Origin of the sequence: Gillisia sp. Hel_I_86, assembly GCF_007827275.1 — a bacterium.
Classification (GTDB): Bacteria; Bacteroidota; Bacteroidia; order Flavobacteriales; family Flavobacteriaceae; genus Gillisia.
Genome location: NZ_VISE01000001.1, coordinates 1,845,485 through 1,960,827, shown reverse-complemented (window position 1 = coordinate 1,960,827; position 115,343 = coordinate 1,845,485). Strand labels below are relative to the sequence as shown.

The 115,343-nt window shown below is 36.3% G+C and carries 116 protein-coding genes, 2 tRNA genes and 2 pseudogenes (1 of these 120 cut by a window edge); 55 read left to right on the top strand and 65 right to left on the bottom strand.

The window, feature by feature from the left end; genetic code table 11:
- On the bottom strand, positions 1-454 hold the start of the coding sequence (locus JM83_RS08780) for a carboxy terminal-processing peptidase (RefSeq protein ID WP_144961296.1). 1,790 nt of this gene lie to the left of the window's left edge; the window shows 454 of its 2,244 coding nt (coding positions 1-454); the start codon lies at positions 452-454; its stop codon lies beyond the left edge, outside the window.
- A 150-nt stretch (positions 455-604) separates the two neighbouring features.
- On the opposite strand from JM83_RS08780, the gene surE reads away from it, so the two are divergent.
- From surE to JM83_RS08755, 5 genes are all read left to right on the top strand, one after another.
- Complete coding sequence (gene surE, locus JM83_RS08775) at positions 605-1,387, top strand: 5'/3'-nucleotidase SurE (RefSeq protein WP_144961293.1); 783 nt, start codon at positions 605-607, stop codon at positions 1,385-1,387.
- Positions 1,380-1,661 carry a hypothetical protein gene (locus JM83_RS08770; protein ID WP_144961291.1) on the top strand — a complete coding sequence of 94 codons (282 nt, stop codon included), beginning with the start codon at positions 1,380-1,382 and terminating at the stop codon, positions 1,659-1,661. The genes surE and JM83_RS08770 overlap by 8 nt, the downstream gene beginning before the upstream one ends.
- Positions 1,662-2,008: 347 nt before the next feature.
- The gene (gene lpxB, locus JM83_RS08765; protein WP_144961288.1) at positions 2,009-3,124 is read left to right on the top strand and encodes a lipid-A-disaccharide synthase; all 1,116 of its coding nucleotides are present in this window, start codon (positions 2,009-2,011) and stop codon (positions 3,122-3,124) included.
- Between the two features lie 9 nt (positions 3,125-3,133).
- A complete protein-coding gene (locus tag JM83_RS08760; protein ID WP_144961285.1) occupies positions 3,134-3,700 on the top strand; it encodes a C40 family peptidase in 567 nt (188 codons plus the stop codon).
- Positions 3,701-3,739: 39 nt separating this feature from the next.
- A complete protein-coding gene (locus JM83_RS08755; RefSeq protein WP_144961282.1) occupies positions 3,740-5,788 on the top strand; it encodes a ComEC/Rec2 family competence protein in 2,049 nt (682 codons plus the stop codon).
- Between the two features lie 7 nt (positions 5,789-5,795).
- Here the strand turns inward: JM83_RS08755 and JM83_RS08750 are convergent, their stop codons facing one another.
- The 5 genes and pseudogenes from JM83_RS08750 to JM83_RS08730 form a co-directional block, all read right to left on the bottom strand.
- Positions 5,796-6,338, bottom strand: a complete 543-nt coding sequence (locus JM83_RS08750) for a thioredoxin family protein (RefSeq protein WP_144961279.1) — start codon at positions 6,336-6,338, stop codon at positions 5,796-5,798.
- Between the two features lie 271 nt (positions 6,339-6,609).
- Positions 6,610-7,392, bottom strand: coding sequence for a hypothetical protein (locus JM83_RS08745; protein ID WP_261376890.1), 783 nt, complete (start codon positions 7,390-7,392; stop codon positions 6,610-6,612).
- Positions 7,393-7,439: 47 nt separating this feature from the next.
- A complete protein-coding gene (locus JM83_RS08740) occupies positions 7,440-9,188 on the bottom strand; it encodes a peptide MFS transporter (RefSeq protein WP_144961273.1) in 1,749 nt (582 codons plus the stop codon).
- A gap of 7 nt (positions 9,189-9,195) precedes the next feature.
- Positions 9,196-10,766: pseudogene (locus JM83_RS08735) on the bottom strand (peptide MFS transporter).
- Positions 10,767-10,788: 22 nt separating this feature from the next.
- Positions 10,789-12,960 (bottom strand): S9 family peptidase, encoded by a 2,172-nt coding sequence (locus JM83_RS08730; RefSeq protein WP_144961270.1) that lies wholly within the window; start codon positions 12,958-12,960, stop codon positions 10,789-10,791.
- 178 nt (positions 12,961-13,138) lie between these two features.
- Between JM83_RS08730 and JM83_RS08725 the strand changes: the two genes are divergently transcribed.
- From JM83_RS08725 to JM83_RS08715, 3 genes are all read left to right on the top strand, one after another.
- Positions 13,139-14,467: a hydroxymethylglutaryl-CoA reductase, degradative gene (locus JM83_RS08725; protein ID WP_261376889.1), complete on the top strand. Its 1,329-nt coding sequence runs from the start codon at positions 13,139-13,141 to the stop codon at positions 14,465-14,467.
- A gap of 12 nt (positions 14,468-14,479) precedes the next feature.
- On the top strand, positions 14,480-15,409 hold the full coding sequence (locus JM83_RS08720; RefSeq protein ID WP_144961264.1) for a GYDIA family GHMP kinase: 930 nt from the start codon (positions 14,480-14,482) through the stop codon (positions 15,407-15,409).
- Between the two features lie 209 nt (positions 15,410-15,618).
- Positions 15,619-15,825: a GDCCVxC domain-containing (seleno)protein gene (locus JM83_RS08715; RefSeq protein ID WP_144961261.1), complete on the top strand. Its 207-nt coding sequence runs from the start codon at positions 15,619-15,621 to the stop codon at positions 15,823-15,825.
- 579 nt (positions 15,826-16,404) lie between these two features.
- On the opposite strand, the gene JM83_RS08710 is transcribed toward JM83_RS08715, so the two are convergent.
- From JM83_RS08710 to JM83_RS08680, 7 genes are all read right to left on the bottom strand, one after another.
- Positions 16,405-18,531, bottom strand: coding sequence for a peptidylprolyl isomerase (locus JM83_RS08710; RefSeq protein WP_144961258.1), 2,127 nt, complete (start codon positions 18,529-18,531; stop codon positions 16,405-16,407).
- Between the two features lie 94 nt (positions 18,532-18,625).
- Positions 18,626-19,915 carry a hemolysin family protein gene (locus JM83_RS08705; RefSeq protein ID WP_144961255.1) on the bottom strand — a complete coding sequence of 430 codons (1,290 nt, stop codon included), beginning with the start codon at positions 19,913-19,915 and terminating at the stop codon, positions 18,626-18,628.
- Between the two features lie 5 nt (positions 19,916-19,920).
- Positions 19,921-20,112, bottom strand: a complete 192-nt coding sequence (locus JM83_RS19450) for a hypothetical protein (protein ID WP_144961252.1) — start codon at positions 20,110-20,112, stop codon at positions 19,921-19,923.
- On the bottom strand, positions 20,096-20,671 hold the full coding sequence (gene lptC, locus JM83_RS08695; RefSeq protein ID WP_144961249.1) for an LPS export ABC transporter periplasmic protein LptC: 576 nt from the start codon (positions 20,669-20,671) through the stop codon (positions 20,096-20,098). The genes JM83_RS19450 and lptC overlap by 17 nt, the downstream gene beginning before the upstream one ends.
- Before the next feature lie 5 nt (positions 20,672-20,676).
- Positions 20,677-22,050 carry a hypothetical protein gene (locus JM83_RS08690; protein ID WP_186434974.1) on the bottom strand — a complete coding sequence of 458 codons (1,374 nt, stop codon included), beginning with the start codon at positions 22,048-22,050 and terminating at the stop codon, positions 20,677-20,679.
- Between the two features lie 19 nt (positions 22,051-22,069).
- Complete coding sequence (locus JM83_RS08685) at positions 22,070-23,314, bottom strand: hypothetical protein (protein WP_144961244.1); 1,245 nt, start codon at positions 23,312-23,314, stop codon at positions 22,070-22,072.
- Complete coding sequence (locus JM83_RS08680; protein ID WP_144961241.1) at positions 23,311-24,042, bottom strand: type III pantothenate kinase; 732 nt, start codon at positions 24,040-24,042, stop codon at positions 23,311-23,313. Before JM83_RS08680 ends, JM83_RS08685 begins: the two co-directional genes overlap by 4 nt.
- A 120-nt stretch (positions 24,043-24,162) precedes the next feature.
- On the opposite strand from JM83_RS08680, the gene JM83_RS08675 reads away from it, so the two are divergent.
- Positions 24,163-24,235: transfer RNA gene (locus tag JM83_RS08675), tRNA-Phe, on the top strand.
- Positions 24,236-24,391: 156 nt separating this feature from the next.
- On the opposite strand, the gene JM83_RS19145 is transcribed toward JM83_RS08675, so the two are convergent.
- Genes JM83_RS19145 through JM83_RS08645 form a run of 7 tightly spaced genes read right to left on the bottom strand, consistent with a single transcriptional unit; the run spans position 24,392 to position 26,782 of the window.
- The gene (locus JM83_RS19145) at positions 24,392-24,550 is read right to left on the bottom strand and encodes a hypothetical protein (protein ID WP_186434973.1); all 159 of its coding nucleotides are present in this window, start codon (positions 24,548-24,550) and stop codon (positions 24,392-24,394) included.
- Positions 24,547-25,026: a hypothetical protein gene (locus JM83_RS08670; protein ID WP_144961236.1), complete on the bottom strand. Its 480-nt coding sequence runs from the start codon at positions 25,024-25,026 to the stop codon at positions 24,547-24,549. The genes JM83_RS19145 and JM83_RS08670 overlap by 4 nt, the downstream gene beginning before the upstream one ends.
- Positions 25,027-25,047: 21 nt before the next feature.
- A complete protein-coding gene (locus tag JM83_RS08665) occupies positions 25,048-25,443 on the bottom strand; it encodes a hypothetical protein (RefSeq protein WP_144961233.1) in 396 nt (131 codons plus the stop codon).
- A gap of 5 nt (positions 25,444-25,448) precedes the next feature.
- Complete coding sequence (locus JM83_RS08660; RefSeq protein WP_144961231.1) at positions 25,449-25,880, bottom strand: hypothetical protein; 432 nt, start codon at positions 25,878-25,880, stop codon at positions 25,449-25,451.
- 17 nt (positions 25,881-25,897) lie between these two features.
- Complete coding sequence (locus JM83_RS08655; RefSeq protein WP_144961228.1) at positions 25,898-26,284, bottom strand: hypothetical protein; 387 nt, start codon at positions 26,282-26,284, stop codon at positions 25,898-25,900.
- 9 nt (positions 26,285-26,293) lie between these two features.
- Positions 26,294-26,488, bottom strand: coding sequence for a hypothetical protein (locus JM83_RS08650; RefSeq protein WP_144961225.1), 195 nt, complete (start codon positions 26,486-26,488; stop codon positions 26,294-26,296).
- A gap of 9 nt (positions 26,489-26,497) precedes the next feature.
- The gene (locus JM83_RS08645) at positions 26,498-26,782 is read right to left on the bottom strand and encodes a hypothetical protein (RefSeq protein ID WP_144961222.1); all 285 of its coding nucleotides are present in this window, start codon (positions 26,780-26,782) and stop codon (positions 26,498-26,500) included.
- A 121-nt stretch (positions 26,783-26,903) separates the two neighbouring features.
- On the opposite strand from JM83_RS08645, the gene JM83_RS08640 reads away from it, so the two are divergent.
- A complete protein-coding gene (locus JM83_RS08640; RefSeq protein WP_144961220.1) occupies positions 26,904-27,131 on the top strand; it encodes a helix-turn-helix domain-containing protein in 228 nt (75 codons plus the stop codon).
- Positions 27,132-27,244: 113 nt separating this feature from the next.
- Here the strand turns inward: JM83_RS08640 and JM83_RS08635 are convergent, their stop codons facing one another.
- From JM83_RS08635 to JM83_RS08620, 4 genes are all read right to left on the bottom strand, one after another.
- Positions 27,245-28,159: a hypothetical protein gene (locus tag JM83_RS08635; protein WP_144961218.1), complete on the bottom strand. Its 915-nt coding sequence runs from the start codon at positions 28,157-28,159 to the stop codon at positions 27,245-27,247.
- Between the two features lies 1 nt (position 28,160).
- The gene (locus tag JM83_RS08630; RefSeq protein WP_144961215.1) at positions 28,161-28,355 is read right to left on the bottom strand and encodes a helix-turn-helix transcriptional regulator; all 195 of its coding nucleotides are present in this window, start codon (positions 28,353-28,355) and stop codon (positions 28,161-28,163) included.
- A gap of 224 nt (positions 28,356-28,579) precedes the next feature.
- Entirely contained in the window at positions 28,580-29,521 is a 942-nt protein-coding gene (locus JM83_RS08625) for a hypothetical protein (protein ID WP_144961213.1), read from the bottom strand.
- The gene (locus JM83_RS08620) at positions 29,518-30,810 is read right to left on the bottom strand and encodes a tyrosine-type recombinase/integrase (protein WP_144961210.1); all 1,293 of its coding nucleotides are present in this window, start codon (positions 30,808-30,810) and stop codon (positions 29,518-29,520) included. The genes JM83_RS08625 and JM83_RS08620 overlap by 4 nt, the downstream gene beginning before the upstream one ends.
- 252 nt (positions 30,811-31,062) lie before the next feature.
- On the opposite strand from JM83_RS08620, the gene JM83_RS08615 reads away from it, so the two are divergent.
- The gene (locus JM83_RS08615; protein WP_144961208.1) at positions 31,063-31,344 is read left to right on the top strand and encodes a GIY-YIG nuclease family protein; all 282 of its coding nucleotides are present in this window, start codon (positions 31,063-31,065) and stop codon (positions 31,342-31,344) included.
- A 113-nt stretch (positions 31,345-31,457) separates the two neighbouring features.
- Here the strand turns inward: JM83_RS08615 and JM83_RS08610 are convergent, their stop codons facing one another.
- The 7 genes from JM83_RS08610 to JM83_RS08580 form a co-directional block, all read right to left on the bottom strand.
- Positions 31,458-32,018, bottom strand: coding sequence for an IS630 family transposase (locus JM83_RS08610; RefSeq protein WP_144961206.1), 561 nt, complete (start codon positions 32,016-32,018; stop codon positions 31,458-31,460).
- A gap of 13 nt (positions 32,019-32,031) precedes the next feature.
- The gene (locus JM83_RS08605) at positions 32,032-32,430 is read right to left on the bottom strand and encodes a winged helix-turn-helix domain-containing protein (RefSeq protein WP_186434943.1); all 399 of its coding nucleotides are present in this window, start codon (positions 32,428-32,430) and stop codon (positions 32,032-32,034) included.
- 594 nt (positions 32,431-33,024) lie between these two features.
- Positions 33,025-35,979 (bottom strand): DNA polymerase III subunit alpha, encoded by a 2,955-nt coding sequence (locus JM83_RS08600; RefSeq protein ID WP_144961204.1) that lies wholly within the window; start codon positions 35,977-35,979, stop codon positions 33,025-33,027.
- A 27-nt stretch (positions 35,980-36,006) separates the two neighbouring features.
- Complete coding sequence (dinB, locus tag JM83_RS08595; RefSeq protein ID WP_144961202.1) at positions 36,007-37,224, bottom strand: DNA polymerase IV; 1,218 nt, start codon at positions 37,222-37,224, stop codon at positions 36,007-36,009.
- 202 nt (positions 37,225-37,426) lie between these two features.
- On the bottom strand, positions 37,427-37,816 hold the full coding sequence (locus JM83_RS08590; RefSeq protein WP_144961200.1) for a response regulator: 390 nt from the start codon (positions 37,814-37,816) through the stop codon (positions 37,427-37,429).
- Entirely contained in the window at positions 37,813-40,167 is a 2,355-nt protein-coding gene (locus JM83_RS08585; RefSeq protein ID WP_144961198.1) for a PAS domain S-box protein, read from the bottom strand. The genes JM83_RS08590 and JM83_RS08585 overlap by 4 nt, the downstream gene beginning before the upstream one ends.
- A 150-nt stretch (positions 40,168-40,317) precedes the next feature.
- Complete coding sequence (locus tag JM83_RS08580; RefSeq protein ID WP_144961196.1) at positions 40,318-41,337, bottom strand: helix-turn-helix domain-containing protein; 1,020 nt, start codon at positions 41,335-41,337, stop codon at positions 40,318-40,320.
- 736 nt (positions 41,338-42,073) lie between these two features.
- On the opposite strand from JM83_RS08580, the gene JM83_RS08575 reads away from it, so the two are divergent.
- The 9 genes and pseudogenes from JM83_RS08575 to JM83_RS19770 all read left to right on the top strand — a co-directional run bounded on the left by JM83_RS08575 (position 42,074) and on the right by JM83_RS19770 (position 48,563).
- Complete coding sequence (locus tag JM83_RS08575) at positions 42,074-42,409, top strand: arsenosugar biosynthesis-associated peroxidase-like protein (RefSeq protein ID WP_010229886.1); 336 nt, start codon at positions 42,074-42,076, stop codon at positions 42,407-42,409.
- Between the two features lie 165 nt (positions 42,410-42,574).
- A complete protein-coding gene (gene arsS, locus JM83_RS08570; RefSeq protein WP_144961194.1) occupies positions 42,575-43,633 on the top strand; it encodes an arsenosugar biosynthesis radical SAM (seleno)protein ArsS in 1,059 nt (352 codons plus the stop codon).
- Positions 43,634-43,644: 11 nt separating this feature from the next.
- Positions 43,645-44,151 (top strand): rhodanese-like domain-containing protein, encoded by a 507-nt coding sequence (locus JM83_RS08565; protein WP_144961192.1) that lies wholly within the window; start codon positions 43,645-43,647, stop codon positions 44,149-44,151.
- A gap of 309 nt (positions 44,152-44,460) precedes the next feature.
- Positions 44,461-45,066, top strand: a complete 606-nt coding sequence (locus JM83_RS08560) for a TIGR04282 family arsenosugar biosynthesis glycosyltransferase (RefSeq protein ID WP_186434972.1) — start codon at positions 44,461-44,463, stop codon at positions 45,064-45,066.
- Between the two features lie 3 nt (positions 45,067-45,069).
- Positions 45,070-45,882 (top strand): purine-nucleoside phosphorylase, encoded by an 813-nt coding sequence (locus JM83_RS08555; RefSeq protein WP_144961188.1) that lies wholly within the window; start codon positions 45,070-45,072, stop codon positions 45,880-45,882.
- 63 nt (positions 45,883-45,945) lie between these two features.
- Positions 45,946-46,914 (top strand): arsenosugar biosynthesis arsenite methyltransferase ArsM, encoded by a 969-nt coding sequence (gene arsM / locus JM83_RS08550; protein ID WP_144961186.1) that lies wholly within the window; start codon positions 45,946-45,948, stop codon positions 46,912-46,914.
- Between the two features lie 577 nt (positions 46,915-47,491).
- On the top strand, positions 47,492-48,025 hold the full coding sequence (locus JM83_RS19140; RefSeq protein WP_186435064.1) for a DUF547 domain-containing protein: 534 nt from the start codon (positions 47,492-47,494) through the stop codon (positions 48,023-48,025).
- Positions 48,000-48,170: pseudogene (locus tag JM83_RS19775) on the top strand (hypothetical protein); the annotation flags it as partial. The gene JM83_RS19140 and the pseudogene JM83_RS19775, both read left to right, overlap by 26 nt.
- 48 nt (positions 48,171-48,218) lie before the next feature.
- Positions 48,219-48,563 carry a hypothetical protein gene (locus tag JM83_RS19770; protein WP_409994694.1) on the top strand — a complete coding sequence of 115 codons (345 nt, stop codon included), beginning with the start codon at positions 48,219-48,221 and terminating at the stop codon, positions 48,561-48,563.
- Here JM83_RS19770 and JM83_RS08540 read toward each other — a convergent pair.
- Positions 48,553-49,572 (bottom strand): glycoside hydrolase family 113, encoded by a 1,020-nt coding sequence (locus JM83_RS08540; protein ID WP_144961184.1) that lies wholly within the window; start codon positions 49,570-49,572, stop codon positions 48,553-48,555. The genes JM83_RS19770 and JM83_RS08540 overlap by 11 nt on opposite strands.
- 675 nt (positions 49,573-50,247) lie before the next feature.
- Complete coding sequence (locus JM83_RS08535) at positions 50,248-50,955, bottom strand: DUF547 domain-containing protein (RefSeq protein WP_144961182.1); 708 nt, start codon at positions 50,953-50,955, stop codon at positions 50,248-50,250.
- Positions 50,956-51,073: 118 nt separating this feature from the next.
- On the opposite strand from JM83_RS08535, the gene JM83_RS08530 reads away from it, so the two are divergent.
- The 7 genes from JM83_RS08530 to JM83_RS08500 all read left to right on the top strand — a co-directional run bounded on the left by JM83_RS08530 (position 51,074) and on the right by JM83_RS08500 (position 59,947).
- A complete protein-coding gene (locus JM83_RS08530) occupies positions 51,074-52,366 on the top strand; it encodes an NAD(P)/FAD-dependent oxidoreductase (protein WP_144961180.1) in 1,293 nt (430 codons plus the stop codon).
- Positions 52,367-52,388: 22 nt separating this feature from the next.
- Positions 52,389-53,969: a 4Fe-4S binding protein gene (locus JM83_RS08525; protein ID WP_261376405.1), complete on the top strand. Its 1,581-nt coding sequence runs from the start codon at positions 52,389-52,391 to the stop codon at positions 53,967-53,969.
- A 77-nt stretch (positions 53,970-54,046) separates the two neighbouring features.
- Positions 54,047-54,739 carry a glycosyltransferase family 2 protein gene (locus tag JM83_RS08520; RefSeq protein ID WP_144961178.1) on the top strand — a complete coding sequence of 231 codons (693 nt, stop codon included), beginning with the start codon at positions 54,047-54,049 and terminating at the stop codon, positions 54,737-54,739.
- The gene (locus tag JM83_RS08515; RefSeq protein ID WP_144961176.1) at positions 54,739-56,211 is read left to right on the top strand and encodes a cellulose synthase family protein; all 1,473 of its coding nucleotides are present in this window, start codon (positions 54,739-54,741) and stop codon (positions 56,209-56,211) included. The genes JM83_RS08520 and JM83_RS08515 overlap by 1 nt, the downstream gene beginning before the upstream one ends.
- A gap of 7 nt (positions 56,212-56,218) precedes the next feature.
- The gene (locus JM83_RS08510; protein ID WP_144961174.1) at positions 56,219-57,220 is read left to right on the top strand and encodes a metal-dependent hydrolase; all 1,002 of its coding nucleotides are present in this window, start codon (positions 56,219-56,221) and stop codon (positions 57,218-57,220) included.
- A 240-nt stretch (positions 57,221-57,460) separates the two neighbouring features.
- Positions 57,461-59,179 carry a DUF885 domain-containing protein gene (locus JM83_RS08505; RefSeq protein WP_144961172.1) on the top strand — a complete coding sequence of 573 codons (1,719 nt, stop codon included), beginning with the start codon at positions 57,461-57,463 and terminating at the stop codon, positions 59,177-59,179.
- Between the two features lie 189 nt (positions 59,180-59,368).
- Positions 59,369-59,947 (top strand): PhnA domain-containing protein, encoded by a 579-nt coding sequence (locus JM83_RS08500; RefSeq protein WP_144961171.1) that lies wholly within the window; start codon positions 59,369-59,371, stop codon positions 59,945-59,947.
- Positions 59,948-60,175: 228 nt separating this feature from the next.
- Here JM83_RS08500 and JM83_RS08495 read toward each other — a convergent pair whose 3' ends face one another.
- Positions 60,176-61,567 carry a dipeptidase gene (locus tag JM83_RS08495; protein ID WP_144961169.1) on the bottom strand — a complete coding sequence of 464 codons (1,392 nt, stop codon included), beginning with the start codon at positions 61,565-61,567 and terminating at the stop codon, positions 60,176-60,178.
- 219 nt (positions 61,568-61,786) lie between these two features.
- Between JM83_RS08495 and JM83_RS08490 the strand changes: the two genes are divergently transcribed.
- A tRNA-Leu gene (locus tag JM83_RS08490) sits at positions 61,787-61,868 on the top strand.
- 145 nt (positions 61,869-62,013) lie between these two features.
- Here JM83_RS08490 and JM83_RS08485 read toward each other — a convergent pair.
- Complete coding sequence (locus tag JM83_RS08485; RefSeq protein ID WP_144961167.1) at positions 62,014-62,778, bottom strand: DUF2971 domain-containing protein; 765 nt, start codon at positions 62,776-62,778, stop codon at positions 62,014-62,016.
- Positions 62,779-62,961: 183 nt separating this feature from the next.
- Here JM83_RS08485 and JM83_RS08480 point away from each other — a divergent pair, with 183 nt between their 5' ends.
- The 20 genes from JM83_RS08480 to JM83_RS08385 all read left to right on the top strand — a co-directional run bounded on the left by JM83_RS08480 (position 62,962) and on the right by JM83_RS08385 (position 85,947).
- Complete coding sequence (locus JM83_RS08480; protein ID WP_144961165.1) at positions 62,962-63,729, top strand: DUF6577 family protein; 768 nt, start codon at positions 62,962-62,964, stop codon at positions 63,727-63,729.
- Positions 63,722-64,831 carry a nucleotidyl transferase AbiEii/AbiGii toxin family protein gene (locus tag JM83_RS08475; protein WP_144961163.1) on the top strand — a complete coding sequence of 370 codons (1,110 nt, stop codon included), beginning with the start codon at positions 63,722-63,724 and terminating at the stop codon, positions 64,829-64,831. Before JM83_RS08480 ends, JM83_RS08475 begins: the two co-directional genes overlap by 8 nt.
- 5 nt (positions 64,832-64,836) lie before the next feature.
- The gene (locus tag JM83_RS08470) at positions 64,837-67,107 is read left to right on the top strand and encodes a hypothetical protein (protein WP_144961161.1); all 2,271 of its coding nucleotides are present in this window, start codon (positions 64,837-64,839) and stop codon (positions 67,105-67,107) included.
- Positions 67,100-67,891 carry a UPF0489 family protein gene (locus tag JM83_RS08465; protein WP_144961159.1) on the top strand — a complete coding sequence of 264 codons (792 nt, stop codon included), beginning with the start codon at positions 67,100-67,102 and terminating at the stop codon, positions 67,889-67,891. The genes JM83_RS08470 and JM83_RS08465 overlap by 8 nt, the downstream gene beginning before the upstream one ends.
- A 49-nt stretch (positions 67,892-67,940) precedes the next feature.
- Positions 67,941-68,351, top strand: a complete 411-nt coding sequence (locus JM83_RS08460; RefSeq protein WP_144961157.1) for a hypothetical protein — start codon at positions 67,941-67,943, stop codon at positions 68,349-68,351.
- A 6-nt stretch (positions 68,352-68,357) separates the two neighbouring features.
- A complete protein-coding gene (locus JM83_RS08455) occupies positions 68,358-69,110 on the top strand; it encodes a hypothetical protein (protein WP_144961156.1) in 753 nt (250 codons plus the stop codon).
- Between the two features lie 178 nt (positions 69,111-69,288).
- Positions 69,289-70,122: an SDR family oxidoreductase gene (locus JM83_RS08450; protein ID WP_144961154.1), complete on the top strand. Its 834-nt coding sequence runs from the start codon at positions 69,289-69,291 to the stop codon at positions 70,120-70,122.
- Entirely contained in the window at positions 70,064-71,041 is a 978-nt protein-coding gene (locus tag JM83_RS08445) for an AraC family transcriptional regulator (protein WP_315897843.1), read from the top strand. The genes JM83_RS08450 and JM83_RS08445 overlap by 59 nt, the downstream gene beginning before the upstream one ends.
- Before the next feature lie 834 nt (positions 71,042-71,875).
- Positions 71,876-72,220, top strand: coding sequence for a single-stranded DNA-binding protein (locus JM83_RS08440; protein ID WP_144961150.1), 345 nt, complete (start codon positions 71,876-71,878; stop codon positions 72,218-72,220).
- A 75-nt stretch (positions 72,221-72,295) separates the two neighbouring features.
- Positions 72,296-72,745 (top strand): RadC family protein, encoded by a 450-nt coding sequence (locus JM83_RS08435; protein WP_144961149.1) that lies wholly within the window; start codon positions 72,296-72,298, stop codon positions 72,743-72,745.
- A gap of 10 nt (positions 72,746-72,755) precedes the next feature.
- Entirely contained in the window at positions 72,756-72,953 is a 198-nt protein-coding gene (locus JM83_RS08430) for a hypothetical protein (RefSeq protein ID WP_144961147.1), read from the top strand.
- Between the two features lie 427 nt (positions 72,954-73,380).
- A complete protein-coding gene (locus JM83_RS08425; RefSeq protein ID WP_144961145.1) occupies positions 73,381-73,761 on the top strand; it encodes a BfmA/BtgA family mobilization protein in 381 nt (126 codons plus the stop codon).
- 10 nt (positions 73,762-73,771) lie between these two features.
- Positions 73,772-74,803: a MobB family relaxase gene (mobB, locus tag JM83_RS08420; RefSeq protein ID WP_144961143.1), complete on the top strand. Its 1,032-nt coding sequence runs from the start codon at positions 73,772-73,774 to the stop codon at positions 74,801-74,803.
- A gap of 9 nt (positions 74,804-74,812) precedes the next feature.
- Positions 74,813-76,393, top strand: a complete 1,581-nt coding sequence (locus tag JM83_RS08415) for a type IV secretory system conjugative DNA transfer family protein (RefSeq protein ID WP_144961141.1) — start codon at positions 74,813-74,815, stop codon at positions 76,391-76,393.
- A gap of 164 nt (positions 76,394-76,557) precedes the next feature.
- Positions 76,558-76,758, top strand: a complete 201-nt coding sequence (locus JM83_RS08410; protein ID WP_144961139.1) for a helix-turn-helix domain-containing protein — start codon at positions 76,558-76,560, stop codon at positions 76,756-76,758.
- A gap of 1 nt (position 76,759) precedes the next feature.
- On the top strand, positions 76,760-78,463 hold the full coding sequence (locus JM83_RS08405) for a site-specific DNA-methyltransferase (RefSeq protein ID WP_144961137.1): 1,704 nt from the start codon (positions 76,760-76,762) through the stop codon (positions 78,461-78,463).
- 3 nt (positions 78,464-78,466) lie between these two features.
- A complete protein-coding gene (locus JM83_RS08400) occupies positions 78,467-81,106 on the top strand; it encodes a DEAD/DEAH box helicase (protein ID WP_144961135.1) in 2,640 nt (879 codons plus the stop codon).
- Between the two features lie 12 nt (positions 81,107-81,118).
- Complete coding sequence (locus tag JM83_RS08395) at positions 81,119-82,489, top strand: RNA-binding domain-containing protein (protein WP_144961133.1); 1,371 nt, start codon at positions 81,119-81,121, stop codon at positions 82,487-82,489.
- Positions 82,490-82,494: 5 nt separating this feature from the next.
- A complete protein-coding gene (locus tag JM83_RS08390) occupies positions 82,495-83,664 on the top strand; it encodes a hypothetical protein (RefSeq protein ID WP_144961131.1) in 1,170 nt (389 codons plus the stop codon).
- Between the two features lie 3 nt (positions 83,665-83,667).
- Positions 83,668-85,947, top strand: a complete 2,280-nt coding sequence (locus JM83_RS08385; RefSeq protein ID WP_144961129.1) for a hypothetical protein — start codon at positions 83,668-83,670, stop codon at positions 85,945-85,947.
- A gap of 218 nt (positions 85,948-86,165) precedes the next feature.
- On the opposite strand, the gene JM83_RS08380 is transcribed toward JM83_RS08385, so the two are convergent.
- From JM83_RS08380 to JM83_RS08365, 4 genes are all read right to left on the bottom strand, one after another.
- Positions 86,166-87,080 carry a helix-turn-helix domain-containing protein gene (locus JM83_RS08380; protein ID WP_144961127.1) on the bottom strand — a complete coding sequence of 305 codons (915 nt, stop codon included), beginning with the start codon at positions 87,078-87,080 and terminating at the stop codon, positions 86,166-86,168.
- A 32-nt stretch (positions 87,081-87,112) separates the two neighbouring features.
- Positions 87,113-87,850 (bottom strand): SDR family oxidoreductase, encoded by a 738-nt coding sequence (locus JM83_RS08375; protein ID WP_144961125.1) that lies wholly within the window; start codon positions 87,848-87,850, stop codon positions 87,113-87,115.
- 11 nt (positions 87,851-87,861) lie between these two features.
- Positions 87,862-88,764: an NmrA family NAD(P)-binding protein gene (locus tag JM83_RS08370; protein ID WP_144961123.1), complete on the bottom strand. Its 903-nt coding sequence runs from the start codon at positions 88,762-88,764 to the stop codon at positions 87,862-87,864.
- 147 nt (positions 88,765-88,911) lie between these two features.
- The gene (locus tag JM83_RS08365; protein ID WP_144961121.1) at positions 88,912-89,523 is read right to left on the bottom strand and encodes an FMN-dependent NADH-azoreductase; all 612 of its coding nucleotides are present in this window, start codon (positions 89,521-89,523) and stop codon (positions 88,912-88,914) included.
- A 47-nt stretch (positions 89,524-89,570) separates the two neighbouring features.
- Between JM83_RS08365 and JM83_RS08360 the strand changes: the two genes are divergently transcribed.
- On the top strand, positions 89,571-90,005 hold the full coding sequence (locus JM83_RS08360; protein WP_261376403.1) for a winged helix-turn-helix transcriptional regulator: 435 nt from the start codon (positions 89,571-89,573) through the stop codon (positions 90,003-90,005).
- 32 nt (positions 90,006-90,037) lie between these two features.
- On the opposite strand, the gene JM83_RS08355 is transcribed toward JM83_RS08360, so the two are convergent.
- Positions 90,038-90,379, bottom strand: coding sequence for a winged helix-turn-helix transcriptional regulator (locus JM83_RS08355; RefSeq protein ID WP_144961119.1), 342 nt, complete (start codon positions 90,377-90,379; stop codon positions 90,038-90,040).
- Positions 90,380-90,509: 130 nt separating this feature from the next.
- On the opposite strand from JM83_RS08355, the gene JM83_RS08350 reads away from it, so the two are divergent.
- Positions 90,510-91,286 carry an SDR family NAD(P)-dependent oxidoreductase gene (locus JM83_RS08350; RefSeq protein ID WP_186434971.1) on the top strand — a complete coding sequence of 259 codons (777 nt, stop codon included), beginning with the start codon at positions 90,510-90,512 and terminating at the stop codon, positions 91,284-91,286.
- 200 nt (positions 91,287-91,486) lie between these two features.
- Here JM83_RS08350 and JM83_RS08345 read toward each other — a convergent pair whose 3' ends face one another.
- Positions 91,487-91,831 carry a winged helix-turn-helix transcriptional regulator gene (locus JM83_RS08345; RefSeq protein ID WP_144961115.1) on the bottom strand — a complete coding sequence of 115 codons (345 nt, stop codon included), beginning with the start codon at positions 91,829-91,831 and terminating at the stop codon, positions 91,487-91,489.
- Positions 91,832-92,000: 169 nt separating this feature from the next.
- Between JM83_RS08345 and JM83_RS08340 the strand changes: the two genes are divergently transcribed.
- A complete protein-coding gene (locus tag JM83_RS08340; protein WP_144961113.1) occupies positions 92,001-93,041 on the top strand; it encodes an NADP-dependent oxidoreductase in 1,041 nt (346 codons plus the stop codon).
- Positions 93,042-93,147: 106 nt separating this feature from the next.
- Here JM83_RS08340 and JM83_RS08335 read toward each other — a convergent pair whose 3' ends face one another.
- The 7 genes from JM83_RS08335 to JM83_RS19445 form a co-directional block, all read right to left on the bottom strand.
- On the bottom strand, positions 93,148-94,068 hold the full coding sequence (locus tag JM83_RS08335; RefSeq protein WP_144961111.1) for a helix-turn-helix domain-containing protein: 921 nt from the start codon (positions 94,066-94,068) through the stop codon (positions 93,148-93,150).
- 9 nt (positions 94,069-94,077) lie between these two features.
- On the bottom strand, positions 94,078-94,977 hold the full coding sequence (locus JM83_RS08330; protein ID WP_144961109.1) for an NmrA family NAD(P)-binding protein: 900 nt from the start codon (positions 94,975-94,977) through the stop codon (positions 94,078-94,080).
- 145 nt (positions 94,978-95,122) lie between these two features.
- Positions 95,123-95,956 (bottom strand): DUF4138 domain-containing protein, encoded by an 834-nt coding sequence (locus tag JM83_RS08325; protein WP_144961107.1) that lies wholly within the window; start codon positions 95,954-95,956, stop codon positions 95,123-95,125.
- Positions 95,957-95,986: 30 nt separating this feature from the next.
- A complete protein-coding gene (traM, locus tag JM83_RS08320; protein ID WP_144961105.1) occupies positions 95,987-96,916 on the bottom strand; it encodes a conjugative transposon protein TraM in 930 nt (309 codons plus the stop codon).
- Positions 96,913-97,521 carry a conjugal transfer protein TraK gene (locus tag JM83_RS08315; RefSeq protein ID WP_144961103.1) on the bottom strand — a complete coding sequence of 203 codons (609 nt, stop codon included), beginning with the start codon at positions 97,519-97,521 and terminating at the stop codon, positions 96,913-96,915. The genes traM and JM83_RS08315 overlap by 4 nt, the downstream gene beginning before the upstream one ends.
- A 10-nt stretch (positions 97,522-97,531) precedes the next feature.
- Positions 97,532-98,374, bottom strand: a complete 843-nt coding sequence (locus tag JM83_RS08310) for a hypothetical protein (protein WP_144961101.1) — start codon at positions 98,372-98,374, stop codon at positions 97,532-97,534.
- A gap of 2 nt (positions 98,375-98,376) precedes the next feature.
- Entirely contained in the window at positions 98,377-98,832 is a 456-nt protein-coding gene (locus tag JM83_RS19445) for a conjugal transfer protein (protein WP_409994703.1), read from the bottom strand.
- A 3-nt stretch (positions 98,833-98,835) separates the two neighbouring features.
- Between JM83_RS19445 and JM83_RS19765 the strand changes: the two genes are divergently transcribed.
- Positions 98,836-98,907, top strand: a complete 72-nt coding sequence (locus JM83_RS19765) for a lipase family protein (protein ID WP_144963707.1) — start codon at positions 98,836-98,838, stop codon at positions 98,905-98,907.
- A gap of 61 nt (positions 98,908-98,968) precedes the next feature.
- On the opposite strand, the gene JM83_RS08300 is transcribed toward JM83_RS19765, so the two are convergent.
- Entirely contained in the window at positions 98,969-101,371 is a 2,403-nt protein-coding gene (locus JM83_RS08300; protein WP_144961099.1) for a TraG family conjugative transposon ATPase, read from the bottom strand.
- Positions 101,372-101,493: 122 nt separating this feature from the next.
- On the opposite strand from JM83_RS08300, the gene JM83_RS19435 reads away from it, so the two are divergent.
- Positions 101,494-101,625 carry a hypothetical protein gene (locus tag JM83_RS19435; protein ID WP_261376907.1) on the top strand — a complete coding sequence of 44 codons (132 nt, stop codon included), beginning with the start codon at positions 101,494-101,496 and terminating at the stop codon, positions 101,623-101,625.
- A gap of 48 nt (positions 101,626-101,673) precedes the next feature.
- Here the strand turns inward: JM83_RS19435 and JM83_RS08290 are convergent, their stop codons facing one another.
- On the bottom strand, positions 101,674-101,961 hold the full coding sequence (locus tag JM83_RS08290) for a hypothetical protein (RefSeq protein ID WP_093977174.1): 288 nt from the start codon (positions 101,959-101,961) through the stop codon (positions 101,674-101,676).
- A gap of 189 nt (positions 101,962-102,150) precedes the next feature.
- On the opposite strand from JM83_RS08290, the gene JM83_RS08285 reads away from it, so the two are divergent.
- Positions 102,151-102,786, top strand: a complete 636-nt coding sequence (locus tag JM83_RS08285; protein WP_144961096.1) for an N-acetylmuramoyl-L-alanine amidase — start codon at positions 102,151-102,153, stop codon at positions 102,784-102,786.
- A gap of 105 nt (positions 102,787-102,891) precedes the next feature.
- Here the strand turns inward: JM83_RS08285 and JM83_RS08280 are convergent, their stop codons facing one another.
- The 14 genes from JM83_RS08280 to JM83_RS08225 form a co-directional block, all read right to left on the bottom strand.
- Entirely contained in the window at positions 102,892-103,917 is a 1,026-nt protein-coding gene (locus JM83_RS08280; protein ID WP_144961094.1) for a CBASS cGAMP-activated phospholipase, read from the bottom strand.
- Positions 103,910-104,389, bottom strand: a complete 480-nt coding sequence (locus JM83_RS08275) for a hypothetical protein (RefSeq protein WP_144961092.1) — start codon at positions 104,387-104,389, stop codon at positions 103,910-103,912. The genes JM83_RS08280 and JM83_RS08275 overlap by 8 nt, the downstream gene beginning before the upstream one ends.
- A 2-nt stretch (positions 104,390-104,391) precedes the next feature.
- Positions 104,392-105,630, bottom strand: a complete 1,239-nt coding sequence (locus JM83_RS08270; RefSeq protein ID WP_144961090.1) for a nucleotidyltransferase — start codon at positions 105,628-105,630, stop codon at positions 104,392-104,394.
- 124 nt (positions 105,631-105,754) lie between these two features.
- Entirely contained in the window at positions 105,755-105,913 is a 159-nt protein-coding gene (locus JM83_RS19135; protein ID WP_186434970.1) for a hypothetical protein, read from the bottom strand.
- 52 nt (positions 105,914-105,965) lie between these two features.
- The gene (locus JM83_RS19130) at positions 105,966-106,142 is read right to left on the bottom strand and encodes a hypothetical protein (RefSeq protein WP_186434969.1); all 177 of its coding nucleotides are present in this window, start codon (positions 106,140-106,142) and stop codon (positions 105,966-105,968) included.
- Between the two features lie 198 nt (positions 106,143-106,340).
- Positions 106,341-106,730: a hypothetical protein gene (locus JM83_RS08265; RefSeq protein ID WP_144961088.1), complete on the bottom strand. Its 390-nt coding sequence runs from the start codon at positions 106,728-106,730 to the stop codon at positions 106,341-106,343.
- A 46-nt stretch (positions 106,731-106,776) separates the two neighbouring features.
- A complete protein-coding gene (locus JM83_RS08260) occupies positions 106,777-107,859 on the bottom strand; it encodes an XRE family transcriptional regulator (protein ID WP_144961085.1) in 1,083 nt (360 codons plus the stop codon).
- A gap of 161 nt (positions 107,860-108,020) precedes the next feature.
- On the bottom strand, positions 108,021-108,683 hold the full coding sequence (locus JM83_RS08255) for an ATPase (RefSeq protein WP_144961083.1): 663 nt from the start codon (positions 108,681-108,683) through the stop codon (positions 108,021-108,023).
- Positions 108,667-109,386, bottom strand: a complete 720-nt coding sequence (locus JM83_RS08250; RefSeq protein ID WP_144961081.1) for a hypothetical protein — start codon at positions 109,384-109,386, stop codon at positions 108,667-108,669. Before JM83_RS08250 ends, JM83_RS08255 begins: the two co-directional genes overlap by 17 nt.
- Positions 109,387-109,389: 3 nt before the next feature.
- The gene (locus JM83_RS08245) at positions 109,390-109,677 is read right to left on the bottom strand and encodes a helix-turn-helix domain-containing protein (RefSeq protein WP_144961079.1); all 288 of its coding nucleotides are present in this window, start codon (positions 109,675-109,677) and stop codon (positions 109,390-109,392) included.
- 271 nt (positions 109,678-109,948) lie between these two features.
- Entirely contained in the window at positions 109,949-110,788 is an 840-nt protein-coding gene (locus JM83_RS08240; RefSeq protein WP_144961077.1) for an RteC domain-containing protein, read from the bottom strand.
- A 311-nt stretch (positions 110,789-111,099) separates the two neighbouring features.
- Positions 111,100-111,681, bottom strand: a complete 582-nt coding sequence (locus JM83_RS08235; protein WP_144961075.1) for a Crp/Fnr family transcriptional regulator — start codon at positions 111,679-111,681, stop codon at positions 111,100-111,102.
- A complete protein-coding gene (locus JM83_RS08230) occupies positions 111,681-112,703 on the bottom strand; it encodes an SDR family oxidoreductase (RefSeq protein WP_144961073.1) in 1,023 nt (340 codons plus the stop codon). The genes JM83_RS08235 and JM83_RS08230 overlap by 1 nt, the downstream gene beginning before the upstream one ends.
- 139 nt (positions 112,704-112,842) lie before the next feature.
- A complete protein-coding gene (locus JM83_RS08225; RefSeq protein ID WP_144961071.1) occupies positions 112,843-113,223 on the bottom strand; it encodes a winged helix-turn-helix transcriptional regulator in 381 nt (126 codons plus the stop codon).
- 93 nt (positions 113,224-113,316) lie between these two features.
- On the opposite strand from JM83_RS08225, the gene JM83_RS08220 reads away from it, so the two are divergent.
- Positions 113,317-113,949: a nitroreductase family protein gene (locus tag JM83_RS08220; RefSeq protein ID WP_144961069.1), complete on the top strand. Its 633-nt coding sequence runs from the start codon at positions 113,317-113,319 to the stop codon at positions 113,947-113,949.
- Between the two features lie 163 nt (positions 113,950-114,112).
- On the opposite strand, the gene JM83_RS08215 is transcribed toward JM83_RS08220, so the two are convergent.
- Positions 114,113-115,327: a site-specific integrase gene (locus tag JM83_RS08215; protein ID WP_144961067.1), complete on the bottom strand. Its 1,215-nt coding sequence runs from the start codon at positions 115,325-115,327 to the stop codon at positions 114,113-114,115.
- Positions 115,328-115,343: the final 16 nt, after the last annotated feature.

The following is a 115,343-nucleotide window of genomic DNA, read 5'->3' as shown; positions in this document are numbered from 1 at the left end:
CTGCCCTGGAAGCCACATACTCTATCTCCTCATAATTGGTATTGATATCTTCTTCTTCGGAAAAATCAAAGGGTTGAGCCAATATTTCTTTATAAATCCCACGCACCTCTTTCATTCTTTCCAGTAACCTATCATGGGTCAAATTGAAAAAAGTAAGGTCTTTTCCTCTTATCTGGTCATCTATCTTATCTTGATAAACAACAAATTCCTTCACGTCTTTCTCGTAAAAAAAACGTTTTAAAGGATCTACTGCATCCAGATAGTCCCTATATACTTCTTTGGAAAAACCATCGTCGATGGATTTAGCATCATAATGTCCTCTTTCCAAAACGTAAGTAATAAGATCTATTAATAGTTTATCTTTATTAGGGTCGTTGAAAGTTTTTGTAGTAAAACTGCACGATGCGGCTGCCATAAGCAAAACCAGCACCAAAAATTTATAGTTCCTTTTCATAAAGTGAATATATTTCATCATTCAATATCAATATATATATGTATTAAAAATTGTGCCAACACTCATCATTTGCACAATTAATTTGTTAGACCACTAAGATAAGCTTTCCTTTGGGAATTATTATTTTAGCAGCCTTAAAATATTTTAGCTATGTCCCAAGAAAAACCGCTTATTTTAGTGACAAATGATGATGGAATCACCGCTCCGGGAATTCGAACATTGATCGAGGTCATGAAAGAACTTGGCGATGTTATTGTTGTTGCGCCAGATAGGCCACAAAGTGCGATGGGGCATGCCATAACTATTACAGATACGCTTTACTGTGACGAGATAAAGATCAATAAAAAATATACCCATAAAGAATATAGTTGCTCTGGAACTCCTGCCGATTGCGTGAAAATTGCCACACAGGAAATTTTACACCGTAAGCCAGACCTATGTGTGAGCGGAATAAATCATGGCTCCAACTCCTCTATTAATGTTATCTACTCCGGAACAATGAGTGCTGCAGTAGAAGCCGGGATTGAGGGAATTCCTGCCATTGGCTTTTCATTGTTGGATTATTCTTTAAGTGCAGACTTTGAACCCACAAAGAAATTCATAAAAGCGATCACCAAGAAAGTGCTTAAAAATGGGCTTCCTAAAGGTGTGGTCTTAAATGTGAATTTACCTAAACTGAAGGAAGAAAAAATTAAAGGAATTAAAATATGCAGGCAGGCAAAAGCCTATTGGGTAGAGGAATTTGATAAAAGAACAAGCCCGCAAGGCAGGGATTATTATTGGCTCACCGGTAAATTTGTAAATGAAGATAGCGGACAGGATACAGACGAGTGGGCATTGGAAAATGGATATGTTTCTGTAGTTCCCGTTCAATTCGACCTTACCGCTCATCACTATATTAAAGATCTTAACGACTGGGAATTGAATGATTAAAAAACACGTATTTATTGGCTTTATAATTGGTTTATTGGCTAACGCAGCAGGGATTTTCTTTTATATTTTGCTTTTTTCAAATATGGATCTGGAAACAACCCTTCAGCATGCCCTTAAGAATGATTATTTAGGGAAGATTATTGCACTTGGTGCCATCCTGAATTTTTTGCCATTTTTTGTGTTTATAAAAAAGAACCAAGTCTATAAAGCAAGAGGTGTACTTTTAGCAACCGTACTTATGGCAGTGGTTATAGCAGTTACCAAATTTATTTGATGTCCTCGAAAAATTTATCAAATTTGAATCAAGAACCTTGGGGGAAGCCATACTTAACAACTCGAGTGGCCTCATGGAATTAAACTCTTAATGAAAGGGAGCATCTCGACTCCGCTCGATGTGACAAACTAAAATTGTCATATTGAGCTTGTCGAAATATGATTTATAATACGGCTCTTAATAATTTTAATACTGCTTTGAAGGTTAGATTCTGAAACAAGTTCAGAATGACGCAAATTTAAGACTTCTCGACTCCGCTCGATGTGATATTCCAACCGGAATATTGTTAAAAAGCAAGGTGTACATAGATATTATTTGATAACTTTCAAACCTTAAAATCCCTTAGAATGAAATATTACCTTATTGCAGGTGAAGCTTCCGGAGACCTACATGCTTCCAATTTAATGTTGGCTTTAAAAAAAGTAGACCCAGAAGCTGAATTCAGGTTTTGGGGAGGAGACCTTATGCAAGAAGCCGGCGGTACTCTTGTAAAGCACTATAGGGAGCTAGCATTTATGGGCTTTTTAGAAGTGATCGCGAACCTAAGGACCATTTTAAAAAATATTAAAGTTTGTAAAAACGACATTCTGGAATACAAGCCGGACACCCTCATTTTTATTGATTATCCGGGCTTTAATATGCGGATTGCTAAATGGGCCAAAGAATTAAATATCCCTACACAGTACTATATTTCTCCGCAGATCTGGGCTTGGAAGGAGAATAGGATTTCAGCAATAAAACGGGATATAGATGAAATGTATGTGATCCTTCCTTTCGAAAAGAAATTTTATGAAGAAAAGCATCAGTTCCCGGTGCATTTTGTAGGGCATCCCCTTTTGGATGCAATCGCTAAAAAAGAATTGGTGGTACCAGATGAATTCAGAAAAGAGCATCAATTGGATAAAAGACCCATTATCGCTTTGCTTCCTGGAAGCCGAAAACAGGAAATTTCCAAGATGCTAGAAACCATGTTAAGTATTACCGATGATTTTAAGGAGTATCAATTTATAATTGCTGGGGCTCCCAGTCAGGATCCAGAGTTTTACAAACCTTTTATCAAAAAGAAAAATGTTCATTTGGTAATAAACAAAACCTACGATGTGTTAAGTCTTTCCACGGCTGCGCTAGTAACATCCGGAACAGCAACTTTAGAAACAGCCTTGTTCAAGGTGCCAGAAGTTGTTTGTTATAAGGGGGGTACGATTTCTTATCAGATCGCAAAAAGGGTAGTGGATTTGGATTATATTTCGCTGGTTAATTTGATCATGGATAAAGATGTGGTTACAGAATTGATTCAGAATGATTTCAATCCGAAGAAATTAAAAGAAGAGCTCAATAAAATATTGGATCCTGAAAACCGGAAAACAATATTTGAGGCTTATTTCGAGTTAGAAAGAAAATTGGGAGGTGCAGGAGCTAGTGAAAAGACTGCCCAACTGATTTATAAGAGTATTAAAAAATAGCATTTTTGTATGAGTAGGTATTTTTACTATGTATTTTTTATCCTGTTCTCTTTATTGCTCACAAGTTGTGGGGCATCCAAATCCAAACGATTGGTAGGACAGCAAAATTTGAATCCAAACGAAGTAATAATCTACAATAAAGCTCCAGAGAACAAGATCAAAACAGCCTCAGCTTCGGAGTTGCCAAAGGACAAAAGGGTCTATAATGTTACTGCAACGGCCCTTACCTTTGAAGGGACTAAATATAAATATGGCGGTACCACAGCAAAAGGAATGGATTGTTCCGGACTTGTTTTTACCTCATTTTTAGAAGAAAATATAGAACTGCCAAGGTCTTCGAGAGCAATGTCATTAGAAGGTGAGCGCTTATCTTTAGCAGATGTGAATATTGGGGATCTCTTGTTTTTCGAGACCAATAAAAATAAAAAAGTGATCAATCATGTGGGATTGGTGGTGGAAATTCAGTCAGGTCACATTCTTTTTATTCACTCTTCCTCCTCAAGGGGAGTTATAATATCTTCATTGGCAGACGATTATTGGTTTGAACATTTCGTGATGGCAAGACGAGTAATCTAATTATTTACTATCTTCAAGAGCAACTTAGACTTTTGGGGATTGTACAATTTCACACTTATAAAACTTGCTTTTTCCCTAATAGTTGGGGTACTATTGGGGTTTTATTTCGAATTCACGCCATTCATAATTCTAACCATTGGTGTTGTTCTATTATTTGCATTCATCATTTCATTTTATTCAGCAAAAAGGAGCTTCCTCCAAAATCCCATTTTTGGCGTGCTGGTATTTTGTATGTTCATCTATCTTGGCGCTCTTAGCTCCTATTCCCATTCCCCGAAAAACAATCCAGATCATTATACAAATCAGGTTCCAACGGATGTAAAGGAGACCTCCCCACTTTTAATTGCTGAAGTATTCGAAATACTTAAACCGGGCCTTTATCAAGATAGGTATATTTTGAAGGTGCGAGAATTGAACTTCAAAACTACTGAAGGAAAATTGCTTTTAAATATATCGAGGAACAGTTTATTACCTAAGCTGAAGGTTGGCCAAGCCATTTGTGTTTCAGGACAAATTGAGGATATAAAAGGAAGCTTAAATCCTTACCAATTCGATTATAGTCGCTATATGAAGACCTTGGGAGTCTATAAGCAACTGAATATTTCCCATGGTCAATTAGACACCCTCGCTAATTCCAATATTTCGCTAAGATCTTATGCGGGGAAACTCCGGGAGAAAATTATCGTCAGGCTCAAAAAGCAAAATTTTAAAAAAGATGAACTTGCCGTGATCCAAGCTTTGTTACTGGGCCAGCGCCAAGAACTATCCCCAGAAATTCAGCAGAATTATGCTGCAGCAGGAGTAATTCATATTCTCGCAGTTTCTGGATTACACGTTGGGATCATTTTATTTATGCTTAACTGGGGCTTAAAATTCATGGAGCGATGGAGATATGGAAAACTCATTAAAACTGTGATGCTTTTAATTGCGCTGTGGGGATTTGCATTGATAGCCGGGCTTTCACCATCTGTGGTGCGCGCGGTGAGCATGTTCTCTTTTGTGGCTCTTGGAATGCAACTAAACCGAAGAACAAGCATTCTAAATACTTTATTTGCTTCGTTATTGATTCTGCTACTTATCCATCCGCTTTATATTTTTCAGGTAGGGTTCCAATTGAGTTATTCTGCGGTCTTCGCAATCGTGGTATTTCAACCCGCTATTACGAAATTAGTAAACACCGAAAATAGGTCCTTGAGATATTTTTGGAAGATCGTCTCGGTAACTTTGGCAGCACAAATTGGGGTATTGCCGTTAAGCTTGTTTTATTTCCATCAATTCCCCGGATTGTTTCTGGTTTCCAATATCCTTATTTTGCCATTTATGGGCTTGATCTTGGCAGTAGGGATCTTCCTGATTTTTCTTCTTCTTATCGGACTCAATCCACTCTTATTACCCAAAACCTATGCTTGGATGATTTCAATAGTAAATGAGCTTGTAGCCTACATAGCCTCCAAAGACACCTTTATCATCAAGGATATTTCATTTTCATTGATGTTGTGCATCGCGTTCTTCGCATTTCTGATCTCTGTTTCTTTGCTTCTGAAAAAGTCGAGCTTTAAAAATTTGTCCGTGGTATTGAGCTCCATACTACTAATCCAACTGGTCTTCATTTACGAGAGATATGAAAAACCAAAAAATGAATTTGTCATTTTTCATAGAGCAAGAAACACGGATATTGGAATAACAAGTGACTATAGTTTCAACTACTACACTTCTGATGTTCAGCAAAAACCTTCTTTTATAACCGGTTATGAAATTGGAAATAAGCACCAAGTAGATACTATCTTGGCACTTAGAAATATGTATTCATTTGCTGAAAAAGATATTCTGGTACTGGATAGTCTCGGAATTTATAAACTCCCTGATTTTTATCCGAAATTGATCTTGCTCACAAATTCCCCAAAAATAAACATGGAACGACTTATTCTGGAGCTTCAACCTGAGCAAATAATTGCAGATGGCAGCAATTATAAAAACCTTATTGAAAAGTGGAAGGAAACGGCATTTATTAAAAAAATCCCTTTCCACGCAACTGGCGAAAAGGGATCTTTTATTATAAAATCAGTAAAAGCTACTGAAGGAAACTAACTAACACTTAATTTTTAAAAGTTCCTTTGAACTCTTTTTCGTATTTGCCCCAAGCATCTGCCGAGGTTAATTTTTTATAATCGTTGTTCGCTATCATCTTAAGAAAGATCTCCAACTGTTCAGGAGTTCTATAACCAACGATCGGTGAAATTACATTCGCTTTTTCATCAAAAAAAACCAAACTGGGATATCCGGTTATTTTTAGGGCATTCGCCAAAAAATGCTGACTATTTCTACCTTTTCTATTAGGATCGTGATTAGGATTGGTATATTTAAAATCTTTATAAAGCACCTCTTCTGTACCCTCTGCATCGAATTTTACAGCATAAAAATGCTTGTTCACATAGTTTACCACATCTTTATTGGTAAAAGTATTTTTATCCATCAATTTACAGGGGCCACACCAAGTGGTATATGCATCCATCAGGATTTTTTTAGGCTGTTTTGTTTGTGCTTCCAAAGCTTCGTTCATGCTCATCCATTTTATCTCCTGAGCTTGTATTCCGGCAAAAGTCATTAAGACAAGTAAACTGGTAAGTATTAATTTCATAGTAAATAATATTTTTTTTTGTCCGTAAAGTATCCTAAACTGAAAAAGGACGTCATTCTGTTCCGATAGCTATCGGAATTGTTTCAGAATCTCATTTCAATGTAAATCAATACAATATTGAGACCCTGAAATAAATTCAGGGTGACGAAAGCACTATTAGGACAAAAAACGGATATACATGTATTTTTTTATGCTTTTTCAAATACCGTTCCAAAATTGATCTTTAACAAGGATTAAATTCAAGCCTTTGTTCAAGCACTATACGCCCGCATTATTTATAACCATTCTCATCAGTTTTCTTTGTCAATACAGTACACTTATTTCTAATTCCTAAATTCGAAATCGGATACAAATTAACTCCATTTGCTATAATTGTATCTACACCTTCGGTTTTCACTCTAATTGCAGAATTCAGTTTTTCCCTCATTCCTCCGCTTCCTAATCCTGATTCATTTTCTGTTAGACTTACATCTATATCATCAATATTTATCACTTGCAATTGTTTTGCCGTTGGATTCGTTTTTGGATTGTCGGTAAATATTCCATCTGTATCCGTAAATAAAATAAATTTCGATGCCCCTATTTTTTTGCAAATTTTTGATGCTAGTTCATCATTGTTATAATCACTTTGTAAAGGAATATTTTCATTGATGATAGGAACTATTCCGTTTTCTGTCAATTCCAATATTAATTCACATATTGAGGTAGTCTCTATATCTTCTTCTCTTATGGTTAATGCTGCTGCAAGCAATCCAATATGGCCAAAATTCTTTTGCCATTTATAGAGTAATTTACTTAACCCTATTGCTCCCAAGGCTTTTTTATTTTGCTGTATTTTTTGATTGTTTAGTTTTATCTTGACTATTTCCTGCCTACCCGTTGCAAGTCCGCCAGAAGTAAAGATGATTACTTTATTCCCTTTTTCTTTTAGCCTTTTTACTTCTTCGCCTACAGATTGTATCCATTTCTCTTTTATCTCCATAGTCTTTTTATCGCAAACCGAAGTTGTACCAAATTTTAAGACAATCAATTCATTTTCGTAGGCTTGTGTCATTTTTCTTTTAATTGATGAGAACACTGGATAAACATGCTAAAAATTACCTATTTGATACCGTGCATCAACTTTTTTAACAGCGGATGCAACATAATTATAAGAACTCCCGCTACAGCTGGAATTATAAAGAACAATAAAAAGAACGTAGAGAGAGAATATTCCGCAGTAATTTCATCTATCATTCCCCCTGTGGTTCCCGCTAATTTATTACCTATAGCTATTGCCAAATACCAGATCCCAAACATAAATGCGATCATTCGTCCTGGAACCAGCTTGCTTAAATAAGATAAACCCACCGGCGACAAGCACAATTCTCCCATGGTATGGAAGAAATAAGCAAATACCAACCAGATCATACTGACAGCTGCTATCTTGGCACCAGATGGAATTCCATAAGCCCCATAGGCCAAGGATAAAAATCCAACCCCTAATAAGATTAATCCAGCCCCATACTTTACAGCTACGGAAGGATTGTATTTACTTTCCCAAAGTTTAGAAAACAAAGGCGCAAAAATAATAATGAACAAGGAATTAAGAACACTAAACCATGAGGCCGGAACCTCTGGGTTTTCTTGAAGATATTGGTTGTAAAGCATAAACCCAACCAACACCCATATAATTATAAAACTGGTTCCTAAAAACACATTAGACAATCCATATTTCGCAAAAGTCTGCCGAAAAAGTTTAAACAACACCCATGTAATAATCCCCAATGGAATTATAGTGATCAGGGTATTTACAACCCTAAAAATATTAGCAGAGCTACCATCTAAAACCCTATCTGTATAATCTGCAGCAAAAATTGTCATAGAACCGCCTGCTTGCTCAAAAGCTGCCCAAAAGAAAACGGTAAAAAAGGCAAAGATGGACACGGCTATCATTTTATCCCTCACTATTGGACTGTACCTAATAATCCTGGATACCAATAAAATTATAAAAATTATAAGGGCGAACAAGATCATAAAGTTAGAACCATCCATCCCGGCAACAGTAAAGTCAAATATATTGGTGCCTCCAATTTTAGACATGGGATCATTAATGATCCACACCAAACCTATCACCGCACTAATTATAATGAAAGCTTTATCCAATAATGTGAATGGGTTCAGTTTATCTACCGTTTTATCAATAGTTACCTCTTCTGCTCCCTTAATTGGTTTCTTACCTACTTCCCCGAAAATATTTTGGGCAAAATAGAATTGTAAAAGACCAAAAAACATAAAGATCCCGGCAAGACCAAAGCCCCAGTGCCAACCAATTTCTTCTCCAACATAGCCACAAAGTAAGATCCCCAAGAATGCTCCTGCATTAACCCCCATATAATAAATAGTGAAAGCTCCATCCTTTTTCTCTTCATGTCCCTCGTACATATGAGAAATAATAGACGTCATGTTAGGTTTAAAAAACCCATTCCCTAATATTAAAAAGAATAATCCCACATACAGCATAAATTCTGTATTCAGTGCCATACTCACATGGCCAAGAGTCATCAAAAAAGCGCCCAAAATCACAGCGTTTCTATAGCCCATATATTTATCGGCAAGGAAACCACCCAAGATTGGCGTTAGATAAACTAAAGAGGTATAGGTACCATACAGGGCAAGTGCATGCTCTCGAGGCCAAGCCCAACCTTCATTAAATAAAGCTGAAGTTAAAAAAAGCACCAATAAGGCACGCATTCCATAATAGGAGAAGCGTTCCCACATTTCAGTAAAAAACAAAACAAATAACCCGGAAGGATGACCTAAAACATTCGAGTTGAAGAAATCCTCGGAAGATGCCTTATCTACTGACATAAAAACCCTAATTAATTTCTGTATCTGCTAGTTCGTAAGGTTCCTGTTCCAACATTTCCCTCTCATTATCTTCAGCTCCATGTGTAAGTCTCTTTAATGGCTTCAACATTAAAAGAACGATAGAAGCAAATGTAACCGTGAATATAGTTATTCCAGAGAAAATTGCAATATCACCCGCTTCCGAAGCGAATGCACCCAGTTCCCCAGCCACTTTATTACCTAAACCTGTAGCGGCAAATAAACACCCATCATTAAAGACGCATATTTAACCGGAGCTAATTTGGTGATAAAAGAGAGTGCAACCGGAGAAGAACAAAGCTCTCCAATAGTATGGAATAAATAAGCCAATACCAACCAGTACATTGCAGATGACCCATTAGATTCAAACTGCATTGCGGCAAAAACCATAAATATGAAACCTATTCCCATAATTATAACCCCGATGGCCATCTTAAAAATGGAAGATGCTTCTTTGCTTTTCAGTTTTCGTTTAGCCCAATAATTTGCTATCACTACTCCAAATATAATGATGAACATCGCATTTAAAGATTGAAACCAAGACGCGGGCACCTCGTTCCCAATTCCAAAAGGAAGGCTAAATGGGATAGATCTATTTGTATTGTCTAAAGCATAAATATTCATTAATCCACCGGCTTGCTCAAAAGCTCCCCAGAATACGATCACCAAAATAAAAGAAAGCAGCATCACTACATATCTATCTTTCATGATCTGGCTTGTAAGATCTTTATAAACCATCATCATCATGGCAACCACCAAGGTTAAGAACAAGAACAACAGTCCGTAACCAAATCCCCATGATAACCAACCCCAAATTGATGCTCCTAATAAAATTGTTGAAACCACTAATTGTAATGGGGAATTTAATAGTTCACTAAAAAGATTCCCTAAAGAAGCACCTTCGTTGCGCTCTACTTTAGACAATAGATTCCCTACATTGGTTAAATATTTTTGGCCCCATAAATAAACTATTAGCCCAAGTGCCATAGCGATTCCAGCAAGACCAAAGCCATAGTGCCATCCATACACTTCTCCAACGGTACCTACAATTATACTGGATAAAAATGCACCAACATTAATTCCTATATAAAATATGGTAAAACCTTTATCCCGTCTTATATCCCCTTCTTTATATAAACCACCCACCATTGTAGAAATGTTTGGCTTTAAAAGTCCGACCCCAGCGATAATTAATCCCAAACCGGTGTAAAAAGCCCACATTTCTTCCACGGCTAAAATACCATGGCCAAATACCAGAATTATTCCCCCAATGAGTACTGCCTTTTTTTGGCCAAAGACTTTATCGGCAAGAATACCTCCCGGTATAGATACCACATAAACAAGCATTGTGTACCAACCGTAAAGTGCCAATGCCTCAGGCTGTGTCCAACCCAAACCAGCATTCCCTCCTGTTGTTGCACTCACAAGATAGAGAACCAAGATTGCGCGCATTCCATAGTAAGAAAACCGTTCCCACATTTCTGTGAAAAATAAGATATACAATCCCATAGGATGCCCGAATAATTCCTTTTGATTTGCCGGAGGTGCTGTATTTGCCATTATATAGTTATTGGTAAGGTTATTATAAATTTTCTTTAATGAAGTTTGTCATCTTAGTGTACAAGTGCAATCTTGTGTTTCCACCATAGATCCCATGATTTCTATCCGGGTAAATTGCCCAATCGAATTGCTTATTCGCTTGTACCAGAGCTTCTATTAATCTCATGGAATTTTGAACATGCACATTATCATCCCCAGAACCGTGAACCAAAAGGTACTTCCCTTTTAATTTCTCTACATGGTTAATTGGGGAATTCTCATCGTACCCACTTGCATTCTCTTGCGGAGTGGTCATATAACGCTCTGTATAGATGGTATCGTAAAATCTCCAGCTAGAAACCGGTGCAACTGCAATTGCCATAGAGAAGACATCGTTTCCTTTTAAGATTGCATTCGTAGACATAAATCCTCCGTAGCTCCAGCCCCAGATCCCAATTCTTTCTGAATCTATATAATCCAGCTCCCCTAATTTCTTGGCCGCCGCAATTTGATCTTCCAATTCAAATTTTCCCAATTCATTTTGGGTTATTTTTTTGAAAGCTGCTCCCTTAAATCCTGTTCCGCGCCCATCGACAGAAACTACAATATATCCCAAATCTGCAAGCATCTGGTACCAATAATCATTTGAACCTGCATAGGAATTTGAAACAGTTTGAGAACCTGGCCCAGAATACTGGTACATCAAAAGTGGGTATTTCTTGGTGGCATCAAAATCTGACGGCTTAATGGTCCACATATTCAATTCGTTTCCATTGATTTCTATAGTGGACAACTCTTTGGGAGAAAAATCAAATGCTTTCTCCATTTCTTTTAATGCTGAATTATCCTTGATCTTTCTCACCAGTTTTCCATTCTCAGCATTATGCAATGTATATTCATTTGGAGTTGTGGTATTATTGAAGGTATTGATGAAAAATGTATAATCTGCACTAAAATCGGCATTGTTTGTGCCGGTTTTTTCGGTTAGACGGGTTTTCTTGGAACCATCGGTTTTAATGGAATACACATCCCTATTTACACTTCCATTTTCTGTACTTTGGAAATAAATCCTTTTAGTTTTCGGGTTAAACCCATAATAATCGGTCACTTCCCAATCCCCCTTTGTAATCCTATTTAAAAGTTTTCCAGATTTGTCGTAGTGATAAATATGATTGTACCCATCCTTCTCACTGGTCCAAATAAAGCTGTTATCGTCTAAAAAAGTTAAATTATCTGTAATGTCCACATAAGCTGCATCCTCTTCATTTAAAAGAACTTGTGCTTCATTCTTTTCAGCATTTACAAAAATAAGGTCCAGATTATTTTGATGACGGTTAAGAACCTGGGCACTTAAGATATTTGGGTTATTTGTCCATTTAATTCGAGGGATATAAAAATCTTTATAGTCCCCTAAACTAACCTCGTTGGTTTTGGAATTCTTTAGATCGTAGATATGTAATGAAACATTTGCATTTGCCTCTCCTGCTTTTGGATATTTAAATGTGGAGGCTGTAGGGTATAAGTCGCTTCCGATAATATCCATGGAAAATTCCGGTACGTCAACTTCATCGAACCTCAAAAAAGCGATTTTTGTTCCATCGGCATTCCAATCGAATGCTCTTACAAAAGCAAATTCTTCTTCGTAAACCCAGTCTGTAATCCCATTGATTACCTCATTCTTTTTACCGTCTTTGGTTACTTGGGTTTCTTTCCCGGTAGAAAGATCTTTTACAAAAAGGTTGTTTTCAAAAACATAGGCTACTTTAGAAGCATCTGGAGAAAATGTTGGCTCCTGCACTTTCTTTTCGCTTAATTTCTTTAGTTCTTTGGATTTTACATCGTAGATATAAAAAATTCCCTTTGAAGAATGACGGTAGATCTTGTCCAACTCTGTAGCCAATAAGACCATATTTTCATCTGCACTAAGCTCGTAAGATTGGAACCTCGATAATTCTGGCAAATCCAAACTATTTAAAAGGCTTCCCTTTTTATCACCCGACTTATAATCGAAAACATCTATACTGGAAGTCCCGGCTTTTCTATCTTGATTAAGAACGATATATTGGGTTCCATTATTTAAAGATTTCAAAGATTCCAGTCGCTCCTGCCCAAAGGTGCCCCCCCATATATCTTCTAAAGTGACTTGCTTTTCTTGTGCATAAATCGCAGAAGTTCCTACCAAAAACAGGGTAAGGACAAATTTTGGTATTCTCATAAATGTGTAAAATAAATTTTATAGGCCAAGTTTACTAAAAATTCAGCAAAAAAAGCAGTTTTTTGGTGTTAAATACTAACAGAATGTTAAAGCAGAAAAATTGCCAAAGTCCAATTTTTCCTTTTGCGATAAGACTTGTTTCCTCAATAAGAGCAGTAATTGTATCTTTGAAGCACAAATCTATTATCCAATGATCACACCCATTAGCGGTTTTTCCAAATTGAACAAGGAAGAAAAAATTGACTGGTTGCTAAAAACATATTTACAGGGTTCCAATATTGCCGAAAAAGTATTGAAACAATATTGGAACGAGAATGAGGCGGTACAACAACTACATGAGGAATTTACCGAAAACACCCTGAGCAATTTTTATTTGCCCTTTGGGATAGCACCTAACTTTTTAATTAATGGAAAGTTAATGGCGATCCCTATGGCCACCGAAGAAAGCTCTGTGATTGCCGCAGCCAGTAAAGCCGCGAAATTCTGGCAAACCCGAGGAGGGTTTAAAGTAGAAGTTTTAAATACCACCAAAAATGGACAGGTTCATTTTATTTATAACGGAGATAGGGAGAAATTAAATCGGTTTTTTAAGGGTGTTAAGCCTGTATTATTCGATGCTGTTAGCGGCGTTACCAGAAATATGCGGAAGAGGGGTGGCGGCGTGTTGGGTATCGAGTTGGTGGATAAGACCAAGTTGATAAGTGGTTATTTTCAGTTGCACTGTACTTTTGAAACCAAGGATTCTATGGGTGCCAATTTTATAAACTCCTGTTTAGAAAAATTTGCAGATACCTTAAAAGAGGAAGCTGCAAAGTTTCAGGAATTTAATGTTGAAGAAAAACGCTTGGAAGTGATCATGAGCATCCTTTCCAATTATGTGCCGGAATGCTTGGTAAAAGTTGAAGTTTCGTGTCCGGTTTCAGAATTATATGATGACACACATATTTCCCATGGAACATTTGCCGAGAAATTCTTAACAGCCATTAAGATTGCTGAAGTAGAGCCGTATCGAGCTGTTACACATAACAAAGGGCTTATGAATGGTGTTGATGCTGTAGTATTGGCGACCGGAAACGATTTTAGAGCCATAGAAGCGGGCATTCACGCCTACGCTTGCAAAGATGGGTTTTACACTGGTTTGACTCATGCCAGCGTAGAAAATGACATTTTTAAATTCTGGATGGAAATCCCATTAGCTTTAGGAACGGTAGGCGGGCTTACCAATCTTCATCCACTTGCCAAAGTAGCCTTAGAGATCCTTCAAAAGCCCTCTGCAAGGGAACTAATGGAGATTGTTGCTGTTGCAGGTTTGGCACAAAACTTCGCGGCAGTGAAAACCTTGGTGACAAATGGCATTCAGCAGGGGCACATGAAAATGCATTTAATGAATATCCTGAATTCCCAGAACGCAACTCCAAGAGAAAAGGAGGAACTTATTCATTATTTTAAAAAACATACGGTTACCCATAGTAGTGTCTCCGAGCAATTAGAACGAATCCGAAATTAACAAACTGCATTTATGACCACTTTTCGAAGTAACGGAAAACTGTTGATCACCGGGGAATATGTGGTTTTGGATGGAGCCGTTTCTTTATCCCTTCCCACAAAATTCGGGCAAAGCCTAAATGTTGAAAAAACCTCCAAACAGGGAATACACTGGATTGCCTTCGACCATAAAAACAAAAAGTGGCTTGAAGTATTTTTCGAAATCGAGGAGGTGCTTAAAAAACCAGATATTGCTCCATTAGCAGGATCCATTTCAGAAGAAGCCTATCTTTTAAAAATTTTGCAGACAGCAAATTCATTAAATCCTAATTTGCTTAAGAATTCGGACGGTTTCATTGTAACTACGCAACTTGATTTTCCAAAGAATTGGGGCCTTGGCACTTCTTCAACATTAATAAATAATATCGCCCAATGGTTTCAAATAGATGCTTATAAATTGCTGCAATTAACCTTTGGAGGAAGCGGATATGATATTGCTGCTGCGCAATATAACAATGCCATTACTTATGAGCTCTCCAACGAAAAAAGGAACGTATTGAATGTAGATTTCGATCCAAGTTTTAAGGATGAGCTGTTCTTTGTGCATTTAAATAGAAAACAAAACAGTAGGGATTCTATCCAACATTATAGAGATCAATCTAAAGCTGAAATGCAAAAGAACATTGCGAAAATCTCTAGCTTAACGAGTCAGTTTCTTCATTGTGAAACCTTAAAAGAATTCGAACTATTGGTAGAGATCCACGAAACCATCATTTCAAAAATCCTAAATACTCCAAAGGTGAAATCGGAACTTTTTCCTGATTTTCCGGGTGTCGTAAAAAGCCTTGGGGGATGGGGTGGCGATTTTGTATTGGCAACAGGAAAAGAAGCAGCCCAAGATTATTTTAGAGGAAAAGGATATAAAACTATCATTTCTTATAATGATATGGTCTTTTTTCAGTAGTGTCCAGTTAAAGAGTAAAGAGCGCTTCGCTGAAAGATACTCCCTTACCATGTTTGGGAAGGGATGGGGTGGAGATGTGTTAATATAATTTACACTTCCCTCCTAAATTTCCCCTCTGGGAGGACTTCAAAACAACAATATTTTGAACCAGAGCCCTAACTGATACTCAATTAAATAACAACGAAAATTATCAACCAAAACTTTTTAATATGGTAACTATATTAGAATCAAAAATTACTTGTCCCAACTGTGGACATGAAAAGAAAGAGGATATGCCAACAAACGCTTGCCAGTTCTTTTACGAATGTGAAAATTGCAAGCAAGTACTAAAACCCACAGAAGGTGATTGTTGTGTGTATTGTTCTTACGGAAACGTTCCCTGTCCTCCCATTCAGGAAGATAAAGGTTGTTGTTAAGTACGCAACCGTAGGGGATAAAAAGGCTTTCATTTTAATAAACCAGTAGATCCTTATCCCAGTTCGATTCTTTGAACTTATTCTTACAGAAAAAAACCCGCTCTAGTTCTTAAATTCGTCATCCTGAGACCCGAAATAAAAAAATTTACCTAGCGCAGGAAATTGACGTATGATGATTCCAAGCAGATTTATTGTCTTAGGAATTTCTTTTTTGCAAGTGTAGTGCTTTCCCGGCGTAAAATTTTTGAAGCCTTGGAGAAAATTTAGCTGGGGAAGTACGGTTCTAATTATGCGGTAGCATAATTGGAAACACCTACAAAAAAGTGTCCTTTTTTTGGTTCGTTTTTTTGGACAAGAAAAAAAAATGAACAATGATAAAAATTAAATGAAGCTTTACCGACCAAAGGGAGTGTTTTATATATTTTTAAAAATATGTCAATGATAATTCAGTTCAGGATCCATTAGAAGCTGGAACCTCTTTAATTCGACGTTGGATTTAATCTAGCCCCCTACAATTTTAAGCAAATAAAAAGCCCTTGATTTTCTCAAGGGCTTTTTATGTAATATATTATTTAGGGACTAGTAAAAACGAGCTCTGTTATCTTCAATTTCAGCATTTTCTTTTAAAGCTTGGAATACCCTGGAAACTACTGCTTGCCTTCTCTGTGAAGCTTCCCTCAGGGCGAAGCTCTTATAAGAATCCATTTTTGGTGCTGCATTTAAAGCAACCATTTCCACAACATAAACCCCTTTTTCACCCGAAATTGGCTTGCTCACCGTTCCCGGTTTTAAAGAAAACGCAGCTCCAACCACTGCTGGCTCGTTACCAGCACCTGCCAAAGTTGGATTATTCAAGTTAATAGCGCTTGCTGTTTGAACACTTGCTCCATTATTTTTAGCGATTTCAGCTAAAGATGCTCCTTTGGCTTTTTCCTTTAAAAGTTTTGCTTTTTTCTCTTTCATCAAGATAGGTGTTACCGTTGCAGATGCTTCTTCTGCAGACATTATGCCTTTCTTTTTAACGGCAGTAACCTGTGCTACCACATATCCTCCAGGAACTTCAAATCTCTTGATATCTCCTGCTTTTACATCATCCTCAAAAGACCACTGTACAATTCTCCTTTGTGCACCAACTCCTGGGATATTCTCCTCCAAAACTTTCATGCCCCTTACGGTTTTCACTTCGTAATTATCGGCTTTGGCTACTTCAGCGAAATCTTTGTCCTTGTCCTTAGCAGCTATTTCAAACTTTGTAACCTTGGTATAAAGATCGTTCAATGATTTTTCTGAAGGCTCGATCTCCCTAGCAATAGTTGCTAGCTTCACTCCGCGCTCTTCAGCAGTTTTATCTTCAATAGAAATTACATGGTATCCAAACTCAGACTCTACAACCCCGATATCCCCCTTATTATTATTGAACACATAGTCGTTGAAATTCTTGATCATAGATCCTGGTCTAAAAAATCCAAGATCGCCTCCTTTATCTTTTGAAGCGATATCTGCTGAATATTGAGCCGCTAAAGCTTCAAAACTAGCTTTGTTTTTTCTTACAACTCCGGCAAGGCTATCTGCCAATATTTTTGCTTCTTCTTTAGTTCTTAAAGTTTCAGCAGCGGTTGGCAAACCTTTCCAAGAGATCATGATGTGGCTTGCTTTTGCAGAATCTGCAATTTGAACAGCTTCTACCATTTTAGTCACTTTCCAATATCCACCTTCTTTATATGGCCCATACGTTTCACCTTCATTCAAATTAAAAATTTGGTCGGCAAAACTTCCTTTTAAATCACTTTTGAATAAAATCCTATCCTGATATTGAATATCTGAATTTTGATTTACAAATGCTTCCACATCATCCGCTTCTTTAAAGCTTGGTAAGGTATCATTCTTACTAGAAGCTGAATTAAATTCTACCCTACTATTGAGAACACCTGCAACCACTGACTTAGCTTCACTGTCATCTTCTTTGGATGCTTCTTCAGGAAAAAACACAAATTGGATATCCCTGGTTTTCTCTACCTGAAATCTTTCTGAATGTTTCTTAACATAATCCTTGATTTCGTCTTTGGAAACACTTACTTGAGTATCTGCAATGCTGGAATATGGTAGCTGCACGAATTTAAGATCGATGTTATCGTTCTCCATTTTGTAGGCTTGCTCCCCTTCCAATAAGGTAGCACCAACTCCGGCTCTTACCATATTATAGTAAATATTCTCTTTTGCATTTTCTGCTATGGAATTCTCGTAAGCAACCCATTGGTTATATGCTTGGGGAGAAGTAGCCTTTAAATTAGCCACATATTCTTGTAGTTTGTTTTCATCGAACATCCCAACTTCATTCACAAAATTTGGGTTTTGGGCCAATTGAAGCCGAAGCAATTCCCTAACCTGAGCCTCCCCTACATTGATCCCCAGCTTTTCAAATTCTTCTTGCAAAACAACTTCACGAAGTTTTAGGTCCCAAACCTGGTTCACAACCTGAGAAGTAGTTGCATTAGGCCCCATGTTTTGTTGGTAAGCATCTACCTGTCTGGCAAAATCCTCTCTGCTTATCTCTTCTCCATTAACGGTCGCAACCACATTTTGTGATTTTTGTGAGCTTAAGCCCCCATTACGAATTACATCGGCAAGTACGAATGAGAACAATGCCAATGCAATAATTATGATAAGGAAAACAGACCGTTGTCTAATTTTATTTAATACTGCCATTTGTAGTTGTTATTTATCTAATATAGTGCGCGAAAATAGTGTTTTTAACCTAATTATAAAACTTAATATTTGCAAAATATTAACGTAATTCTTTTTAATTTTTGTCTTTTAATTGAATTTCCACCAATTCTATTTTAGTGTTGGTGGCATCCAAGATCTTAAAGTGGTAGTTATTGATCTTTACTTCTTCATCTATTTCCGGAATCTCCTCGGTATGATTGGTAATGAAACCTCCAAGTGTTTCGTAATTTTCGCCTTCGGGAATATCTAATTTGTAGGTTTCATTTAGATAATCCACTTCCAATCTAGCAGAAAATTTATAATGATCTTCACCAAGTTTTTCTTCAATAAGAACAACAGAATCGTGTTCGTCTTCTATTTCCCCAAACAATTCTTCCACAATATCTTCTATGGTGATCATTCCGCTGGTTCCTCCATATTCATCTATCACTACCGCGATACTCTTCCTTTTCTTGATCAAAATATTAAGTACGTCTTTAACCCACATTGTTTCTGGGGCATACACCACGGGAAGAAGTATGGATTTAAGGGTTTTTGGTTTTTTAAAAAGTTCAAAAGAGTGAATATAGCCTATGATATCATCTATTGTTTCATTATAAACAAGGATCTTGGACAAGCCGGTATCGGTAAAAATTTTGACAAGGTCTTTGGGATCCACATTTTGGTCTACCGCCACGATCTCCGTTCTGGGCACCATCACCTCACGGGACTTGATATCTGAAAATTCCAACGCGTTTTGGAAGATCTGTATTTCTGAATCCATTTCTTCATCAGACTCTACGGTTTCGAGCTGCTCGCTTATAAAATTTCCCAATTCCAGTTTGCTGAAGGCCAGTTGCACCTCGTCCCCTTCGGTTTTAAAAAACCGTTTCAGAATAACATCTGAGATCCAGATTACGAAAGAAGAAACAAAACTGAACAAGAAATAGAACAAATATGCTGGGATTGCGAAGATCTTTAAAAAAGAGTTCGCATAGATCTGGAAAAACACCTTCGGAAGAAATTCTGCGGTAAAAAGAATAACCAGTGTAGAAATGATGGTTTGGGTAAGCAAACTAAAATCTGTGACCATTGCGGTTACAAATCTACTTTCTGAGGGCATGAGACCAAGTAGGACAGTCATGATCAACTCTCCCATATAGAAACCATAAACCACTAAGGCAATATTGTTGCCCACCAACATCGTGGCAATAAATTTCGAAGGTTTTTTGGTTAATTTTTTAAGGACATTCGCAAGGATACCGGACTGCCTTTTTTCAATTTCAATAAAGATTTTATTGGAAGAAATGTATGCTATTTCCATTCCTGAGAAAAATGCCGATAGAATAAGACTGCATACAATAATTAGAATTTCAGCTTCCATAGTAATTAATGCTTGTCATTTTCCAGTTTCCGCCTGAAACGTCTTTTAAAAAAGAACATAAAAACAGCAATAACTACAAAGAAAACAAAAAGATATGCACGGTTTCTTTCCTCGTTCCAAATCCTAAAAGCTTCGAACAGAAAAAATGCCGCTATAAATAAATAGGCGTATTCAAAATATTTAAAAAACTTCATCATTTTTTTTCTCTTCTATTATTTGAATTCCCACGTTTGTACGGGAACGAAAATTAGTGAAATTTAAATCGGAATCAAAACCTTGGCCATCATTCCGAGCGCCATTTGCAAATTGTATGGTATTGCGCCTATCGGTAAAAATCCATCCTGCTTTTTGATCCCAAAACAATTGATCTGCCTTTAGTTTTGTGCTGTCACTGGTAATTAAAACCACATTGTCCTGAAGATCGATGAGGCCAGTTTCATCATAGATAACCCCATAATTAGCTGTGACAGTATTTTTTTTCTGGTTTTCATCAAAAAATTCTACTTGTATCCCGTCTGGAAACTCCCTATATGGAAATTCCATGTTTGTGAAATCCAGCATTTTTGGGCTTTTTAGGGTAGCTACCACTCTTCCAGAATCGGTATATTTTAAATTAAGGCCCATCCCTATTGCTTGCGGGTTCTCATCTGGCATATCCAATGCTCGTACCCTGTTTAGGTTGCCTTCACATGAAAAAAGCATTGTCACGGTGATAGCCGTGACAATGCCTGTAATTATTTTTTGATATGTGATCATTGATTTTACAATGAAGGTACTCTTACTGTTTCTCCAATCCAACATCCTATCCTCACACTTTGACCTTCTTTTCCTTCTTGAAAAATATCGGATTTTTGTGGAGCCCTTCCTTTGTAAGCAGCTACCGATTGGTTTGCAACACTGCTTAAAGATGGATCTACACGACCTGCTCTAGAAGCATACTCTGCAGCTAACCAATATACAGCTCTCTTGTCGAAAGTGGTTTGCCCACAGTTGTTTGCGCTTTTTGCTACCATATCTGCAATTTGTAAATATGCTCTCCCCGCAGAGGGTTTAGCAGCTAATGCCTTGTTGTAATAATTTCTTGCTTGTCCATAACTACCTTTTCTCTTATAGTTATCTGCTAATTTCATATATACTCTAGATTTATCTGAAGGATTTGTTTCCAACTCTGCAGACTCATTATAGTATTTCATTGCTTGAGAACTATTCCCCTTAGCATCTGCCAATTGTCCTAAATAAAGGGCAGATTTTGCAGAAGGTTCTGCTGTGTGCAATGCTTCAGATAATTTAAAGAAGATAGGGTCTTCTGTACAATCCTTTGCAGACAATCTTCCAGAAGCAATTTTTAACCAAGCTACATCTGTTTTTCTTTCAGCAAAATCCTTGTTGTATAAAGGAATCAAGTTATCACAATCTGCTCTTTGACCTAACTTACCATTAATACTGCTTTTTACAGTACTATAAGCTTTCAGGTTAATTTCAGAATTTGCAACCAATTGTGCTTCTTTTGCAGATAACTCTTCACCTGCATCTTGCTTCACTAAAAGTGGCGCAAGGAATTCTGCCATTTTATTTTCTTCTTCTTCTACTTTAGAGATCACCTCATCGTAATTTTCAAAAACATCTTCCAGAGATCTTTTACCTTCATCTTGAAGATCTACCAATAAAGAGAAATATGCATATAATGCTCTTGCACTGGTGAAGCTTTCTTTATCTGCCTTAAAAGCTGCATCGAAAGCTGCGAACTGCTCTTCTTTAGTTCCTATGCCATTGTCATATTTAAGCATGGCGATATCACCTTGTACTTCACCTGCACTTGTTTTAGCTGGGAAATATTTTAAACGATCGTTCATTAGATCTATAGTCTCTTGAACCAATTTTGCTTTATCTGCCCCTTCTGCTTTGGACATTTTATCTTTTAAAACACGATCCAGATATTGAAAAGTTGCCAAACTATACGTAGGACATTTTTCTTTAACCTCCATCAATGGCGCGTACGCCTGCTCGTACCTTTTGGCTTTTGCATCATCGTATGCCAGCGCTGCCTTAGTCGTACAGTCTACGTTAGATTGAGCTTTAACTAGACCAGAGCTTAAAAGCAATCCCGATAGTAATAGTATAAATTTAGTTTTCATGTTTTTATATTTATTTTGGTTAATCAAATTTGCGTTGTACGAACCATTTATCATTTAAAGACAAACTTATTGAAAGTTTAAAAAAGTTTTCCTGAATTAAACCGGAATTTGTTGTACCGCGCTGTCCATACTCAATTCCCAAGTTTGCATTTGAAAAGTTTCGCCCTGCGGGTAATCCTACTCCAAAAGATATGCCAAACTCGTTTATCCCTTCATCCCCAAGGTTAAGACCCGTTTCTTCAAATCGCAATCCGGCACGATAAACCACTCTACTAAAATAACTGGTCAAGGAATTATATTCTGGGATATAAAATCCTCCCAATCTATATTGAGAAGCATTATCATATTGTACCTCTGCAAAAGAATTTCCAGAATTAAAATTATAATCACTAGCAGAGACTCTTCCATACTCTGCTCCCAAGAACCATTTATTATTAGTACCAATTCCCGCACCAAGTGTTAACTCAGACGGCAACGAAAGGTCTCCTTGTGGGAACGTTACATCGCTCTCCTCTACAACCACTTCACTTCCATCTGTCCTAAAGGAGATTGTAGCAACATGGCTCATTTTCTCTGTGGTAATATCCATTTGTGGAGCATAGGTAGCTACCGTATACAACTTCAGCTTATCATTTAGGTTCCTTTGGTAATCCAATCCGAAATTTAAATTAAACCCTCGAAGATCTGTTCTATTGATTTGTCGAGAGCCAAATTGAACTCCGTTTTGAAGCGTTGTAAAGTTATTCTGAATATTCCCAAAATTATAATTTACATCTATTCCAACACTTAAATTCTCATTGACCGCATACCCCGCAGTTAAGAAAACTTTGTTCATCCCTCCACGACCGGTAAACCTATTTGAAGTTTCCTCGTTGGTTTCCAGTATTCTATAGCCTACAGAAGTAAATGGAATTAAACCTAATCCAAAGTTCAATTTTCCGGTAGGAAGGCCTATTGCCAAATAGTCCAATGAAGTTGTTCTACTGGATTCGCTCTCATCTTCTGTTTTTAATGCAGTACTTTGATAGCTTCCTCCAACGGTAAAAGTTGTTAACCGCAGCCTCCCATAGGAACCGGGGTTCCGCAAGTTTAAATGAATACTATCTGAGAACATCCTAATACCTCCCATAGACTGATTTTCTACTGTACCTTTGAATTTTGTAAGGCCAATTCCATAAAATGAATAGGGGGATGATGTTCCTTCTTGCGCAGCCGATGCAACCGTAGTTAATAAGGCCACGAGTATTATAAATCGTTTAATCATTGAGATTTATTAAATTCTAAAATGTAATTCAATCCTTCAAGGAGAAAATTTGAGTTCGCAAAGATGCTATTTTTTAATCGTTTACACAAAAATTGTGAGTCTCCACCTGTCAAAATTATTGTTAAATCTTTAAACTGAGAGCTATACTTGGAAATCACCCCATCGATTTCAGAAGTAATTCCAATAACCACACCAGATTGCATGCTCTTAACGGTGGTGTTTCCAATAAAATCTACATCTTCTTCCGGTTCTAATAACGGTAAGTTTTCTGTAAACGTATTCATCGCCTGAAATCTCATTTGCAAACCTGGAGAAATAGCGCCTCCCAAATATTGATTTTCGCTATTCTTAAAATCGAATGTAATACAAGTGCCTGCATCAATTACCAGGACATTTTGAGATGGATATAGTTTACTTGCAGCAGAAACCAATGCAATTCTATCATTCCCCAAAGTCTTGGGTGTTGTATAAGAATTTAAAAACACTTGAGGCAACTCCTGATCCAAAACATACATTTTATAGTCCTCCTGAAGTTTTTGCAACCACTTGGAAGGTGTTTTTGATACCGAAGAGATCAAAACATCACTGATATTTGGATAGCTTTGATCCAGTTCTTCAAGGTTTTTTAAAAAATTTTGCTTGAGCCCTGTTTTTTTCTTGATTAACACATCACCTTGGAATACAGCCATTTTCACAAGTGTATTCCCTATATCTATCACTAGATTCATAGATTTCAATTAAAAAAGCGAAGTTACAAAAGCATTTTTTTAATTTTTCCTTTGTGGGTTAATAAAAATGAAATTATATTTGCACCCGCTTGAAAGGCTTATATAAGCAATAAAGCAACTGGTGCCTTAGCTCAGTTGGTAGAGCAAAGGACTGAAAATCCTTGTGTCCCTGGTTCGATTCCTGGAGGCACCACCTTTAAAAACCTGTATGAAGCTGAATTATAGCCGATTACAGGTTTTTTTATTAGTCTAGGGTGCTTAAAAGGGTGTTTTGGAGAAAATAACCATATATTAATTTAGTAGGGGGTATCAGACAAAACAAGTTATTCAATATAGTTTATAACAACCGTCAATATGCAGACCCACGCCCTCTCAATTCTTTTAAAAATAAATTAATTTCAGTCACAAATTCCTCTGCCCTATTTGGAGCCATATATAAAGTTATAGAGGTAGTAAATTCACAGTTAGTTATTTCTCGCTCCCCTTCTGTGTAATCTATAGATTTCATCTCACTCCATTTGGATTACTATTTTTCGCAATCATATTTACTATACCAATAGACTGACTTGATAAGGATTCATTATTAAAGTGAATATTATCAATTACCAAATCCTCTAAAAAAATTTGATATTCATTCCTGTACATTAAGTTTCTTTGTGTACGATCTCTATATTTATTGACAACAAACCAGAAAACTTTTTCCTTATCATTCAATTTAAAGAATACCTTGTTAACGAAGTAATTCGCCATCTTTATATCCTTATAATCAGTCTCTCTAACGCTCGAATTCATCACATGAGTTAAACTGTTTAAATGTGTGGCAGCACGATTATTTAGTTGCAATTCATTTTCCCTAATTTCCTTTAAGGTTACTAGATTACATTCCTCATTCTTACATGAAAACATTAAAAACAGAATAAATATTAAAAAACATGAATTAAAAAAATTCATTCTTCTACCTTGGTTCAAAATATTTTTAAGCATAGTAGATTAGTTGTGGCGATTTTAGTCCTTTTCTAGTTCCATTACCCGAGTGTAATTTGTGGCATTGGAAAATTTTAGAGTTAGATTGTTTTGTGTTATTGTAAGTATATCTGCTTCCGCATCATCTAAAAAATAATTATAGTCAATAAAAAGTATATGATTATCATTTATTAAAGCATATTCACCAATAATATTGGTTTCTCCTCCATAGCTATGACAATTTTTGAATATTAATTTTCCATCTTCCTGAAAAATAAAATAGCTGCAAATTTCGTCATATATTATATCTCCATCTTTAACAACATTCCATTTACCTATTAATTTTTCTGAAACACTAGCTTCAGAATTATCATCTTTAGAACAACCAAAACCGAATATGAATGTTCCGATTAGAATTAATTTGAAGTATTTACCCATATTACTTATTGCTTTTTATAAATAGAATTATTTACAGCTTCCCAAGAAATCTCAGTACTTGAAAGTTTCCTAAAATCTAATTTCAAAGTTTGTCCATATTGAAAATCAATATGTAAAGAATAATAGGTATCCTCTTTATTTTCAGTTACAGAAACCTCTTGCCCTAAATCAATAGATTGTTGAAGTAATTCTCTTTGACTAGTTTCCATTGAATTCTGAATTAATATAACATCATTAGAAGTGAATCGGAAACCGTGCTCCCCTGTCGTTGAACCTTGAAGTATCCAAGTTCCTTGAATCCAAGAAGGGGGATTAATGGTAAAATTGGAACTATTATTTACGCTATTATCTGAAGAACATGAGGTTAATATAAACATAAGCAATAGATATAATCTCTTGAATTTTTCAAAGTAGATTACGGATGCAATTTTTTTCATAGCGTTTATTTAAAAAATTATTTTTCAGAATTCAGATCATTAAAATTCGTAAACAACATGTATTTCTGATTACTTAAATTTCTCAATATAATATTACCGTTGTCATAAATAAATAAATCCATTTTTTTTCCCATCATTAAATACCTAGCAGCAGTATAAACTAAATCTCCATTTACACCATCTACTGGATTAGAAATCTGATTTAATTTCACAGAAGGTGTGTTTTCCATATTAAGCCATATATCTCCTGAATCGTCTTTATTAAAAATAAATGTAGAAGAATATACACCCTTATCATATTCATCTGTTTTTTCGTTGTACACAACTAAATATTTAAATGATAGTTCTTGCCCGAATAAATTGGGAATGCTGATAAATAAGATTACAAAAAACAGTACTTTCATAACCTATAGTTAACTACAAGATTTAACGATTAGTACTGCCAGTACTATCACTATTACGACAGGCAAAAGATTAACAACAAATGCTCCTCCTAAAATTGCTCCAGTTTTCGCCGCATCTTCCCTTTCTCCATCCTTACTAAATAAGAAACCTATAATAGCAAATCCTACTATTATACCAATTATAATTAAAACTGCTGTTCCCATTTCCTTTTATTAATTTGAAAGTTCTTGAATAGTTTTATCTGCTTCTGATGATTCCATGAAAACGCTACCGACCTGTTTATACACCATTCTATTACCGCACACGTTGAGAGCGTATGTGGCTCCATGCAGCCCCTTTACACTATCAATAATTTTAATATCTTCTTGATCACAACCCTGTTCAATTGATACGGTTTTTAATAAAGTTTTCTCAGTCGTTCCAAACATTGTTCGATTGACAGAACCACAAGACCAAATTAATGTTCCCAGGCAGGCTAAATAGACTAATTTTTTCATAAAGATTGATTTAGGTTTTAAAATTGCGTTTTATAAATAGATTAACCTTACGGTTTTCCATAATTCAAAATAGCGCATATATGCGTTGATAATTAAATCTTGTATTCTTCACCTTTATCGGGTGCAAAAAATTAAAAACCAATCCTTCATTAAATCATTCGGCGATAAGCTCCGGGAAACAAGAAAGCTCAAGAATTTTTCTCAAGAACAACTTGCCTTTGAAGCTGATATTCCCATTTCTCAGGTAGGGCGTATTGAAAGAGGGGAAGTAAATACAACAATAAGCACTGTTTCTGTTTTAGCGAAAGCGTTAAAAGTCTCTCCTAAAACCTTATTCGATTTCCCGTAAAATTTGAAAAAATAATTCAAATAAAAAAATTAATTCTTAAAAAAGCAGAAAAAAGCCCCTTCCAAAAGTGAAAGAGGCGAATTTGTCCTAAGTATTATAGTTTACATTCTCACCTAAGCAGCTAATTTATAGCTATCACAATCCATATTATTAGCGAACTGTTTATCCAGTAATCTTTTTACTTTTCGCTTGGATTTATCAAAAGAATAATTTGTAATAAATTCGTTGCATTTCCTCTTTCTTTTGTAATATCCATTCTGTGACAAATCCTTTTGTAGATTCAGCCAATAGTGGGGATTGGTATACTGTTTTAAAATATGAATTTCATCCTCTCTAAGAGCTTTTCGCAAGATAAGAAAGTCAATCATCAATAATTTATCAAACTGTTCTATTAGGAACTTAAATAGCCTTCTATAACTTTCCGACTCGTATAAATCCTCTAAGCTAAATATCCCTAAGTCATGCAATTTCCTTTTTTTAATAATCTTAACCTCTATTCTTAAAATATTCTCACTTAGTTTATACTGCTTGGATTTGTTATATATCTTCAAAGAATAATCATTCTTTTCAAATTCTTTTAAATATCCCGCACCTCCAAAAAAACTTATTTTAGAAGGAGCCTTAAAATCCCACATAATGGAATTTTCAATAAATAATGAGGGATCATACTCAAGAGGAATGTTTAATCCAAACTCTAAATTAGTGATTGTGGTTTCACCTGGTCTAATAGAAAATTTATCTACTAAAGTATCAAGAGCCCTGTAATTACCGCAAAGGTTTAAGATATCGTAATTTTGTTTCTCTAAGCCATTATTCATATTCTGCATTTTATGTAGGCTCCCTTTTATATAGGTTGACTTCTTAGCAATCCTTAGCTCCATATTTTGAAAGATTCCTATTTTCGGAAATTCTAAATATTCTCCTGTCTCTCTGTCAATTTTAGAGAATAGACCAACCGGCTTCTTCTTTTCTATCCGAAAATCAAAACTTTCTTTATCAGTAATATAAAAACGAATATAATCTAACATATTAGGCTGCAATTTTATAGTTCGACAGTTCGATTTGTCTCAGTAAGTCCTCATAAAGGTATAATGGCTTTCTACCTACTTTATGGGTTGGAACTAAAATCTTTTTTTGTTTTAGGTTGTGAAGTGTTACTAAGGAAACACCTAAAAATTCCGCCACCTCTTTTCTACTTAATAATTTCTCTTTGTCTTTAGTCATATTTATTTTATTTGTTCAACAATAATTATTTATGGCAACAAATTTATTTTAAATGACTGTTTTTCAGACTAATAAGAACTTTATATATGTTTTAGTGAGTTTTTATATTGCTGAATTTCATTGAGTTACAATGAAAAGGAAAGAAACCTTGATATTAAAAGGGACTGAAATTATTTAAAAAGGGACTGAAAACCCATAAAAAGGGACCAGAATAAACTTAAAAACTATTTTAAAAAATCAAATAATGATCCCGGAGATAACTTTGCTATACGCCTTGGATCAGTTTGCTTTTTTAATGCAGTACTATATCTTTCAGCTAAAAATCTCAAAATTTTTAAGTGCGCTTTATTCGTAGCGTCTTTAAAAATATTCAAATTTTCAAGAAACAGATAGTATCTAACTAAATCATTTTTTGTTCCTCTCCATATTTTGTCAGAGGTTAGAAATTTAGGGAATAGTTGTTTCTCATATTCCAAAAAAGTCGTCTGATAATCTCTATAAATATAATTATCTAATTCATTTATGAAACCAAAATTATTCTCAAAAAGAACTCTTAAATTCTCAATTTTGCTCTCAAAACGGATTATAAACTCTGGGAAAAAAATTTCATTCTCATTAACTATTTTTTCAATGAAAAGTATATAGCCTCTTATTAACTCTCCTGCCACAAGTCTATTATATTTATTCAGTTCTAAATCCAAAATTTTCATTATTGCATTTTGACTTATGTCGATAATCTTGGAGATAAACTTTTTTTGATTTGCATCTGCACTTATTTCAGAAAGAGATTCTTCAAACCTTTCATAGTATGAGGTTGATAAATAAGCTATATATCTTTTTACACTATTTTTAAAATCATTATCGGATATATAGTTCGGGATTTCATTATAATTAAAGGAATAACTATCTCCTTTCCTATATTCTTCACACGGAAAATATTCTTTTTCAAATTCTTCTCCATTTCCATAAATAAAATATCTCCAACATTTTAAACAATTAATTAGAGGTTTTCTTAACCCTGTGATGCGAGGAGAAGAAATAAATTCAAAGGGATCTTCAAATTCAAAAATAAAATCTTTTTTGGTACCTTCTAGTTTAGGAATATAAAGCGCTTCAATTTGCTTTAATTCAGTTATAAAAAAAGGCTTAAACTCTTCTTCATTCATAAATTAAAAAATCCGCTAGTTGCAATATGAGTAGCTCTATCTTGTTTACTTATTCGAATATATTTACGAAATTCTTTTTCCGTTGAATGACCTGAAAAATACATTATATCATAAATAGACATTTTCTCTCTGTATTTATTTGTACAAAAACTCCTTCGTGCAGTATGAGTGGCAATTAAATTAAATTTCGATTCAGGTTTTTTCTTCTTTTTACCATTTTCAATATAATCCATAAAAATCTTATCATTGATATTGACCATCTGACCTACTTGCTTTATATACTCATTTATCTTCTGATCTGGCATTTTTGGAGGTGGATTATCTCCATATCGTTTCATTATTTCCCTTATTTCCACAGTTATGGGGCAATGAACTAATTTACCAGTCTTTTTCTGCTTAATTTCAAAATAATATACTCCATCTATATTTACAATATCATCCCGAGTTAACCCGTTGTAATCACTTACTCTTTGCCCAGTATAATATCCAATCAAAAAAATATCCCTAGCCCTCTCCAAATTATCATATTTACTTAAATCTTTATTTCTTATAGATTCAATCTCTTTAGGATTCAGATATATAGCTTTTGTTAATTCAGATTTCGCTTTAAAATCTCTTGCTTTAAAACGCTGGTTCACTTGAATTCCCTCATATTCTGCGCTTTTTAAAATGGTTTTTAAATTACCTATATGTTTCCCAATGGTATTAACTTTATATGATCTTTCTTTAAGGTAGTGAGTGAAGTTATTGTAAAAAGCTTTATCAAATTTGAGAAAATTTAATTCTTCATTTTTTTTCGCACTATATTCTTTTAACAAGCGAACGGTTTGTTTATAAGTTCTTAGAGTAACTATTTTTATCTCCTTCTCTTTTAATGAGAAAAAATAATCCGTGAATTGTAAAAAATTTAAATCACTGGATTTCGATAGACTTGTATTCTTATTAGTGAATTCATCTAATAAATTTCTTAACTGGCTTTTTTTAATTACCTCACCTTCGGCAATTAATCTAGAAAATTGCTTATTGATGTAAATTTCAAGATTACTAAAATATTCGTTTACTTCATCAGCATTTAGTATTCCTGCTTTAGTTGTTTTAATACGCTGCTTCTCATAATTCCAATCATTATAACAAGATTTATAACCAGTAGAATATTTGAATCTTTTACCTCCACCATAAGAAAAATGTAAGAAAATCAAACTTTCCTTTTTTGGAGATTCCTTTAAATTTTTGATCGATTCTTTGAAAGCGAATCTCACTTTCCCCTTTAAATTTTTGATCGTTCGCATAAACCTTATTTGAATGCTAATATCGTAAATAAATCAAAAGGGTGCTTATAAGGGTGCTTATAATTGTTAACAAAATGAAATTTTAATTAACTTCAATTAATCTCAAAACATAATAAATTCAGTTGCTAAAGCAGTTATACCATGCATTAGAATAAAATAAGATTAATTAAAGTTAAAAGCTAAGTGGTACTGGAGGCACCACCTTTAAAAACCCCTTGACAATAGTCTTGGGGTTTTTTTAATTTATACACAATGCATTATCTATATATCATATATTCGGAAAAACTTAAAAAATATTATGTAGGAGAAACTTCGGATATAGATCAAAGATTACAGCAACATAATTCACATTATTTTAAAAACAATTATACAAAAGGAGCTGAAGATTGGGTTGTCAAATTAAAATTTAGAACAAGTTCCAAAGATGAAGCCATCTTATTGGAGCGTTATATTAAAAGAATGAAAAGCAGGAAATTCACAGAAAAACTGATTGCGTTGCCGGCCATACTTGAGGATATTTTAAAAAATAAATAGTCCCTGGTTCCCCCGAATGGTCGGGGCTGGAGGCACCACCTTAAAAACCCCTTGACCTTTGTCTTGGGTTTTTTTAATTTATACACAATGCATTATCTATATATTATACCAATTTAACTATTAAAAGTCGTAATAAATGCATTTACATAATGGTGATTGCCAGTAATTGATTTTATTGTTTGCTTGCCCATATCTTTTACGGTTTGATGTAGCCATTGTTTAAGCTCCTGCATTGATTTAAACCTTTGATTTTTAAACCTATTTTTAATATACTGCCATACTTGTTCACACGGATTGAGTTCTGGAGTGTAAGGCGGAATTCTCAACAAATATATATTCTCGGGAACATTAATGTTTTTTGTCGAATGAAAACCAGCATTATCAATTATCACAATTTTAAATTCTTGAGGTTTGTATTTAGAGAAGTTCTCTAGATAAGCTTCGAAAACAGTAGTATCTACTCCATCAATTTCCCAGACAAAACTATTTCCGTTTATTGGGGAATAACTACCATATAGATAAGTTGTTTTAAATATGTGTTGATATTTGACAATAGGTTTGATCCCGCAGGCTGTTAAGTGTTTGCCGGTATGGGTCATCATACCAAATCGAGCTTCATCTTGAAAGTACAAATTTACTTGCTTATACTTGTTTTTATTTAGACTTGTTCTAATGTTGTCTAGGTCATTAGGGAGTTTTTAAAAAAGCTTTTCCAGCTTCTTCATCTTTTTTATAATGAGATTTACGGGGGCTTTTAAGCTTGGTCTTAAAATGCTTTATCAAATATTTGCGCAACCAATGGTATTGTATATCTATGTCAAATTCATTATTTACCCACGCTTGCGCATCCCAATATCCTAAAAATCCCTGGTCGCTAGAATTCAAACGTTTTTCAAGTTCCTTATGTATTTCAGGAGTGATTATTTTTGACTTTTTGTTCTTGGGCAAATCAGTCAATAAAAACGATATTCCATTTTCAAGATACTGTTTTGTCCAGCGTTGTTGGGTTCGTGGATCAATACCTAAATAATCGCAAAGCTCGTGGCGTGTTTTAAATTTGTTCTCTTTTAGATAGATTAAAAACATAACACGCTTTTCATGCTTTATATTAGTTTGACTTTTGCGGAGTGCCCTAAGCTCTTCAACGCTTTGGGTTATTGTAAATTCTTGTGGTTTTGCCATTAGTAAATATACAAAAAAAATAGCGACATTGTATAAGTAAATTGGTATTATATAGGATCATTTCCAAAAGTTGTGGGATTTTAGGATTAAGCAAAAACTGAAGTCCTCCCCGCAGGGGGAGGATTTAGGAGGGGATGGGAACGCAAATTTTTATATCTTATATCTCACCCCATCCCCCAGCCCTTCCCCAAGGAAAGGAAGAAAATATTTTATGATTATCGAGGCTTCTCTAAACTAGAGTCAAAATTTTATGTAGGTGAACATAAATCAAAGATTGCAACAGCGCAATTCGCACTATTTTAAAAATAATTATACAAAAGGAGCCGAAGATTGAATCCTGAAAGGGAAGTTTGCACCTACCTCAAAAGAAAATATTATTTAAAAAAAATAAATTATTTCAGAATCTCCTAACGAATTTTAGAAAGGCTGAAAAATGTCATTTTTTACCAATACTATTCCTAAATGACCTGATTTAATAAAAACCTTATTGAAATAATCTTAAACCAATCTTGGATCTTTAGCCGTTTCTTGGCGTGTTATCCATGCAAGGTTAATAGATATATAATCCAAATCGTTAACTACTTTTCCAAAACACAAATAAATTCCATTGCCCCGAAGCGGGTATTTTTCAGCTGCTTTTGGAAACTGCACAGTGTCAAAAACATCATTGTTCTCATCTGAGAAAGTCCCAAAATACATATATTTGTTATTCATGGTAGTTGTTTTTTTTGCAGTAATTAAATTTCCATAGACCAAAACATCCTGACCCACATAATTCCCTAGATTTTTAGCTTTTACTGAGTTTGCCGTTTTATTTTTAAGCAAATCAAAATGACTACATAGCGGAAACCCCAACAACTCTATCTGGTCGAATGCATCGATCAAACTAGAATAGGAAAATTGTGGCAATACAAAATCCCTATGTTGAGTTTTAAATAAAGGGGTTTGGATTGATTGCGTCTTGGAGCTGCTTAATTTAAAATGTGCTTTCCACAATAATTCATGCTTATCTATTCCTGTAAACCTAAACGCATCTATCCTTACTAAAATACGCAGTTGTTCTATAGAAATAGAAATACGATCCACAAAGTCATCAAAAGAAGCAAAAGGCCCAAAAAACTGACGATTTTCTAGAATTTGCTGAACGAGCCTAGTTTCTAGCTCTTTCAAATAACCAAATCCTAAGTATACATCGCTACCAAAAATAACATTGGGATGATCACTTTTATTCATACAAGGAGCATGAACCTTACCTCCACATTTTCGAATTTCTTGCACATAGGTTTCTTTTGAATAAAATCCGCCCCCATTATTAAGCACTGCAACCATAAACTCCAACGGGAAATAGCATTTTAAATATAGACTTTGATAACTCTCTATGGCATAAGAAGCAGAATGCCCTTTAGGAAATGCATAGCCGGCAAAGGACGAAATTTGCTCCCAAACCTCACTTGTTAAAGTGGTACTATACCCCCTTTTTTCGCAATTATTCCGGAAGTTTTTTTCTATTTTCTCCATTTGCCCACTTGAAGTTTTTTTACCACTCATTCCTCGCCGTAATACATCGGCATCATCAAAACTCAAGCCTGCAAATTGGTGGGCAACCTTCATTACATCTTCTTGGTACACCATGATTCCATAAGTATCTTCCATGATCTCATACATTACCGGGTGTGCTTGTTTTCTAAGCTGTGGATCTCGATGGCGTTTTATATATTCTTCTTTCATCCCTCCGCTGGAAATCCCAGGACGAATAATAGAACTGGCAGCTACCAAATTCAAATAATTATCTGTTTGCAACTTAATGAGCAAGCCTCGCATTGCAGGAGATTCTACATAAAAGACCCCCATACAATCTCCTGCTTTAAGTAAATTATTTATTTTTGGATCGTTCTTAAAAACCTCTACATCATCAATATCCAAGATCTTAGCCTTGGGTTGATTTTTTTTGATGATCTCAATTGCATCCGTGATTTTTGAAAGACCTCGCTGGGAGAGGACATCAAATTTATGGATGCCCACATCCTCCGCAATGTTCATATCAATTTGGATAGTTTCAAAACCTTTTGGCGGCAAAAAAGTTCCCGCATAATTATAAATAGGATCATTCAGAATTAAAATCCCACCCGAGTGCACACTCAAATAATTGGGAAAACCTTCAATTAAAGAACTGTATTGAATTACCAGTTTTTCAACTTCATCCAATTCCGAATAATTAAAAAACCCACTGGAAAGCTTATCGATCTCCATTTTAGGCAGGCCAAAGACTTTTCCCAACTCCCTTAATACTGCCCTTCTTTTAAAAGTGACATAGGTTCCCATTAATGCAGTATTCTTGTATTTATTAAAAATATACTGCGTGATATTATCGCGATCTTTCCAAGAAAAATCGATATCAAAATCGGGAGGGGATTTTCGATTTGCATTAATAAAGCGTTCAAAATACAAATTCAATTCTATGGGATCTACATTGGTGATCCCCAAGATGTAGGCTATAATTGAATTCGCACCACTCCCTCGGCCAACGAACTGAAAATTTTTGGATCGCGCATAGTTCACAATATCCAGGTTGATCAAAAAATAAGAAACAAATCCCAATTTTATAATTGCATCCAACTCTTTGGTTACGCGTTCCTTTATTTTAGTGGTAATTATGGAGTAACGATCAGGAATCTTTTCTTCGCACAAATGCTTCAGTTGTTCAATGTCTTCAGCTTTATTTTTTCCATAAACCAGCAAGTTTCTATTTTGGCCCGTTCCAAAATCGAATTTCACATCGCAACTTTTCATCAACTTACGGGTATTCTCTAAAATATGCTCAAAACCCTTGAAAGAAGCCTCTAATTCTTCCTGCCCTAACATTTGCTCCGAGAGCGAACCTTGTTCACTTTTTGGCAATTTACTCAGTAAGGTGTTGTTGTCTATTGCCCGCAAAAGCCTATGTGCATTATAATCTTTTTTACTGCGAAAGCTAACGGATTGCAGCAGTACCAGTTTTTTGCTGAATTTTAAATAATGGGAAAACTTTAATTTTCGAAGGCTTTCCACCGAAATGCCAATAAATTCATTTTCCTCAAAAATGGTTTTTTTCAGGGCGACTACTTTTTCAAAAGGATAAATAACATAACAGTCTTTTAATAAAGGTGCTTTAGCTGAAAATTCTTTCTGAACATGAAGATGGATGGATAAATGTTCGTTAAGTTGCCTAAAACCTTCATTGTTTCTTGCAATGCCCACATATTGCTGAGAAACCCCATTTCTAAAATCGATCCCAACCAAAGGCTTAATTCCATACTCTGACGCGATTTTTAAAAAACCAAGGCAACCAGAAGTATTGTTGATATCTGTAACTGCAAGAGATTTTACTCTGTGCTTTACGGCTAATTCACATAAAGCCTCTATAGAAAAAGTCCCGTAGCGCAAAGAAAACCAAGTATGTGAATTTAGATACATTGTAAAAATTTATAATTTGAAGTTGTTCTACTGCTTGCGATGTGCCAAGACCGTTGGGGGCTCCCCATTAAACGGATTGGACATTCTACCAATAGTTTTGGTTCCCATGGCAACCGCACGCATTACACTCCGCTCCCCGTATTTGTTTTTTATTTTATCGAGGGAGTTGTAGAGGTTCAACATTTGTTCGGAATCATCAAAAAGATTGATTTGATAATTCCCTCCAACCAGTCCGCTGAATTTTACTCCTATCAACCTTATTAATAACCTGCGATTATAAAGTTGCTTAAATAATTCTTCCACTTTTGAAATAAGAATATGATCTGCACTGGTATAAGTGATTTTAGCTTGTTTGGTATACGTGTTAAAATCTGAATACCTAATCTTAACACTCACGCTGGAAGTGAGTTTATTGCCCCTACGCAGTTGGTAAGCCAAACTCTCTGCCATGGCGATCAAAGAGGCGTGTAGTTTGGATATATCTATAGTGTCTTGCGCAAATGTACGCTCTGTAGAAATGGATTTTCGGTCATGAAAAGGAATAATGGGAGAATCATCTATTCCAAGGGCACGCTTCCAAATTGTGCGTCCATTCTTACCTAGCACACTCTCCATCATTTCTACCGGCATTTCTTGGATTGTCCTAATTTTGCGTACTCCCAAGTTCATTAATACCTGAAAAGTCTTACTTCCAATCATAGGGATGCTCCTAACCGAAAGCGGCGCTAGGAATTTTTTTTCTTCTCCATAATCAATAATTTTCTCGGCATTGGGCTTCGCTACACCAGTTGCTATTTTAGACACCACTTTGTTTTGGGACAATCCAAAAGAAATGGGCAACCCGCTTTCCTTTATAATAGTTTGCCGAAGCTCATGTGCGAATTTCTGTATTCCAAAAAATTTATCCATTCCGCTTAAATCGGCATAAAATTCATCTACACTTGCTTTTTCAAATGCTGGAACTTTACTTGTAATAATATCTGTAACTATTTTGGAATGTTGGGTATAGGTGCCAGCATTGCCTTTAATCACAATTGCTTCAGGACAAAGTTGTCGAGCAACTTTCATAGCCATCCCAGAGCGAACACCAAAACCACGGGTTTCATAACTACATGCCGCTACTACCCCACGATCCCCCATTCCCCCAACAAGCAAGGGCTTGTTTTTCAACTCAGAATTTATATGGCGCTCCACAGAGACAAAAAATGCATCTAGATCGAGGTGGATAATGGATTTTGTTTTCATAATTTTGGAATAATTCCCATAAAATGGAATAATTCCAAAATTACTGATATTTTCTAAATTCAGCTATGCTTTCTAATTTTAAAAATACAGATGTTGATAAGTGTTTAGATTCCCGAAAAACCTTCAACTTAAAAAGCATGAAAATTCATAATTTCCAATGTAATTATTGCTGAAAAACAGTAGTAAGTCTAAGCTTAGAAACCTATTTTCTATGCTTGACAGCGATTTCCTTTAATTTCTCCACGCTTAAAGGTTTGCTCAAAAAACCTGAGACCTCTTTGTAAGATTCGGCCTTGTCCCTATCTGAATGTGCAATGGAAGAAGTAACTATATAAATAATGGTTTGAAGATGAAAATTTGGCCTGAGCGCAATTAAATTGTCCAAAAATTGCCATCCATCCATTTGGGGCATATTAATGTCCAGAAGAATGATTTCCGGCAGTACATATTCAGGCGACTTGAATATCTCAATAGCCTCAATCCCATCATCATAAAAACACATAGAATCAAACTCTGAAGTACGTTCTACCACTTTTTTTATAATAAGCTGATAGATCTTATCGTCATCTATTATGCAAATATCTTTTTTCATTTAAAACACACTTTAAAGGTGGTGCCCACCCCAACCTTACTTTCAACAAAAATTTCACCACCCATGGCATTTATCTGATTTCTAGTAATAAACAAACCTATTCCGCGAGAGTTGGGAGCAGTTGTAAAAGTTTTGTACAGCCCAAAAAGCTTATCTCCATGGCACTCCATATCTATACCTATCCCATTATCCTTGACAAAGAGGATCCATGCCCCATTTTCTCGTGTTCCTTTAATTGATATTTCCAATTTTCTTTCAGGTTCTCTAAACCTAAGTGCATTGGTAAGAAAGTTCAAGAGCACACTTTCTAAATATGCGGGATTAAAATCTATCACCATTTCATCTGGGACATCCCTTCTAATAATAGCAGCTTTCCTGTTAATCTGTACTTCCAACAATTCTATCGTTTTATCTAAAAAGACATTGACATTTAAAGGTTCCACTTTTAAATCCAAATTTGTCCCTATGGAAACCACTTCATTAAGATCATCCAAAGTTAGGTTCAATGCATTTCCAACTTTAGAAAGCAACTCTATATAATTGCTCTTTTCGTCTTCAATATCTGTAGTGTTATATAGGCTTAAAATTGCCTGAATATTGCTGGAGTGCGACCTTAAATTGTGGGACACTATGTAGGAAAAATTCAAGAGCCTCCTATTTTGTTCCATTACCATTTGATAGGATTTATTTAAATTGATCTCCGCCTCTTTTTTCTCGCTCACATCCCTAAAGTTTCCCACAATTCCATTAATGTTGGGATCCTCCAATAAACTTGTTATGGTAGATTCGGCCCAGCGCCATTCCCCCATCTTATTGATCAACCTTACCGGATTGCCCACAATAGGCTGCTTGGGATTTTGAATAGCTGTATGTATTTGTTGCTGAAAAACCTTAAAATCTTCCGGGTGAACCAATGATCCTAAATTAAGGGATTTAATTTCAGCTTCAGAATACCCCGAAAGCTTTTCACTGGATGGAGAAGTATAAATCGCCTTTCCTTCTTTAGAAAAAATGGTCAACACTTCTGCTCCATTTTCTACAAGTGCACGATATCTTTTTTCTTTGTGCGTGAGTTCTTCCTGTGCTAAAACCGTTTCTGTAATATCTTCAATAAGCGCAATATGGGCAGTAGTTGTAGATCCTTTTTTCCACAATGGGGAAACAGAAAGGTTGATCCACAAAAAATTTCCGTTTTTCTGAATTAAACGTTTTTTCAAACTATACTCACGAAGCTTCCCATTTAGAAGCTGTTGCATTAAAGAAATATTTTCATCAATTTCAGAGGGATCTGAAATATCTTTAAAATTCATGTTCCTCAATTCTGCATGGGTATAGCCCGAAAGTTCTTCAAATCGCTTATTGGTTTCCAAAAATTTGCCAGTGGCTGTTTCCACGCGCACCATCCCAATGGCGGCTTGGCTGAAAATACTTCGGAATTTTAATTCGCTCGTAGCCAATTCGCTGGCCTGAGAATTTACCAAAGCTTGAAGTCTGGCAGGTTGTTTAAATAAAAGAACAACCATCCAACTTAACCAAGTTGCAATTAGAAGTATAAAAAAAGTAAGTGGGATCAACTCATAAAATGCTTCTTTAGGATTATTGAGTGCTATATAAAATTTCCAATCCCCATCTGGTAGAACAATGGTTTCTGCAATGTTATATTCTATATCCAGATCGTTCTTAAGGAAAAATTGTTCTTTTTTGGTTTCAGGATCAATTTTGGAGAATTGAAACAAGTATTTATCCCCCGCCAGCTTTTCCAGTTGAGCTTGTTCCAATAAACTTTCAAGTTTTATAATTACCGCAGAAAAACCCCAAAATTTACTATTTTTAAAAACCGGAAGTCGACCAATAACCGCAGTACCCCCTTGTTTTAAATCTAAAGGACCAGCAAAATACATTTTTCTAGCCTCTATCGCCTTAAGCGCCTCATTCCGTGTTTTAGGATCCTGTAAAATATCATAGCCTAAAACCGCCTTGTTCCTTTTATAAGGATATACTTTTTGTATTACACCGCCAGGAACTAATTGTACGGCATCTATTACGGGATGTTGTTCCAATAAAAGCGGAACGTTTTCTTCAAAATTTGTGATATTGCCTTTATCATCTATTAATAGGCCCATACTTAGGGCAACAGAATAACTATCCTTTAATGAACTATTGAGGTTCTGCTCTAAAAGGTTGATTACATTTACCATCCCCCGTTCTTCGGTCTCTTTAATGATTTGATATCTCTGATAAAGCAGATAGGATCCCACTAAAAAAAGAAATACAAACGAAAATATTCCTGCCCAAATTGGACGTGAAAAAAGAGGGTTTTTGGGTAATTTAGAACCTTTTTTACGGCTCATTTTGGGGGAGATATAGGTTGAAGTTTATTTATTTTTAAATATATGATTTGGGCATATAATTGTTAATTATATATTAAATATATATAATTTAAGTGTAAAAATGTTAATTATAATTGATTAATAGACATGTGCCTTCCCAACCTGGCCTATTTAGGCATCACTTTTTAAGGATTTCAAGAAATATTTAGGGTTTACTCCATACTTTTCTTTAAAGATCTTAGAAAAATAACTTCTATTATTTAACCCAATGGCAAGCACAATCTCTGAAATATTTTTGTCAGAATTCATCAACATGTCTTTAGCTGCTTCCAACTTAATATTTTGAATATATTTATTCACGGTTAGCTCGTACACATACTTAAAACCTTCTTGAAGTTTGTTAACATTGGTACCCGCTTCCTTAGCCAAATTCTCCACCGTTAAATTACTGCTTAAATCCCCTGCAATTCTTTTGGCAACATAATCTACCTTTTGAATATCGGATTTTCTTAATATTTTAGGCAGTTTGTCTTCAGCCTCATCATCTTGATATTGCGCAATTTGAACCACCAGCATCTGGAAGGACTTGCCTTCTAAGAAAAGGGACCTTAAAAATCCTGTGTGCTCCTTATTGTTCATTTCATCCATTAAATCGGCTGCCTTCATGCTATAATTCCCTTGGTAGAAAAATTGATTTTTAGAAACCTCATCTTTAAAAAGGGCCTTTAAAGTATCGTCCAGGTCCTGAAAATTATAGTTTGATCTGTGAGAAAAAGTAGCGCGAATTATTTCCAAGCTAGAAACATGGGTTTGCACATTTGCTTTAAAGTATAGTACATGGCCATTATAACCACTACTGGAAACTACAATATTTTGATAAGCTTCAATTTTATTCATTTCTTCAGAATCCTGAAAAGAGTGTGAAACAGATCCTTCAGAACAAAAAATGAATTTTAAAGGATGAATACTATTTAAAGTAAAATGAATTTCCACATCCTCATAAAATTTGCAATTATAGGAGATCACCCCAATCCCAGAATCAAAATTCGAAGCATTTATAGTTCCTTCCCCCAATTCATTTGGGATTTTTAATATTTGTTCTCCGCCATCATTATCAAGAGGTACGTTTAAATATTCTGAAATATCCTGAATAATTTCATTAACGGGCAATGTCTTAACTGCAATTTTCATAAACAAAATTTCTGTTATAAGCTTCAAAACTAGTTTTACATAAACTTTAACTTTCCTGCCGGGAAATCAAGTCTTTAAAACACTACCAAAAATAAGTTAACCAAACAGATAATACAATCATAATAGTAAATAACCGCAACATAAATGCGTATAACGTTATTGAAATAATTATTAGTCTAAAACACTAAGTTGTTAATTTTAGTTAAGAATCGTCGTATTCGTGTTAAGGATTTCTTTAATAACGGTACTATTTTTGCCAAAATATCATCAAATTTGTTTTCTCTAAAAGATTCTATTTAGCTCCCCGCGAAACTTTTAAGTTAAAATTGCTGCTATGGATGTTATACTTATTTTATTGGCTATGGAAATTTTGCTTGTGGTTTTTCTTACAATTTTCTTTATTCGTAAAAATAACTAAATCTTTTCCCGCCATTCGATGTTTATTACCAGCCCTAATGGGTTCGCAATCTTATTTTCCCAAATATTTTTATACTCTATTTTTTTAGATATCTTGTTGCGCAAGTTTTAAGCGAAATCCCTTTTATAAATGATTGGACAAACAGAGGCTTCAAATTAATTCAGTTTAAAAATTGCCATAACGGTTATTTCACGATTAATTATAATGATTAGGGCAGCCATAAAATCCCAATCCCATTTCCTTAAAACCAAAATTGCTTTAAACACGTAAGTATTTCGTAGATTTTACGATAAAAGAAACATGCTATAAAAGATAATTATGTCTAAAACCTATTATGACCCCGCCGATTTAAGAAAATTTGGAAATATTACCGAATGGAACGAAGAATTGGGCTCCAAATTTTTCGATTATTATGGAAAAGTTTTTGAAGAAGGCGCGCTTTCCGCACGTGAAAAGTCTCTAATCGCATTGGCAGTTTCCCATGTGGTACAATGTCCTTATTGTATAGATGCATACACCAAGGATGGACTGCAAAAAGGGATAGATAAAGAAGAAATGATGGAAGCTGTACACGTTGGGGCTGCAATTAAAAGTGGTGCTACCCTAGTGCACGGAGTGCAAATGATGAATAAATATGATAAACTAAGCATGTAATATGCTGAGCGTACAGCATATTAATTAATTTTACCAGTTTACTTTTTTATAATACTGAAATCAAGAACCTCGGGGCAAGCCCACGAGGTATATATTGGAAAATATTTTTAAAAATTCGAGGCAAGCCTCGGGAATTAAACCCTCAATGAGGGATTAAAAAAACATATGGCTTTATTAAAATCATTGGCAGCAAGAAAAGACGATCTTTCGAGCCCCGCCAACCAATTGGAATTTTTGAGCAATGGGATCTTCAAAAAGGGGAAATTACCCTTGTTTAAAGATAAAATCGCCGAAACAGATCATTTCCCCTTAAAACCTAAAAAACTCGAAATTCTCCAATTGAATTTAGGGTATATGTGCAATCAAGTATGTTCCCACTGCCATGTAGATGCAGGCCCCGATCGTAAAGAGATCATGACCATGGAAACCATGGAACAATGCCTTGAAGTAATTAGAAATACCGGCGCCCACACTTTAGATCTTACAGGTGGAGCTCCAGAGATGAACCCGAATTTTCGTTGGTTCGTAGAAGAAGCGTCAAAAGCCGGGATCAAGGATTTTATTGTGCGCTCCAACCTTACCATTATTTTAGCGAACAAGAAATATCATGATCTCCCAGAATTTTTCAAAAAACATAGAATCCATGTTGCGTCTTCCCTTCCTTTTTATAAAAGGGAAAAAACAGATAAACAACGGGGTAATGGTGTTTTCGATAAATCCATTAAAGCACTGCAAATGCTTAACGCTGTTGGATATGCTCAAGAAGGGACCGGCTTAAAGTTGGACTTGGTCTACAACCCATCAGGTGCTTTTCTTCCCACAAATCAACAAGCCTTGGAGCAAGATTTTAAAGTGGCGTTAAAAGAGGATTTTAATATAGATTTCAATAGTTTATTTGCAATTACAAACCTTCCTATAAGCAGGTTCTTGGAATATCTAATTGCTTCAGAAAATTATGAAGATTATATGTATGCCCTTGTTGAAGCCTACAATCCTACCGCTGTGGAAAACGTAATGTGCACCAATACCATTTCCATTAGTTGGGATGGATGGTTGTACGATTGTGATTTCAACCAGATGCTGGATCTAAAAGTCGCGAGTAAAGTTCAACATATTAGCAACTATAATGAAGACCTGTTAAATGATAGAAAAATCATTGTTTCCCAACATTGTTATGGTTGTACGGCAGGTGCGGGAAGTAGTTGCCAAGGAACAGTAGCATAATCTCAAGTTAAATGAGCCTAAAGCACACTTTTTTACTATTTTTTCTTTTTAACCTAAGCTCCCTTGTGGCCCAAGAACCTTTGGATAAATTATTATCTAAATATAACTCCCACAGTATTCCTTATATTTCTGTGGAAGGATTAAAAATGCAAAGTGAAAATGAAGAAGTTTATATTTTGGATTCCCGGGAAATGGAAGAGTTTGAAGTGAGCCACCTTAAAAATTCCATTTTTGTGGGATACCATAATTTTTCGGTAGCTAATGTTACTTCAAAAATCAAGGATAAAAACGCTGCAATAGTGGTGTATTGCTCTTTGGGGATACGCTCCGGGAATATTTCAGAAAAACTGAAGCACGCAGGATACACCAACATACAGAATCTCTACGGCGGAATTTTTGAATGGAAGAACAAAGGCTATAGCGTATACGATGCTTCCAATAAAGAAACCCAAAAGGTCCATGCTTTTTCGAAGCATTGGTCAAAATATTTAACCAAAGGCGAAAAGGTTTACAAATGATAAAGAACGTCATTCTGAACTTGTTTCAGAATCTCTCAACACTAATAACCAATACAACAAATTAGACCCTGAAATAAACTACCATTGACGGATTTTTATTTATTTGTGAATCCAAGACCCTGAAACCAGTTCAGGGTGACGATGCGGAATTGTCGTCATGCTGAACTTGTTTCAGCATCTCATAAGCTTATATGAAAAGGACGTCAATTCCCTACGCTAGATAATTTTTTTTATCACAGGTCTCAGGGTGACGAAACAACTATATTTCAAGAAAGCGGCTCTACATTAATTCTTTAAAATTTTATAAAATTGAAACCAAGAAATTTACTTCTCATTTTTACCCGAAATCCTGAGCTGGGCAAAGTTAAAACCAGACTGGCCAAAGATCTTGGAGATCAAACCGCATTGGATATTTATAAATTCCTATTGGATCATACGGTTGCAGTTACTTCATCGCTGCCAATTACCAAGGAAGTTCATTATTCAGAAACAATCCGTGAAAACGATATTTGGGATGCCTCCATATACCAAAAAAAGCAACAAGTAGGAGAAGATCTTGGAGATAGAATGAAAAATGCATTTATCGAAGGGTTTAAAAATGGCTATTCCAATATTATAATTATTGGAAGCGACATGTACGATATCAATTCCAAAGAATTAATGGATGCATTTAAAGAACTGGATGCTAAAGATTTTGTGATAGGACCGGCAGAAGATGGTGGTTATTATTTATTGGGAATGCGTAAATTGGAGCCTGCTATATTTGCAAATAAGGAATGGGGAACCCAAAGCGTATTAAAAGCTACGCTACAAGATATAGATCGAGAAAATATAGCTATTTTAGAGGTAAAAAATGATGTGGACTATTATAGCGACATCAAAGAACACAAAGCTTTTCAACAATTTTTTCTATAGAATATGATAAATAAAATACAAGAAACTTCAAATTATTTAAAAGACAAAGGTTTTAATGCTCCCGAAATAGGGGTGATTTTAGGAACCGGATTAAGTAACTTCCCTAGTGAGATAGAGGTTTTGGCTGAAGTTAGCTACAATGAGATCCCTCATTTTCCAACCGCCACCGTAGAATTCCATAAAGGAAAATTGATCTTCGGAAACTTGGAAGGGAAGAAGGTAATTGTAATGCAAGGCCGGTTTCACCTATATGAAGGCTATGCCCCAGAAGAGGTAACATATCCGGTAAGGGTCATGAAAGAACTAGGGATCCGAAAATTATTGGTTTCCAATGCGGCAGGCGCTACAAACCTCGACTTTAAAAATGGAGAACTTATGTTGATAGTGGATCATATTAATTTGCTGGGTGGCTCTCCGTTGGCATTTAAAGGCGTAGAAAAACTAGGGGAACGTTTTATAGATATGTGTGATCCCTATGACCTTGAAATGAACTCGGCATTGGAAAAAATTGCGAAAGAGCATTCCATTAAATTGAATAAAGGCGTGTATGCTTCAGTGCTTGGTCCACAACTGGAAACCAGGGCAGAATACCGTTACCTAAGGATAATTGGAGCCGATGCCGTGGGAATGAGCACGATACCAGAAGTAATTGTGGCAAAGCATTTAAACCTTCCAGTATCCGCTATTTCAGTAATTACAGATGAAGGAAACCCGGACGACCTAAAGCCCGTAGATATAAGTGAGATCATCGCAATGGCCGAAAAAGCAGAACCAGATATGATCTTGTTGTTCAAAGAATTGATTAAAATTATCTAAGTGTTGTAATTATTTTACGTTTAGTTCTACTTAGCACATAGAGCCACCCTAATAAAAAGAAAAATGAGTTATCTCGATACTACCTACGATGTTTATAAAGATGCAGCCCTAACCCCGGATGTTGGGTTGTGCTGCACGACCAATCCAATTTGGGAATTGCCCGGTCTTAAAATTCCCAAGATCATGCAGGAGATGAACTATGGCTGTGGCAGTACCGTGCACGCCAGGGATCTTTCCAACAATCCAAAAATGCTTTATGTAGGTGTTGGCGGCGGGATGGAACTGCTTCAATTCGCATATTTCAACCGTGAAAAAGGCGGAGTTATTGGGATCGATATGGTAGATGAAATGTTGGAAGCTTCCCGCAAAAACTTTATAGAAGCCGAAGCTGTTAACCCTTGGTTTAAAAGTGAATTTGTAACGCTTAAAAAAGGAGATGCCCTTAATTTACCTGTGGAAGACAATACGGTGGATGTTGCGGCGCAAAACTGTTTGTTCAATATTTTTAAGGCTGAAGATCTTAAAAACGCTATTGAGGAAATGTACCGGGTATTGAAGCCACATGGGAAATTGGTAATGAGCGACCCTACCTGCGAGCAACCGATGAACGAGGAATTAAGAAACGACGACAGGTTGAGGGCCTTATGTTTAAGCGGAAGCTTACCAATTGCCGAATATGTAAAAGCACTTACCGATGCTGGTTTTGGAACCATAGAAATTAGGGCTCGTAAACCATACAGGATTTTAGATCCCAAAAATTATCCAACAGAAGAATTGATCTATATAGAATCCATTGAAGTTGCAGCCATTAAAGATCCCATGCCGGAAGACGGGCCATGTATTTTTACCGGAAAAGCCGCGATCTATTATGGGGATCAACCTTTTTTTGATGATAAAAAGGGGCATGTCTTGCTTAAAAACCAGCCTTTGGCAATTTGCGATAAAACCGCTGCCCAGTTACAAGAGCTGGGGAGAAAAGACATTTACTTTAGCGAGTCCACCTTCCACTATGATGGGGGCGGATGTTGTTAGAATAGTTTGCCATCCTTTTTTTGTTATTCTGAAAGGAACGAAGTGGATTGAAGAATCTCTATGGAATATAATTATCCTTACCGGAGATCCCTCCAGACGTCGGGCTGACATCACTCTATTAATTATCATTCTGAACACAATGAATTGGAGTGAAGAATCTTTGGTTTTAAATATATTCCTCTTCCCGAAAGCTTTCAAGGTGGAATGACATTTTATTATTCTTGTTATACTAAGCTTATCGAAATGCCTGAATAAAAACAACATTGGTCATCTCGTCACCCTGAGACCCGTAATAAAAAAAATATATAGCGTAGGAAACGGACGTATTTTTATATAAGCTGATGGGATGCTGAAACAAGTTCAGCATGACGACAGTTCCGCATCGTCACCCTGAACTGGTTTCAGGGTCTTGGATTCACAAATAAATAAAAATCCGTCAATGGTAACTTGTTTCAGGGTCTAATCCTGATTTCATGGGATGCTGAAACGAGTTCAGCATGACAAAAAACTTGAAGTTTGGTAGTTGAAAGTAATAACTAGTACAGAAACGAACAATCGGTTTAATATACAAGACTTTATGAAAAAACAACCTTTATATGTAGCAATACTTGCTGCATTGTTTTTAAGCAGTTGTAATTTAATTTCTTCGGCAGGGTTTTCGAGCAAAGGTTTGCCAGCTAACGAAGCTCCAAAAGAATTAGCTTCTACAATAGCAAATTCTGAAGTAAATGTAGATCACAGCGAATGGAACAGCTTGCTTAAAAAACACGTTTCCAATGTGGGTCTTGTAGATTATAAAGGTTTTATGCAAGATAGGGAGCAATGGAATGCTCATCTCTCCAAACTTTCAGTAATGAAACCAACAAAAGACTGGTCTGTTCAAGAACAGTTGGCTTATTATTTCAATATTTATAATGCGTATACGGTAGCGCTCATTTTAACCAATTATCCCACAAAAAGCATAAAAGATATCGACGCAAATTGGACCAAAGATATCGTGACTATTTTCGACTGGGGTAAAAAAGACTTTACTGAAGACGGTAAAACTCTCTTAGGTTACATCAATACATATTCTAATGTAAAAAATAGCAGTTGCTTACAAGGACTATAATTGGGGTTTAAACGAACAAAAGTCTTCTGAAAAAGGAAGGGCAATACAAATAAACACAGGGGCGAAAAATGCAAGATTTGAGGTTCTTTATTTTTTACATGCAGATAGTTTCCCTCCACCCAATTTTGATCAATTAATTCTGAACGAAATAAATGCTGGTAATAAAGCCGGCTGTTTTCAAATGAAGTTTGATATGGATCACTGGTGGCTCAATTTAATGGGCTGGTTCACGAAATTCAATCATAAAGCTTGCAGGGGTGGAGACCAATCCTTATTTATCACGAAAAACTTATTTGAGGAGCTGGGTGGTTATAATGAAACATATGTGGTTTACGAGGACAATGAATTTATTGGCAGACTCTATAAACAAAAGGAATTTAAAGTAATTCCAAAGTTCATTACCACTTCCGCGAGAAAATACGAAGAAGTAGGGGTTTGGAAATTGCAATTTTGCTTTTCCTCTATTTATTTAAAAAGATCAATGGGGGCTTCGCCTGAAGAACTGCACCAATATTATAAGCGCAGGATCAATCCCTGATCGTTTCTCCATAAAAACCTTTTACCACTTTTAGAGCCGGTTTATTCTGTGGTGTAAATTGATTGTTTTCCATTCCTCCTGCCTGTTCATGCTTATGGAACCATTTCCACAAAAACCCTCCAGAGAACCACTCTTCCCTCCAGAATTCCCGGTATAGCGCCATCAAGGCATTCGATTGTAGATCGTAATTCAAAGAAGTTTCTTTTCTTGAGGAATCCCAAGGCTGCTTAGTGGCATAATCGGTGTTTCTATAGCCATATTCAGTAAACAAGACCTTTCTATCATATTTATTGGACAGCGCTCTTAATCGAGTTTTATGAGGTTTCCAGGAAGCCCTTAATTCTTCAATATTTGGGGATTTTCCTTCACTTAATGGGAAATAGGCGTCAACACCAATAAAGTCCAATTGGGTCCAAAACTTAACTTTTTCAACCTTGTCCCAATTTTCGGCATAGGTGAGTTTCCCTTTATAGATCTTTCTAACTTTGGTGATTAGTTGCTCCCAGAATTCCCTTCTCTCATTTGCGAATCCATACAATTCTGTGCCCAGGCAAAATAGTGCTGCATTTTCTTCAGCAGCCATTTTCGCGTACAGCATTATAAATTCTTCATAGTTGGATTCGAATTTCTTCCAATCTTCTTCAGAAGCCATTTTTATATTCCCGGTAAATTCCCCTTTCCAAATCCAGATTTGTGGTTTTATCATCACTTTTAAGCCCTGAGAATGCAGTAATTGTGTAGTTTCCCTCACGCCTTCCAAACGTTCGCCTTGCCATTGACGATCTGTATTGAACTTAAGATCTGGACTGGCAAGGCTTTCCATAAATCCAAATGGCATTACTGCCACCGCATTGGCATTTACATCTAAAATGGGTTTAATGTGGGAAGCTGAAATTGGTTCTCGGGAAGCCACTAAACTTATTCCGTTTATTTTTTCCTGCGCTTTTTGACCTTGACAGGAAGTAACCACGTACAATAAGAGAATTAGAAAAGAAAAGTTTTGCGGCATGGGTCTTAAAAGTTTTCTTGAATTTACGTTTTTATCCTATAGCTGTATTGTCACCCTGAGCGTAGGAAATTGACGTGTTTAAAATTCTATTAAAGGTAATTTATTTCCAGGTTTTTAAGGTTTTGAGACCAGTTCAGCATTGTTCGGCGTTTTATTGGTTCTCTGGTTATTGCCACGAATTCACGAATAATTTTCCAGGATTTCTAAAACCAATAATTCGTGCATTCGTGGCCCATGATTCTGTATATTGTTGGTCATCCTAAAACTTTTAATAAAAATATATGGCATAGGAAATTGATATATTTTACGAATCCGTCACTGGTGATTTATTCCAGGGTCTCAGTCTACATTGATTCTTGGTGCTATGAGATTCTGAAACGAGTTACTATTTACGTATTTTGAATACTTTGTCATCCCGACGTTAGCAGGGATCTCTGGTTACATTGTTTCTGTTTTATTGAGATTCTTCAGTCCACTACGTTTCCTTCAGAATGACAATCCCTTTTTTATTGTCTTCACGACCTAGGAGGTATCTACTCTAAGATCCTTCAACAGGCTACATTTGAGGTAATTTTTAACCAAGTCAATTTCCTACGCTAGATAAAAAAAAATTCACGGGTCTCAGAATAACGTTATTTATGCTTTTATGAGACTTTACAGATATCCAAAAGTTGTTCAAAAAGAATTCAATTCCCAGTTATAATTATAAAATTCGATTTTCAAACCTGCGGGTATGGCTGTTTTCCTGTATTTGTTTACATAATCTATCAAACTTCCATTCCCTTTAGTAAAATCTTGCTCGTACCATTTCATCAATTCCGAAAACAACACCTTGTCCTTTTGCACTTTTATAAAGTCAGAAGAATTCATTGTTTTAACAGTTTGCTGCTGCAATTGCTTTTCCAATGTTTCTGGCCTATAGGCTTCAGCAATTATTGGAGGACATCCTTTTGCGGCACATATAAGGACAAAATGAAATCTAGCTTCGTCTGGATAATTTCCCAATAAAAATTTCTTCTCGATATCATCCAAGGTTACCGATTTTTGCCCCAAACTATGTGTCTTGGCATTAAAGAAGCCTTCAATATCCATCGGGGATTTCACCGGGAACTGCTTAACAATTCCATTTATCACGCCAATATTGTACGCATTTATCCAAAATGCCTTATACACATCCGGATCTTCAGTAGAAACTTTTACCCGTTTTGCTTGGCTCAACAATTCGTACAAAGAGTTGGGATTCTGCTTTATTTCTGCGTACTTTACCCTGCCATTACTAACATATTGCTTAAAAAACGCATCGGAAGCATCAAAGAATTTTGAAGGTTCCTGAGCAAATGAAAAATTGGAAATAAGGAGTGTTAAAAAGAATAAATATTTCATTTTATTGAATTTATAAAAGGTTTCGAGCAATTCTGCGACCAAACGGATAAGAACTGAGTCGGATTTTTAAAAAATTACTAACCCGATTGTCACCAATCCTCTAAAAATAAGGAATTATATGGAGCATGTTGTCATAATAGGCAATGGAATTTCTGGAATTACCGCCGCCAGACACATTAGAAAACAATCTGACAAAAGGATCACAGTAATTTCTTCGGAAAGCGATCATTTCTTTTCCCGCACTGCCCTTATGTACGTATATATGGGCCATATGAAATGGGACCATTTAAAACCTTACGAGGATTGGTTCTGGGAGAAGAACAGGATAGAACTTAAAAACGCGTACGTTTCCCAAGTTCAACCAGAAAACAATCAGCTTAGCTTTTCTTCCGGAGAAAAAATGAGCTACGATAAATTGATCATCGCCTCTGGCTCCAGTTATAACAAATTCGGTTGGAAAGGCCAGGATCTTGATGGCGTGCAGGGAATGGTCACCAAACAGGATCTCGAATTACTGGAAGAAAACACCAAAAATTGTAAAAGGGCAGTTATTGTTGGTGGCGGACTTATAGGCTCTGAACTTGCCGAAATGCTGACCACAAGGAAAATTCCAGTTACATTCTTGGTAAGGGAAACTAGCTTCTGGAATATTGTGCTTCCTCCGGGGGAGTCAGAAATCATCAACAATCATATTAAAGAACACCATATAGACCTTAGGTTGAACTCTAATCTCAAGGAAATTCTTTCCGACGAAAATGGCAGGGTGAAGGGCGTAACTCTAGAAGAAAATGGAGAAGAGATCGCATGTGAGCTGGTAGGGCTTGCAGCTGGGGTTTCCCCTAATATTGCTTTTCTAAAAGATTCGGGAATTGAGTTGGGTAGAGGTATAAAAGTGAATAGATCGCTTCAAACAAATTACGGGAACATCTATGCCATTGGAGATTGTGCTGAACAGCATGAAGGAATAGGTGATAGAAGACCTGTGGAGGCTGTTTGGTATACCGGTAGAATGATGGGGGAGGTAGTGGCTCAAACAATCTGCGGAAACCCAATGCAATACAATCCCGGTCATTGGTTCAACAGTGCCAAGTTTTTCGACATAGAATATCAAACTTATGGCTGGGTTTTTCCAGAGCCACGTAAAGGGGAAGCACATTTTCATTGGAAGCATCAAGATGGTAGAAAATGCATCACCATAAATTATCAAGAAGAAGGCAGGAAATTTGTAGGTATCAATACCTTCGGAATTAGAATGAGACATGAAACCTTCGATACATGGCTTACCGAAGAAAGATCTGTGGATTTTGTGATAGAAAACCTAAAACAAGCCAATTTTGATCCAGAATTTTATGATAAATACGAAACTGAAATTCAGCAAAATTTCAACAAACATCAACCAGTAACTCACTAAACCCTAAAAAACTACAAGTAGTATGGAAAACAATATGTCCTTGACCGGCGATGTTTCAAGATCCCTAAGTATTTCTCAAAAGTTGTCCACTTTCTTGGGTGTTTCTGGTGTGTTTATCTTAATGCTGGCGGCCTTCAACTTTAACTTTCCAAACAAAACTTTTTGGTTGTACACATCCCTTGCGGCAATAGGAATTGGCGTGATATGGTTCGCACAAGCTACCTATGCCCATAAAACCGAGGGCATAAAAAATGACCATATTTGGTTTAAATCCATAACCAACAGAGGCGTGTTGGGCTGGATCACCGGTTTGATGCTAACAGGTTTTTATATTGTTCTCTATTTTTATCCGGAGCTGTTAGGCTTAAGTGCCGAAGGACAAAATACCGGGATTATTTCACTTTTCGATCCGTTAAGCAAGCTGTTAGGCGGGACTCCCGCCAGCCAATGGTTTGTTTATGGGACCCTTTATACTATTGCGATTCTTGCCTTCGGGATAAAATTCATTTGGAAATACCGTCATAATAAGTATGAGCGTTTGCGCACCTTTTCGGTCATGTTCTTCCAGTTGAGCTTTGCTTTTCTTATTCCAGAATTTATGCAACGCTTAAACAGTGATAATTTTTCATTGCCCTATTACGATCTCAAGAGTATTTGGCCGCTCAATTATTATAATTTCGAACAATACCGTGTGGATTCCATGATAAGTGCCGGGGATATAGGACTAGCAATGCTCATTTTTGGGGTGCTTTCCATATTCGTTATTACCCCAATCCTTACTTATAAATATGGAAAAAGGTGGTATTGTTCCTGGGTTTGTGGTTGTGGGGGCTTGGCTGAAACTGCTGGGGACCCATTCCGGCATTTAAGCGACAAAAGGCTATTTGCCTGGAAAGTGGAACGTTGGGTAGTACATAGTGTGGTGGTTTTTGTGGTGCTCATGACAACTGCTGTTATTTATTCCTATCTAGGTGAAGATGGAAAGTATTGGTTGAATAGAACCAGTTTTTTAATTGGAGTTGTAGTGCTGTTAACTGCTGTTTTTGCCTTGGTAATGATCTTTAAAAGAAATGAATTTAAGAAAGACGCAAAATTCGGGGCCATTGGATATATGGCAATTATACTTTCACTTGTTGGCTTTCACTATTTAAGCGGGAACGGACAGGTGTTTCTCTTTGAAGCAGAAAAGTTACGGATGTTTTATGGTTTTTTAATAGGTGCCATTTTTAGCGGGGTAATAGGCACCGGGTTTTATCCCATTTTTGGGAACAGGGTGTGGTGTAGGTTTGGTTGCCCATTCGCTGCGATCTTAGGTTTCCAGCAACGCTTGTTTTCAAGGTTCAGGATTACCACCAATGGTGGGCAATGTATCTCTTGTGGGAATTGTTCTACCTACTGCGAGATGGGAATAGATGTTAGGGCCTATGCTCAAAAAGGCGAAAACATCGTAAGATCCAGCTGTGTAGGCTGCGGAATCTGTTCTGCGGTTTGCCCAAGAGGAGTTTTAAAGTTGGAAAACGATTCTATGAATGGTAGAATAAACGCCAATGAAATTCTATTGGGAAACGATGTGGATCTAATGGATCTACTGAATCAGAAATAATATTTTGTAAGTAACTACCTTTGCAATCGAACCTATACTTGTTCCAGTATTTAGTTACATGAGAAGATCCCCACAGAATGTCTGAAAAAATTATTGTTATTATCCCGGCTTTTAATGAAGAAGCTTCCATAGGGAAGGTGATTCAGGAAATCCCGAAAATTGTTTCAGAGATCATTGTGGTTAGCAACAATTCTACAGATCGCACTGCAGAAGTTGCGAAAAAAGCTGGGGCTACCGTTCTTTTTGAAACAAAAAAAGGCTATGGTTATGCTTGTTTAAAAGGCATGAAATATATTTCTGAAAAAATGGAAAAACCAGGTATCATCGTATTTCTGGATGGGGATTACAGCGATTATCCTCAGGAATTGACAAAAATTATTGAACCAATACTTTCGGATAATATAGACATGGTTATTGGATCCCGGGTTAGTAAATGGCGGGAAAAAGGCTCTATGACTTTTCCTCAGCGATTTGGAAATTGGCTGGCAACTTCCTTGATGAAGTTATTCTTCAATGCCAATTTTACAGATCTTGGACCATTTAGGGCTATTAAATACAGCAAATTACTTCAGCTAAATATGCAGGATAAGACGTATGGCTGGACCGTGGAAATGCAATTAAAAGCCATAAAGCAAAATTTAACGTATATAGAAGTCCCCGTGCATTATAAGAACAGGATTGGGGTCTCAAAAGTTTCAGGAACTATTAAAGGAGCTATCTTTGCAGGGGTTAAAATATTGACTTGGATCTTTAAATACAGTTTTAAATAATGGATTTTGCGATTATAATAGTCTACACACTCGCGCTCTTGCTTATTTTATTATATAGCATCTCACAATTGAGTTTGCTTATAAATTACCTTAGATCAAAAAAAAGGGACGACCCCAGTGATAAATATAATTTTTCCAATCCTTCGGAAATTCCTCTAGTTACTATCCAATTGCCACTTTATAATGAAATGTATGTGGTGGAAAGATTGCTGGAAAATATTTCCAAAATCGATTATCCATCACATAAGTTGGAAATTCAGGTTTTAGACGATTCTACAGATGAAACCATGACAGCTACTGCAAAACAAATCCTTGAACTTCAAAAGAACGGACTCGACATTCAACATATTACCCGAATAGACAGAACTGGATTTAAAGCGGGGGCCTTAAAAGAAGGACTTAAAATTGCAAAAGGGGAATTTATTGCGATTTTCGATTCAGATTTTATGCCGAAACCGGATTGGCTTCTTCAAACAGTTCCTTTTTTTAAAGACTCTCACATTGGTGTTGTTCAAACCAGATGGGGGCATATTAATAGGAACTACTCCTTGCTTACCAAAATTCAGGCTTTTGCCTTGGACTTTCATTTTATTCTGGAACAAGTAGGCAGAAATTTCGGAAATCATTTTATAAATTTTAATGGTACTGCCGGGATATGGCGAAAAGAGTGCATTATGGATGCCGGCAACTGGAGCGGGGATACGCTAACCGAAGACCTAGATCTTAGTTACCGGGCACAGATGAAAAAATGGAAGTTCAAATATCTGGAACATGTAGAAACGCCTGCTGAATTACCAGTAGTTATTAGCGCTGCGAGATCTCAGCAATTCAGATGGAACAAGGGAGCTGCAGAGAATTTTCAGAAGAATTACGCCAAATTACTTTTTGACAAAACGTTAACCGCAGGAACAAAATTCCATGGATTCTTCCATTTGTTAAATTCCAGTATGTTCCTATTGATCTTGCTTTTGGCCGTTTTAAGCGTTCCCGTTCTATATATAAAAAACACCAATCCGCAATTCAGCAGCTATTTTAATGTGATCGCATTTTTTGCAATAAGCACACTTATCTTTTTCATCTGCTATTGGGTTACCTACGCCAAAATACATGGAAAAGGAATTGGAAGTTTTTTTAAATTTACTGGGATGTTCCTTACCTTTTTCTCCATCGCAATGGGCTTTTCTGTGCATAACTCGCTTGCAGTGTTGGAGGGACACTTCGGAAAAAAGAGCGAATTCATCCGTACCCCAAAATTCAACATTAATAATCTAAAAGATTCCTGGAAGGGCAACAAATATTTATCCCGAAAACTATCTCTAAGCAATATGGTGGAAGGATTGCTTTGGTTGTATTTCGGATTTGCCATCTATAGCGCCTTTGTCTTAAAAGACTTTGGGCTTATTATATTTCATCTGATGCTTTTTGCAGGCTTCGGATACGTTGTTTTCAAGTCATTACTCTCAAAAGTTTAATTTCCAGATGGATTCCCTTACTCAAATTGTTTTAGGAGCTGCCGTTGGGGAAGCTGTTTTAGGAAGAAAAGTTGGCAATAAAGCCATGTTGTACGGGGCTATCGCCGGCACCATTCCAGATCTGGATTCATTTGCTCCGCTCTTTACCGATACGCTCACTGCCATAGAGATCCATCGAGGTTTCACCCATTCCATTGCTTTTTCTCTACTTTTTGCTCCCATTTTTGGGTGGCTTATCGCTAAAATTGAAAGAAAATCGAATGTAAGTTGGAAAGATTGGTCGTGGCTCATGTTTTGGGGGCTGCTTACCCATCCTTTATTGGATGCTCACACTACCTGGGGAACGCAGCTTTTTTGGCCATTCGACCTTCGGCTGGCATATAAAAACATCTTTGTAATAGATCCGCTTTACACGCTCCCTTTTCTCATTTTCCTGATTTTGGCAATGCGGTCCAAACGCGGATCAATAAAAAGAAGGAAATACAATAATCTGGGACTCATTATTAGCAGTGCCTATATGTTGTGCACGATCGGTTTAAAAGGAATCACTTATTATAAATTCAAGAACGCATTAGAAGATCAGGATATTTCTTATCTGCAACTCCAAACTAGGCCCAGCCCTTTTAACACCATCATGTGGTCTGCCAATGTAGAATTGGAAGATGCCTATTTAATTGGGGATTATTCATTTTTAGATTCCAAACCAATAACATTTAAAAGCATCCCTAAAAATCATTATTTAGTCCACTCTTTTAAAAATGAAAATAATTTAGACCGAATAATTGCGATCTCCCAAGGCTGGTACGCCATTTCCAAAAGAGGTGAAAAACTTTACTTTAACGATCTGCGTTTTGGCTCATTAGATCCCAATGCCGATAACCCAAAATTTGTATTTAGTTACCTCTTGAAACAAGAAAATGGGGAATTAATTGTGGAAGAAGTACCAAGAGATCCCGAAGAAGCAAAAGCACTTTTAATGGAATTAGGAAATCGAATGATTGGGAATTAAAATCTTCTATGTGTAAAAACGAATTAAGGTATTTCCATAGAGTATCATAAAATAATCAAGAACATCATTCTGAACTTGTTTCAGAATCTCGAAACACTAAGAATCCATACTGCAAATTGAGACCCTGAAATAAATTCAGGGTGACGGAACAACTATTGAGTATAAAACGGAGGTACAAACAAAATTTCCTCTATTAATATGGTTAGCTTATCTTTAAGACACAATATTTAATTTTTATCTATGCACTTATCCCGAACCCTATTCCTTCTATTATTCCTCTGCACTACTTGTCAATTAAACTTTGGTCAGGAACGATCAGAAGAACTCAATAAAATTATTGAAAAAGTTCAGGATCATAAAAGTTATGAAATCAAAGAGTTTCCGTTGGGTCTATATACAGAAGATCACTATCGCAGACAATCACTTTTTGCGAGTGAGCAATTAAAAAAATTGAATTTATTGAATACTTCTAAAATGTCCCAAACAGACATGATCTCTTTGGATCTTTTAAAATATAAACTTCAGGAAACCATCGATACTTTTGAATATAAATTATATTTAAATCCGTTGCTTTCCGATGCTGGGTTTCATTTGAGCTTGCCATATAACGTTACCCATCTTGCCGATTATTCGCAGGTTAAAACATACCTCAATAAACTAAATTCGATTCCAGAGTATGTAGATCAGCATCTCATTTTACTTAGAAAAGGATTAAAATTAGGGATTACCCAACCCAAAGTGATTTTTGAAGGTTATGAAAGCACGTATAATGATCAGCTGGTTAAAAATTATTCGGACAGCTATTACTATACTCCATTTAAAGATTTGCCCGCCACCCTCTCTACAGCCCAAAAAGATTCCGTTTTAGATGCTGCCGAAAAAGCTATTGAACAATCGGTATTACCAGAGTTTAAAAAGATCAAAAAATTCTTCGACAAAGAGTATCTGCCGAAAACCCGCACTAGCTTAGGAGTTTCAGAAATCCCTAATGGGCGGGCATTTTATCAGAACAGACTGAATTATTATACCACACTAGAACTTACGGCGGAAGAGATCCATCAAATCGGCTTAGATGAGGTCTCCCGTATCAACACTGAAATGAAGCAAATTATCAAGAAGGTGAATTTTGAAGGTTCCTTCGAAGAATTCATTCAATTCCTAAGAACCGACCCTCAATTTTATGCGAATACTCCCGAAGAACTATTAAAAGAAGCCCGGAATATTTCAAAAAAAATAGACGCACAATTGCCGAGATTTTTCAAAAAACTACCTAGAAAACCTTATGGAGTTACCCCGGTGCCCGATGCGATCGCGCCGAAATATACTACGGGAAGGTATATCTCTCCGCAAGAGGACACTCAGCCTGGTTATTATTGGGTAAACACCTACGATCTGCCTAGCAGGCCACTTTATGTGTTGCCCTCCCTTACCGCGCATGAGGCGGTGCCAGGGCATCATTTACAGATTTCCTTAAATTCAGAATTAGGAGATAGTATTCCAAAATTTAGAAGACGCTTTTATCTTTCAGCTTATGGAGAAGGTTGGGGATTGTATTCAGAATTTCTAGCTGAAGAAATGGGCATTTACACCACTCCTTACGAGATGTTTGGAAAACTCACGTACGAGCAATGGCGGGCCTGTAGATTGGTAGTGGACACAGGGATTCATGCTTTGGGATGGACAAAAGAACAAGCAGTTGACTTTTTACGAGAAAATACCGCGCTATCTTTTCATGAGATCAATACCGAAGTGGACCGCTATATTTCTTGGCCGGGACAAGCGGTTTCCTATAAAATAGGGGAATTAAAGATTCGGGAGTTACGAAAAAAGGCTGAAAAGGAACTAGGAACGAATTTCGATATCCGCGATTTTCATGAAGTGATCCTTTCTCAGGGCACAGTAACCTTGGCAATTATGGAGAAATTGGTGAATAATTATCTTGAAAAGAAGGGGAATTAATCAACTTTTCACTTTGTTCAATTGTCATTGCGAAGGAGCTTTTTTGCGACTGAGAAATCTCTTTTGTATGTGAAATATTCAATTCCATTGAGATCTCTCACTACGTTCGAGATGACATGTTAAACAGCATCTGCTTCTTTCTTCTGTATTTTAAGGATTCGCTTACCTTTGCGATCTAATAAAGAAACAATGAGTTTAGAGCAAGAATTATTTCAGCGTAGCGGATCAAAATGTGAATTATGTAGTTCTGCAGAAGACCCACAGATCTACGAAGTGCTGGAAAGCCCAACCAAGGGTACCGAGAGCGCAATTCTTGTTTGCAATACTTGTAAAGAACAACTTGAAGATCCGGAAAAAATTGAACCCAATCATTGGAGATGTCTAAACGATAGCATATGGAGCACTGTTCCTGCAGTTCAGGTGGTAGCTTGGCGAATGCTAAATAAATTGAAGGCTGAAGGCTGGCCACAAGACCTTTTGGACATGATGTATATGGAAGAGGATGTAAAGGAATGGGCGAAAGCTACTGAAGTTGCAGATCCTGCAGCAAAAAGTATAGTTCATAGGGATAGTAATGGAGTGATCCTAGAAGCCGGTGATTCCGTAGTGCTTATCAAGGATCTCAAAGTGAAGGGCAGCAGTATGGTTGCCAAGCAAGGAACCGCAGTGCGCCGAATTACTCTAGACCATGAAAATGCAGAATATATTGAAGGTCGGGTAGATGAGCAGCAAATTGTGATTATCACTCAGTATGTGAAGAAACTTTAATCCCCCAATAAAACAATAATGCCAATACTACCCTGAGCGGAGCTGAAGGTGAAGGGTATAATAAAACTTCTCGACTCCGCTTGAAGTGACAAAAAAATTCGACATATTACGGATAAATCTGCGAAAATCTGTGAGATCTGCGGGAATACTTTTACAAATAGTTCATTTCACATTTCGACAGGCTCAATGTGACAAACCCAGTTTGACAAGCGAAATTCATTATGATAATTACTTCTTAGTCATTTCAGTGAAATGCTTGTAAAACAGAGGAATCGTCTTAATTCCTTTTAAATAATTCCAAATCCCAAAATGCTCGTTAGGAGAATGAATAGCATCACTATCCAATCCAAAGCCCATTAAAATAGTCTTACTTTTTAGCTGTTTTTCGAAAAGTGCCACAATTGGGATACTTCCCCCACTGCGCTGCGGAATTGGCTCTTTTCCAAAAGAATCTTTATAGGCGTTGCTTGCTGCCCGGTACGCTACAGTATCTATTGGCGTAACATAGGCTTGTCCTCCATGGTGAGGTTTTACTTTTACCCGAGTTCCTTTGGGGGCAATACTTTCAAAGTGCTTCTTGAACAATTCGGTGATCTCCTGCCAATCTTGATTTGGCACTAATCGCATGCTGATCTTCGCAAAGGCCTTACTGGCAATTACAGTTTTTGCGCCTTCACCAATATAGCCGCCCCAAATTCCATTTACATCCAGGGTTGGTCTAATGGAATTACGTTCGTTGGTAGAATATCCTTTTTCGCCATACACCTCTTCAATATCCAGTGCTTCCTTATATTTTTCCAATGAAAATGGAGCCTCTGCCATTTTTTCGCGTTCTTTTGTACTTAATTCATCTACTTTATCATAAAATCCCGGAATGGTGATATGATTGTTTTCATCGTGCAAGGAAGCGATCATTTTGGTAAGCACATTTATAGGATTTGCAACCGCTCCTCCGTACAATCCGCTGTGCAAATCTCTATTTGGGCCAGTGAGTTCCACCTCAACATAGCTCAATCCGCGTAATCCTGTTGTGATAGATGGTGTGTCTTTTGCGATCATTCCGGTATCGGAGATCAGGATCACATCGTTAGCCAATTTTTCTTTATTTCTTTCTATAAACCATCCAAGGCTTTCACTTCCAACTTCCTCTTCCCCCTCGATCATGAATTTCACATTACAAGGTAAGTTTCCGGTTTTGGTCATGTATTCCAAAGCTTTTACGTGCATGTACATTTGCCCTTTATCGTCGCAAGCGCCACGAGCAAAAATGGCTCCTTCTGGGTGAACCTTTGTGTTTTTGATCACAGGTTCGAATGGCGGACTGTCCCAAAGTTCAATAGGGTCTGCTGGTTGCACATCGTAATGTCCATACACCAAAACTGTAGGAAGGTTTTTGTCTATAATTTTTTCTCCGAAGACAATTGGATATCCTGGGGTCTCACAAATTTCTACAGAATCGCATCCTGCTTCTTTCAAAGCATCTTTTACGGCTTCGGCAGTGTTCAAAACATCCTTTTTGTAAGTAGGATCGGCGCTTACCGAAGGAATTTTCAATAATTCCATCAATTCTGAAATAAAGCGGTCCTTATTTTCTTCAACATATTTATCTAAATTCTTCATGTTTATATTTTTGAAATCCCCCAAAGGTAATAAATAGATATTTTTTTGTTGGGCTATTTGAATATAGAAACATTTATGTATATTTGCAGCCGCTTATCTAGGTAAGCAGTTTTACAGCGAGTCCCAAGTGTTGTAAAATGGAAATGCGGGCGTGGTGGAATTGGTAGACACGCTAGACTTAGGATTAAACCAAATAAAAGTTCTTAAAATATCAAAAATGCGGGCGTGGTGGAATTGGTAGACACGCCAGACTTAGGATCTGGTGCCGCGAGGTGTGGGAGTTCGAGTCTCCCCGCCCGTACAAAAGCCGAAGATTTCTCTTCGGCTTTTTTTATTGAAAATTACGCCACTTTTTTTCTTGGGTACAACATAGGTACAACATTTTTACTTTTTTAGGGCTCTCATAAGTTTTATAAGCTTTTGATTATAAATCGTTCCAAATCAAATTAATTTGATGGGTTGTTCAATAGTATGTAAGATGCCTTATGTGTTTCTTTTGGTTTTTTCATTTGATAAACACCGATATTAGTATAATTGTTTTTAACTATCGATAGGATTTTTTCAATGTATCCCTGTTCAGCTTTTTGGCCTATTATTATGTTTCTTAGAGCTTGTCTGTCGTGGTATATTTTACCTGTTCTATCTTTTATCAATCTTAATTCTTTTTCAGAACTCCAATCCTCTAATTTGTGGTAAAGTAAATCCACGATTCCATTAGATTGAGTTATTGGCTTAAATTCTCTTTTCGTTAGTTCAGGAACATAGAAAACGGGAAGAAGATTATGGAAAAATTTTAAATCATAATCTATATTATATTGGAGGCACAATCCTTTGTGATTGTTGGCATAATTGGCCCATAAATTATAATTAATCTGGTGCATCGAGAAACAAGCTATTCCAAAAGATAAAATAAATTCTCCTAATTTGTCGGTAGCGATTTTTTGAACATACTCCACTCCATCCTTTCTCTTTATGTAATCATAAACTAAAGGATCTTTAGTGCCTTTTAGAATTTCTTGCTTTAGAAGATTTAGCTCTTCTTTCGATGGAGTTAAGTGGAGATAGTTTGGACTAGAATCAAAGGGATCATTAAGTTGGTCTCTATTTGCAAAATAGATGTAATGGTTTTGAATTTCGTCTAGTACATAGTCATTGTCAGGTCTATATCTAAATGCATAAGGTATGCCAATATGTTTTAGTTCGTTATTCATATTATTAATTGGGTTTAATCATATATAATTCTTCTAGGGAAATCCTGATAGGAGTTTTTAATGAATCTAAATATAACAATATTTATTTCAAATATTCTCCACTAATATTAGAAAGTGGCAATATTTTGATTTCAAATATTAGCCACTTTTTTGTATATTTGGCAAAGTTTTGATTTGTAGGTTATGCCAAAGATTATAGAAAACAGAATTATAGAAGCATTCAAGGACCAGAGTTCTTTCGATAGAGATGAGCTATTTCACTTCTATTTGGAATTTGAACCAGACCTGAAAGAAAGCACGTTTAGTTGGCGAATTTATGACCTAAAGAAAAAGGACATTATAAAAACTATTGGGCGGGGGCTGTATGTTATATCCTATAAACCCAAGTACAAGCCTGTATTGTCTGATAATGTTCTAAAAATAGCACGTAAGACCAATGAAAAGTTTTCGGAAATCCAATACGCCATATGGGAAAACCAATGGCTTAATGAATTTACACAGCACCAGGTGTCAAATCAAATGATTGTTGTGGAAGTAGAAAAGGAATTTACAGAATCACTTTATTATTATCTCAATGATTCTTTGCGAATGGATTTTTTCTTGAATCCAGATGAAAAGGAAATCGAGTTCTATATTTCAGAAAGTACAGTGCCTGTAGTCATAAAACGTCTTGTTACAAGAGCGCCCATAAACAAATTGAGAGACAAAAAAAATACAGTTCTTGTTGCCACACTTGAAAAAATAATGGTGGATTTGTTCGCAGATGAAAATCTGTTTCATTTTTACCAAGGTTCTGAACTCGTAAATATTTATGAAAAGATATTGGAACGATACAGTATTAATTTCACAAAGCTCTTTAGCTATGCGAAAAGACGGAAGAAAGAAGAAGAAATAAAGCAATTTATAAATAACCATATACCTAATATTCTAGAGGACATAATTAATGATTAATAGCAAAAGTTTTACAAGAGAATGGTTGGATACTTTCCGGGCACAAAAAGAACATAAAGGGATTAATGTGACCATTTTGGAAAAAATGGTTCACGCATTTTCTTTATTGGAACATTTAAAGATAGCAGGACTTGATTTTGTCTTTAAAGGCGGAACATCACTTGTGCTTTTACTGGAGGAAGGTAACCGATTTTCAATTGACATCGATATTATTTCAAGTGTAGGGCGTGAACCCTTGGAAAAAATTCTTGATACAGTAGTCTCCAGATCACACTTTAAAAGGCATATACTGAACGAGCGTCGAAGCTATAAAGATGGGGTGCCCAAGGCACATTACACTTTTGAATTCGATTCAGTATATAATCCTAACGTTCCAGGAACAATTCTTCTGGATATCCTTTTTGACAGTCCACATTATCCCGAACTTATTGAATCTACTATTGACACACCGTGGCTTTCGGTCGATGAAACTCTAACAGCCATTACAACGCCTTCGATAAATGCTATTTGTGGAGATAAGCTAACTGCTTTCGCCCCTGAAACGATAGGTATCCCATATTACAAACAAGGACGACCTTTTGCAATGGAAATCTGCAAACAATTGTTCGACTTGGCTAAATTGTTTGAGAGCATTACAGATATCGCCATTGTGAAGGCCAGTTTTTCTGCCTTTGCTAAGGCAGAACTATCCTATCGAAGTTCCGATAAAGATTTTAGCAGCAGGAAACTTACAGAAACCGACGTACTGTGGGATTCTATAAACACCTGTACGGTTATTGCCAGAAGAGAAAGTAATTCAACCACCGAAGCAAAAAAGAAATTTGCTGATTTGAATTTGGGTATTCGCAGTTTTGGTAGCGCATTTTTGATGACAGGAAATTTCAGAATTGAAGAGGCAATGGCAGCTTCATCAAGAGTAGCTTATTTAAATGCGATACTGTTACAAGATGAGATAACAGAAATCGAATATTATGAAGGGCAAGATATAAGCAAACTTGCTATCGAAAAAGCAGATTGGGCATTTTTGAACAAATTGAAACGACAACCAGATAAAACCATCTTTTATTATTGGTATAAAGCTGTGGAACTATTAATAATTTAATACAGATGGAGTTTAAATACATTATCGAAATATGCGTTGCAATTGATATTGCCATTATTGGTTTGGCGTATCCTATTACTTTAGATAAAATATCTAATATTGGCAGTAAGTACAAATCAAATTATTTATCAAGGGTATTTGAAAAAGAATTTCCACAGATAAGTTTGGGTCCAAAACTTTGGTATCGTTCAAGACCTATTACTTATTTTGAATGGTTACTTTTTGCAACATTTTCTTCTTTTTTGTTTTTAATATTTGAGTTTGAGCCTTGGTTTCCTTGGTTAGCAAGCAGTAATCAATTGCTTGTTTTTATATTGACTACAATTCTACTTATTTCATTGATAATTTGGGTGGATAAAGTTGCATTATACATAGGGAAACCAACAAGGCTTTTAACCAGATTAATTTCAAAGTATAAATCGAAGAAAACAGATAGTGTTTATAAGACTTACTTATTAAAAACTATCAACGAGTTCACAACGTTTGCAGTAGAAAATGAAGATGAACATTTACTTGAGACTCTGAGTAGCTTTTATACTCAAGAATTTTTAGAAATGAGAGATAAGAATCCTTCAAATAAACCTATTGAATACCCGATAGATTTTTATCTTATTAATAGAAATATTATAAAAAAGCAGATTAGGAAACCTCGAGAAGAGTTAGATGCAGTAACCTTAAATTCGGTTTCGAACTGGTGGCTTCTTGGTCAAGATTTTAAAGAAATACCTATATCGTCTACCACTTATTCCTGGATGTGGGGAAATATCATATTAATTTCGGATTCACCTAAATTGATTGTCCGGCATTGGGGTACGGCACATCAATATTATAGTATGCGTTTAGAAAGCATACAAGGAGATTATAATATAGAAACTCGTGGTTATGATAATCAAGATGCTATTGATTTCAGAAAAAGAGAGCAAATCGAATTTTTTGAGTTTCATATTGCATTGGGTGGGTTACTTCTTTACAAAAATAACTATGAGGCTCTAAAGAGAATTTTAAACTATACCCAAAGTCAACCTGTCCAATATTACCTGCTACCTAACTCTATGTATGAAGTGTTTTATTGGTTCGCTTATTTTAAAGACGGGTTTATACAGGATAGAACACCTGTTGACTTTAAATATCGATTTCCAGAAGTTGACAATCTAGGAATATCCAGACAAATAACATTTTGGATATGTAAATACGTTGCTCTTTTGTTTCTTAGACAATATTTTGTTCAGATTAATTATACCAATCGGGGAAGCACAGAACAACCAAGAATGCCAGATACTGTTGCGGAATTACTTAAATGGAAAGGTTCTATAGAGTATTTTGAGTTTTGTCTAGATAAAATTTTGGAAGAACAAGAGCTTCTTAAAATTTTAGGTTATGAAATAACAAAAGAACATAAAGGTACATTCGATAACTTCACAGTTGAATTGGCACAGAATATTGAAGAGGCCATTCTTAATAAACGAATTTCTGCAAAGTTGAGTCCTGAGAAGATCGCTAATTTTAAAATAAATTCTACGCAATTAATTGCAAATGCTTTTGATGTTTACAAACCAATCATTAACAGTAATGATTTTTCAACAAAAGAAAAAGATATACTTAGGATAGGTCTTCAAGGCACTAAAAGATTAATGCAAAAGCAGGCATTTACAGAAGGGGATATTCCTCATATGAATTATGACACCATATTCGGAGAGCTAATAGTTTCAGAAGTACTTAATAGATATATACCCAATTCTTTTCTTACTGCCCGAACACGTCGTTATTTAATTGAAAGAAGTGAGATCCCAGCTGCACTTAAACAGTTGAAATATAAAAATTCTACTCACGTTATAATTGGAGTCAATTTTGTAAGTCACAGTATTAGGGCCGACCTTGATTATTTAAAGAATATAATCAATCTTCCTTCAAGATTCTTTAGAGACGTATTGTTTATAATCCCTAAATCTGACCTACCAATATTAAAATATAATACGTTGAATCAGGATGATGTTGATGAACTTAAATTAGATTTAATGGACGAAGAAAAGAAGCTGTATGCATCGGTTATAGATTTAACTCAGGAAGCAAATTCAAATTACAGGGAACAATGGATTGATGATAGGCACGAGAACCCACGTGAATCTGTACAAATCACTTTGGCTTTTGCTTCAGAATTGATTTGGAAGGTAAATAGAGATGTTGTTCAGCTTAATATGGTTTCCCCCTACCAAGAACAGGGAATTAAGGATGATTTGAATAACATTGAACCTTTTGAAAGTCTAGAAGATGATTAATTTCAGAAACCCACACCATATAGAGCCACCAGGAGCTTTGCGCGAAATATTATCGCATCCAGTAAATGAAAATGAAGCTATAGAACTTGCAGTATTTCAAGAACACCGCTATGCATTCTTCTATTGGAACAAATGGATGCGGAAAAACAATGGAGCACATCCACCCTGTTTAGTTTCTTTAGACTGGCATCAGGATTTGTGTTATCCAGAAAATGTAGAAAAAGAATGGCTAGACGCGCTAGATTTGACTAGCGATGCAGATGTTTCTGTTTTCTCCTGGGCAAAACTTGCAGGCAATAATGACGGTCATATTTTGTGTGCAGCTTATCTTAATTTAATTGGAGATATATATGTACATTGTAGACAAGCACCATTTCCTGGCGCTTGGAAAGATGAAGAATTGATTGATACTTATGGAAATAAGCACACAATCAAAAAGTTCAAAACTTATGAGGGTTTACAAGATGAATTATTTAAATCTTCGGAAACATCTGTGTTTTTCGATATTGACTTGGATTTCTTTTCGCTAAAGAATGGTCTAAGCGACGGTTCATTTGAATTTACATATCTACAGGAAAAAGAAATAAGGACAATGTTGAATAAGGACAACACTTTAATCAACTGGGTTTTTGAACGTCTAAAGGGTTTCACAATTGCAACAGAACCTGAACATTGCGGCGGACTTTTAAAAAGCAATAAATTTTTAGGCTTAATCAGTGATATTTATTTCCAACCAGAATTGTTTGCACCAAAATGTAATTGGAAATGGAAACCAAAATATTGACGGAATATTGATTTTTTACTCAATTATATTAAGCTAAATTTTAGCTAAAATGGAAAAACTGACAGAAAATAGAACCATTGAATTACTGATGCCTCATTTGATTCAACAAGGGTATCAAATAGAGAGTTATTGTTTAGGCCAAACAAGAGGGTGTGATATTGTGGCGAACAGAAAAGAAGAAAAATTACTTATTGAAGTTAAAGGTGCAAAAGCACATATAGATTCACCAACGAAGCGACGAGATTATTTCAACTCTGGACAAATTAAGACTCATTTAGGTAAAGCAATTATTAAATGCTTAGAAACTAAAGCTGCGTTTCCAAATGCGAAAATTGCCATTGCACACCCCGAAGATGAACAAATAAGAAAAGCAATAGCCAGTATTATTCCTGAACTGAATAAGATAGGGATACAGCATTATTGGGTTAATGCTAATGGAACGGTTACTCTTGAAAAATAATTCATTTTGAATACAACAACGAATTCTAAGCTATCTACGTTATTTCATTTCTTGAATGAAAATAGAGCTTATAATAAAAAGGTCCAATCAAATTCTTATAATCTATTTTTAACTCCGTTCGATTCGCTCGAAGACAAATTGTATTCAGTTCTTTACCACGTAGCGAATACCCAAAGTCAGCCTAAAATTGATGTACTCTCGTGCTTTTTTCAAAAAGTATATTCAAATAAATCTCACCTTCAAAGTTTTAAGGCATTCATCAGATTTTTAACAGATACGGATAACTGTGACTATAATTATGAATCACTGTACTATGGTATGTTGAGGCAAACTGGTTGGGGAAATAAAACTTCTGCATTGTTTACCAAAACCATTTATCATTTACATAATGGAAACTATGGATTTAAAAGTTCAATATGGGAGGATGCACCGAAAGTTATAGAAACAAATGAAAAATTTTTCTTGCCTGTAGATGCTGTAATTGAAGCAATTTTTCATCGTATTGATCCGTCCAGAAAATGGAATTTCCATAAAGTAAATAGACTTTTACAGGAAAATTATTCCTCTGAAGAAATGGAAGTTTGGGATGACCTTTGGTTCTGGGGATTTATAAATCAACGTGGTTCAGGTCTGACTAGGGAATTTATTTGGAACGAGCCCAAATATTGGGCACTTATTGAAACAGTAAAAGATGAAGTATCAATTCATAAAATAAAAGATGTATCAACGAGGTTTCTGAAAATCCTTGATAATAGTTAATCTAAAACCGTTCAGCACATTTCCCTCCATTTCACAAAAAGCTCCATTCCAGGCAAAGACCTTCCTTGAGAAATCTTGGACACCCTTCAGGATTCAATTTGAATACTAAAATCCCTTATTTGAATACTTTTAACTTTTAGGCCTTCAATAAGTTTGTGTGTATAAAAAAACAATATATATGAGCACACAAAAAGTTTGGTTTATTACAGGAGCGTCCAAAGGTATGGGCCTAGAAATCACAAAAGCGGTTTTAAACAACGGAGGTAAAGTAATAGCAACTTCCAGAAATACGGAAACGCTTTTAGAAAAAATCGCGGATTACAAGGGCAATCTACTTCCCGTAAAGTTGGACATCACCAAAGAACATGACGTTGAAGAAGCTATTTCCAAGGGTATAGAAAAATTTGGTCAAATAGATGTCGTGGTCAATAATGCAGGATATAACCTGTTGGGGAATATTGAGGAACTAAGTGATACCGAGTTTAGGGAAACAATGAACGTAAATGTCTTTGCACTGGCCAATATCATCAGGAAAATCTTGCCGCATTTACGCAGGCAAAAATCAGGGCATATCATTAACACTTCGTCAATGATGGGCTATATGGGGTATGCGGGTAATGGAAGTTATAATGCATCCAAATTTGCTGTTATAGGACTATCGGAAGCTCTTGCCCAAGAAGTTGCTCCTTTTGGTATAAAAGTGACGATTCTTGCACCGGGAACATTTCGTACAAATTTTATGAGCGAGGACAGTCTCAATGTGGCGAAAAATAAAATTGACGCATATAATTTAGATGAACAGGTTGAACAGTTTACGGGCTTTGATGGCAAACAATTGGGCGATCCGAAAAAATTAGCGGAAGTATTACTTAAAATTACCGAAATGTCAAATCCACCCTTACATCTTCCTTTAGGTTCCGACAGCTACAACGCTATTTTACAGGTACGCAAAAATGAGGAAGAAGAAATGGAAAAATGGAAAGAACTATCTTTATCTACTGATTTTAAATAATTATAAATTGAAAAAAGCTGCTCCATATAGAATCGGGTCCATTTCTGAACTCCACCGTTTATTCGGTTTGCCAAAGCCAGACCATCCACTGGTAAGTGTTATCAATTTTGAACTTTTGAAATTTGGAGATAGCGAAATCTGGAAAAATTTTTATTATGATTTTTATTGCGTTGCCTGTAAAAAAGGTTCTTCGGGTAAGTTCAAATACGGGCAACGTGATTATGATTTTGAAGAGGGGATTATGAGTTTTACCAAACCTGGACAGATTTTTTCCGTTACAGATGTTACAGATGATCCTGTATCGGGATACATGCTAATATTTAAACCTGATCTTATTCGCCATTATGGATTAGGAAAAGTCATTGGAAACTATGGCTTTTTTTCATATTCCAGAGCTGAAGCCCTACATCTTTCGGAAAAAGAGGACGAAATAATTATGTCTCTTCTTCAGCAAATGCAGGACGAACTAAAAAACAATATAGATGGTTATAGCCAAGGTCTTGTTGTTTCACATATTGAACTACTTCTTAACTATGCGGATCGTTTTCATAATAGGCAATTTCTTACTCGAAGCGCGGTAAATAACGATCTGCTCACCGAAATTGAAAGCCTGCTGACCCACTACTTAAATAGCGAATCGGCACTTTCAGGCTTACCAACAGTTCAATTTTTATCGGAAAAGCTTAATGTGTCTCCTCATTATCTGAGTGATATGTTACGAGGCCTTACTGGTCAAAATGCCCAGACCTATATTCAGAAATTTGTAATCGATAAAGCCAAAGACCTTCTTTCAACGACCAATTTAAGCGTGAAGGAAATAGCTTATGATTTAGGTTTCGAGCATCCACAATCCTTTAGTACGATGTTCAAAAAGAAAACCCAAAAAACCCCATTGCAATATAGGGCGTCATTCAATTAAACAATTTCGCTAACAATGCAAAAAAATAATCCAATTACATAACTTAATCGGCACATTACTCTTCATTTCGGAAAAAGCTAACCCCAGATAAAGAACTTAACTAAAAAGTTCCGGGTACAACTATCAAGTTTCCAGTTTCCATTGCTTTAATTCCACAAATGGTTTGAAACACTTTATTCCCATTCAACATATCTAAAGTTAAGTCGCTCATATGATGCTTTATAGATAATCAGTTCTCATAATCCGTTCAGCCCATTGCCTTTCATTTCGCGAAAAGCTCCATTCCAGACAAAGAGCTTCCCTAAAAAAAGTCTTGGACACCATCCCCAATTTCTCCTTTCCATTCCGTTAACCCTTCCCGATACTCTGGGAAGGAACACTCCATTCCCAATCCGAAATCGTGAATGGAGTCCGCTCCATTGGAATTCCATATAATCATTTGGTACCGCTTCCTATGTATTGGTACTTCACAAAAGCCTTTAGACCTACTCCCGCACCCTCACTGTCCCTCCCTTTTTTTGACAGCAAAATACCAACATTTGGAAGTTGAACGGACTGCATAACCGGTCGTGCCTCCCTTTTATAATTCCTTATCAATTCCAAATATTGAAACTGTATCAGCAACAAAAAAAGGTAACAGCGAGGGCGCTATGGGAAGTAAATCTAAAATGAAGCTTATGAAATCGTACAAAAACATCAAAAAGGAAGCGGCACCAAAAAAACAAAAAAAGGAAAACGCTCCAGATATAATAAGTAAATCACTTCAAAAAAATAGAAACGCAAACTGTCTGAATGGTTCAGATAGCATTTTAATTAATCTTTAAATATTTTATTATGAGTACTTTAAAAAATCACGTTCAGTTAATCGGAAACGTTGGTCAAGAACCAACCATTACCAACCTTGAAAACGGTAAGAAAGTTGCCCGTTTTTCAATCGCCACAAATGAACACTACAAAAACAACAAGGGCGAAAAAGTACAGTCCACTGACTGGCACACCGTCGTAGCTTGGGGCAAAACAGCCGAAATTATCGAAAACTATGTAGGCAAGGGAAAGGAAATAGCCCTTACGGGAAAATTGAGAACCCGCACCTATACCACCGATGACGGAAACCAACGCTATGTAACCGAAGTGGAAGCAAAGGAAGTGCTTTTACTTGGCAATAAAAGCGATAAGTAATCCTTAAAATTTAAGAGGGCGTTCCCTTGGAAAGTAGCGCCCTCTTATTCATCATTCACAAATAATTGAAAAACAATGAAAAGCAAAGTTAATGAAATAGCCATAAGTTATAGCGGAACTGTAAAAGCAAATTTACTGCCCAAGATAACAAGTTCCGAAAGTGCCGCAGAATTAGCCTTCAGCCAATGGAACAAAGAAACGATTGAACTGAACGAGACCTTTAAGATAATGTTGCTCAACAACGCCAATAGGGTCAAGGGGATTTACGAAGCCTCTAACGGTGGAATTACAGGAACTCTAGTGGATGTCCGCATCCTGTTTGCCGTACTCTTAAAGAGCTTGACCACGGCAGTTATTTTGCTGCACAACCATCCGAGCGGTACCTTAAAACCGAGTGAAGCGGACAAGAGCCTGACCGATAAAATCAAAAAGGCCGGGGAGCTTTTTGATATAAAAGTTTTGGACCATTTGATACTTACCCCTGATGGCGACTATTACAGTTTTGCGGATAACGGAATCCTTTAAACTGAAAGCTATGGTTTATCTAAATTTTACAGACTTGAGCGAAGAGGCTCAAAACCGACTTTTGGAGGATTCCAAAAAAGACGTGGAACGAAAATTTGGGGAGGACATCCGCAGATACGTAAGAAAAAATCACACCAGTTTTGAAAAGATGATAGCCGAAGAAGCATTACGCAATTTGTATTCCTATACGTTTGTATTCAACATCTGATTTTATAAACTGCATAGTAAAGCACCTCTAAATTCTTGGAGGTGTTTTTCTGTTTCACCGATTTCAATTCAATAAAAATCACTATCTTTATTTCGCTGAAATTCAGCATTCAATTTACGTAGGGTTATCCATTTTTTACTTTCGCCGATAACCGTACCCATCGAAAAATTACATAACAGGAAATTATTTCCCTGAAACTGGCAATTGGCTTTGAGCCAAATTGTACGGAGTTTTGTCCCGCTGGGCGGGACGAAAAGGAGTAGCAAGAGGGTAACACGCGATGCGATGTTTAGCACTCCTTTTAATTTTCAAATAACTGATATTCAGTAATTTGAAAAATAGTAAAATTCCCGACCCCCTACAATTTGCGACAAATGCCCTGTGAACGCCCATTTTTAGGGAAGGATTTGCGACAAATCGGCGAATTATGGACTCATTTATCGGCATCAGGTTCAAAAAGAAAACGGCAAAACGTTTTCAGGAATTTTCAAGGACACACTTCAAATCACACACCGAAGCATTGGAAACAATGCTCGACTTTTTCTTCTATAACGAGATTTCCCCAAAGGAAAAATTGGGTCCTACTGGTAGGACTATCGAAGCATCAATCAAGAAACGTATCAATGCGGCCATTGCCATAATGCGGGATATGGAAAAGAGCCAGACCAAACCCACCGTAGCAATGTTGGAATTACTTTTCCAAACCGAAGAACCCAAAAAGAAGCCCTTGATCTTGGAAAAGAAAATGGTCGAAGAAAAACCTAATGTAAGATTTCAGGAAAAGCAAAACTATACTAACGAACCCTAATCTTTGAACTATGTATATCACGATTACACCTCAAAAACTGGGAGGGAATTATTCACAAAGTTCAGGCGATTTTGTCGGTTATCTGGAGAAAGAAAACCAAGGTCTGGAACAGGAAGAAATGGAACACTTTTTCAACCAGTATGAAGATAAGATTTCCTCGGAAGAAGTGGTGAAGGATATCGATGGCAACGGTGCCAAACTCAAAAAGACCGAAGCCAAATTCTATTCCATTACGGTGAGCCCTTCCAAATACGAACTGAGCCGATTACAGAACAGTAGTGAAGATTTAAAAAGATACACCCGTGAACTGATGAAGGATTATGTGGCATCATTTAATCGTGAAATCAACGGAAGACCCATTACCATCGATGATATAAAATATTACGCAAAAATCGAATACCAACGCACCTTTAAGGGGACGGATTGGCAGATAAAGGAGAATCAGCCTTATGCCACCAAAATATTGCAGCTCAAAACAGAAATCAGGAATATTGAAGAAGGGCGGGCTGAAGGCAATAGCAAACTATTGCAGAAGAAAATTGACCGATTGGAAAAGGAAGCCCCGCACCAACAGGAAGGGAAGCGGATTGTCCAAGGGATGCCAAAGGCAGGAGACCAAAGCCATATCCATATCATCGTAAGCCGGAAGGATGCCTCCAACACCTTCAGTCTTTCCCCGGGGAGCAAGCATAAGGCATCGGAAGTGGAGATGCACGGTAAGACCATAAAACGGGGCTTTGACCGTGACCAGTTTTTTGAACGTGCGGAAAAGACCTTTGACAGGACTTTTGGCTATCAAAGAAACTTCGCCGAGACCTACAAAGCTCGAAAGGATTTTGTCAAGAATCCCAAAATCTATTTTGCATCGCTGATGAAACTGCCCACCAATGAAAAGGCAATCGCATTTAAAATGATGAAGGAAAGTGGTGTTCCCATGCTGCCCAGTATTCCGGTTTCACAGGCGCAACTGGCAATGAAGGTATTCAACCGACTGCGCCGTGGCGTGGAAGTGGCCATTAAATCAAGTTCCATAGGTATTTAATCCGAACGTATGCAAATAGACAATCTCTTTACCGCTCTTTTAACCATAGGTCTGGCCAGTGCTATATTTTATGGATCGTATCAGGTCTCCAAATATGCATTTATTGCAAACGGCTTTTTGTTGTTTGCCCTGGCTTATTTTTTACAACCTTGGAACAATTTGGTTTTAGTTTTGTTGAATGTGGTCTGTCCGCTTTTGTTGATCAATACGGCATTGTATGTTTTCTTGCATAAAAAGGAGGTGCCAAAAAATGGCGACTATAGGTATCAAATCAATTTTGCTACTACCAAGGGAAACTTCAAACTGGACAATATCAAACGTGGCGCATCCATCATAGGTTCTGCGGGAAGTGGAAAGACCGAAAGTGTAGTGTATGGATTCCTGAAACATTTCCGGAAAGAAGGCTTTTGTGGCATCATCCTCGATTACAAGGATTTTGAACTAACGGAAATGGCGTATCCACTTTTTAAGGACGGAGATATTCCATTCAAGGTGATTTCCTTTGATAAAATTATCCATCGGGTCAATCCCATTGCTCCAAGGTATTTGGAGAACGAGGAAAGCGTAAATGAGGTTTCCCGGGTGTTAATCGAGAACCTTTTAGAGCAACGGGAATCTGGAACGACTGGCACGACCAAATTTTTCAATGATGCTGCAGAAGGTTTGATTGGTGGATTGATTTGGAAACTGAAAACGACCTATCCACAATTCTGTACCCTTCCTCATTTGATTGCCATTTATCAATATCTGGACACCGACAGCCTGATACAGTTTTTGGAAACCAATACCACCTCAAGGGCTATGGCAGATGCCTTTATAAGTGGTAAGGATTCGGAACGCCAAACCGCTGGTGTAAAAAGTACCTTGGCCAATGCATTAAAACGCATCAGTACACAACGGATTTTTATGGCGTTGTCCGCAGATGAAGTACCGCTCAATATCAATAGCGAAGAAAATCCTTGTGTGATTTCAATCGTGAACAATCCAAAATTTGAAACATCCTATTCGCCTGTTATTGCTACTATTGTCCATACCATTACCAAACAAATGAGTGTGCGGAATTCCAAACCTTCCTTCCTGTTAATGGAAGAGGCGCCTACCATTCGATTATTGAATATGCACCGTATTCCGGCAACGTTACGAAGCTATAATATTTCTACGGTCTATGTGATGCAGGACAAGATCCAGAACGATATGATGTACGGCGATAAGGCAAGCAAGGCGATATTGAGCAATCTTTCCTATCAGTTTTTTGGTAAGGTCAACGACCCGGACACTGCAAAATACTATGAACGCTTTTTTGAGATTATAAAAGATCCTACTAAAAGTATCAGTCGTGGGCATAATCTCGATTTTGATACGCGAATTACTACCGGTGAAAAGGAAATTCCCAAGATAAGGGCGGATGTTTTCTTTCGGTTGAAACAGGGCGAGTTCATTACCTATGCAGATGGAATGGATAATAAAGTGCAGTTTAAGTTGCAAAGAATAAAAAGGGAGCTTCCTCTAGAACCCAAGCAGTTTTCTCAGGCTGATTTAGCGTCAAATTTTGAGCGGGTTTATGAGGAGGCGAGGTCGATATTTAAATAGAACAATTAGCCCTTTGCCACCACACCTGAACATAATATTTACACTTTATACACCATTTTTTGAGATAAATAAAAAATCTTGACTATTTTAGTGGACTAAATTACGTTTGAAATCAGCGGAGCTATTCAATGAGATTTTTAAGGAAAAAATAAAGACCGAATTAAATGAACCGAATTAAGGAAGTGTTGGAACAGAAAGGAATTAAGCAGACTTGGTTAGCTGAAAAACTTGGGAAAAGCTACAATATGGTAAACGCTTATGCCCAAAACCGACAGCAACCACGCTTGGAAACCTTGATGGAAATAGCGGAAATTTTGGACATTGACGTGAAAGAATTGATAATATCAAATAAAGAACAGAAATAGTATGCCAACACTCAATTGGATAGGAAAAGAAAAAGTGGTGAGCCACCACCAAGATGTGCCATACAGAGTTTTGGAACGCAAATACGGATTTACAGCAGAAAAGGGCGAACAAAACGAACCGACCAACAGCGGAAATAAAATCATACACGGAGACAACCTTGAAGCCTTAAAAAGTTTACTACCTGAATATGAAGGAAAAATAAAGTGCATTTACATTGACCCACCTTATAATACAGGAAATGAAAGTTGGGTGTACAATGACAACGTGAACCACCCCAAAATAAAAAAATGGTTGGGCGAAGTGGTAGGTAAAGATGGCGAAGACCTCACCCGACACGACAAATGGCTGTGTATGATGTATCCACGCTTAAAATTGCTTCATAAATTGTTGGCAGATGATGGAGCTATTTTTATTTCGATTGATGAAAATGAGATATCCAATCTTAAATTAATGATGGATGAAATTTTTGGAGTTGGCAATTTCATAGAACAATTAGTTTGGAATAAAAGGGTTCCAAAAAATGATAAGTTTATTGGAAACATTCACGAGTATGTACTGCTTTTCGTTAAGAATAAATCCCGAGAGCATAAATTTATCCAAAGAAAAGAAGGTATTCCAGAAATAAACGAGCTTCTCAATCAATTAAAAAGAAAAAAAACTTCTATTCCGAAAGCTGAAATTGAAATCAAAAATTTATACAAAAAGAATGCTTACGACCGAGGAATAACTTTGTATAATTCACTTGATGAGAACTATAAACTTTGGGGTAAAATCAATGTAAGTTGGCCAAATGGTCAAACATATGGTCCTCGTTATGATGTTCTGCATCCAAAAACAAAACAACCTTGCAAAGTCCCAGATAGAGGTTGGCGTTGGACGAAAGAAACTTTTGATTCAATGTTGGATTATGATAATGTAAAGGAATTACATAATGGAAGTTTCATATGTGGTAAAATTTGGTTTGCAAAGGATGAAAACACTCAACCGAGTTCAATAAAATACTTGGATGAAGTTTCGGATTTTCTTTTAAGGTCAATAATTAGTACCAAGAGTGTAGGTGGTGTTTCATTGAAAGAATTAACAGAAAAAAGTTTCGACTATCCCAAACCCGTAAGTCTTATAGAGACATTACTTAATTCTATTGATACTTCCGAAGGCATCATCCTCGACTCTTTTGCAGGTTCAGGCACAACTGCTCACGCAGTTTTAAACCTAAATAAACATGACGGTGGTAATCGCAAGTTCATTTTGGTAGAAATGGAAGATTACGCCAATAATATTACTGCAGAAAGAGTAAAACGTGTAACCAAAGGATATGGTTCAGGGGCAAAAGCAGTAGCAGGAACAGGCGGAGCATTTGACTTTTACGAACTCGGTTTACCATTATTTGATGAAAATCAAAACCTAAATGAGAAAGTTGGCTTGGCGAAAATCAGAGAGTACATTTGGTTTTCAGAAACCCGAACTTCTTTTACTGAACCAAACAAAGAACCTTATTTTTTAGGAAAAAAAGACGAATCAGCGTACTACTTCATTTACGAAAAAGACCGCTTAACCACCTTAGATTATGATGCTTTGGAACTCATAAAAACCAAAGGCGAGCAATTTGTTATTTATGCAGATAACTGCTTGTTGCCAAAAGAATTTATGTCAAAAAATAACATCATTTTCAAAAAAATACCTAGAGACATTACAAGATTTTAGATTATGGAATTAAAAAGCTATCAACAAAAAGTAATAGAAAATCTTGAAGAATATTTGGAATATGTTCAAGAGCATAAAAATGTATCTACTGCATTCAATCAATATTGGGAAGATAAAATTGGACCATATAATCCTTTGGATAATACAGGAATGCAACCTTACAAAAATAACATTCCAAAATCAGCACATGTTTGTATAAAAGTACCAACTGCTGGCGGAAAAACCTTTATTGCTGTAAATGCTTTGCATTCCATTTTTTCAGCTTATGACACGAGCAAAACTAAAGCAGTAATCTGGTTAGTTCCTTGGAGTAATTTATTGCAACAAACCGTAAGCGCTTTGTCAAATCCCGAACATCCTTATCGTCAAAAATTAAATGCACTTTTTAATCATAAAGTTGAGATTTACCAAAAAGAAGATTTGCTACAAGGTTCAAATTTTAACCCAACAGTTGTAAAAGAACAATTGAGCATTTTTGTGTTGAGTTTTGCCAGTTTAAGAGCAAAAAACAAAGAAGACAGAAAAGTATATCAAGAAAACGGACAGTTGGAGTCTTTCGTTCCACAATATGCAAACAGAAATCACCTTCTAACAGATGTTGACGATACAGCGTTAATCAACGTAATTAGAAGTTTACATCCTGTTTTAGTAGTTGACGAAAGCCATAATGCAGAAAGTGATTTGAGCGTAGATATGCTAAAAAACTTAAATCCTTCATTCATTTTAGATTTAACAGCAACACCAAAAGACAATAGTAATATTGTGAGTTTAGTTCCTGCAATAGAATTAAAAAAGGAACATATGGTTAAACTTCCTGTTATCGTTTACAGCAATCACGATAAAACAGAAGTCATTAACAATGCTTTGCATCTACAACGGAAATTGGAAAATTTAGCCAAAAAGCAAGAAGAAGATGGCGGAAAATACATTAGACCAATTGTATTGTTTCAAGCTCAACCAAAAACTAAAGATGATAATACAACTTTTGAAAAATTAAAAGAACAACTATTAGGTTTAGGCATTCCGGAAAATCAAATAAAGATAAAAACTGCCAACATTGACGAACTTAAAGGTATAGCAAATTTACAAAGTAAGGATTGCGAAGTTCGTTACATCATTACGATCAACGCTTTGAAAGAAGGTTGGGATTGTCCTTTTGCATATATTTTAGCCTCATTGGCTGACAGATCAAGTGCAGTAGATGTTGAGCAAATTTTAGGTCGTGTGTTACGTCAACCTTATGTTCAAAAGCATAAAGCATTTCAATTAAATCTTTCTTATGTTTTAACAGCTTCGGCAAAATTCAATGAAACTCTACAAAGCATCGTTGAAGGATTAAAAGCCTCTGGATTTAGTGGAAATGAACACAGAGTTTCAGATAATATGACAGAAGAAGAAAAACAAACAGAAGTTGTAAATCCTGTTGAGTCCTTTCTGTTTCCAGAACAACAAAAAGAAGCGGAAGAAGAAACAATTGATAAAAAGCGAATTTCTTTTGACCCAAATGCAAAAGAAGATGACATTGAAGATACTTCTGTAATTGTGGAAATAGAAACAATGGCAGAAGAACAAAACAAAGAATTAGAACAGCAAATACAGGAACAAGAAAAACAACCTGTTGACTCAACTATTTTTCAAGAAATGGGAGATAAAGTAAAACGCTATCGAGTAAAAGAAGCAAACAAAGAAATTATTGAAAAAATAGATTTTCCTCAATTTTTTCTAAAAGTAACAGCGAGTGACATCTTTGGAACAGATGAAGAATTGTTAAACCGAGAATCTTTATTAAAAGACTTTAAACTTTCAGATGAAGATATAAAAATAGACTTTGACCAAATCTCATCTGATTTATACAAAGTTGATTTGACAGAAACAGTGAAGGATAATTACACACCTGATTGGGTAAAGATTGAGGAAAGTCAAGTAAAAGACCCAATTGCGGAATACATTTTGGCCAAACCAAAAGATGCTCAAATAAGTGATATTACGCACCAAATAATGCAAATTATTGGAAATATGTATCCAATTCCTGATCAAGAAATAAAAGTCTATGTTGGTAGAATCTTAAAAGGAATGAACGCAGAACAAATGCGAGATATTTTGGTTAGGAAATGGAGTTACACTGATAAAATAAAAGCTAAAATCAGACAACTGTCAGACAGTTATGCAGAAACCCGATTTATGGATTTGATTAAATCAAAACGTATAACTGCAAAAGAAAACTGGAAATTAGGAAAGGAAATTGTTCCTGGAAATATTGGCTCTTCAATTGGAAATTCATTGTATGAAAGAGAGGGAACAATGAATAATTTTGAGCAAAAAGTGATAATGGAAATCGGAACTTCTTCAAATATTGTGTTTTGGCATAGAAATTTAGAAAGAGGAAAAGGGTTTTACATTAACGGATTTAAAGCCAATCATTATCCTGACTTTATTTTGAGAACGAAATCTGGAAAAACAATATTGATTGAAACGAAAGGTGACCATTTGGACGGTTCTGACAGCGAAGGAAAATGCAGACTCGGAAATGAATGGGAAAGACAAGCTGGACACGATTTTTCATATTTTATGGTTTTTGACAAGAAAGAAGTTAAGGGAGCATTTACGTTGGACAAAGCAAAAGAATTAATTAGCGGAATGTAAAAAACAAAAACAATGACGGAAACAAACCGTATAGAATACAAAAGAGAACTGTCCGATGGGCTTGAAAAAGAGGTTATTGCTTTTCTGAACTACCGTGAAGGAGGTATTCTATACATTGGTATTGATAAAGACGGAAACACGTATGGCTTGGCAGATGCAGATGGTGACCAATTGAAAATTAAGGATAGATTGAAGAACAATATCCGTCCTTCTGCATTGGGTTTGTTTGATATTGTGAGCGAGGAAAGAGAAGGCAAGATTATCCTGAAAATCATTGTGGCGAGCGGTCCCGAAAAGCCCTATCATCTTAAAAAATACGGGATGAGCGAAAGGGGTTGTTTTATTCGTTTGGGTTCAGCAGCTGAACCGATGCCACAAAAAATGATTGACGAGCTCTTCGCTAAACGTACCCGAAATTCCATCAGTAAGATTAAAGCGGGTCGGCAGGATTTAAGCTTTAGTCAGTTGAAAATCTATTATGAGGAATCGGGTTATTCCCTTGGTAAAGCATTTGCAAAGAACTTGGAACTACTTACCGAAGATGGTGCTTTCAACTATGCTGGTTATCTTTTGGCAGATAAGAATAATACTTCTATAAAGGTGGCCAAGTATTCCGGCAAAACCCGAACAGATCTTATAGAAAGTAACGAGTACGGACACGAATGCTTGGTCAAGTCCACAAAGCAAGTAATAGATAAAATTGCCGTAGAGAACAGAACCAGTACAAAAATAACAGCAAAAGAAAGGGAGCAAGTTAATCTTTGGCATCCCATCGCCTTACGCGAAGCGATTATTAACTCATTTGTGCATAACGACTACACCAATGAGATTCCCCCAAAGTTTGAAATCTTTGCCGACAGAATTGAAATCACATCTGCAGGTGGTCTGCCAGAAGGATTGAGCAAACAAGAATTTTTTGAGGGCTTTTCAGTACCACGAAACAAGGAACTGATGCGTATTTTCAAGGACTTAGAACTCGTAGAGCAATTGGGTTCTGGCATCCCTCGTATTTTGGAACATTACGGGAAAGAGAGTTTTAGTTTTTCAGATAATTTCTTAAGGATGACTTTTATTGCCAAAGAAGTTGCTGATGAATCTACTTTTAAGGCAGATGATAAAGAAGGTGGTGTAATAGGTGGTGCAACAGGTGGTGTAACAGGTGGTGCAATAGATGCAGCTGACACTCTAACTAATAGACAAAAAGAAGTTCTTAAACTTATTGCAGGTAATACTTCTATTACCTATACTGCAATAGCGGAAGCTTTAAGCATCAATGAATCTGCTGTTGGTAAACATATCACAGCTATTAAAAATAAAGGATTTTTAAAGCGGCAAGGTGGTACGCAGGGTTATTGGGAAATTAATTTCAAAGAAAATAAATAAGGCTAATGACAGAATTTAAAATATCGACAATTGCCACACCAGCAAAACTGATGCAACTCTATAATAAAATAATTGAGCAACACCTAGTTGATACTACATTGATTTTGCCTGGACATTTGACTAAGTACAGATTCGGTTTACTTTCAGATATTTTAAAGCTTGTATTTTATCTAAATAGCAAAAGCAATATAAAGTTTGTCAAAATAGATGTAGAAGAAAGTGAGTTGGATAAGTTTTATGATCAAGAGTATAGTTATCCAATTATATCTTTGTTATGGAATATTTCCAGCTTTATCGATAAAAATGGAATAGATATAAAGGAAAAGCTAAGGGTAAAACAAAATGAGTTTTTTCTTAGAATGAACTCGCTTTCCAAATTTAAAGGGAACAAGTATATTTTAGTAAATACAGATCACCTTCCCAAAAATAAAGGTTTAATAAAGCTATTAGAGGGGCCTGAGGGGTTTAACGATGATGAGGATAAGATAGTAAAAAAAGTAAAAAAAATTCTAAAGGATTATATCCTCACATTCAATAGAAAAAACTTAAATGAGATAGACCCTATTATTGAAGATATAGGTGCCATTATATTTGAACTTGTGAAAAATACATGGGAATGGGGAAGAACCGATACTAATAATGTCGATTTATCTCCAAGCATAAGGGGTGCTTATATAAGGTTTCATATCGGTAAAGATGAAAAGATTGAAAAAGAGTTCAAGGATACTCCATTAGAGCAATTTTTTACTCATCCTAAGCTACTTCAACAATCAACAAATGACAATCAACAAATCTATTATCTAGAAATTCTAGTTTTCGATTCTGGTATTGGGTTCGTAGAAAAGTTTGGGAAAGAAGATCGAGTTAGCGATATCGATATTATAAAAAAATGTCTTATCAAAAATCAAACTTCCTCAAAAACCAATATGAAGACGAAAAAGGGTAAAGGGCTTGACAGGATTTTAAATATTCTAGATGATAAAGGGTTTTTAAGGATAACCACAGATAGATACTGCCTATATCGAGACCTTATAAAAAATAAATACGAACCTGTAGACAAAAACAATTTAGACAATCTGGTATTGCAAAATTGGAACAATAATCTTCTCGACGGTCAGAATACCATCAAGTCACAAGGGTCATTTATAAGTATTTTATACCCTTTTAAAAGTTAAATAATGGGAAAATACTATATATACAACGCAAAAATTGAAGATGACAACTTTAAGAATGTTACAGTAATATTTAACCCTGACACCAATTTTAATTTTAGTACGCTCAAAAATGAATTGACTAATTATTTTAAATTTCATCATCAAACAGCAGCATTGGTATTTGTACATTGTAAGAAGGAAGAAAACATAAAAGGTTTAGTACTTGAGAATATTGATACCATTTTCAAAAGCATACCCAAAGTGGAGGAAACTTCCTTACGTAAAAATATCTTTTTCGTTCCCTATGACGGGAAATCATTTAATTTCAAAAAGAAACGTTTTTTAGAGAAAAACAAAAAGGAAATTCTAAATCAAGGTTTAGCAGAAATCTTTATTGGCAATGGAGGTCTAATAGAAAGTAATGGGATATCTCACCATTTTGTTTTTCCATCTGGCAAGCACTCCACTAAATTTTTGAGAACCGCAAATGTTTTAGTGCATAAATCTGAGATAGATTTTATCGCTATAAATACACTTCATCTTTTCCAAAATATAGAGTTTGAAAATATCTATTGTGATACGTTATCTATAAATGTTGTAGCATACTCAATTACCAAATTTGTAAAAAGATTTCACGCTGATAAAGAAATCAATATTGAATCCTTTAAATCCTATGATGGACTTTATAACAAACAATCAATTTTCTATGACAATGCAATATTTCTCATCTCCGCATCTACATCAGGAGGTTTAATCAACTATTTACAGAGTACTCACCCAGAAATTCGATCTGAAGAAATTTGTACTCTGTTCTATTTGCCAATAGACAAAAATTCTAAAGTGGCTTTAGAACGTGTGTTATGTAATTTGGAAAGAAATAAGAAACTAAATTATGGTATAGATCTATACCATCAATCAAGAAGAAATGAGGAGTGTGTTTACTGTAAAAATCATTCTACTCCTATCAGCATTCAAGGGGACTCATTTAGTTTGGATGAGCCAATAATAAATACAAGAAATATTTCGGCCTCAAAATATATTACTAAATCAATAAAAGATTTTGTAGAAATATTTAAATACAATGGGGAAACAGAAAGAACATCCTTAAAGGTTTCATATAGTGAAGAATCGGCAGCTAGAAAAAAATATAATTTGTATATAGATTATGAGAATGTCATCGATGACATTGGAAAGAGTCATTTCGAAAGCCATAAAAAAAAGTTAGATGCCTATATAATGCAATATGTTCCAGCTTCGCTAAAATATATTGTGCATCTTAATGACAAAGGATCATTTAAGCTATCTGAATATATTCGAAACCGCATTAAACCTGATACTCGAGATGAGATTTTAATTTTTAATCAGTCGGAATTGACAGAATCGTTAATTGAGGAGAATGAGGTTGGTTCAATTTTAATCGTTGGATCTTGTATTTCAAATGGAAAAAACCTTCTTTACCTCAGTCGCTTTTTCAGAAACTATGAGAGCTTAAGGTTAATATATTTCATTGGCATCAATAGAATAAGTGACTCGTCTAAATATAGTGAGTTGAAGACAAATGTGAAATATGGTCTTTATGGTAAAGAAAATAGTTCCTTTGTTGAGATAGAAGCTATTCAATGTGATAATTCAAGCTCTGACACACCTTGGGAAAAAGAGATTGAGCATTTGCAATGGATTCAACAAGATTCAGGCGTACCGCCAAAATTTATTGAAGAGAGACTGAAGATAATAAGTGAATTTGCAAATATTCAAACAAGAGGAGGAAGTGAATCCATATTCTATACTGATATAAACAAACAACCACTTAAAATTAGAAAAAATTCTGCTTTCTTCAATGATAATAATTATCATGAAAATGTTACTCAATCCGATGTCTATTTCACTATATCTTGTGTATTAAATAATATGCGAAACAATAAAGAAGACGGTCTATATCAAACTAGTTTCGTGAAGAATATTTTGGATCCTTTTATTTTCAACAGATTTAATGATGGAATCATTCAGGCGTCAATACTCAGGGCCGCAAGGGAAGAAGAACTTAACTACTCTTATAGTCAGCAACACTCTAACGATATGCTAACTTTGATAAAAACCTTTATCAAACATATAAATGAGTATCAGGGAGAAGCAATTATAGAGTTTTTATATGCTCTTTCTATTCGTAAACTAAAGTTAGTTAAAAGTCATTACGCGGAAATTATTAATGAACTTGAGGGCCACGAAGATGAAAGAATCAATATTTTTAAAAAATCTATTAAAAGAGTTTACGATGAACTCTACCCCAAAAGTTATTATAATTAAAAGGGTGCCTGTTCTAAGACATTTTTCTGTCTGTAATTTTATACACCCCGTCCTGCAATACTTTTAATTTTAAGTTTTCCTTTTTCCTTTCATTCAGCTCCAAAACAGCCCTGCTTTCATTGGACAATGAAAATACTGGATAATAACCCGTAAACTTATAGGGACTTGATATCAAAAATTAATACTTCAGGATGGATTTATCCTTTTCGATTTTTAATTCAATTAAAACTAGCCCTAAACTCCATCGGACTTACCCCACTTTTACTTTTAAACAATCGGCTAAAACTTTGTGGATATTCAAAACCCAATTGGTAGGCTATTTCATTAACTGTCAATTCGGAAATTGAGAGCATTTCTTTTGCCTTTTCCACAAGTTTATTGTGTATATGGTGCTGTGCACTTAGACCGGTAAGCGTTCTTAACATATCACTTAAATAACTGGGGGAAATATTTAATTTTTCAGATAGCAATTGCACGGTTGGAATTCCTTCCTTCAATGGTGTGGAGTCATTAAAATAGTTGTCTAAAATTTCTTCTATTTTTTGTAATAAATCGTTGTTTACGACCTTACGAGTTATGAATTGTCGTTTGTAGAAACGGTTACAGTAATTTAATAATAGTTCAAGTTGCGCTATCATGACATCCTGACTAAAATCATCAATCCTACTTTTTAATTCGTCGTCGATGATTTCAAAAATGGATAAGATTGTTTTTCTTTCATTATCTGATAAATGCAGTGCCTCATTAGTGGCATAGGAAAAGAAACCGTATTCCTTAATCTTCTTTGCCAATGGATAGGTTAAAAGGAAATCGGGGTGGACCAGTAATAAACGACCACTTGCATGATTGCCACTGGGACTTTCAAATACTTGGTTTGGCGAGGTAAGCACCAAGCCACCTTCTCCAAAATCATAATAGCTTTGTCCGTATTTTGCTTGCCCACACATCCCCGTTTTATAGGAAATCTTATAGAAGTTCATTGCCATAGATTTCGGAAAATCATAGGGTAGAGTTTCTAAGTCCGTTATATCTACAAAACTAATCAGCGGGTGCATAGGTTTTGGTAATCCAAACACCCGATGAAAGTCCGTTAATGATTCAAATTTATAAAGTGTATTCTCTTCCTTTTTCATTCTCAAATTTACAAAATTCAAAAGCAATATTTTTACCAAGGGCATTCGCCAGTTTCCGGATTGTGTTCTTCGCTGATAAACTTTCCTGTGGGTCCATCCGCGCCAATCATTGCATATTTGGCAATTCGGGTACCTGCTTCTTGAACGGTTCCCGTTCCACGATGGCCATTGAAGTCCGTTGCCACAAATCCCGGACATACCGCATTTACTTTAAATGGCGTATCCCTTAATTCGTATGCCAAATTGATAGTGTACATATTGAGAGCGGCTTTTGATGCCGGATAAACAGCCGCTTTGTGTGAATAGTATTTCCAAGTAGGATCGCAATGTAAAGTTAGCGAACAGCCACTCGATGACACATTTACTATTCGTGGTTGCGGCGATTTTCGCAACATATCAATGAATGCCTGTGTAACCCTTGCCACACCATATACATTGGTTTCGAATACTTGTCTGAACTGGTCAATGCTTGCCTCTAAAGCAGCTTGGGGCCAACCGCCATTGATACCTGCATTGTTGATGAGCACATCCAGGACTTCCGTTTTTTTACCAATTTCGATTCTTGCCGATTTTACTGAATCGTCATTGGTAACATCCAATTGTACGACTTCAACATTCGTTAGTCCTTCGGCTTTCAGTTTTTCGACAGCTGCTGTTCCGTTTTCCAGATTGCGACTGCCCAAGAAAATGTAATATCCTTTTTGTAATAGTTGTCGTGCGGTTTCATAGCCAATACTTTTGTTGGCTCCTGTTATTAATGCTTTCTTCATTTTTCGTTCTTTTATTTGTTATATGCCAGTGCAAATTCTTTGGCAAAATCAGTGAATTTCACCTTACCATAAGTAGGCTTGTTTTCATAAAAATCTTCGTATAGCTTTCCGTTTCGCTGACTGGCCTGCATTTCTACCATACCTTCTGCAATTTTTGTATTTACGCCCATGCCCAACATGCCTTCGAGCATCTGTTCATCTGGAATCATTATCCATTGTAAGTCTGGTTTTCCGATAGCCTCACCTATAATTTTTGCAATTTCATTTGGCGAAACATCATCACTGGCTATATAGCGTACTTTTCTTCCTTCAAAAGGAGATTCCATTTCTTCCACAATGGCAGCAGCTATATCCAATGGTGAAACCAATGGTTCCTTTACGTCGCCACCGTGATTGGAAATGAAAGCAGCTTTGTCTTTGATCGTTTGAACAGACCTGTATAGATTGGTATAAAAACCTACAGGTCGCATAAACTTGATAGCAACATCATCAGGCAGTTGTTTCAAAATGTTTTCTACATCGTGATGGGCAGTAAGCGTGCCATAACCTGTTTTGCTGTGAGCTCCTACACTGCTCAGATGGACAATATTTTTCACACCTGACACTTCTACGGCTTGTTTGTAATTGTTGCCAATACGATGAAATCCTGCAACAAAATCCACATCCTTATCAAAGATGCTACCGATACCTTCCCAAGCTTCCATGAGGTAAACCACATCTGCTCCTTTGAAAGTGTTTATAAGAAATTCGGCATCTTGGATAGAACCAATGGCAGCTTTAGCCCCGATGTCTTCGATGGCTCGTTGTCTTTCGTCCTTGCTGCTGATGACGGTAACGTTATGACCTTTTTGGACCAATTCTGTAGCGAGTGGCTTGCTGATGTTCCCTAAGGAACCTGTAACTACTATATTCATACTTATATTTTATTTTTATGATGCAAATATCATTAAGCGGATACAAGAGGATATAACCTAAATGAGGGATTTTATAACAGGAATGGGGATAATGAAAAAAGCCATGAAATACTCATGGCTTTTTCAGCAAATGACGAGAGTAGTATATTAATTAATTACAATACTATGAACTCCTTTCTCCAATGCCGTATCCTGTATAACGGGAATGTGAAGTCCTTCAGCTCTAACCACTGTAAGGTCGGTCATACCCAAAAAGCCTAAGAATGATTTTAGGTAAGGTGCTACAAAATCATTCGATTTGCCTTGTTCATCGGTATAGATACCTCCGGAACTCATGGCTACATATACTTTTTTTCCTGTGATGAATCCAATTGGAATACCAGCTTCATTATAGCCAAATGTAATTCCACGACGTGTTATATGGTCTATCCATGCTTTAAGGGAAGAATGAATGGTTAGGTTGATAAGTGGTGCACCTATTACTAGTATATCACTTTCAAATAATTGTTTCAACAATGTATCCGACAATTGAAGTGCTTGCCTTACTTCATCGGTTTGATGCTCTTCTGGGGTAAACATTGCCTGTAAAGTTTCTGGTGTTAAGTGCGGGATATTGCTTTCCACTAAATCCAATTGTTCAACCGTACTATTAGGGTATTTCACTTTTATTTTTTCAACGATAGCATTTCCTAATTTTCTGCTATACGATTTATCTCCCATGATACTGGAGTTGATTTGTAAGATGCGTTTTGAATCCATTTTGTATTTTTTTAAACTTTGAAAACACAAAACTAGCCGGAATAGCTATGCAAAAGATAGTAGTTACCCAAAGGAAAGCGCTTTCCTTTAGGAAAGTTTTTATCTTTACCGGTATGAAAATTCATGAAGAAAAAACACTTCCTACTAAAGAAGAATGTTCAGGGTCACTTAAAAATGTATTCGATGCAATGTTTGTTTTGAATGGCAAATGGAAATTGCCATTGGTGCTTTGTTTAATGCATTCCTCAAAGCGGTTTAATGAACTTCAAAAGGAAGTCAAAGGAATATCTCCCAAGGTATTGGCCAACGAACTGAAGGATTTGGAGTTGAATTTTCTAATTAAACGGAACGTATATCCAACCACCCCGGTAAGTATTATTTATGAAGCTACCGAGTATAGTCATTCACTTAAAAATGTTTTGGAGGAATTAAGTTCTTGGGGCGAAAATCATAGGAACAAAGTAAAAGGGAAAACTATTTAGATTTTTAAATTTTAAAGGCTTTTCTATAAAATTTATCCTACTGAGTTTACTTTTTGTTTAAACTCACTTGCCCATTCTCTCATGTGATCCAAAACTGGTTTTAAAGTAAGTCCGTCATCTGTTAAACTATATTCAACGGTAATAGGGACGGTATTGAAGGTTTGCCGGTTTACAATACCAATAGCTTCAAGGTCCTTTAGTTCCTTGATCAGCATCTTCGGTGAAATGCCGACCACATCGCGTTCCAGCTCTTTAAATCTTTTTTTGCCAATGTATAAGCTTGTCAGGATGTGAAGTTTCCATTTACCACCTAAAACTTTTAGAATAAAATGTAAATCCGATAAGTCAAACTCACAATTTTCATCATTTTTCATTTATTATATTTTATTAAAGCATTGGTTTATAGTTAAAGTAACCTTTAGTATATTAATATACTAAATGGTAACTACTTGCAAAAGTATAGTGTTAGGATTAATTTTGCAACTGAATTCTAAAATATTAAGAATGAAACAAAATGGAAATACGGTACTTATAACAGGAGGTGGTACCGGAATTGGTCTGGCCATGGCCGAAATTTTTTTAAATAAAGGAAACGAAGTAATCATCTGTGGAAGGACAAAGGCCACCCTTGATAAAGCCCAAGAAAAAGTTCCCTTGTTACATACCATTGTCGCGGATGTTTCATCCAAAGAAGGGAGGAAAGCCTTGAAGACAGAAATTGCGAATCATTTTCCTAAACTAAATGTTCTGGTCAATAATGCAGGAATTTATAGTATTACAGATATTATGGACCCCAAATATATCCCTATTTTGGAATCTCAACTAACGACAAATTTAGTGGCACCAATGGCCTTGATCCAGGAATTAATGCCTGTTTTAGAGAAAAATGTTGACGCTATTATTGTAAATGTTACCACGGGCTATGTCTTTATACCATCGGCACAATCATCGGCCTATAGTGCAAGTAAAACAGCACTAAGAGCTATAACACAAGGCTTAAGGTTCAACCTTCAAAAAAAATCGATCCGTGTAGTAGAGATAATTCCTCCTGCGGTTGATACGCAAATGAACAAAGGAAAAAATATATCCTTAATGACTTCTGAACTTTTCGCTCAAAAGGCGTTTAAAGGTCTGGTGAATGGTCAAGATGAAATAGTAATAGGAATGTCAAAGTTGGGTAAACTGCTGTCTCGAATAGCTCCAAAGTTTAGTTTCAAAAAGATGAATACCGATGAAGAAAAACAGCGAATGGAAATGGACCTAGCAGCAATTGACTTATAATTAAAAGTGTAACTAAATCTTTTTTCTAATATCGCTTTACAACGTCCATAAAGAAATTGAAATAACGTCAATAAGTATAGCGGCTTCATCAATCCGAATAAGAATTATAGAAGATTCGTATTCTAAAGGTCCAGCTCTAGTGTAAAGCCCTTGTTTTTTAAACTTTTTAATGCTGTTCCCTTAACTGTGATTAGGATATTTTAAGAGTTGGTTTTTTGAATTTGTTTATCTCCCCATTCTTTTAGGTAACTGATAAATGGAATCAACTCCTTACCGACCTCTGTCAAGGAATATTCCACTTTGGGCGGTACTTGGTGATATACTTTTCGGTCGACTAAATTGTCGTTTTCCAATTCCCGAAGTGTTTGAGTCAGCATTTTGGTGGTAATATCTGGCACTGTCCTGCCCAATTCTCCGTATCGTAGGATTTTATGTTCGTGCAAATACCATAAGATCCTACCCTTATACTTTCCACCGATACGTTTAAATGCATAATCAACAGAGCAAGTAGGAACATCTGGACATTCTTTTTCTTTTTTCTTCACTTTTATTAGGTTTTAATTATCTAAAAATCAGTAATACATACTTTTTGGTATGTAGCATACAAATAAGTACATACTTGTCAAAAGTAAACATTGCATCTAACTTTGCCAATTCATTGCAAATAATAGTAGAGCTCAATAGAGTTCATTAACGATTTAAAATCTTATCCAAATGGAGATAATAGAAAAAAGTAAAAAGACAAGCATAATGAAGGCAATACGCCAGCACGAGTTCGGTGGTCCTTCAGTGCTGCAATATGAAGATGCACCGGTACCCGAAGTGAAACTAGGTGAGGTACTCGTAAAAGTCCACGCCATAGGAATGAATCCCCCTGACTGGTATCTTCGTGACGGATACAAGTCCCTTCCCAAGGAATGGCAACCGGAAGGATCTTTCCCCATTATTTTGGGGACGGATATTTCAGGCATAGTAGAGAGGGTCGCTGATGATGTCAAGGATTTTTCCATTGGAGACGAAGTATATGGTATGGTTCGTTTTCCCGAGGGTGTTTTTGGGGAAAGCAAGGCCTATGCAGAATATGTAAGCGTTCCTGCATCGCAAATCGCTCTTAAACCAGAACGAATTGATCATATACATGCAGCTGCTGCTCCAATGTCATTACTTACCGCTTGGCAGTTTATGATTGATTTAGGGCACAATGTTCAGAATCCGCTCCAACCTAATAAGCATGAACCCGTAGCACTTGAAGGTAAAACCGTCCTGGTGAACGGCGCTGGAGGTGGCGTGGGACACTTTGCAGTTCAAATAGCGAAATGGAAAGGAGCAAGAGTAATTGCCGTAGCATCCGGAAAGCAGGAAGCATTTTTACGCGATCTTGGTGCCGACGAATTCATTGACTACACAAAAACCCATGCGCATGAGATAATTTCTGGTGTTGACCTCGTTATTGATTCGGTTGGCGGTCCTACAACAGGTCGTTTCTTGCATACGCTTAAACCAGGAGGTGCATTGTTCCCGATTTTTCCATTGGGCTTTGATGGTACGGATGAGGCTAAGAAACTAGGTGTTATAGTTTCGGCAACTCAAGTGCGCTCAAATGGAGCTCAACTCGCAGAGGTCGCTCGTTTACTAAATGATGGAACACTCCAAATAGCCATCGACAGCATTTTTTCGCTTGCTGATGCACAAAAGGCACACCAAAGAGCGGCCCTTGGCCATATTCAGGGCAAGATTGTGCTCAAAGTTATCTAATTCAATTAAGGCTATTTCAAAAGTTGCGATAGCCTTAATTAAATATTTTAGATTAAAAATAAGGTTACACTCCTGTATTTATAAAATAATGCTGGAAAATGTAGTGCTAATTCGCAGACTCAAAACGTGCACGAAAGATGGAAGGCGATTGCTTGGTCTTACTCTTGAACAGTTTACTAAACGACTGTGGGTGTTCAAAACCTAGTTCAAAGGCTATCTCACTAACAGACAACGCGGTAGTGGACAGCTTTTCCTTGGCCTTTTCGATGAGTTTGTCCTGAATATGTTGTTGGGTGGACCTCCCTGTGATACTTTTTAAAAGGCTGCTTAAATACTTTGGGGAGACATGCAATCGGTCTGCTACTTCCTGGACCGTCGGAATTCCCGTGTCAATAAGGGATTCTTTACCGAAAAATTCGTTTAAAAGCGTCTCCAATCGTGTTACAATCTCATGATTGGCAATACGTCTTGTAATGAATTGCCTATTGTAATACCGCTCGGAATAGGAGAGTAACAGCTCCAATTGAGCAATAATAATAGTATGGCTATAGCGATCGATATTGGTATGGTACTCTTGTCGGATAATCGTGAAAATATTGGTAATTGCTTCTTCTTCCTTTTTGGAAAGGAACAAGGCTTCATTGACAGTATAGTCAAAGTATTCATATTGTTTTATGGTGGTAGCCAATGAGGTATTCCAAAAAAAATCAGGATGTACCATTAACATCCAGCCCGTTGGTTTTTCTTCCGTAGTTGTACTCACGCCAAATACTTGCTCTGGAGCCATAAAGAGCATAACACCTTCATTGAAATCATACTCTTGCTGTCCGTATTTTAATTTGGCATCCGGATGTCGTTTTAATGCAATGGTATAAAATCCCAAAACCAAACGCTCTGGGTCATCGGCGTTTAGGTCGATATCGTCGAAATTGATCACGCTGACCAGGGGATGTTCCGGTGCCGGTAATCCCCTGAAGCTATGATATTCACTGATGGTATGGAATCTATAGGGTGCCTTGGTAATCATGCGCATAAGTTAGCGGTTATTTTCATATACCGTATTAAACTCTTCGGCAAAATCCCTTAATTTGACTTCTCCCATTATTTTGGGTTTGTTTTTTATATAATCCTCGGCCAAATGCCCTGATTGCAGCGCTGCATACATTTCGGAGAGTCCCTTGGCGATTTCAGGGTTCATTCCTATGGACTTAAGACTGCTCGCAATGGCTTCGTCACTGACTATTTCCCATTTCAGATTCGGTTTTCCTATGGCATTTCCCAAAATCTGTGCGGTCTCTTCGCCTGTAAGTTCCTCACTGACCACATAGCGAACTGTTCTTTTGGAATCCAAATTGGTAAGCTCTTCTGCTACCGCCTTTGCAATATCTTTGGGTGATACCCATGGAATGGGACTGCTTCCGTAGTTGGCGTAAATGGTACCGTCCGATTTTATGGTTTCCATATAACCATAGAGATTGTAATAGAATGAAGTGGGACGCATATGGGTAATTGAAACTTGGGAAGGCAATACATTCAATGTTTGCTCGACATTATGGGCTCCTCTTAAAATCCCATTCTCTTTATCCAAATGACCGCCGATCGTACTTAAGTTGACAACCCGTTTGATATTTGCTTCCAAAATACCCTTTGCATAAGCTTCCCCCAGTCTTTTGTAGTAGGCTATCAGGTCCAGATCCTGATCAAAATAATTGTTGGGGGGAACCATTGTAAATACGGAATCAGCCCCTTTAAAACTTTCAATTAGTAGATTCACATCCGCCAAATTGCCGATAATCGCTTTTGCACCCATTGCTGTTATGGATTTCTTGCGCTCTGGATTGCTGCTAATGATTGTAAGCTGATGCCCGTTTTCGATTAGAGTTTTTGCCAATGGTTCTCCTATGTGCCCCAATGAACCTGTAATGGTAATTTTCATGGTTTTTGATGTATTAAAGATTTATAGGGGCAAAATTGAAGATGTTTTGACTTGGACAAATAACCGAATTTCAGGTTTTTGTAGTCAAATGGGAATATATGAGGGATGAAGGATTACTTAACTGATTGATCCTTTTCCAATAGTATTAATTTGGGTTATTGATATATCGGTGCGATAATTTCAATTCGATATTACGTTCACCACCCTTCTCATTCAGATCCAAAACAGCCTTACGTTCACTGGATAGTGAAAATTTAGGCAAAACATACACCAATCTCATGGTTTCGTTTTTACCAATTCTGGAAGGCACATTATATTGGAACAAAGGTTCTTGATACAATTTCTGTAATGATTTCTTTTTGCCTTTCTGTCTCGTTTCTATAGAGAGGTTCAAGAAATTCAAATCGTAATCCAAGCTGGAATTGTTTGTTATTTCGATTACGAAATAGAGTTCATCTTTATCAGAAGCAATATTTTCAACACTCAAAGCAACGCCTTCCTTACGTTTTTTGAGGTGACCAATACGTTGTTTTCTATCAAGAAGGTAAGAACAGAATCTTTTATAATAATGCTCTTTGTTTGCAATCTTGGGTTCAGAATTGATAAGTTTTATCAAATCATTGGCTATCGGTCTTTCATTCCCGATGCTATTTGACATCTGGATAAAATAATTGAGCTTTGATAGCCGCTCCTTGTATCTTATAATATACGAGAAAACCGAACCATCCCTATTGACCACCAACAGGTTGCTTTCCTTTCCGGGTTTTGCCTGCAAAAGTCCCAAATACTGTTCTTTTTCCCTGTTATAGGTGAAAACAAAATTATCCGAACCGGTTATGCCCTGGCGAATGGGTTCAGGAAAGAATAGCGCGACATTTTTTTGGTCATTGGCATAAATGGTATCCAATACAATAGTATTCTGAGCTTTACTGAAAGTAGACATCAGGACAAAGGCGGAAATAAATAGCTGATTTTTCATAAGAGTATGTTTTAAATGCCCAATATGAGCTTATAGTTTGGGCTTTAATAGTAGCTGGTAATTATTGAGAACGGTCACCTTTACGTTTCGGTTGTTGCGCTTTAGTACTTTGGTGATTCCGCCTACTTGGGGTACACTTGGAATATTGATATCACCTATGATATCATCCATTACCTCATTGGTGGCTTCTGCACGAAAATTGTTTTCCACATAAACCCCCTCGCTGCCATCTTGGAGGTCAAAGGCTTTTAAATTGGTAGGACGGTGTTGGATATTTTCAATGGTAATCAAGGCGCGATTGGGCTGAAAACTGATAAACCCATAAACAGGTGTATTTTTTGGCACCATTTTATTGTTAATGAACGCATCTTGAACCAAACGCATCCGCAACCGGGAATTGGTCTTGACCACTTGGTTTCCATCAACAACCGCATATATCATTTCGTCCGTACTTCCCAAAATCGACAGCTCATTTTTCTTGGGATTGGCTGCAAAGAACAGTTGATGTTCCAGACCCAGTTCCTTGACGGCAATCTTTTGTTCCATTTTAAGTTCCGTGGAATCAATTTTCTGAACTTTGTTTAGAGCGGTTCTTTTTTCGCCTAAATGTTCATAGGATCTATCCGAATACTTGATTTTTCCGGCAGCGTAAATGCTGTCAACGATTCGCTCTTTTTCCATTTCGGGCCGATCCGGATTGTAAAAGCCAAGCGAATCAATCATCTTTTCATCATAGATACTCGGTGCGTTGGTCTCCCTCACTTCTTTTAGATCGTTGATGGCATCCAGTTTTGAATCATATTCCTTTTGGTCCTGTTCCAATTCAGGTATCAAGGTCTGTTCAAGGTTCTCGTTTTCACTTTCATCATCGCCCATTATTAAAATAGAATAGGATATCAGGAAAATGAACAGTACGGCAAGTACGGCAGCAAATACTATTTTATTTTTTTCTACTTTCATTGGATATTTTTTTTTAGCGTGTTCTCGAAGTAATCTGTAATCAACAATCCGTGCGGATTATTGGGAAAGTTTCGGTCAACCGTAATCAGATTCCCGGTGGAAACCAATTCATAAGTGTCGATTATCGACCCTCGATTGATTTCAAATAGGGTAATCGTTCTGAAACTATATGTCCCATTGTTTTCTTCAATTTGGGAATCGATGCGCAATACCTTTTGAACCAAGGAATATTGCAAAAGACGGTTATAAACGCCATCCGCTTTCTTTTGCCGATAGAGGTTATCCACGGAGCTATTCCCTAACCAAAGCGCCTTTTTTAAGTTTTTTTCATAATTGCTAGCATCGATATTATAGAAATAGGTATGGAACAGTTCCAGATGTGCCAAAGCCTCCACCTTGAAATTTTCCTTTTGGGTAACTAGCTTTAAAGGAATAATACTCCCATCGGTGTTGATGGCAAAGGCACTGTTCAAAGCTTTCTTGTGGATATTGAAGGCCATATAAACCGAAAATATACCCAAGAGCGTTGCGCATATAACCACTGCCAGGATAATGAACCTATTTAATTTTAGAATGGTATAGATGTTTTTATAGGGTGTTTTCATTCAAATTTAATTAGTTGGTGAAAAGTCTTAAAGTGAAGGAGGTGGCGCGCCGATACAGCTTGAATTTCAAGAACACGATAAAGCCAACAGAACCCAATTGCACCACTGGGGCAAAGAAACCTTGGCCCATATCCGTATCAAAAAGGTTGTTCCAAAAGTTGGTGTTGATTTCCGTGTAGAGGGCATTGACAAAAACATTGACCAGAAAAAATGCTGGTACGAGCATATACACCGCTGCATATAGTTTAAAAAAGGTATATGCCAAGGAGCGGAACTTTTCAAAAACCGCCAAACTGATGACCAAAGGAAAAAATGCCTGCATTATCCCCAAAAGGAAAAAGCGTTCTGCCAAAAACAAGGGATAGATGAACAGATCCAGGATCCAAAGTATAATGCTGACGATAAAGGTAAATATCTTAAACCCAAAAAGTGGGGTCACCAAAGCTTCGTAGAGCAAGGTCATTGCATTTTTTGCCACATCAATTAGATTCACGTCTTCTTCTATGGGAATATCCTGCATCTGTAAGGGCAACAAGGCTGGGGCAGTTCCTCGATATTGTCCTTCGATGGCCACCAGAATAGCATCAAAAAAGCCCAAGACCTGTGTCGAGAAAATGACCAAGAGAACGACCGCAAAATTCTTGGCCAATTCTCCCGGACTCAATCCCCAAGTATACCCGTCCTTATCCGCAACACCTTCGTTGTATTTTTTAAGGATATTGACCAGAAAGAACAAAACAGCAAGTGTTTTCATTCCGACAATGGTATATTGCGAGAAGTCGCTGTTTTGAATGGTCTGGAATACCGTGTCTACATATTCGAGCCCTATCCCTAAAATGATGGTTGCGGTCATCTTTAGTATTCGGTTTCGCGGTTATTGATTTTATCCTGCATTTTTCGAAAAGAAATAATATCCCTATAGCGTTTGGTCCGGATTGTGATATCGGAGACCATTTCCTTGGACTCAATTTCCTTTTGTTTTAATATTTCTGCACGTTCGGCATCACTCATTTTGAGATAGTCGCTGGACAGGATCTCGTCAATGAAGTCCATTGTATCCAAGGAGTTCTGGACAATGGTGCTAAACGATTCGGACACCCTGGCCACTTCATCAGGTTTGATATAGGGCGAGTTCAGAATATCCTGTAAATCGTTTTGCATTACATTAATAAGGCGTTGGTTATTATTTGCAATTTCTTGGACAGCATTGAGCTGTTGTACCACGCTCGATACTTTCTCGATGCTTTCCTTTGCATCCTTCAGGAATTTTACGGACTTGATAAGTTGGGCGGTCTGTTTTCCTGATTCCACCAATTGCTTTACCAAGCTGATAAAATTGGTGTTGTCATAAGTGGGCATTCCTTGGGCGGGAGCACAGCCAGGTGATAAAAAGGCAATCGTAAGGACTGAACCCAACAAAATTGTTTTGATTTTCGATTTCATAATACTATGTTTTAGATGTGAATTCTTTTATTGCCAATTCCATATCATTGGTCTTTTCATAAATGGCCATTATGGCCTCGTTTTCCTGTCCATCGGTCAGATAAGCTGCATACACTTCTTTGGGAACTTCGAGCCTGAAAATGTTGCTTTCCTTTCCGATCTTGATGAATATCTCTGTGTACTTTCTAGGCCCGGTTAGATTGTTCTTGATGGATTTTAACTGGTTCAGGTCGTGGCTGGACAGATTGAGGCGTTTGACCAGTTCGGTATAGCCTTTTTCATTGTTCAGGCTATAGATGACCTGCGTATTTTCAAGGATGCTTGCCGAGGTGGAATTGTTGGGCAGTTGATTGATGGATTGTAGGATGATGCCAATCGCACCATTCTGTTTACGGATCGCCTGATAGTAGAATTCCACACTTTCCAGTACATTCTCAAACTTCAGCTGCTTGGCAAACTCGTCGAATAGAATGATGCCCTTTTCAGCTCTGTTTTTCCAAATGGTTCTTTGAATGGCCGATTTAATCAACTTGAGCATTACGGACAGGATTTCCTTATTGTCCTTGACTTCATCCAGTTCAAAAACAATCAATCGTTTGTCCTCGATTTTATAGGTCTGGTCTTCACTCACTTCAAATAGGAAGCTATATAGACCATCGCCGACATATTCGGACATTACGTGCAAGAAGCTCGTAGCATTGAAGTAGTCGGGATGGATTTTTAGGGTGTCAAGAAGCTTTTCTTGATTCCTTTCTATAAAACTGTAAAAGCCATCCAAAGAATGGTCTTCTGAAGTACTTTTATAATAATGGCGTAATATTTTTTTAACCGAAACTGATTGTGCCTTGGTTACTTTCAAATCTGAAGCGAACAGTTCAAATAGAAAAACCGATAAATCTTCCAGCCGTTCAGGGGTAAGGTCATCGATGTTGCTGATGTAAAATGGGTTAATACCCAAATTCTTTCCGCTCTCATAACGGAGCACGGTATATTTTTCAGGGTAGAGTTTGGCGAATTTGGTATAAGAACCACCCAAATCGATGATGACCAAGCGAACCCCGCTTTCAAAATATTGACGCAAGATATTATTGGCCAAAAAGGATTTTCCTTCGCCCGTTGGTGCAAAAATGGCAAAGTTCCGCGCTTTGATGCGTTTTTTTCGTTCGTCCCAAACATCCTTAAGCACTGGAATGTTGTGTTCCCGATCATTGAAGATGATTCCGGTAGCATCCGATTTGTAGTTGGTATTGTTGATGAACAGGCAGAGTGCGTGTTTCAGATCGGTTACATATAAATCGTTGTTCGAGAAATTGGACGAGAAGCAGCAGTAACTATTCAGTATATAATTCTTGCGTTCTTCCCCTCTTGGATAGTATGGAATAATATCCAATTCCTTAAACTCGGTCTTTATCTTTGAGGTGATTTTATCCAGTTCTTTGGCATCCTTTGACCAATACACAATGTTTAGATGACCACGGATAATCCGTGCATTATCATCGGCATTGATCTGGTCAAGGATATCTTGGATTTTTCCGAGTACCACTTTGTTCTGGGACCCAAAATTGGAACTCTTGTTCAGTTCCTCAATTTTCTTGTCCAACAGCTTGCGCCATTTCTGTTTGTCGTCCAAGTAGAGAATCTGGTTGACAATGTGATTTTCATTTAGCGTAAGCCCTAGACCATCAATAAACCCTTGATGAAATACAAAATCGTCAGAAGTGAATTTCTCGTTGGTCTTGCTGCTCTGTACACTTTCGCCAAAGCACAGTTCGCTGTTGATGGCCAGGGCATCAAAATAATTTTCGCCAATAGTGACGTTCTTCTTTTCAAGAAGTATATCGGTATCAAAACCTTCGTTGAAGCCATTGAAATAAGCATCACTGATGCTCTTTATTATTTCTGGGTTCAGTGGTGTCAGTTTAACTTTACGGCTGTTATTGATAAAGGAAACCGAATCGCTGACCGAAGCGATGAACGTTTTTATGTTGTCATCCATTTCCTGAACGATTCCCTTGGAGACCTTTCTAAATGGGTTGACATATTTTGGATTGTTGAGCGCCTTGTTCTTGGTTAAAATGAAGAAGAAAAGACATTTATGCTCCATATAGCTGCGCCCTTTAAAATGGTCGTGGGTCGCTTTTTCCAAAAAGGTTGTATTAGGAAGTTGTTCGGACGAATAGGATTTCTTCAGGTAGATATCCTGTTTATGAACCACGGTACCCACGGGTAAGGATTTCAATGCCTGAAACCAAGCTCCGTGCATATCCTCAAAATCCTTTTCGGATAGTGAATAGATTTCCGGTAGATTGCCTTCATAACACAAGACCACATTGCCGTTGTTGGCAAAAATGATATTGTCCTGAATATCCGCGATAGGTTGATATGCCGAAAGGTTAATCTTGTCCATACTCGAAGCCGGAATTTCTTTTATTACTTATGATTTGTGGGAAGACTTTTGTCATTTGAAAAAGCTGGGGGTTGTTGGTTATGCGTGTCAAGGCAACATATAAGGCTGCATTAAAAATCAAAATGCCTATAATCATCGCAAAACTGAAGGAGAAGATAATGACCAACAGCGAAGCCACTATGCAAATCATCATTACTGCAAATAGGGAAATGGGCAGCCCAAAAATGACCGCCTGCTTTCTGATGTTTTTATAGACCTCGAATTTCTTCATACAACTAGGTAGATAAATCCCACTTAGTGGGTTAGACTACGATAGAGATTAGGTAGGTGAAAATTCCAACCACTGCACCTGCAATAAGTACAAAGACCAGAACACGGGTAATCCCTTTTTTCAGATCGGCATTTTCACCAAAGAAATGTCCCGCATTAAAGAGGAAGCCGATGAGGAAGATGACGCCCAGTATAATCGGGAAGATGGTCCTTATGGTATCGGAAACATCGTTAACGGAATCTTCGATTCCTCCGATCTGTGCAAATAGCGATGTTGAAACCAGTGAAAGGAAAGTTGCCAAATAGATTGATTTTTTCATAACGGAAAAGTTTAAAATTTTGATTCGTTTTCGTTATTCGAAATTTACATATATTTGTTTATAAATAATTGATAATCAAATATTTGTGAATAAAATATTATTTGTTTCTGTTTGAATTCCGTTGCTGTTATTTGATGTCAAATTCTATGGAATTTTGAAGCTAAGTTGTTAATAACCTGAAAATCGAAAATGAAAAAAGTGCTCAAAAACGTCAGTTTTGCAATTTTGCTCTTAAAAATGTGCATCCTTTTTGGGCAGGAAATTGACGCTCAAAAACGAATCGTGATCGATGTTGGTCACGGAGGAAAAGATTCCGGTGCCATCGGCATAAATGGCGTTCAAGAAAAGGAAGTGGTACTGGATATTGCCTTGGAAATTTTAAGGCTTAACAAAAAGTCGGAAGCACCATTGGATATTTACTTAACCCGTTATAGCGATACGCTTGTTTCATTATCGGGTAGGACTAAACTGGCCAAGGCGCTAAATGCTGATTTGTTTATTTCCCTGCACTGCAATCATTCTCATAATCCTACTGCAAGAGGGATGGAGGTATATGTTGGCAAGAACGAATCTGAAAACTCAAAGGAGTCTGTTTGGTTTGCCTATCAATTGCAGAACCAAATTAAAAAGAAGTTAGGGTTTGAAAGTAGGGGTGTGAAGTTTGCGGATTTTCAAGTGTTGCGGGAAACTGTTGATTATTGTCCTTCGGTATTGGTAGAATTGGGATTTCTATCCAATGAAGATGATTCACGCTATTTAACTCATTCAAATCAGAATAAAATATTGGCTTACCTCATTAACCATCAATTATATCAAAAAAGATGAAAGAATTATTCAAAAAAGTTTTCATTATTATGAGGCGGCTCTTGCTTAGCCTTTTAAATGAATTACTACTTTCCATTAAAAAAATATAGACTGCAAAATTCTAGTCTAATAAAAGTGTTTTTTAATAATTGAGCTCCTATTATGTTGGAACTCGATTGATGCCAACTCAGCGAAGTTTTTAATTTTGGCTGTATCGCTTTCGTCCATATCAATAAAGTTATCCTCGTTAAGCTGAACATCAATTCTATCATAGACAAAATTCGGATTGTCTTTTTCTCTTTTATCAATTCCCTGATACAGAAGACTAATATAATTTGCGACGAGTTGAGATTGACTTTGCATAAATAAATCAATAAGCCTCTGGCGTTTATCTTTTCTCATCCAATAATAAAGCCCCCACTTTTTCCTAGAATTACCATCTGTAAATTTTTTATAGCCCGTACCCAAAGAGAGTATTTCCAGTTGTGACATCTCAACTTTAAAAGCCTTAGTAGCTTCCAAAAAAGCAACCAATGTCGGATTATTGGCCATCACACCGCCATCTACTTTGTTTGAAAAATCCTTTTTGGTCCCGTTCAAATCAATATAATCAGATGTGTAGGGGTCGAAATATGTAGGAGCGGCAGAAGTGGCCATTGCAGCTTGGTATGCAGGAATGTGATAATCCCGTTCAAAGGCTGGATGGTACTTAGTTTTAAGTACACTAGGATTACCTTGAATCAAATCATAAATGGGAATACAAATGTCCGTTTTACAGTCTTTTAACCTCGGGTCCTTTCCACCGTTTGCTTCCTTGAATTTATTACGAACTAACGTTTCAAGAAAATTACGCTCGTGAGCGGAATTTCGGATTTGCCCGAAAAAGAAGGGTTTTTTATTGCCAAATATTTTTTTTGCATTGTCCAAATACAAATTATAGATTTCCTTTGCAGAAATACCGAGTGCTAGGGCAATTGCAATAATACCACCGGTGGATGTGCCTGTTATCAAGTCAAAATGTTGATAGATTTTGGTTTTGCCATCTGAACGATTTTTTAGCTCGTCCTCTAAAAGCATCAAAAACATTGCTGGGAAGACTCCTTTTATCCCACCTCCATCAATCGATAATATTTTAAACTTTTTCTTATTCATTTTTTAATATTTCTGTATTGTCCTCATTGGAGTATTCATTGTGGCCGCCACCATACCATTTGCCTTCAGGTAGCCACAATTCATAATAGTAAAGCCACTCACTTGCCCAAGGAATGATTGTATCTACAATGCAGCTAAATCCGTCCCATTCCTTTTTGCTGGACGAGTACAAGCAAAGCTGTTGTTCCTTGCTGTTATAAACGTGCGGTAGCTTTGACCTATTCGCGGCAATCCTTAATTCCTTATTCACCACAAAAACTTTAACCCATCTGTTTTGTTCATAGATAACCATAAGATGATATTTTTCACTTATTGCCGTAGGTTGGAGTTCTAAAATAATTTGAAAGCTATTCCAAGTGTTTTTGACAACTCTAACTTCTGGAAAATCTACTTTGATCTTTTTAAGATGTTCGGAAGAGAGTAACCCTTTAAGAGTTCTTTTGCCATTCGACTTGAAATACCTACTACTCATTTTTATTTATTACCCTCGAAGTTATGGTTGGGTATTGACTTACCGATACTCCCTAGCATTCCTGTCCCAACTGCCATTTTTCTTAGTCCATTCTCACGCAAAATCTTGTTTTTTTCGCCATATTCAGCAAACGCCTTATTGACGACCCTATTACCATATTGTGCCGATAATGATTCATTCAAACTGAAAAGACCTTTATTTTGACCATATTGAATTGTAGCTAGATCTTCTTCTAATTTATCCAACCAAGCATAAAAGTATTCTTCTTTCTGAGCCACCTCCGACCATTTATCAGCAAAATTTTCTTCGTTATTTATAGGGTTACTTACCCATCTTTCGTATTCCCCTGTTTTAGCGTTGAGCCTAGTTTCAATATAGCTACGCATTTTACTTACAATATTGACATAAGCATCAACAATATTTTCGCTTTTGTCAAACGCTTTACTTGCCAAAGTGGTAATTATGATGGAAATGGGTTTATTTTCACTATCATATTCATCTGATGAAAACATTATATCCCTATGTCTCTTTAAAAGTTGGACTACCCTTTGCAATGGCATTTTTTCTTTCTGAAATGGTCGTACTGGATCAACGGATTCGCTGAGCGCGAACATTTTTGTCGAACTGTATATGGCCCTTTGAAAAAACCATTTGGCGTAGCCAAATGGATTGCATTTTCTCCACCATTCAGTATCGGTCATTATAGAATAAAAAAGATCTTCTTTATCCGTTATTCGGATTGCTAATTTATCGGCGTCTAAATTCTGGTAATTATTGAATGATTCATTAAGTAAAACGGTAAAGTTTTTATCGGAAATAGATGGTAGAATATCTAAATGATAGTTGGCTTCATCAGAATATTCGAGCGTCCAGCATCTTCTTCCTCCGTCTAGACTTTCCAGCATTTCTTTGTAGACGGAATGCTCTTTGAGCCTGTCACCAACTGCATCTTTCAAATGTTTTTGAGTCCAATGGGATGGCTTCCCATTCAACTTGCAAACGAGGTCGATGTCTATATCGTCCTCGTCGTTTATAGGCCTAGTGATAGTGCCAAGCATAAACGATCCTTGGGGAATTATTCTTGGGGAGTATGGGTATAATATGGAACCTTCTTTAGAGAGCCAATCCCCAACTGCTTCATAACTTTTTACAGCGGCTTTGTATTGACTTTCAGAAATGTCTAGATTCTCTCCCAGAATTTCTAGTATTTCGTTGATTTCATTTTTGTACAATTCATTCATAATTTTTTATTTAAGAGTTTTGATCAATTTCTGAAACCAACTAGTACTTTAATTGCGCAAAAAATTGACTTATTTTTTATATTAATTATGGTGACTCAATTAATATAAAGCCACCATAATTGTATTATAAGTTAGGTTGCTTCAAAATTGCAGCTATACCACCTATAACGATAATTGTTGCAAGCCCAAAAACAATAGCTTTCGCAAAATCACCCTTGATATTCACGCAATTATTTTTATGGCAAATACTTAACCCTTTTTCTGTAAGATTTATAGAATTCATAAAAGAACTTTAAATTATATAATACCCCAACATCAAGCCCTGGGGACTGAGCTTATTTTTCTTTTCTTATGCCCTTGAAAGGGGTATTGCTTGAGGTCTTTCCGTCCATAAACCTACCAGTGTTGGAATCACGTTTTACCCAAATATCCGTTTTGGGATTTTTAACTTGGGACCTGTTTTTGACAGCTCCGTGTCTGCGGTTATCACCACTCTTGCCGTTTGTAGCCATTGTTGGGAGTATTAAATTAATAATAGCAGATGCGAAACTCTTGTAGGAGTCGGGTAAAACCAAGTACTTATAGAAGAAAATATCGTGAAGAATTTGAAATACACCGAGGAACTAGTATATTTGTGTCGCTAAACAAAAATCTTTCTGATATTTATATCTTAAAGTATATGGCTGGTACCTCAAACGTATCAGCTTTTTTTATAACATTTCACTTCTTATTTTATTTATAAAAACTAAATAATCTTTATTGCGAATCACATTTCTGCTAAACTCAGCAATACTTAATGTGCTTATTTCTAGATTAGAACATAATTGTAATTGTGATTTCCTGTCATCTCCAATAATTACAATTCCATTTTTCTGCTTTGCACAATGTAGAAGGAACAAAAATCCTTTCCCATATATACTATCTAACAAATCATATTGCGTCAGGAAATCATAGAAACCGTCACAATCAACTATATCTAAAACTTTTCTATTGCTAATAGCTTGAATTTGCATTCGTATTGCTAGACCATAATTCTGAAGGTGCATTTCCGGAACTAGAATTTTGAGTCCGTCTTCCTCAATTAAATCTAATTGCTTCAAGGAATTTAACCAGCAGAGATATTCTATGTCGTAGAAGAAAAACATACTATATTAAATCAAAGTTTTTAATTGCTAAATTTTGTAATTCATCTATCGGTATGCCACTTAATTCTGAAGCTTTATTTTTTTCAATCCTTTTTTCGGTTAACGCAATTCTTATTAATTTTCGGAATCTTATTGGTGCTTCTTCACTTTTGGTATAATTTCCAAAGTGTTCATCACCATTATCTAACAACAGGTCGTAACTTTTAATAATCTCTTGTTTAATAGTATCATCAATCAATTTTAAACTACTTAACCTAAATATTATCGATTGAATAGATATTCCATAAGTTTCCTTTAAATCTTTTAATTCCCCAAGAGAAATTGAAGTCCTGTTTTTTCCAAATTTTTCAAATGCAACTTCATCAACAAAAAGAAATGCAGCTGCAAATCTGTTACAAAAGATCTCTTCAAGGTCTTCGCTTATATTCGTTATATCAAATTTCATCAACAAATGCCCCAATTCGTGGGCAATGGTGAACCGTTTGCGCGTTGTTTCTCTTTTATGCGCTCCAGAATTATTTATAACTATAAGTGGTATATTATTTACCCAACCGCTCAAGCCTCCAGATTTTGTATCCCTCTCTAGTGCAATAATTTTTATGCCCTTATCTTCTAACAGTTCTGTTAGACTATCAATAGGGGCATTACCAATCTTCCATTTTCTTCTTACTTTTTTAACAGCTTTCTCTACATCAGCATTACTATGGACAATAAAGTCTTCAATTGGATTTTCAAAATCAATTTTAGCCTCAAGAATAGACTCTAATTCTAAATAGTTTTTGACAATAGAAAGAACGTGTTTTTTAACTTCATTTTCTTCTTCTGTAGCATTATTGAGCTTATTTCCGTCTCTAAATTTTACAGATTCAATAGAGATATTAAATTTTGGAACTCTAAAAAATTCCCAAAAATCTACCCCTAAAACCGTGGCAATTCTTTTTAGGATTTGATTACCCGGCATTGAAGTCCCATTTTCATATTGTTGTATTGCTGCTTTAGATACATCAACTTGGTCAGCAAGACCTTGTAGCGACATATTTGCTTGTTTCCTTAAATCAGATATTTTAGATCCTATTGTATTCATTGTTTAATTGTAGATTTAGAACAATCGTATAGCAAATATATAAAAAATAATAATTACTATACGATTTAGTTATTAACACTTATGTGAATAAGTCATTTTAAGTGAACTAAGACAGGTTTGCTTGCGACAGTTAGGTACACTGTAAGCTTGTATTTAAATATTTATTTCCTCTTATCCCCAGCCCTTTTATCAAAAGCAATCAAATTAAACAGTTCCCGCATTCTGCTACGAACACGGTTTCCGTAGCATTCTTCCAGTTCTTCTGCATTTAGATTGGTGGTGGCGTGGGTTTTTATTTTATGTTTGGTTTGCTGGTAAAGTTCATAGCGGGATAATAACACTTCACCCATAACATTCAGATCCTTCCCATAAAACCGTCCAGGGGGTTCAATGCCCAAATCATCAAAACAGAAAAATTTGGTATTGCCATATTCTTCAATGGTTTTAAAACCAAGATTGTTAAAGCTAAAAGTGACATTCCTGCAAGGTATTATCTCATACGGACGTTGTAGCGGCACTATGTGTCGCAACAGCTTCATCAAACTGGTCTTGCCACAGCCTACGGGACCGGAAAGTAGAAGCCCCTTATCGGTATCAATGCCATAAGTCTTGCAGTTCTCCTCATCCTTGATGAAATATGAACAGAGCTTGAGCAGAATATTCTTATCCTCGTCATAAATCCTGAATTTTTCTCCGAAAAGGAGTTTGCCTTTAGCATTTAAGTAAATCAAGATTTTAGGGAAATCATAAAGCACACTTTTGCCGTCAAACTCCCCAAGCGAATATTCCACGCCACCTTCGGTTATTTTAGAGGGGTTGTCCATAATCCTTGTTTTTAACGGTTCGCAAGTTGTCCTTGATTTGGGACCCTTGTTTTTTATTTGGTTTGTTTTGCGAGACAAACAACTCGGTTCTATCCATCCAGTTGATGGCCAATGCTTGCCAATCACGGATCGCTTTTCCATCACTCGTTTTCCAATCGGTGGCTTCGTAATGGGTGAAGAATTTTTTTCCTTCATCATCAGCAAAACCTTTTTCTTTAAAAAAATCAATGACAGCCTGCCAGCCCTTTGGCTGTTTATTATTATTTGCTTGTTTGGTATTGTTTATAGTAGATACCAATGCTTGTCCATTAATGGGACGGTGCTGGTACACTTCTGGTTCACGTATGGGATGGTACTGTTCCGCAAGTTGTTCTAATTTGGGATTGTACCGTCCCATATCTGGTTCATCACTTGTCCCAATAATGGACATCTTAATTTTACTACCCTTGTATGGGTTGTTGGAGGGGAAATAGGAGAGGTAGTCCCAAGCATCCAACTCGGTCACACATCTGTGATAAGTGGATTTTGAACCTATTTTTGCCACGCGCATAAGGTCACGTCGGTTCACATAGAATTCATCGGCAAAACGGCTGCTGTTCCATTCCTGGAACAATGCCATATAAAGGCTAATATGGGTAGGATTTAGGCGATCATCAAAAAAGAACTTTTCAAAAGCCGCGTTGAGTAGCTTTATATAGTTCATTACCTATAAATTTAGCCCGTGTTGGACACGGTTTGCATCCATAACCTTTTGAATTTCCGCTGCATCGTAATAAATGATTCCGCCTACTTTTGTATAGGGAAGTGTCCCGTTGATACGCAGATTTTGTAGTGTTCCCGGACTTACTTGGAGCAAGTCCATTACTTCCGAAGATTTAAGATACTTCTTGATATTTCCGGAAGCTTCTTGTTTGGCAAGAAGGTTTTTAATGTCATCGAGCAATTCCATTTTGAATTCCCGAAGATCGTCTGTAGTAATAATTGCTGTTGGCATAATAGAACGGTTTTAATGGAAGGGACTATCGTGTCGCTGTCAACTAATTTGATAGCCCCTGACCTGATTTGACTTTCGTTCTACAAATTTGAGGTTGTTTATTGGGGTTTATTCACAAGTTGAAACCAAGTTGGGTACAACTTTAACATCTTGATGATTAGAGTTATTTGGTTGATTTAGGTAGCTATAAAACTCAAAATGAGAAATAAAAGAGGTCAAAATTTATTGCAAAAAAAAAGCACAAGTTGGGTTCAACTTGGGTGCGATAATATTAGCTATCCAAATCGTGTATTTTCTTTAAGAGGCTTGCTTTTAATGCATCTAGAAAGCGAGCGGGATTTTCTTTTCGCCCTCTTATTTCTAAAAAACTTCGGTAGTAATTTCCCAGGTCTATATCGTAGGTCTTTTCAAAAAGTGTTGCCAAATCTTTAATATCACCTTTTACTGCCCCTGAGGATATTAATGCATAGGTCAGTTCAATTAAATCAATTTTGTTGGCGGTCCAATTTAAGTTTAGGCTATCAAATGCTCTCTGGTCATCTATGTTTTTTTTGTTTTGTTTTTTTAAATCTTGAAGGTCATTGGTATAATATACTATAAGCAAATCATAGGCTTTGATTTTTGCCACTGCATTGTCGTGGCTTGTTGAAAATTCCACATCAGTATAGAAATATGATGTATCACTTATGAGACCTATATTGTCATTTCCTCTTAAAAAATAGAACTCATCCAGAAAAGTCGCATTCTGCCTATAGTACTTGATAAAATCATTATTTCGATAGTAATATTCTTGCAGAATTTTAATTTCAGAATCGATGAAAATCCTTTTGGACTTATCCGAGCCTCTTGGCTTTTGTAGCAAATATTTGTACAATTTTGCATAATATTTTAAATGTCCATGGATTTCAGGTTTTTGATTTTTGAAAAAATAAATTTCATTTTCCTTGTTTTCGAAAGAGCCTTCTCTAAGCGTAACACGAAGCTTTTGTAAATACTTTCTTGATAGTAATATACCTCTCTCAGTGTTAGAAAATTTTGATAGATCCGATTCGTTGACTATTCTTATTTCTTCTCGGTATTTTTCAAGTATGTTTTGGATTTTTTTACGCATCTTGATTGAAAAGTTTCATTTCAAAATGAAGATAGCTTCTGGGGATAAAATGTGGATATCCAAATTGCTGAATATTATAACAGAATTTCGGAATCCTCTTGTAGTAAAATTAGTACTACAATAGGATTAAAATAGGAAGGCATAACTTTTAGGAAGGAGTTCCTTACCAATTATACTCTTTGAAGAAATTGCAACAGGAACATATGGTTCTGATTAACGATAGCGAACATAAAATCCATCATACACCGGTTATTCGAAACAGCTAAGAGTATTTGTCGTCAATCAGGGTCGTGTCTGCATTTCTGAAGGATTTATTTTCCCCCTTTTGCTACTTCATTTCTTATACGACTCAATGATTGCGGAGTAATCTTTAGATAGGATGCGATATACTTTTGAGGCACGGTTTGGGCTAAAACTTTGTATCTCAGCAAAAACTCCATATACTTGGTTTTTGAATCACCAAAATTCAAAAAATCGTTGTCCTTTATTTTGTTAAGTAATGTGGATTCAGTCACACTTTTAAAAAAAATGAATAAATTCGGAAACCGCTCAAATTGCTTTTCAAATAAACTAAATGGAATGGTATAAACCTCACTGGCAACGACACATTGAATTGCAACCGTTGAAGGCTGTGATGAATAATGGCTTTCTAAATTGGCGAAAAACTGGTTTTCCTTGATAAAGTATTTGGTGACTTCGTTCCTGTTGCCATCAATACTGTAGGCGCGTAAAACCCCGCTGCAAACAAACACTATTTCATGTGAAAGTTTACCAAAATCTTCTATGTGTTCTTCGGATTTGAGTTTCCTATACTTGAAAAGGTCAACCAAAATTTCTATGTCTGCCGATGACAGAATTCCAGCAAACGCCAAAGCTGATTTTAGTTTTTCCATTATTTTAAAATATTATTCAAAAATAAGCTTTCAGCGCATGATATGACGGCTTCTTGAGGTGATGTGGGTACCCAACCTAGTTCATTGATGGCTTTCTTATTGGTTGTTTTACGATTATGGGTCTCAAGCAATATTGATTTTAGCATTGGCTGAAATAAGGAAAGAAACTTTGTTACAAAATTTGGCAATTCTGTGACCGGTATTTTTCTATTGGGATATTTCCCTTTAAGAATCTGAGAAATTTCCTTAAGTGTTAGATGCCCTGCTGTTGCGATGTATCTTTTGCCCTTTGCTGTAGGCGATTCCATCGCTAATATTTGTAGGTCGGCGACCGAGCGCACATCAACTATGTCAAATTCGATTTTAGGAATTGCCGGAAAACTCCCATCCATTAATGAGATTACAATATTTGCGGAAGTTCCAAAGTCGCTTTCGAGTATTGGTCCCAATATTGCCCCTGGACAAATAGTTACCAATTCTAAATCGATGTTTTCATAACTAACAAATCCCCATGCAGCTTTTTCTGCGACTGTTTTGCTCCTGTAATAGGCCGTAGTGTCTGCCAAGTTTGTTTCATCTGTCCAATCTTCCTCACTAAGTGTTTTTTCAAGCTCCTCATACGACTTTCCATATGCAACGGCACCCAGTGAGGAAGTCATCACCACCCTTTTCACACCATTTTTAGCGGCGGATTTCAGGATATTTAAAGTTCCTTGTTTGGCAGGAAGCAACAATTCATCATCTGATTTTGGAGCTTGTCTCGGATGTGGCGATGCTACATGCTGGATAAAGTCAACATCTCGTGTAACTGCATCCCAAACAGTATCATCGTTGAGATCAGCTACGGCAAAAGATAGATTATGAATGTTTTTTGTATGCGTTTCAATGGTTGATTTAATTGAATCATTACGGTCATGGCTGCGTAAAGTTCCTATGACCTTGTAACCTTTATTTAAGAGTTGGATTGTTATATGGGAGGCTAAAAAGCCTGTTATCCCTGTAATTAATACCTTGTTGTTCATGCTTTAATTTTTTAACAAAATTGCCCATTAATACAATGATGACAATTACCATTTGTTAATTAATCAGCCTATCAAGCATGTAAAAGGAATTTCCAAATATTACTTGATATTAGGTACAATATCAAACAGTACGCAAATATTATGAAGGGTTCTCTTTTAGTATTTTATCTCGGTGATTATTACCCCAATCCGCAATCACGTCTATAATGGGTTTAATAGAACGGCCATGGGCGGTAAGTGAATATTCCACACCAATAGGTTGGATATCTAACACCGTTCTCCTTACTAGGTTATTCGCTTCCATTTCTTTAAGTTCTCTACTCAGCATTTTTCCTGATATTCCTTCGACTTCATCGAGTAAATCGGAATAACGCTTATTTCCATAGCATAAACAGGCAATAATCGAAATCTTCCATTTGCCACCAATTATATACAGTACATCATGAATGGCTCGAATTTTAAACTTACAGGCCTTTAACCCGGTTTCTTTTTGTTCTCGCATAGAATTATTTGATTTCATTTTATCATTGTTACCTAAATGTTACAATTACTTTTAGTCACAAAGTTACAATTTGTCACCACATTAAAATAATATTGCAAAAAAATTTTACTTATGGATTTATTAAAAGGATTAAACTGGCGATACGCCACAAAAAAAATGACTGGGAAAAAAATACCCCAAAATCAATTGGATTATATTCTGGAAGCTGCTAGATTGGCGCCATCGTCATCGGGTTTGCAACCCTATGAAATATTTGTAATATCGAACCCATCCACACTGAAGGATATTAGGGCGGTAGGGTATGACCAATCTCCAATCACAGAATGCTCTCACCTGCTTGTTTTTGCATCATGGACAAATTATACTCTGGAAAAGATAACTAGGGTATTTGATGATATGATGTCGGTACGAGGTCTGCCGAAAGAAACAATGACTAATTACAAAGAAATCGTTTGGGGTATGTACGAACACCTAAGCAATGATTGGCATGCCCAACACGCAGCCAAACAGGCCTATATTTCATTTTCAATGGCTATAGCCGCAGCAGCGGAACTGGAAATTGATACGACACCTATGGAAGGATTTCTTCCGGATAAAGTGGATGAAATATTAGGACTTGGCGATATGGGACTTACAAGTGCTGTTATTTTGACTCTTGGTTATAGAGATACAGAAAATGATTGGAATGTAAAATTGAAGAAATTTCGTAAATCAAAAGATGATATACTTCATTGGATTGACTAAAAGATGCTTTAAATTCAATTACTATAGATGCCCGAATAGAATTCGGGCATCTACGTTAAAGGGGGGTAAAATTAATTATACTATAACTTTCGTTATTCTGTTTCTTTCCAGCTATGAAGTAAATAGGATGGCAGGAAATACTCCCAAAAATACTATCAAAGGATTAGAAATTTACAACACTGTCAAGAGCTTCATCTGCCTCTTTATGAATAAAATTGGCCTGGTAATTAATGGTGGTTTTTAGATCACTGTGTCTGTAGAGTTTTTGTAGCATGAGAGGATGAATTGAGTCTCCCGCAATATTCCCAAATGAATGTCGTGCGATATGCATTGTCACTTTTTTGTTGATTCCTGCTTTTTTAACAATTGATTTTAGGTTCTTGTTGAATTTACTGGTCGCCACTTTAATTTTATTATAAACGTCTTTGGCTTCACTGAAATCAGCCTTTTTCATTTCAGGAAAAATAAAATCATCAGCTCCATTTTTATTATTCTCATAATACTTCAATATTATCATTGCTTTTTGAGGTATTTTGAGTGATACAATTTTCGTGTTCTTGCTCATCCTATAGTTCAATCTACCATCATAAACCATTGACCATTTGGTAAAAAGAACATCCGAAACTCGCATCCCGGCAAAATAAAAACTGAAAAGCCAAACATTTAATGCGTGACGTTGTACTTCTGACAGGTTTTGAACATTTTCAAGCTGCGTAATTTCCTTTTTGTTAAGCCCTATTTTAATAGTTTGTGGAAATTTGATTTTGAAACTGCCTTTACCAAAAGGGTATAAATCTTTACTTACCACTTTATCAGCAATTGCTCTATTATAAATCAAGCGAATCAATACCATTACGTTTAGGGCAGAAGTCTCCGTTAAATTTCTATTGCCCATGAGATAAGTTTTGAATCTTTTGAGAAACCGCAGATTAATTTCTTGAAAGCGCAATTCTTTTGATTTATGGAAATCACTGATATAGGTTAGGAGTGCAGTATCTGTTGTATATCTATTCATTTTCTTGTCAGCTTCAAGTGCGTCTAAATGCTCTTTTGCATAATCAAAGAATGTTAAACTTGAAATAGGTTTGTAAATATTCCGCTTAATCTGGGTGGCCGATACATCACCATCTTCACTTTGTAGATTCATTAAGCCCTTATTCACTTCTGTAAGTTTTGAGGACAATAAGCTATTTAGGCTTTTTGCATTAGGATGGGACTTTTTTACACGAAGATTTTTCTCATCCCAATCTTCCATATCAATATAATGACCGATATGTTTATAGGTAGAACGGCGGTTTTTAGTTATCCTAATTGCCAAAGGAAACATTCCTTTGGTATTAGGCTTTTTTCGTAGAATGATTTTTGCACTTGCTGACATAGCTGACCTGTTTTAG

Coding starts and splice junctions, on each gene's coding strand:
- JM83_RS08335 (WP_144961111.1), bottom strand. CDS start 94,068: ATGATTACCAAGGCACCCTATAGATTCCATACCATCAGTGAATATCAT.
- JM83_RS08685 (WP_144961244.1), bottom strand. CDS start 23,314: ATGATTAAACGATTTATAATACTCGTGGCCTTATTAACTACGGTTGCA.
- JM83_RS08395 (WP_144961133.1), top strand. CDS start 81,119: ATGACGGAAACAAACCGTATAGAATACAAAAGAGAACTGTCCGATGGG.
- JM83_RS08475 (WP_144961163.1), top strand. CDS start 63,722: ATGATTAATAGCAAAAGTTTTACAAGAGAATGGTTGGATACTTTCCGG.
- JM83_RS08565 (WP_144961192.1), top strand. CDS start 43,645: ATGAGCCTAAAGCACACTTTTTTACTATTTTTTCTTTTTAACCTAAGC.
- JM83_RS08450 (WP_144961154.1), top strand. CDS start 69,289: ATGAGCACACAAAAAGTTTGGTTTATTACAGGAGCGTCCAAAGGTATG.
- JM83_RS08270 (WP_144961090.1), bottom strand. CDS start 105,630: ATGAATGAATTGTACAAAAATGAAATCAACGAAATACTAGAAATTCTG.
- JM83_RS19130 (WP_186434969.1), bottom strand. CDS start 106,142: ATGGCTACAAACGGCAAGAGTGGTGATAACCGCAGACACGGAGCTGTC.
- JM83_RS08705 (WP_144961255.1), bottom strand. CDS start 19,915: ATGGAAGCTGAAATTCTAATTATTGTATGCAGTCTTATTCTATCGGCA.
- JM83_RS08710 (WP_144961258.1), bottom strand. CDS start 18,531: ATGGCAGTATTAAATAAAATTAGACAACGGTCTGTTTTCCTTATCATA.
- JM83_RS08655 (WP_144961228.1), bottom strand. CDS start 26,284: ATGAAAGTACTGTTTTTTGTAATCTTATTTATCAGCATTCCCAATTTA.
- JM83_RS08240 (WP_144961077.1), bottom strand. CDS start 110,788: ATGCGTAAAAAAATCCAAAACATACTTGAAAAATACCGAGAAGAAATA.
- traM (WP_144961105.1), bottom strand. CDS start 96,916: ATGAAAGTAGAAAAAAATAAAATAGTATTTGCTGCCGTACTTGCCGTA.
- JM83_RS08260 (WP_144961085.1), bottom strand. CDS start 107,859: ATGAATACAATAGGATCTAAAATATCTGATTTAAGGAAACAAGCAAAT.
- JM83_RS08660 (WP_144961231.1), bottom strand. CDS start 25,880: ATGAAAAAAATTGCATCCGTAATCTACTTTGAAAAATTCAAGAGATTA.
- JM83_RS08580 (WP_144961196.1), bottom strand. CDS start 41,337: ATGAAAATTGCAGTTAAGACATTGCCCGTTAATGAAATTATTCAGGAT.
- JM83_RS08300 (WP_144961099.1), bottom strand. CDS start 101,371: ATGGACAAGATTAACCTTTCGGCATATCAACCTATCGCGGATATTCAG.
- JM83_RS19435 (WP_261376907.1), top strand. CDS start 101,494: ATGCCTATAATCATCGCAAAACTGAAGGAGAAGATAATGACCAACAGC.
- JM83_RS08360 (WP_261376403.1), top strand. CDS start 89,571: ATGCAAAAGATAGTAGTTACCCAAAGGAAAGCGCTTTCCTTTAGGAAA.
- JM83_RS08540 (WP_144961184.1), bottom strand. CDS start 49,572: ATGCCGCAAAACTTTTCTTTTCTAATTCTCTTATTGTACGTGGTTACT.
- JM83_RS08680 (WP_144961241.1), bottom strand. CDS start 24,042: ATGAATCTAGTGATAGATATAGGGAATACACTTGTGAAAATGGCTGTA.
- JM83_RS08245 (WP_144961079.1), bottom strand. CDS start 109,677: ATGCCAACAGCAATTATTACTACAGACGATCTTCGGGAATTCAAAATG.
- JM83_RS08495 (WP_144961169.1), bottom strand. CDS start 61,567: ATGAAGAATTTAGATAAATATGTTGAAGAAAATAAGGACCGCTTTATT.
- JM83_RS08760 (WP_144961285.1), top strand. CDS start 3,134: ATGAGTAGGTATTTTTACTATGTATTTTTTATCCTGTTCTCTTTATTG.
- JM83_RS08530 (WP_144961180.1), top strand. CDS start 51,074: ATGGAGCATGTTGTCATAATAGGCAATGGAATTTCTGGAATTACCGCC.
- JM83_RS08730 (WP_144961270.1), bottom strand. CDS start 12,960: ATGAGAATACCAAAATTTGTCCTTACCCTGTTTTTGGTAGGAACTTCT.
- JM83_RS08330 (WP_144961109.1), bottom strand. CDS start 94,977: ATGAAAATTACCATTACAGGTTCATTGGGGCACATAGGAGAACCATTG.
- JM83_RS08465 (WP_144961159.1), top strand. CDS start 67,100: ATGATTAATTTCAGAAACCCACACCATATAGAGCCACCAGGAGCTTTG.
- JM83_RS08315 (WP_144961103.1), bottom strand. CDS start 97,521: ATGAAAACACCCTATAAAAACATCTATACCATTCTAAAATTAAATAGG.
- JM83_RS08555 (WP_144961188.1), top strand. CDS start 45,070: ATGATAAATAAAATACAAGAAACTTCAAATTATTTAAAAGACAAAGGT.
- arsM (WP_144961186.1), top strand. CDS start 45,946: ATGAGTTATCTCGATACTACCTACGATGTTTATAAAGATGCAGCCCTA.
- JM83_RS08665 (WP_144961233.1), bottom strand. CDS start 25,443: ATGGGTAAATACTTCAAATTAATTCTAATCGGAACATTCATATTCGGT.
- JM83_RS08460 (WP_144961157.1), top strand. CDS start 67,941: ATGGAAAAACTGACAGAAAATAGAACCATTGAATTACTGATGCCTCAT.
- JM83_RS08770 (WP_144961291.1), top strand. CDS start 1,380: ATGATTAAAAAACACGTATTTATTGGCTTTATAATTGGTTTATTGGCT.
- JM83_RS08290 (WP_093977174.1), bottom strand. CDS start 101,961: ATGAAAAAATCAATCTATTTGGCAACTTTCCTTTCACTGGTTTCAACA.
- JM83_RS08635 (WP_144961218.1), bottom strand. CDS start 28,159: ATGTTAGATTATATTCGTTTTTATATTACTGATAAAGAAAGTTTTGAT.
- JM83_RS08585 (WP_144961198.1), bottom strand. CDS start 40,167: ATGAGCCGTAAAAAAGGTTCTAAATTACCCAAAAACCCTCTTTTTTCA.
- JM83_RS08405 (WP_144961137.1), top strand. CDS start 76,760: ATGCCAACACTCAATTGGATAGGAAAAGAAAAAGTGGTGAGCCACCAC.
- JM83_RS08605 (WP_186434943.1), bottom strand. CDS start 32,430: ATGTTTTTAATCTATCTAAAAGAGAACAAATTTAAAACACGCCACGAG.
- JM83_RS08740 (WP_144961273.1), bottom strand. CDS start 9,188: ATGTCAGTAGATAAGGCATCTTCCGAGGATTTCTTCAACTCGAATGTT.
- JM83_RS08390 (WP_144961131.1), top strand. CDS start 82,495: ATGACAGAATTTAAAATATCGACAATTGCCACACCAGCAAAACTGATG.
- JM83_RS08425 (WP_144961145.1), top strand. CDS start 73,381: ATGGACTCATTTATCGGCATCAGGTTCAAAAAGAAAACGGCAAAACGT.
- JM83_RS08470 (WP_144961161.1), top strand. CDS start 64,837: ATGGAGTTTAAATACATTATCGAAATATGCGTTGCAATTGATATTGCC.
- JM83_RS08745 (WP_261376890.1), bottom strand. CDS start 7,392: ATGACACAAGCCTACGAAAATGAATTGATTGTCTTAAAATTTGGTACA.
- JM83_RS08225 (WP_144961071.1), bottom strand. CDS start 113,223: ATGAAATCAAATAATTCTATGCGAGAACAAAAAGAAACCGGGTTAAAG.
- JM83_RS08250 (WP_144961081.1), bottom strand. CDS start 109,386: ATGAACTATATAAAGCTACTCAACGCGGCTTTTGAAAAGTTCTTTTTT.
- JM83_RS08485 (WP_144961167.1), bottom strand. CDS start 62,778: ATGAATAACGAACTAAAACATATTGGCATACCTTATGCATTTAGATAT.
- JM83_RS08510 (WP_144961174.1), top strand. CDS start 56,219: ATGGATTCCCTTACTCAAATTGTTTTAGGAGCTGCCGTTGGGGAAGCT.
- JM83_RS08380 (WP_144961127.1), bottom strand. CDS start 87,080: ATGAAAAAGGAAGAGAATACACTTTATAAATTTGAATCATTAACGGAC.
- JM83_RS08625 (WP_144961213.1), bottom strand. CDS start 29,521: ATGAATGAAGAAGAGTTTAAGCCTTTTTTTATAACTGAATTAAAGCAA.
- JM83_RS19140 (WP_186435064.1), top strand. CDS start 47,492: ATGAAAAAACAACCTTTATATGTAGCAATACTTGCTGCATTGTTTTTA.
- surE (WP_144961293.1), top strand. CDS start 605: ATGTCCCAAGAAAAACCGCTTATTTTAGTGACAAATGATGATGGAATC.
- arsS (WP_144961194.1), top strand. CDS start 42,575: ATGGCTTTATTAAAATCATTGGCAGCAAGAAAAGACGATCTTTCGAGC.
- JM83_RS08750 (WP_144961279.1), bottom strand. CDS start 6,338: ATGAAATTAATACTTACCAGTTTACTTGTCTTAATGACTTTTGCCGGA.
- JM83_RS08415 (WP_144961141.1), top strand. CDS start 74,813: ATGCAAATAGACAATCTCTTTACCGCTCTTTTAACCATAGGTCTGGCC.
- JM83_RS08670 (WP_144961236.1), bottom strand. CDS start 25,026: ATGCTTAAAAATATTTTGAACCAAGGTAGAAGAATGAATTTTTTTAAT.
- JM83_RS08590 (WP_144961200.1), bottom strand. CDS start 37,816: ATGAAAAAAGATATTTGCATAATAGATGACGATAAGATCTATCAGCTT.
- mobB (WP_144961143.1), top strand. CDS start 73,772: ATGTATATCACGATTACACCTCAAAAACTGGGAGGGAATTATTCACAA.
- JM83_RS08520 (WP_144961178.1), top strand. CDS start 54,047: ATGTCTGAAAAAATTATTGTTATTATCCCGGCTTTTAATGAAGAAGCT.
- JM83_RS08340 (WP_144961113.1), top strand. CDS start 92,001: ATGGAGATAATAGAAAAAAGTAAAAAGACAAGCATAATGAAGGCAATA.
- JM83_RS08375 (WP_144961125.1), bottom strand. CDS start 87,850: ATGAAGAAAGCATTAATAACAGGAGCCAACAAAAGTATTGGCTATGAA.
- JM83_RS08350 (WP_186434971.1), top strand. CDS start 90,510: ATGAAACAAAATGGAAATACGGTACTTATAACAGGAGGTGGTACCGGA.
- JM83_RS08630 (WP_144961215.1), bottom strand. CDS start 28,355: ATGACTAAAGACAAAGAGAAATTATTAAGTAGAAAAGAGGTGGCGGAA.
- JM83_RS08480 (WP_144961165.1), top strand. CDS start 62,962: ATGCCAAAGATTATAGAAAACAGAATTATAGAAGCATTCAAGGACCAG.
- JM83_RS08500 (WP_144961171.1), top strand. CDS start 59,369: ATGAGTTTAGAGCAAGAATTATTTCAGCGTAGCGGATCAAAATGTGAA.
- JM83_RS08385 (WP_144961129.1), top strand. CDS start 83,668: ATGGGAAAATACTATATATACAACGCAAAAATTGAAGATGACAACTTT.
- JM83_RS08620 (WP_144961210.1), bottom strand. CDS start 30,810: ATGCGAACGATCAAAAATTTAAAGGGGAAAGTGAGATTCGCTTTCAAA.
- JM83_RS08525 (WP_261376405.1), top strand. CDS start 52,389: ATGGAAAACAATATGTCCTTGACCGGCGATGTTTCAAGATCCCTAAGT.
- JM83_RS08220 (WP_144961069.1), top strand. CDS start 113,317: ATGGATTTATTAAAAGGATTAAACTGGCGATACGCCACAAAAAAAATG.
- lpxB (WP_144961288.1), top strand. CDS start 2,009: ATGAAATATTACCTTATTGCAGGTGAAGCTTCCGGAGACCTACATGCT.
- JM83_RS08235 (WP_144961075.1), bottom strand. CDS start 111,681: ATGGAAAAACTAAAATCAGCTTTGGCGTTTGCTGGAATTCTGTCATCG.
- JM83_RS19450 (WP_144961252.1), bottom strand. CDS start 20,112: ATGATGAAGTTTTTTAAATATTTTGAATACGCCTATTTATTTATAGCG.
- JM83_RS08720 (WP_144961264.1), top strand. CDS start 14,480: ATGACCACTTTTCGAAGTAACGGAAAACTGTTGATCACCGGGGAATAT.
- JM83_RS08515 (WP_144961176.1), top strand. CDS start 54,739: ATGGATTTTGCGATTATAATAGTCTACACACTCGCGCTCTTGCTTATT.
- JM83_RS08275 (WP_144961092.1), bottom strand. CDS start 104,389: ATGAGTAGTAGGTATTTCAAGTCGAATGGCAAAAGAACTCTTAAAGGG.
- JM83_RS19135 (WP_186434970.1), bottom strand. CDS start 105,913: ATGAATTCTATAAATCTTACAGAAAAAGGGTTAAGTATTTGCCATAAA.
- JM83_RS08430 (WP_144961147.1), top strand. CDS start 72,756: ATGGTTTATCTAAATTTTACAGACTTGAGCGAAGAGGCTCAAAACCGA.
- JM83_RS08535 (WP_144961182.1), bottom strand. CDS start 50,955: ATGAAATATTTATTCTTTTTAACACTCCTTATTTCCAATTTTTCATTT.
- JM83_RS08575 (WP_010229886.1), top strand. CDS start 42,074: ATGTCTAAAACCTATTATGACCCCGCCGATTTAAGAAAATTTGGAAAT.
- dinB (WP_144961202.1), bottom strand. CDS start 37,224: ATGAAAACAAAATCCATTATCCACCTCGATCTAGATGCATTTTTTGTC.
- JM83_RS08365 (WP_144961121.1), bottom strand. CDS start 89,523: ATGGATTCAAAACGCATCTTACAAATCAACTCCAGTATCATGGGAGAT.
- JM83_RS08600 (WP_144961204.1), bottom strand. CDS start 35,979: ATGTATCTAAATTCACATACTTGGTTTTCTTTGCGCTACGGGACTTTT.
- JM83_RS08435 (WP_144961149.1), top strand. CDS start 72,296: ATGAAAAGCAAAGTTAATGAAATAGCCATAAGTTATAGCGGAACTGTA.
- lptC (WP_144961249.1), bottom strand. CDS start 20,671: ATGATCACATATCAAAAAATAATTACAGGCATTGTCACGGCTATCACC.
- JM83_RS08645 (WP_144961222.1), bottom strand. CDS start 26,782: ATGAAAAAATTAGTCTATTTAGCCTGCCTGGGAACATTAATTTGGTCT.
- JM83_RS08255 (WP_144961083.1), bottom strand. CDS start 108,683: ATGGACAACCCCTCTAAAATAACCGAAGGTGGCGTGGAATATTCGCTT.
- JM83_RS08690 (WP_186434974.1), bottom strand. CDS start 22,050: ATGAAAACTAAATTTATACTATTACTATCGGGATTGCTTTTAAGCTCT.
- JM83_RS08505 (WP_144961172.1), top strand. CDS start 57,461: ATGCACTTATCCCGAACCCTATTCCTTCTATTATTCCTCTGCACTACT.
- JM83_RS19145 (WP_186434973.1), bottom strand. CDS start 24,550: ATGAAATCTATAGATTACACAGAAGGGGAGCGAGAAATAACTAACTGT.
- JM83_RS08230 (WP_144961073.1), bottom strand. CDS start 112,703: ATGAACAACAAGGTATTAATTACAGGGATAACAGGCTTTTTAGCCTCC.
- JM83_RS08400 (WP_144961135.1), top strand. CDS start 78,467: ATGGAATTAAAAAGCTATCAACAAAAAGTAATAGAAAATCTTGAAGAA.
- JM83_RS08615 (WP_144961208.1), top strand. CDS start 31,063: ATGCATTATCTATATATCATATATTCGGAAAAACTTAAAAAATATTAT.
- JM83_RS08410 (WP_144961139.1), top strand. CDS start 76,558: ATGAACCGAATTAAGGAAGTGTTGGAACAGAAAGGAATTAAGCAGACT.
- JM83_RS08715 (WP_144961261.1), top strand. CDS start 15,619: ATGGTAACTATATTAGAATCAAAAATTACTTGTCCCAACTGTGGACAT.
- JM83_RS08310 (WP_144961101.1), bottom strand. CDS start 98,374: ATGACCGCAACCATCATTTTAGGGATAGGGCTCGAATATGTAGACACG.
- JM83_RS08285 (WP_144961096.1), top strand. CDS start 102,151: ATGAAAAAAGTGCTCAAAAACGTCAGTTTTGCAATTTTGCTCTTAAAA.
- JM83_RS08445 (WP_315897843.1), top strand. CDS start 70,064: ATGAGGAAGAAGAAATGGAAAAATGGAAAGAACTATCTTTATCTACTG.
- JM83_RS08440 (WP_144961150.1), top strand. CDS start 71,876: ATGAGTACTTTAAAAAATCACGTTCAGTTAATCGGAAACGTTGGTCAA.
- JM83_RS08370 (WP_144961123.1), bottom strand. CDS start 88,764: ATGAATATAGTAGTTACAGGTTCCTTAGGGAACATCAGCAAGCCACTC.
- JM83_RS08355 (WP_144961119.1), bottom strand. CDS start 90,379: ATGAAAAATGATGAAAATTGTGAGTTTGACTTATCGGATTTACATTTT.
- JM83_RS08280 (WP_144961094.1), bottom strand. CDS start 103,917: ATGAATAAGAAAAAGTTTAAAATATTATCGATTGATGGAGGTGGGATA.
- JM83_RS08650 (WP_144961225.1), bottom strand. CDS start 26,488: ATGGGAACAGCAGTTTTAATTATAATTGGTATAATAGTAGGATTTGCT.
- JM83_RS08215 (WP_144961067.1), bottom strand. CDS start 115,327: ATGTCAGCAAGTGCAAAAATCATTCTACGAAAAAAGCCTAATACCAAA.
- JM83_RS19770 (WP_409994694.1), top strand. CDS start 48,219: ATGGATCACTGGTGGCTCAATTTAATGGGCTGGTTCACGAAATTCAAT.
- JM83_RS08325 (WP_144961107.1), bottom strand. CDS start 95,956: ATGAAAAATCAGCTATTTATTTCCGCCTTTGTCCTGATGTCTACTTTC.